119 protein-coding genes and 4 pseudogenes (1 of these 123 running past the window's edge) are annotated in these 115,343 nt (G+C 34.8%); 28 read left to right on the top strand and 95 right to left on the bottom strand.

All coding sequences use genetic code 11. The features are described from left to right. Positions 1 to 381, top strand: the final stretch of a protein-coding gene (locus tag DN410_RS14765; protein WP_149177061.1) for a glycoside hydrolase family 18 protein. 912 nt of this gene lie to the left of the window's left edge; the window shows 381 of its 1,293 coding nt (coding positions 913-1,293); its start codon lies beyond the left edge, outside the window; the stop codon is at positions 379 to 381. Positions 382 to 410: 29 nt separating this feature from the next. Here the strand turns inward: DN410_RS14765 and tlp are convergent, their stop codons facing one another. From tlp to DN410_RS14735, 5 genes are all read right to left on the bottom strand, one after another. Further along, positions 411 to 608: a small acid-soluble spore protein Tlp gene (tlp, locus tag DN410_RS14760; protein ID WP_001133508.1), complete on the bottom strand. Its 198-nt coding sequence runs from the start codon at positions 606 to 608 to the stop codon at positions 411 to 413. Positions 609 to 707: 99 nt separating this feature from the next. Then, positions 708 to 842, bottom strand: coding sequence for an acid-soluble spore protein SspN (gene sspN / locus DN410_RS14755; RefSeq protein ID WP_000527987.1), 135 nt, complete (start codon positions 840 to 842; stop codon positions 708 to 710). 43 nt (positions 843 to 885) lie between these two features. Then, positions 886 to 1,029 (bottom strand): FbpB family small basic protein, encoded by a 144-nt coding sequence (locus tag DN410_RS14750; protein WP_001254699.1) that lies wholly within the window; start codon positions 1,027 to 1,029, stop codon positions 886 to 888. Positions 1,030 to 1,168: 139 nt separating this feature from the next. Further along, a complete protein-coding gene (locus DN410_RS14745; protein ID WP_149177060.1) occupies positions 1,169 to 2,116 on the bottom strand; it encodes a 3'-5' exonuclease in 948 nt (315 codons plus the stop codon). Between the two features lie 117 nt (positions 2,117 to 2,233). After that, positions 2,234 to 2,809 (bottom strand): TlpA family protein disulfide reductase, encoded by a 576-nt coding sequence (locus tag DN410_RS14735; RefSeq protein ID WP_149177058.1) that lies wholly within the window; start codon positions 2,807 to 2,809, stop codon positions 2,234 to 2,236. A gap of 454 nt (positions 2,810 to 3,263) precedes the next feature. On the opposite strand from DN410_RS14735, the pseudogene DN410_RS14730 reads away from it, so the two are divergent. After that, a pseudogene (locus DN410_RS14730) lies at positions 3,264 to 4,618 on the top strand (RNA-guided endonuclease TnpB family protein). A 394-nt stretch (positions 4,619 to 5,012) separates the two neighbouring features. Further along, positions 5,013 to 5,270, top strand: coding sequence for a hypothetical protein (locus DN410_RS14720; protein WP_149177057.1), 258 nt, complete (start codon positions 5,013 to 5,015; stop codon positions 5,268 to 5,270). A gap of 38 nt (positions 5,271 to 5,308) precedes the next feature. On the opposite strand, the gene DN410_RS14715 is transcribed toward DN410_RS14720, so the two are convergent. Both DN410_RS14715 and acnA read right to left on the bottom strand, forming a co-directional pair. Further along, the gene (locus DN410_RS14715) at positions 5,309 to 6,943 is read right to left on the bottom strand and encodes an ABC transporter ATP-binding protein (protein WP_149177056.1); all 1,635 of its coding nucleotides are present in this window, start codon (positions 6,941 to 6,943) and stop codon (positions 5,309 to 5,311) included. A 122-nt stretch (positions 6,944 to 7,065) separates the two neighbouring features. Continuing rightward, positions 7,066 to 9,789, bottom strand: coding sequence for an aconitate hydratase AcnA (acnA, locus tag DN410_RS14710; protein ID WP_149177055.1), 2,724 nt, complete (start codon positions 9,787 to 9,789; stop codon positions 7,066 to 7,068). 291 nt (positions 9,790 to 10,080) lie between these two features. On the opposite strand from acnA, the gene sspO reads away from it, so the two are divergent. Beyond that, positions 10,081 to 10,230 (top strand): small acid-soluble spore protein O, encoded by a 150-nt coding sequence (gene sspO / locus DN410_RS14705; RefSeq protein ID WP_097902774.1) that lies wholly within the window; start codon positions 10,081 to 10,083, stop codon positions 10,228 to 10,230. Between the two features lie 37 nt (positions 10,231 to 10,267). On the opposite strand, the gene pdaB is transcribed toward sspO, so the two are convergent. Both pdaB and DN410_RS14695 read right to left on the bottom strand, forming a co-directional pair. Beyond that, complete coding sequence (gene pdaB, locus DN410_RS14700) at positions 10,268 to 10,993, bottom strand: polysaccharide deacetylase family sporulation protein PdaB (protein ID WP_149177054.1); 726 nt, start codon at positions 10,991 to 10,993, stop codon at positions 10,268 to 10,270. A gap of 46 nt (positions 10,994 to 11,039) precedes the next feature. Further along, positions 11,040 to 11,303, bottom strand: coding sequence for a hypothetical protein (locus DN410_RS14695; protein WP_001146300.1), 264 nt, complete (start codon positions 11,301 to 11,303; stop codon positions 11,040 to 11,042). A 121-nt stretch (positions 11,304 to 11,424) separates the two neighbouring features. Here DN410_RS14695 and DN410_RS14690 point away from each other — a divergent pair, with 121 nt between their 5' ends. Together DN410_RS14690 and DN410_RS14685 are read left to right on the top strand one after the other, a co-directional pair. Next, positions 11,425 to 11,547: a small acid-soluble spore protein P gene (locus DN410_RS14690; protein WP_000517651.1), complete on the top strand. Its 123-nt coding sequence runs from the start codon at positions 11,425 to 11,427 to the stop codon at positions 11,545 to 11,547. A gap of 124 nt (positions 11,548 to 11,671) precedes the next feature. Then, positions 11,672 to 12,052, top strand: coding sequence for an Hsp20/alpha crystallin family protein (locus tag DN410_RS14685; protein ID WP_149177053.1), 381 nt, complete (start codon positions 11,672 to 11,674; stop codon positions 12,050 to 12,052). A 49-nt stretch (positions 12,053 to 12,101) separates the two neighbouring features. Here the strand turns inward: DN410_RS14685 and DN410_RS14680 are convergent, their stop codons facing one another. Both DN410_RS14680 and DN410_RS14675 read right to left on the bottom strand, forming a co-directional pair. Continuing rightward, positions 12,102 to 13,340, bottom strand: a complete 1,239-nt coding sequence (locus DN410_RS14680; protein WP_149177052.1) for an MDR family MFS transporter — start codon at positions 13,338 to 13,340, stop codon at positions 12,102 to 12,104. Between the two features lie 67 nt (positions 13,341 to 13,407). Beyond that, entirely contained in the window at positions 13,408 to 13,815 is a 408-nt protein-coding gene (locus DN410_RS14675) for a hypothetical protein (protein ID WP_000965133.1), read from the bottom strand. Positions 13,816 to 13,952: 137 nt separating this feature from the next. Here DN410_RS14675 and DN410_RS14670 point away from each other — a divergent pair, with 137 nt between their 5' ends. Continuing rightward, positions 13,953 to 15,155 (top strand): alanyl-tRNA editing protein, encoded by a 1,203-nt coding sequence (locus DN410_RS14670; protein ID WP_149177051.1) that lies wholly within the window; start codon positions 13,953 to 13,955, stop codon positions 15,153 to 15,155. A 44-nt stretch (positions 15,156 to 15,199) separates the two neighbouring features. Here the strand turns inward: DN410_RS14670 and DN410_RS14665 are convergent, their stop codons facing one another. After that, positions 15,200 to 15,643 carry an NUDIX hydrolase gene (locus tag DN410_RS14665; protein WP_149177050.1) on the bottom strand — a complete coding sequence of 148 codons (444 nt, stop codon included), beginning with the start codon at positions 15,641 to 15,643 and terminating at the stop codon, positions 15,200 to 15,202. Positions 15,644 to 15,746: 103 nt separating this feature from the next. Between DN410_RS14665 and DN410_RS14660 the strand changes: the two genes are divergently transcribed. Next, positions 15,747 to 16,328, top strand: coding sequence for a DUF6434 domain-containing protein (locus DN410_RS14660; RefSeq protein ID WP_149177049.1), 582 nt, complete (start codon positions 15,747 to 15,749; stop codon positions 16,326 to 16,328). Between the two features lie 7 nt (positions 16,329 to 16,335). Here DN410_RS14660 and DN410_RS14655 read toward each other — a convergent pair whose 3' ends face one another. The 7 genes from DN410_RS14655 to DN410_RS14625 form a co-directional block, all read right to left on the bottom strand. After that, entirely contained in the window at positions 16,336 to 17,427 is a 1,092-nt protein-coding gene (locus DN410_RS14655; RefSeq protein WP_149177048.1) for an acetyl-CoA C-acyltransferase, read from the bottom strand. Then, positions 17,420 to 18,880 carry an acyl-CoA synthetase gene (locus DN410_RS14650; RefSeq protein WP_149177047.1) on the bottom strand — a complete coding sequence of 487 codons (1,461 nt, stop codon included), beginning with the start codon at positions 18,878 to 18,880 and terminating at the stop codon, positions 17,420 to 17,422. Before DN410_RS14650 ends, DN410_RS14655 begins: the two co-directional genes overlap by 8 nt. 65 nt (positions 18,881 to 18,945) lie before the next feature. Then, positions 18,946 to 19,521: a biotin transporter BioY gene (locus DN410_RS14645; RefSeq protein WP_149177046.1), complete on the bottom strand. Its 576-nt coding sequence runs from the start codon at positions 19,519 to 19,521 to the stop codon at positions 18,946 to 18,948. A gap of 123 nt (positions 19,522 to 19,644) precedes the next feature. Further along, positions 19,645 to 21,258, bottom strand: coding sequence for a long-chain fatty acid--CoA ligase (locus DN410_RS14640; protein ID WP_149177045.1), 1,614 nt, complete (start codon positions 21,256 to 21,258; stop codon positions 19,645 to 19,647). Positions 21,259 to 21,426: 168 nt separating this feature from the next. Next, the gene (locus DN410_RS14635) at positions 21,427 to 22,215 is read right to left on the bottom strand and encodes a helix-turn-helix domain-containing protein (RefSeq protein WP_304519989.1); all 789 of its coding nucleotides are present in this window, start codon (positions 22,213 to 22,215) and stop codon (positions 21,427 to 21,429) included. 263 nt (positions 22,216 to 22,478) lie between these two features. Next, positions 22,479 to 23,039, bottom strand: coding sequence for a GNAT family N-acetyltransferase (locus DN410_RS14630; protein ID WP_149177044.1), 561 nt, complete (start codon positions 23,037 to 23,039; stop codon positions 22,479 to 22,481). Beyond that, the gene (locus tag DN410_RS14625; RefSeq protein WP_071711348.1) at positions 23,036 to 23,239 is read right to left on the bottom strand and encodes a hypothetical protein; all 204 of its coding nucleotides are present in this window, start codon (positions 23,237 to 23,239) and stop codon (positions 23,036 to 23,038) included. The genes DN410_RS14630 and DN410_RS14625 overlap by 4 nt, the downstream gene beginning before the upstream one ends. Positions 23,240 to 23,391: 152 nt before the next feature. Between DN410_RS14625 and DN410_RS14620 the strand changes: the two genes are divergently transcribed. Together DN410_RS14620 and DN410_RS14615 are read left to right on the top strand one after the other, a co-directional pair. Further along, complete coding sequence (locus DN410_RS14620) at positions 23,392 to 24,198, top strand: GNAT family N-acetyltransferase (protein ID WP_149177043.1); 807 nt, start codon at positions 23,392 to 23,394, stop codon at positions 24,196 to 24,198. Positions 24,199 to 24,369: 171 nt separating this feature from the next. After that, positions 24,370 to 24,582, top strand: a complete 213-nt coding sequence (locus tag DN410_RS14615; RefSeq protein ID WP_149177042.1) for a CsbD family protein — start codon at positions 24,370 to 24,372, stop codon at positions 24,580 to 24,582. A 173-nt stretch (positions 24,583 to 24,755) separates the two neighbouring features. Here the strand turns inward: DN410_RS14615 and DN410_RS14610 are convergent, their stop codons facing one another. Beyond that, entirely contained in the window at positions 24,756 to 26,234 is a 1,479-nt protein-coding gene (locus DN410_RS14610; RefSeq protein ID WP_149177041.1) for a DUF4822 domain-containing protein, read from the bottom strand. A gap of 519 nt (positions 26,235 to 26,753) precedes the next feature. On the opposite strand from DN410_RS14610, the gene DN410_RS14605 reads away from it, so the two are divergent. Continuing rightward, complete coding sequence (locus tag DN410_RS14605) at positions 26,754 to 27,182, top strand: cytidine deaminase (RefSeq protein WP_149177040.1); 429 nt, start codon at positions 26,754 to 26,756, stop codon at positions 27,180 to 27,182. A 128-nt stretch (positions 27,183 to 27,310) separates the two neighbouring features. Here the strand turns inward: DN410_RS14605 and DN410_RS14600 are convergent, their stop codons facing one another. The 3 genes from DN410_RS14600 to DN410_RS14590 are packed head-to-tail and all read right to left on the bottom strand — an operon-like array spanning position 27,311 to position 28,869. Beyond that, on the bottom strand, positions 27,311 to 27,562 hold the full coding sequence (locus DN410_RS14600) for a DUF2164 domain-containing protein (protein WP_149177039.1): 252 nt from the start codon (positions 27,560 to 27,562) through the stop codon (positions 27,311 to 27,313). Positions 27,563 to 27,579: 17 nt separating this feature from the next. Next, positions 27,580 to 28,032, bottom strand: a complete 453-nt coding sequence (locus DN410_RS14595) for a peptidoglycan recognition protein family protein (protein WP_149177038.1) — start codon at positions 28,030 to 28,032, stop codon at positions 27,580 to 27,582. Between the two features lie 15 nt (positions 28,033 to 28,047). Further along, entirely contained in the window at positions 28,048 to 28,869 is an 822-nt protein-coding gene (locus DN410_RS14590) for a protein phosphatase 2C domain-containing protein (protein ID WP_149177037.1), read from the bottom strand. Between the two features lie 96 nt (positions 28,870 to 28,965). Between DN410_RS14590 and DN410_RS14585 the strand changes: the two genes are divergently transcribed. Next, a complete protein-coding gene (locus DN410_RS14585; protein ID WP_149177036.1) occupies positions 28,966 to 29,805 on the top strand; it encodes a YitT family protein in 840 nt (279 codons plus the stop codon). 19 nt (positions 29,806 to 29,824) lie between these two features. On the opposite strand, the gene DN410_RS14580 is transcribed toward DN410_RS14585, so the two are convergent. After that, positions 29,825 to 30,196 carry a VOC family protein gene (locus DN410_RS14580; protein WP_149177035.1) on the bottom strand — a complete coding sequence of 124 codons (372 nt, stop codon included), beginning with the start codon at positions 30,194 to 30,196 and terminating at the stop codon, positions 29,825 to 29,827. Positions 30,197 to 30,431: 235 nt separating this feature from the next. Here DN410_RS14580 and DN410_RS14570 point away from each other — a divergent pair, with 235 nt between their 5' ends. Continuing rightward, complete coding sequence (locus DN410_RS14570; protein ID WP_149177034.1) at positions 30,432 to 31,964, top strand: BA3702 family sensor histidine kinase; 1,533 nt, start codon at positions 30,432 to 30,434, stop codon at positions 31,962 to 31,964. A 55-nt stretch (positions 31,965 to 32,019) separates the two neighbouring features. Here the strand turns inward: DN410_RS14570 and DN410_RS14565 are convergent, their stop codons facing one another. From DN410_RS14565 to hutP, 12 genes and pseudogenes are all read right to left on the bottom strand, one after another. After that, complete coding sequence (locus DN410_RS14565; RefSeq protein ID WP_149177033.1) at positions 32,020 to 32,631, bottom strand: alpha/beta hydrolase; 612 nt, start codon at positions 32,629 to 32,631, stop codon at positions 32,020 to 32,022. 24 nt (positions 32,632 to 32,655) lie between these two features. Continuing rightward, entirely contained in the window at positions 32,656 to 33,594 is a 939-nt protein-coding gene (locus tag DN410_RS14560; RefSeq protein ID WP_149177032.1) for a ring-cleaving dioxygenase, read from the bottom strand. A 307-nt stretch (positions 33,595 to 33,901) separates the two neighbouring features. Next, positions 33,902 to 34,306 (bottom strand): annotated as a pseudogene (locus DN410_RS14555) (sodium:solute symporter family transporter); the annotation flags it as partial. Positions 34,307 to 34,323: 17 nt separating this feature from the next. Further along, positions 34,324 to 34,812: a CcdC family protein gene (locus DN410_RS14550; protein ID WP_149177031.1), complete on the bottom strand. Its 489-nt coding sequence runs from the start codon at positions 34,810 to 34,812 to the stop codon at positions 34,324 to 34,326. Between the two features lie 111 nt (positions 34,813 to 34,923). Continuing rightward, complete coding sequence (locus tag DN410_RS14545) at positions 34,924 to 36,498, bottom strand: FMN-binding glutamate synthase family protein (protein ID WP_149177030.1); 1,575 nt, start codon at positions 36,496 to 36,498, stop codon at positions 34,924 to 34,926. A gap of 67 nt (positions 36,499 to 36,565) precedes the next feature. Further along, positions 36,566 to 37,693, bottom strand: coding sequence for an alkene reductase (locus tag DN410_RS14540; RefSeq protein WP_149177029.1), 1,128 nt, complete (start codon positions 37,691 to 37,693; stop codon positions 36,566 to 36,568). Positions 37,694 to 38,282: 589 nt separating this feature from the next. Then, complete coding sequence (locus DN410_RS14535) at positions 38,283 to 38,744, bottom strand: CarD family transcriptional regulator (RefSeq protein WP_179958617.1); 462 nt, start codon at positions 38,742 to 38,744, stop codon at positions 38,283 to 38,285. Between the two features lie 281 nt (positions 38,745 to 39,025). Further along, positions 39,026 to 39,997, bottom strand: coding sequence for a formimidoylglutamase (gene hutG, locus DN410_RS14530; RefSeq protein WP_149177027.1), 972 nt, complete (start codon positions 39,995 to 39,997; stop codon positions 39,026 to 39,028). Next, the gene (gene hutI / locus DN410_RS14525; protein WP_098387123.1) at positions 39,976 to 41,247 is read right to left on the bottom strand and encodes an imidazolonepropionase; all 1,272 of its coding nucleotides are present in this window, start codon (positions 41,245 to 41,247) and stop codon (positions 39,976 to 39,978) included. Before hutI ends, hutG begins: the two co-directional genes overlap by 22 nt. 12 nt (positions 41,248 to 41,259) lie before the next feature. Next, positions 41,260 to 42,918 carry a urocanate hydratase gene (hutU, locus tag DN410_RS14520; protein ID WP_065229204.1) on the bottom strand — a complete coding sequence of 553 codons (1,659 nt, stop codon included), beginning with the start codon at positions 42,916 to 42,918 and terminating at the stop codon, positions 41,260 to 41,262. Positions 42,919 to 42,941: 23 nt separating this feature from the next. Continuing rightward, positions 42,942 to 44,459 (bottom strand): histidine ammonia-lyase, encoded by a 1,518-nt coding sequence (gene hutH / locus DN410_RS14515; protein ID WP_149177026.1) that lies wholly within the window; start codon positions 44,457 to 44,459, stop codon positions 42,942 to 42,944. Between the two features lie 104 nt (positions 44,460 to 44,563). Further along, positions 44,564 to 45,004: a hut operon transcriptional regulator HutP gene (gene hutP / locus DN410_RS14510; protein ID WP_000926516.1), complete on the bottom strand. Its 441-nt coding sequence runs from the start codon at positions 45,002 to 45,004 to the stop codon at positions 44,564 to 44,566. A gap of 195 nt (positions 45,005 to 45,199) precedes the next feature. Here hutP and DN410_RS14505 point away from each other — a divergent pair, with 195 nt between their 5' ends. Continuing rightward, positions 45,200 to 46,156 (top strand): class I SAM-dependent methyltransferase, encoded by a 957-nt coding sequence (locus DN410_RS14505; RefSeq protein ID WP_149177025.1) that lies wholly within the window; start codon positions 45,200 to 45,202, stop codon positions 46,154 to 46,156. A 15-nt stretch (positions 46,157 to 46,171) separates the two neighbouring features. Here DN410_RS14505 and DN410_RS14500 read toward each other — a convergent pair whose 3' ends face one another. Together DN410_RS14500 and DN410_RS14495 are read right to left on the bottom strand one after the other, a co-directional pair. Further along, on the bottom strand, positions 46,172 to 46,732 hold the full coding sequence (locus DN410_RS14500; RefSeq protein ID WP_149177024.1) for a DJ-1/PfpI family protein: 561 nt from the start codon (positions 46,730 to 46,732) through the stop codon (positions 46,172 to 46,174). Beyond that, the gene (locus DN410_RS14495; RefSeq protein WP_179958616.1) at positions 46,729 to 47,316 is read right to left on the bottom strand and encodes an AAA family ATPase; all 588 of its coding nucleotides are present in this window, start codon (positions 47,314 to 47,316) and stop codon (positions 46,729 to 46,731) included. Before DN410_RS14495 ends, DN410_RS14500 begins: the two co-directional genes overlap by 4 nt. A gap of 244 nt (positions 47,317 to 47,560) precedes the next feature. Between DN410_RS14495 and DN410_RS14485 the strand changes: the two genes are divergently transcribed. Beyond that, positions 47,561 to 47,857 carry a hypothetical protein gene (locus tag DN410_RS14485; RefSeq protein WP_149177022.1) on the top strand — a complete coding sequence of 99 codons (297 nt, stop codon included), beginning with the start codon at positions 47,561 to 47,563 and terminating at the stop codon, positions 47,855 to 47,857. Between the two features lie 103 nt (positions 47,858 to 47,960). Then, the gene (locus DN410_RS14480) at positions 47,961 to 48,392 is read left to right on the top strand and encodes a DUF2621 domain-containing protein (protein WP_071711330.1); all 432 of its coding nucleotides are present in this window, start codon (positions 47,961 to 47,963) and stop codon (positions 48,390 to 48,392) included. A 70-nt stretch (positions 48,393 to 48,462) separates the two neighbouring features. On the opposite strand, the gene DN410_RS14475 is transcribed toward DN410_RS14480, so the two are convergent. The 3 genes and pseudogenes from DN410_RS14475 to DN410_RS28775 all read right to left on the bottom strand — a co-directional run bounded on the left by DN410_RS14475 (position 48,463) and on the right by DN410_RS28775 (position 49,927). Next, entirely contained in the window at positions 48,463 to 48,969 is a 507-nt protein-coding gene (locus DN410_RS14475; RefSeq protein WP_001028639.1) for a CcdC family protein, read from the bottom strand. Between the two features lie 90 nt (positions 48,970 to 49,059). Then, complete coding sequence (gene ccdA / locus DN410_RS14470; RefSeq protein ID WP_071711329.1) at positions 49,060 to 49,767, bottom strand: cytochrome c-type biogenesis protein CcdA; 708 nt, start codon at positions 49,765 to 49,767, stop codon at positions 49,060 to 49,062. Positions 49,768 to 49,783: 16 nt separating this feature from the next. Further along, positions 49,784 to 49,927: pseudogene (locus DN410_RS28775) on the bottom strand (peptidase T). Positions 49,928 to 50,253: 326 nt separating this feature from the next. Here DN410_RS28775 and DN410_RS14460 point away from each other — a divergent pair. Further along, positions 50,254 to 51,162, top strand: a complete 909-nt coding sequence (locus DN410_RS14460) for an EamA family transporter (RefSeq protein WP_149177021.1) — start codon at positions 50,254 to 50,256, stop codon at positions 51,160 to 51,162. A gap of 87 nt (positions 51,163 to 51,249) precedes the next feature. Then, complete coding sequence (locus DN410_RS14455; RefSeq protein ID WP_149177020.1) at positions 51,250 to 52,395, top strand: M20 peptidase aminoacylase family protein; 1,146 nt, start codon at positions 51,250 to 51,252, stop codon at positions 52,393 to 52,395. Between the two features lie 37 nt (positions 52,396 to 52,432). Here the strand turns inward: DN410_RS14455 and DN410_RS14450 are convergent, their stop codons facing one another. The 3 genes from DN410_RS14450 to DN410_RS14440 all read right to left on the bottom strand — a co-directional run bounded on the left by DN410_RS14450 (position 52,433) and on the right by DN410_RS14440 (position 54,947). Further along, positions 52,433 to 53,377, bottom strand: coding sequence for an ABC transporter permease (locus DN410_RS14450; protein ID WP_149177019.1), 945 nt, complete (start codon positions 53,375 to 53,377; stop codon positions 52,433 to 52,435). Then, positions 53,370 to 54,281: an ABC transporter ATP-binding protein gene (locus DN410_RS14445; RefSeq protein WP_149177018.1), complete on the bottom strand. Its 912-nt coding sequence runs from the start codon at positions 54,279 to 54,281 to the stop codon at positions 53,370 to 53,372. The genes DN410_RS14450 and DN410_RS14445 overlap by 8 nt, the downstream gene beginning before the upstream one ends. Before the next feature lie 90 nt (positions 54,282 to 54,371). After that, positions 54,372 to 54,947: an FtsX-like permease family protein gene (locus DN410_RS14440; RefSeq protein WP_149177017.1), complete on the bottom strand. Its 576-nt coding sequence runs from the start codon at positions 54,945 to 54,947 to the stop codon at positions 54,372 to 54,374. 175 nt (positions 54,948 to 55,122) lie between these two features. Between DN410_RS14440 and DN410_RS14435 the strand changes: the two genes are divergently transcribed. Then, positions 55,123 to 55,722, top strand: coding sequence for a histidine kinase (locus DN410_RS14435; RefSeq protein ID WP_149177016.1), 600 nt, complete (start codon positions 55,123 to 55,125; stop codon positions 55,720 to 55,722). Between the two features lie 83 nt (positions 55,723 to 55,805). On the opposite strand, the gene alsR is transcribed toward DN410_RS14435, so the two are convergent. Continuing rightward, positions 55,806 to 56,705 (bottom strand): acetoin biosynthesis transcriptional regulator AlsR, encoded by a 900-nt coding sequence (alsR, locus tag DN410_RS14430; protein ID WP_149177015.1) that lies wholly within the window; start codon positions 56,703 to 56,705, stop codon positions 55,806 to 55,808. Positions 56,706 to 56,857: 152 nt separating this feature from the next. Between alsR and DN410_RS14425 the strand changes: the two genes are divergently transcribed. Then, the gene (locus DN410_RS14425) at positions 56,858 to 57,223 is read left to right on the top strand and encodes a CidA/LrgA family holin-like protein (RefSeq protein WP_149177014.1); all 366 of its coding nucleotides are present in this window, start codon (positions 56,858 to 56,860) and stop codon (positions 57,221 to 57,223) included. Continuing rightward, positions 57,220 to 57,897: an LrgB family protein gene (locus DN410_RS14420; protein WP_149177013.1), complete on the top strand. Its 678-nt coding sequence runs from the start codon at positions 57,220 to 57,222 to the stop codon at positions 57,895 to 57,897. The genes DN410_RS14425 and DN410_RS14420 overlap by 4 nt, the downstream gene beginning before the upstream one ends. A gap of 11 nt (positions 57,898 to 57,908) precedes the next feature. Here DN410_RS14420 and DN410_RS14415 read toward each other — a convergent pair whose 3' ends face one another. Then, positions 57,909 to 58,322, bottom strand: a complete 414-nt coding sequence (locus DN410_RS14415; protein ID WP_149177012.1) for an NUDIX hydrolase — start codon at positions 58,320 to 58,322, stop codon at positions 57,909 to 57,911. Positions 58,323 to 58,463: 141 nt separating this feature from the next. Between DN410_RS14415 and DN410_RS14410 the strand changes: the two genes are divergently transcribed. Beyond that, positions 58,464 to 58,664 (top strand): DUF3903 domain-containing protein, encoded by a 201-nt coding sequence (locus DN410_RS14410; RefSeq protein ID WP_071709670.1) that lies wholly within the window; start codon positions 58,464 to 58,466, stop codon positions 58,662 to 58,664. 315 nt (positions 58,665 to 58,979) lie between these two features. Here DN410_RS14410 and DN410_RS14405 read toward each other — a convergent pair. The 14 genes and pseudogenes from DN410_RS14405 to DN410_RS14340 form a co-directional block, all read right to left on the bottom strand. Next, a pseudogene (locus DN410_RS14405) lies at positions 58,980 to 59,129 on the bottom strand (sulfite exporter TauE/SafE family protein); the annotation flags it as partial. 140 nt (positions 59,130 to 59,269) lie between these two features. After that, positions 59,270 to 59,416: a BC1881 family protein gene (locus tag DN410_RS14400; RefSeq protein WP_149177011.1), complete on the bottom strand. Its 147-nt coding sequence runs from the start codon at positions 59,414 to 59,416 to the stop codon at positions 59,270 to 59,272. Positions 59,417 to 59,592: 176 nt separating this feature from the next. Further along, positions 59,593 to 60,141: a hypothetical protein gene (locus DN410_RS14395; RefSeq protein ID WP_149177010.1), complete on the bottom strand. Its 549-nt coding sequence runs from the start codon at positions 60,139 to 60,141 to the stop codon at positions 59,593 to 59,595. Positions 60,142 to 60,165: 24 nt separating this feature from the next. After that, entirely contained in the window at positions 60,166 to 61,173 is a 1,008-nt protein-coding gene (locus tag DN410_RS14390; protein WP_149177009.1) for a nuclease-related domain-containing protein, read from the bottom strand. Positions 61,174 to 61,272: 99 nt separating this feature from the next. After that, a complete protein-coding gene (locus DN410_RS14385) occupies positions 61,273 to 63,036 on the bottom strand; it encodes an ABC transporter ATP-binding protein (RefSeq protein ID WP_149177008.1) in 1,764 nt (587 codons plus the stop codon). After that, positions 63,036 to 64,787, bottom strand: a complete 1,752-nt coding sequence (locus DN410_RS14380; protein ID WP_149177007.1) for an ABC transporter transmembrane domain-containing protein — start codon at positions 64,785 to 64,787, stop codon at positions 63,036 to 63,038. The genes DN410_RS14385 and DN410_RS14380 overlap by 1 nt, the downstream gene beginning before the upstream one ends. A 124-nt stretch (positions 64,788 to 64,911) precedes the next feature. Then, positions 64,912 to 65,133 carry a YneF family protein gene (locus DN410_RS14375; protein WP_001123316.1) on the bottom strand — a complete coding sequence of 74 codons (222 nt, stop codon included), beginning with the start codon at positions 65,131 to 65,133 and terminating at the stop codon, positions 64,912 to 64,914. 78 nt (positions 65,134 to 65,211) lie between these two features. After that, entirely contained in the window at positions 65,212 to 65,652 is a 441-nt protein-coding gene (gene sirA, locus DN410_RS14370) for a sporulation inhibitor of replication protein SirA (RefSeq protein ID WP_149177006.1), read from the bottom strand. Positions 65,653 to 65,808: 156 nt separating this feature from the next. Beyond that, positions 65,809 to 67,809: a transketolase gene (gene tkt / locus DN410_RS14365; protein WP_149177005.1), complete on the bottom strand. Its 2,001-nt coding sequence runs from the start codon at positions 67,807 to 67,809 to the stop codon at positions 65,809 to 65,811. 223 nt (positions 67,810 to 68,032) lie between these two features. Further along, a complete protein-coding gene (locus DN410_RS14360) occupies positions 68,033 to 68,515 on the bottom strand; it encodes a coproporphyrinogen III oxidase (protein WP_149177004.1) in 483 nt (160 codons plus the stop codon). 87 nt (positions 68,516 to 68,602) lie between these two features. Beyond that, on the bottom strand, positions 68,603 to 69,406 hold the full coding sequence (phnE, locus tag DN410_RS14355) for a phosphonate ABC transporter, permease protein PhnE (RefSeq protein WP_149177003.1): 804 nt from the start codon (positions 69,404 to 69,406) through the stop codon (positions 68,603 to 68,605). Then, positions 69,406 to 70,200 carry a phosphonate ABC transporter, permease protein PhnE gene (gene phnE / locus DN410_RS14350; RefSeq protein WP_149177002.1) on the bottom strand — a complete coding sequence of 265 codons (795 nt, stop codon included), beginning with the start codon at positions 70,198 to 70,200 and terminating at the stop codon, positions 69,406 to 69,408. The genes phnE (DN410_RS14355) and phnE (DN410_RS14350) overlap by 1 nt, the downstream gene beginning before the upstream one ends. Beyond that, entirely contained in the window at positions 70,197 to 70,970 is a 774-nt protein-coding gene (phnC, locus tag DN410_RS14345; protein ID WP_149177001.1) for a phosphonate ABC transporter ATP-binding protein, read from the bottom strand. Before phnC ends, phnE (DN410_RS14350) begins: the two co-directional genes overlap by 4 nt. 95 nt (positions 70,971 to 71,065) lie before the next feature. Then, on the bottom strand, positions 71,066 to 72,004 hold the full coding sequence (locus DN410_RS14340; RefSeq protein WP_149177000.1) for a phosphate/phosphite/phosphonate ABC transporter substrate-binding protein: 939 nt from the start codon (positions 72,002 to 72,004) through the stop codon (positions 71,066 to 71,068). Positions 72,005 to 72,189: 185 nt separating this feature from the next. On the opposite strand from DN410_RS14340, the gene DN410_RS14335 reads away from it, so the two are divergent. Continuing rightward, positions 72,190 to 73,773 carry a bifunctional metallophosphatase/5'-nucleotidase gene (locus DN410_RS14335; protein WP_149176999.1) on the top strand — a complete coding sequence of 528 codons (1,584 nt, stop codon included), beginning with the start codon at positions 72,190 to 72,192 and terminating at the stop codon, positions 73,771 to 73,773. A 41-nt stretch (positions 73,774 to 73,814) separates the two neighbouring features. On the opposite strand, the gene DN410_RS14330 is transcribed toward DN410_RS14335, so the two are convergent. Together DN410_RS14330 and DN410_RS14325 are read right to left on the bottom strand one after the other, a co-directional pair. After that, entirely contained in the window at positions 73,815 to 74,054 is a 240-nt protein-coding gene (locus DN410_RS14330; protein WP_000607015.1) for a DUF896 domain-containing protein, read from the bottom strand. 45 nt (positions 74,055 to 74,099) lie between these two features. Further along, positions 74,100 to 74,756: a YneB family resolvase-like protein gene (locus DN410_RS14325; RefSeq protein ID WP_149176998.1), complete on the bottom strand. Its 657-nt coding sequence runs from the start codon at positions 74,754 to 74,756 to the stop codon at positions 74,100 to 74,102. 141 nt (positions 74,757 to 74,897) lie between these two features. Here DN410_RS14325 and lexA point away from each other — a divergent pair, with 141 nt between their 5' ends. Continuing rightward, on the top strand, positions 74,898 to 75,518 hold the full coding sequence (gene lexA, locus DN410_RS14320) for a transcriptional repressor LexA (RefSeq protein WP_000413735.1): 621 nt from the start codon (positions 74,898 to 74,900) through the stop codon (positions 75,516 to 75,518). Here lexA and DN410_RS14315 read toward each other — a convergent pair. The 32 genes from DN410_RS14315 to hflX all read right to left on the bottom strand — a co-directional run bounded on the left by DN410_RS14315 (position 75,510) and on the right by hflX (position 111,564). After that, positions 75,510 to 76,319 carry a DUF4097 family beta strand repeat-containing protein gene (locus DN410_RS14315; RefSeq protein WP_149176997.1) on the bottom strand — a complete coding sequence of 270 codons (810 nt, stop codon included), beginning with the start codon at positions 76,317 to 76,319 and terminating at the stop codon, positions 75,510 to 75,512. The two genes, lexA and DN410_RS14315, sit on opposite strands and share 9 nt — an antisense overlap. A gap of 3 nt (positions 76,320 to 76,322) precedes the next feature. Beyond that, on the bottom strand, positions 76,323 to 76,865 hold the full coding sequence (locus tag DN410_RS14310; protein ID WP_001031394.1) for a DUF1700 domain-containing protein: 543 nt from the start codon (positions 76,863 to 76,865) through the stop codon (positions 76,323 to 76,325). Next, the gene (locus DN410_RS14305; protein ID WP_001102625.1) at positions 76,858 to 77,181 is read right to left on the bottom strand and encodes a PadR family transcriptional regulator; all 324 of its coding nucleotides are present in this window, start codon (positions 77,179 to 77,181) and stop codon (positions 76,858 to 76,860) included. Before DN410_RS14305 ends, DN410_RS14310 begins: the two co-directional genes overlap by 8 nt. A 228-nt stretch (positions 77,182 to 77,409) precedes the next feature. After that, positions 77,410 to 79,209 (bottom strand): ABC transporter ATP-binding protein, encoded by a 1,800-nt coding sequence (locus tag DN410_RS14300; protein WP_149176996.1) that lies wholly within the window; start codon positions 79,207 to 79,209, stop codon positions 77,410 to 77,412. Between the two features lie 11 nt (positions 79,210 to 79,220). After that, positions 79,221 to 80,408 (bottom strand): nucleotidyltransferase domain-containing protein, encoded by a 1,188-nt coding sequence (locus DN410_RS14295; protein ID WP_149176995.1) that lies wholly within the window; start codon positions 80,406 to 80,408, stop codon positions 79,221 to 79,223. A 1-nt stretch (position 80,409) separates the two neighbouring features. Then, positions 80,410 to 80,883: a lasso peptide biosynthesis B2 protein gene (locus DN410_RS14290; RefSeq protein ID WP_149176994.1), complete on the bottom strand. Its 474-nt coding sequence runs from the start codon at positions 80,881 to 80,883 to the stop codon at positions 80,410 to 80,412. Positions 80,884 to 80,919: 36 nt separating this feature from the next. Next, the gene (locus DN410_RS14285) at positions 80,920 to 81,228 is read right to left on the bottom strand and encodes a lasso peptide biosynthesis PqqD family chaperone (protein ID WP_149176993.1); all 309 of its coding nucleotides are present in this window, start codon (positions 81,226 to 81,228) and stop codon (positions 80,920 to 80,922) included. Beyond that, a complete protein-coding gene (locus DN410_RS14280; RefSeq protein ID WP_149176992.1) occupies positions 81,191 to 82,162 on the bottom strand; it encodes an aldolase in 972 nt (323 codons plus the stop codon). The genes DN410_RS14285 and DN410_RS14280 overlap by 38 nt, the downstream gene beginning before the upstream one ends. Before the next feature lie 78 nt (positions 82,163 to 82,240). Continuing rightward, on the bottom strand, positions 82,241 to 82,366 hold the full coding sequence (locus DN410_RS14275) for a paeninodin family lasso peptide (protein WP_120450774.1): 126 nt from the start codon (positions 82,364 to 82,366) through the stop codon (positions 82,241 to 82,243). A gap of 15 nt (positions 82,367 to 82,381) precedes the next feature. Further along, the gene (locus DN410_RS14270) at positions 82,382 to 84,319 is read right to left on the bottom strand and encodes a lasso peptide isopeptide bond-forming cyclase (RefSeq protein ID WP_149176991.1); all 1,938 of its coding nucleotides are present in this window, start codon (positions 84,317 to 84,319) and stop codon (positions 82,382 to 82,384) included. A gap of 289 nt (positions 84,320 to 84,608) precedes the next feature. Continuing rightward, entirely contained in the window at positions 84,609 to 85,772 is a 1,164-nt protein-coding gene (locus DN410_RS14265) for an aminotransferase class I/II-fold pyridoxal phosphate-dependent enzyme (RefSeq protein ID WP_149176990.1), read from the bottom strand. A gap of 31 nt (positions 85,773 to 85,803) precedes the next feature. Further along, positions 85,804 to 86,499, bottom strand: coding sequence for an HAD family hydrolase (locus DN410_RS14260; protein WP_149176989.1), 696 nt, complete (start codon positions 86,497 to 86,499; stop codon positions 85,804 to 85,806). A 1-nt stretch (position 86,500) separates the two neighbouring features. Next, positions 86,501 to 87,463 carry an ATP-grasp domain-containing protein gene (locus tag DN410_RS14255; RefSeq protein ID WP_370456815.1) on the bottom strand — a complete coding sequence of 321 codons (963 nt, stop codon included), beginning with the start codon at positions 87,461 to 87,463 and terminating at the stop codon, positions 86,501 to 86,503. Position 87,464: 1 nt separating this feature from the next. Beyond that, positions 87,465 to 88,070, bottom strand: coding sequence for a sugar transferase (locus DN410_RS14250; RefSeq protein WP_149176987.1), 606 nt, complete (start codon positions 88,068 to 88,070; stop codon positions 87,465 to 87,467). A 367-nt stretch (positions 88,071 to 88,437) separates the two neighbouring features. Continuing rightward, entirely contained in the window at positions 88,438 to 90,948 is a 2,511-nt protein-coding gene (locus DN410_RS14245) for a right-handed parallel beta-helix repeat-containing protein (RefSeq protein ID WP_149177104.1), read from the bottom strand. A gap of 238 nt (positions 90,949 to 91,186) precedes the next feature. Then, a complete protein-coding gene (locus tag DN410_RS14240) occupies positions 91,187 to 92,158 on the bottom strand; it encodes a beta-1,6-N-acetylglucosaminyltransferase (RefSeq protein WP_149176986.1) in 972 nt (323 codons plus the stop codon). 138 nt (positions 92,159 to 92,296) lie between these two features. Next, positions 92,297 to 93,862 carry a lipopolysaccharide biosynthesis protein gene (locus tag DN410_RS14235; protein WP_149176985.1) on the bottom strand — a complete coding sequence of 522 codons (1,566 nt, stop codon included), beginning with the start codon at positions 93,860 to 93,862 and terminating at the stop codon, positions 92,297 to 92,299. Between the two features lie 17 nt (positions 93,863 to 93,879). Then, entirely contained in the window at positions 93,880 to 95,148 is a 1,269-nt protein-coding gene (locus DN410_RS14230; RefSeq protein ID WP_149176984.1) for a peptidase, read from the bottom strand. 42 nt (positions 95,149 to 95,190) lie between these two features. Continuing rightward, positions 95,191 to 96,159, bottom strand: coding sequence for a polysaccharide pyruvyl transferase family protein (locus DN410_RS14225; RefSeq protein ID WP_098662869.1), 969 nt, complete (start codon positions 96,157 to 96,159; stop codon positions 95,191 to 95,193). A gap of 69 nt (positions 96,160 to 96,228) precedes the next feature. Further along, positions 96,229 to 97,428, bottom strand: a complete 1,200-nt coding sequence (locus tag DN410_RS14220) for a glycosyltransferase (RefSeq protein ID WP_149177103.1) — start codon at positions 97,426 to 97,428, stop codon at positions 96,229 to 96,231. A gap of 133 nt (positions 97,429 to 97,561) precedes the next feature. Then, positions 97,562 to 98,701 carry a glycosyltransferase family 1 protein gene (locus DN410_RS14215; RefSeq protein WP_149176983.1) on the bottom strand — a complete coding sequence of 380 codons (1,140 nt, stop codon included), beginning with the start codon at positions 98,699 to 98,701 and terminating at the stop codon, positions 97,562 to 97,564. Between the two features lie 47 nt (positions 98,702 to 98,748). After that, positions 98,749 to 99,813, bottom strand: coding sequence for an EpsG family protein (locus tag DN410_RS14210; RefSeq protein WP_149176982.1), 1,065 nt, complete (start codon positions 99,811 to 99,813; stop codon positions 98,749 to 98,751). A gap of 35 nt (positions 99,814 to 99,848) precedes the next feature. Then, complete coding sequence (locus tag DN410_RS14205; protein WP_149176981.1) at positions 99,849 to 100,742, bottom strand: glycosyltransferase family 2 protein; 894 nt, start codon at positions 100,740 to 100,742, stop codon at positions 99,849 to 99,851. A 5-nt stretch (positions 100,743 to 100,747) separates the two neighbouring features. Then, the gene (locus tag DN410_RS14200) at positions 100,748 to 101,857 is read right to left on the bottom strand and encodes a glycosyltransferase family 1 protein (RefSeq protein ID WP_149176980.1); all 1,110 of its coding nucleotides are present in this window, start codon (positions 101,855 to 101,857) and stop codon (positions 100,748 to 100,750) included. Then, entirely contained in the window at positions 101,842 to 102,999 is a 1,158-nt protein-coding gene (locus tag DN410_RS14195; RefSeq protein ID WP_149176979.1) for a glycosyltransferase family 4 protein, read from the bottom strand. Before DN410_RS14195 ends, DN410_RS14200 begins: the two co-directional genes overlap by 16 nt. A 33-nt stretch (positions 103,000 to 103,032) precedes the next feature. Further along, complete coding sequence (locus DN410_RS14190) at positions 103,033 to 104,859, bottom strand: polysaccharide biosynthesis protein (RefSeq protein ID WP_149176978.1); 1,827 nt, start codon at positions 104,857 to 104,859, stop codon at positions 103,033 to 103,035. 295 nt (positions 104,860 to 105,154) lie between these two features. Beyond that, positions 105,155 to 105,817, bottom strand: coding sequence for a CpsD/CapB family tyrosine-protein kinase (locus DN410_RS14185; protein WP_149176977.1), 663 nt, complete (start codon positions 105,815 to 105,817; stop codon positions 105,155 to 105,157). Further along, positions 105,766 to 106,506 carry a YveK family protein gene (locus tag DN410_RS14180; protein WP_149176976.1) on the bottom strand — a complete coding sequence of 247 codons (741 nt, stop codon included), beginning with the start codon at positions 106,504 to 106,506 and terminating at the stop codon, positions 105,766 to 105,768. Before DN410_RS14180 ends, DN410_RS14185 begins: the two co-directional genes overlap by 52 nt. A gap of 570 nt (positions 106,507 to 107,076) precedes the next feature. Further along, positions 107,077 to 108,411 carry a type I glutamate--ammonia ligase gene (glnA, locus tag DN410_RS14175; RefSeq protein ID WP_149176975.1) on the bottom strand — a complete coding sequence of 445 codons (1,335 nt, stop codon included), beginning with the start codon at positions 108,409 to 108,411 and terminating at the stop codon, positions 107,077 to 107,079. Positions 108,412 to 108,459: 48 nt separating this feature from the next. Beyond that, positions 108,460 to 108,849 (bottom strand): transcriptional repressor GlnR, encoded by a 390-nt coding sequence (glnR, locus tag DN410_RS14170; RefSeq protein ID WP_000656783.1) that lies wholly within the window; start codon positions 108,847 to 108,849, stop codon positions 108,460 to 108,462. A gap of 176 nt (positions 108,850 to 109,025) precedes the next feature. Beyond that, on the bottom strand, positions 109,026 to 110,297 hold the full coding sequence (locus DN410_RS14165; protein WP_149176974.1) for a methionine gamma-lyase family protein: 1,272 nt from the start codon (positions 110,295 to 110,297) through the stop codon (positions 109,026 to 109,028). Next, complete coding sequence (gene hflX / locus DN410_RS14160; RefSeq protein ID WP_149176973.1) at positions 110,290 to 111,564, bottom strand: GTPase HflX; 1,275 nt, start codon at positions 111,562 to 111,564, stop codon at positions 110,290 to 110,292. The genes DN410_RS14165 and hflX overlap by 8 nt, the downstream gene beginning before the upstream one ends. A gap of 92 nt (positions 111,565 to 111,656) precedes the next feature. Between hflX and DN410_RS14155 the strand changes: the two genes are divergently transcribed. Together DN410_RS14155 and DN410_RS28500 are read left to right on the top strand one after the other, a co-directional pair. After that, the gene (locus tag DN410_RS14155) at positions 111,657 to 112,280 is read left to right on the top strand and encodes a trimeric intracellular cation channel family protein (protein WP_088230019.1); all 624 of its coding nucleotides are present in this window, start codon (positions 111,657 to 111,659) and stop codon (positions 112,278 to 112,280) included. A gap of 99 nt (positions 112,281 to 112,379) precedes the next feature. Next, positions 112,380 to 112,514 carry a hypothetical protein gene (locus tag DN410_RS28500; RefSeq protein WP_000181490.1) on the top strand — a complete coding sequence of 45 codons (135 nt, stop codon included), beginning with the start codon at positions 112,380 to 112,382 and terminating at the stop codon, positions 112,512 to 112,514. Between the two features lie 34 nt (positions 112,515 to 112,548). Here DN410_RS28500 and spoVK read toward each other — a convergent pair whose 3' ends face one another. Then, positions 112,549 to 113,505: a stage V sporulation protein K gene (gene spoVK, locus DN410_RS14150; RefSeq protein WP_149176972.1), complete on the bottom strand. Its 957-nt coding sequence runs from the start codon at positions 113,503 to 113,505 to the stop codon at positions 112,549 to 112,551. A 265-nt stretch (positions 113,506 to 113,770) separates the two neighbouring features. On the opposite strand from spoVK, the gene DN410_RS14145 reads away from it, so the two are divergent. Both DN410_RS14145 and DN410_RS14140 read left to right on the top strand, forming a co-directional pair. Continuing rightward, positions 113,771 to 114,736: a tyrosine-type recombinase/integrase gene (locus tag DN410_RS14145; protein WP_149176971.1), complete on the top strand. Its 966-nt coding sequence runs from the start codon at positions 113,771 to 113,773 to the stop codon at positions 114,734 to 114,736. Positions 114,737 to 114,848: 112 nt separating this feature from the next. Further along, positions 114,849 to 115,343 (top strand): collagen-like repeat preface domain-containing protein (locus DN410_RS14140; RefSeq protein WP_149176970.1); only part of this gene is annotated, 495 nt, incomplete at its 3' end.

The raw sequence follows: 115,343 nt of genomic DNA, 5'->3' as shown, positions 1-115,343 counted from the left end.
CTGCAATATGCCAAATCTCAAATGCCCCCACAAAAAATTATGATGGGGCAAAATTTATACGGATTCGATTGGAAACTTCCGTTCAAAGAAGGAAATCCGCCTGCAAAAGCAATTAGCTCTGTCGCAGCTGTTGCACTAGCTCGCAAATACAATGTTCCTATCCGCTATGACTTTACAGCTCAAGCTCCTCATTTTAATTATTTTGACGAAAATGGTGTACAACACGAAGTTTGGTTTGAAGATTCACGGTCTGTTCAAAGTAAATTCAATTTAATGAAAGAACAAAGTATAGGCGGTATTAGTTACTGGAAAATCGGTTTACCCTTCCCGCAAAATTGGCGTTTACTCGTTGAAAACTTTACGATTACAAAAAAGGGCTGACATGAGTCAGCCCTTTTTTGTACATTTTGTTAAGATTCATCTTTTATTTCACTTTTTAATGAATCAATACTTTCTAAACGTCTTTGATTTTTCGCTTCAATGGCAGCACGATCTTTTTCATTAGAAAGTTCGGCTGTTTCTTTTGCCTCATTAAAATTATCAATCGTATTTTGTACCATTTCTTGTAATTTTTCAGCGTTGTCATTTCGATTGTCTGGATTTGGCATGTACTTTCCTCCTAATATTGTATATACACACCATCTTAAATTACCTATCTTCCCTCAAATTTATACATAAAAAAGGAGAATAAAATATTCTCCTTTTCTTTAACCGTTATCAACAATCGGTTGTTTACCCGTTTGGTCCTGCATTTGCTTTCCTTTATTTCCACCAGCTTTTTTTGATTGTGTTCCAATATGATTCGGTGCAAAGTCTTTTGAATTCTTTTTCGGATTACCCATTACTATCGCCTCCTTAACACTAGTATCGTACTAGTGTTAAGAATTATTCAGCTTGCTTAAAAAGTTTCATTTCATAACGTTTTTCAATACGTTCTTCAATGCGATCGATTGCATCGCGATCGCTTAATAATTGCTGTTTATTTTCATTTACAAGTTCTTCAAACGATTTACGGCGACTTCTTCTCATGCTGCTCACCCTCTCTCCTTCGCTTTCTTATTACATAGTATGAGCAAAGGAAAAACTCTTTAATCAGATTTGCAAGAAAATTTTATGTTTTAGTACTCCTAAAAAAACTCAGTGTACAATATATTGCACACTGAGTTTTTTATACCATAATATTTAAATACTCTTTCAATTTTTCATCTGCATTCATTTCATTTTCTTTATACTCATGAAGCGCCTGTAATACAAAATCATACTGTTCTAAAATATAACTTTCTAATTTCAAAACATCCTCTACGCTATTAAGCATAATTCTCGTATTACCAACTTCGCTTTTTAACGCTGGTTCACATGTTAAACTTGTACATATTTCTTTCACATCATCTTCTAATATCTCTGTTAATACGTATTTCTTTCGCCCTTTTACCTTTAATCTCATAACTGGATAAAACGCTTTTATATCTAAATAATTTCCTACGTTCATGTAACGTAGCCATTCTACATTACGTTTATTGCGTACAAGTATTTCTTTCACTGCTTCATATACTACCGTTTCATCCAGTACGACCTTATTTACTTTTCTCATCTTTTCTTCTTCAATAGATGCACATTTTTGATACACAGCCGCACACGTAATACAGTCATCGAAGGCATTATGAGAACTTAGACGAATTCCAAGCATTCGTTTTAACGTTTCAAGTTTATGATTAGGTGCATACTTCATGTATTTCTTCGCTAAGAACACCGTATCAATCACTTTATTTTCAGGCTCAGGTAATCCTAACATATTTACATTACTTTTCAAAAAACGCATATCAAAAGAAGCATTATGAGCCACAATAACATTTGTATGTAAAAATGCTAAAAATACAGGTAGTACTTCTTCAATTGTCGGTGCATCTGAAACACGATAATTTGTAATACCTGTTAAACTCGTTATTCGGTCCGGAATTGGACGCTCTGGATTCACATAAGAAACAAATTGATCTATTAATTCATGATTACGATATTTCACTGCTGCTACTTGAATAATTTTATCATTATAAGGGTTAAATCCTGTTGTTTCAAAGTCGATTACAACATAATCTAACGGTAACGATACATTCCCCACTCCAAATACACTCCTTTATCTCTCAACGTTTATATTTCTTTTATCATATCATGAAGCTTTCACTACTTGAAAAAGAAAAGGCAGAAATGATTATATTCCATCTCTACCTTTTCACTGTTATTTTAATTTAGCAATCCGTTTCTCCATCTCTTTTTGCGTCATCGGCCCAATAAACTTATCTTGAATGACACCTTTTGTATCTATAAAATACGAAGTTGGGATCGTAATTACTTTATACGCTGTTGTTACATCAATGTTCTTGTCCAATAAAATAGGAAAAGTAATTCCTTTTTCCTTAGCAAAATTACTTACCTTTTCTACCCCCCCACCTTTTTCTGAAGGCGTGTAATTTATTGCTAAAATTTCTACATTTTCTTTATGTTCTTTATAGAAAGCCTCCATATCAGGCATTTCTTGCTGGCAAGGTCCACACCACGTTGCCCAAAAGTTTAAAATTACTTTCTTTCCTTTTAAATCCGATAACTTTACATTCGTTCCATCTAACTTCGTTAATTCAAAGTCCGGCGCACTCTTCCCTATTTCAATACCATTACTTGCAATCATCTCTTTCATAGCAGCTTCACTTTTTTCTTGCTCCCCTTGTACTGCCTGATCCTTTTTACCAAACTGTTCATAAGCTGCATATCCCGCTAAACAAAGTAACACTACAATAATCGTAAGTTTCCGCCACATGTTATATCACCCTAACGTGTTTATCTTCTTTTAACATATTCATCAAAATACTATATACCTTATTTTAGCTTATACGGACAAGCTTGGAAATATTCAGAGTTGAAATAATTAGAATATTCTTATTTGAAGTTCAATTCCTTCCTTTTTATCTTTTTCGGCAAGAAGACTCCATCTGATTTGTGTTACGGGTGAAGCCCAACAATTCAGGTGGTGATGAATTGCCGGCAGCAGGTAGACGAAACAATTTTGTTTCTTTTGTCTTACGATATAATCTGCCCTATATAAGGAGGGGATAGATTGTAAGACAACGAAATTGAATAATGATCATCATTCGGCTACTTGAGCCAAAAAGAATTACGATGAAGAACATGTTCGCATTTTGTTCCATTTCGTTCCCAATATTGATTTGTCAAAAATAATTTTAATGAATGCTCTAAGAAAGGTGGTGAAAACAATGGCTAGAAAGAAAGCGGTAAAAGTATTACGGAAACAAAAGAAAAGAGAAACCATACAACGATTCACGCAGAAACAGAATATCGGACGAGCTTGCCTCACAGCTAAAGAATTTCGTTTACTTAAGCGCAGTCACATAGTTCAAAAGCATTGCGAAATGTTGGATTGTACACCATTAAACAAAGTTATTTGAACGATAATAAAATGGCTACTGTAAAGGAAGTAGATACTGCCATGCAAGCCGATATGAACTACTGGGGTATTCAATCAAACTCTGTTCAAGCGATTCGTAGATCCCTATTTACAGAAGTGAAGAACTTTTTTAAAGCGTTGGATCAGTGGAAGAAAAAACCTGAAACCTTCACAGGACGTCCTAAGTTTCCAAATTACTCTCGTTCCACTGACAAACGAATTATTGAAATCTATCAAGTTCCAAAAGTGGATGAGAACGGGTATTGGATCATTCCGATGAATGTGGCATTCAGAAAAAAATTTGGTTCCATTAAAATACGTATGCCTAAAAACGTAAGACATAAACAAATCTCCTACATTGAGATTGTACCGAAGCAAAAAGGTAGGTTCTTTGAGGTGCATTATACATATGAAATGCACGTTTCTCAAATGAAGAAACCATCCACGACTACGAGTAACGCTTTGAGTTGCGATCTAGGTGTAGATAGATTAGTAAGTTGCGTGACAAATACAGGTGATACGTTCTTAATTGATGGAAAAAAACTAAAATCCATTAACCAGTACTTCAACAAAATGATACGTAATCTGCAACAGAAAAATATGGACAATGGAATTTCAAAACGTATTGTAACGAATCAAATGGCTGCACTTTGGCATAAACGGGAACGACAAATAAATGGTTACATTTCACAAGCGGTAGGCTTGTTGTTCAAAAAAGTGAAAGCATGTAACGTAGATACAATTGTCGTAGGGTATAACGCTGGTTGGAAACAAAAATCTGATATGGGAAAAAAGAATAATCAAACATTTGTTCAAATTCCATTTCATAAACTGATGGCAGCGATTGAGAATAAATGTGTAAAAGAAGGTATACGATTTTTAAAACAAGAAGAAAGCTATACTTCAAAAGCTAGTTTTCTTGATAAAGATCCGGTTCCAGTTTGGTCTAAGGATGATAGAACTCAGTATCGCTTTAGTGGCAAACGAATCACGCGTGGTCTGTACCAAAGTAAAGCAGGAACATGTATCCATGCTGATATTAATGGTGCGTTGAATACATTGAAAAAATCAAAAGTTGTAGAATTAGATGACAATCTCAAGGTAAAAACGCCGATTCTATTAGAAGTGCAAAAACGTAAGGCTGTTGCTTCGCGCATAGCTTAGTGGGTGCGTCAACCATCCATGTGTACTCGACTTGTCGGGGCTTGTAGCACACGCCGGATTCATCTGAGTGGTGGCTTCTTCCATAAGGAAGAATTGCTCTTTTTCGAAAGGGTGGTGCAAGTGGGAAAACAATCGTTCGTTGCCAGTACCAACCAAAAACATACTTGGGGTGTTACCATAAGGTGGCATGAAGGCTAGAGCGTCAAACTGTCTAGCGATAGATCGAAAAGACCTAGTGTTCTAACTCAAGCCCCCACTGAAACGCTTCGTCTCAGTGGGGGGAATTGACCATATAATTAGAAAAAAACAAATGAAGTGTTACTCATTTTCTTCTGAACCCATTCACCTTTTTACTTTCGTAGTTATATAAACTTCAACAAAAGGGGGATTTTTTATGAATTCATTCGAAAAAATAACATTATATATTCTTAGTTTTCTTTTATCCCCAATCGGTATTATTACATGGATCATTTCACTCTTTAGTAACGATCTTGAAAAAAAGAAAGTAGGGCGTATTTGTCTTTACATCTCTCTAGTCTCATTTGTCCTTTTCTTAATTCTTGGAATTGCAACTTTCCTTACGACTGCTATTTTTAACGTAGATCTAAATCATTCAGAATCTATCCAATATCAAATAAATGATGTTGAATAAAGATAAGGGCACTGCTCTTATCTTTATTCACATCTCTTTCAAAATGAATGACTATTTATTAATTTTTCAGGACTTCCACATGCAACAATACTTCCTTCTCTCATTATGACAACACGATCCGCTAGTATCACTTTCTCTACATCATGTGTTGCCACAATTCTCGTTACATCTCTTCCTAATCCTTCAATCATATTCCAAACAGTTTCTTGATTACTCGGATCTAACCCCGCAGTCGGTTCATCTAAAATAATAAGATTCGGATTTGAACCAATTGCTCGTAATAATGCAAGACGTTTTCTTTCTCCTCCCGAAAACTCTTCTCCACTTTTATGTAGTACAGTTTGAATCCCCTTAGGTAAATCTCTAATTATCGGCTTCATATTTATAAGTTCAATATTTTTTTCTAACTCGTTTTCTAAATACTCCTCCCCGAAATATATATTCTCTTTTACTGTCGTCCGAAAGAAACGAGGTTCTTGCCACACTGTAGTCATTCGAGCCTTCTGACCATAATAAACAACGCTACCGTTAGATGGTTTATACAAACCTGTCATTAATTTTAAAAGCGTTGTTTTTCCCGCACCACTTTCTCCCACAATCATAACGAGTTCACCAGGATTAATTTGCAAATCAATGTTTTTTATCCTACATTTCTCTTCATCACTCTCCTGAAATGAAACATTTGTTACCGTCATCCCCATCGCTCTTTCTACATGACTATCTGCCGCTCGTTTATCTAAAAAGGAAAAAATTCTACTTTCCGAAGCGACTGCAACTTGTGTCATCATTAATAAATCGCCCACGTAACGGACTGGAAAAAAGAGCATTTCAATTGTGGCTAACACTGCAACAAGTGAACCAACTTCCATTTCCCCCTTCATTATTTTTTGCGCACCTATAATGAGAACAACAATATAGGCTCCTGTTTCAATCACCGTTCCAACTACTCCAATGCAATGTTGCATCATCGTCTTCTTTACTTCTGTTTTATAAGATTGTGCCGTTACTCCCTTAAATAAGCGAATGGCCCATTTTTCTTTTTGTAAACTACGTAAATCTTCTGCACCTTTTACAAACTGCGCTACCATCTCTACAACACTTGATTGATTCTTTTGAGCAATACTTGCGATATTTCTTACCTTTTTCCCCATCAACATCGGAACCGTTGCACTTAAAAATAAAAACGGAGTTACCCACAATATGAACTGTATATCTATATGTTGTAGTGCTATGAACGCACCTATAAATTGCGCAATGGCGTGTATATATTCTATTAATATAGAACCATATAATCTGACCCAGTTTGGAATATCAGATACGACTAAAGTTTCTAGCTCTCCCTGCTTGATTTTCTCACTCTCTTCAAATGGTAATGAGAAATAATGACACAATACCTCTATACGCTTCTCTCGTAATATTCGCTGACTCGCTTTTGAGCTTACATAATCGAATGAAAGATTGTTTATCCACATCAACAAGCGGCTAACCGCAAACAATGCAATATATACATACGCTCCCTTTAACTCCCGTTGAATAAGGTTATCTACAATTAGCCCCATGAATAGTGGATGGGATAAATTTAAAATAGCTGCAAAAAGCCCACTGCATACAGCTGCTATTACTAATATTTTTTCTTTCTGTAACGGTAACAATATTCTTTTATATTCTTTCATGACGTCTCCTCCATTTTTTATAGTAAAAAGAAAGGGATGAAACCACATGGTTTCATCCCTTTCCATAAAATAAGGAAGCTAACAGTTGTTAGCTTCCTTATCGTTCATTTCAATTCAATTATTTAGTTCGACACTTTAGACTCTTCGATTTTCTCACGAAGAACCATTTGCAGGATACCACCGTGACGGTAGTAGTCAATTTCTACTTCACTATCGAAACGAGCTACTACTTCAAATTGTTTTTCATTGCCATCTGCATCAGTTGCAACTACTTTTACAAGATCGCGTGGTCTAACTGTTTTGTCAATTTGAATTTCAAATGACTCGTTACCAACAAGACCTAATGTTTCAGCGTTTTCGCCATCTTTAAATTGAAGTGGTAATACGCCCATTAATACTAAGTTACTACGGTGAATACGCTCGAAGCTTTCTGCGATTACTGCTTTAATACCTAATAAGTTTGTACCTTTCGCAGCCCAGTCACGAGAACTTCCCATACCGTAATCTTTACCCGCAACAACTAGAAGGCCTGTGCCATCTTCTTTATATTTCATAGCAGCATCATAGATTGATGTCACTTCACCAGTTGGCCAATATGTTGTATATCCACCTTCTGTTCCCGGTGCAATTTGGTTTTTAATACGAATGTTCGCGAATGTACCACGCATCATAACTTCATGGTTACCACGGCGAGAACCGTAAGAGTTGAAGTCAACTGGCTGTACGCCGTTTTCTAATAAATAGCGTCCAGCTGGTGTATGCTTACCAATTGAACCTGCTGGTGAAATGTGGTCTGTCGTTACAGAGTCACCAAATTTACCAACTACGCGTAAACCTGATAATGTTTCAACTTCACCTGGCTCTTTAGATAATCCTTCAAAGAATGGTGGGTTTTGAATGTATGTTGAATCATTATCCCAAGTATATAAAGCTTCGTTTGAAGTTTGGATTTCATTCCAACGCTCATTGCTGTTAAATACTTGTGCATATTCTTTTTTGAACAATTCAGATGTAACAACGCTTTGAACTACATCTTCAATTTCTTTAGCTGATGGCCAAATATCGTTGAAGTAAACAGCATTGCCATTTGCATCTTTACCGATTTCATCATTTTTCAGGTCAATATCCACAGTACCTGCAAGTGCATATGCCACAACAAGTGGTGGTGATGCTAAGTAGTTCGCTTTTACAAGCGGATGAATACGACCTTCAAAGTTACGGTTACCAGATAAAACAGATGTTACTAGTAAATCGTTTGCTGCGATTGCTTCTTCTAGTTCGTCTGCTAATGGACCAGAGTTACCGATACAAGTCGTACAGCCGTAACCAACTGTTTGGAAACCTAATTGATCTAAATAAGTTGTTAAACCTGATTTATCTAAGTATTCAGTTACAACTTTAGATCCCGGTGCTAACGATGTTTTTACGTACTCAGGTACTACAAGTCCTTTTTCAATTGCTTTCTTAGCAACTAAACCTGCTCCAATTAATACGTATGGATTTGATGTATTTGTACAGCTTGTAATTGCAGCGATTGCAATTGCACCTGTTTTCATCGTTACTTCTTTATCTTCTAATGTAACTTTCACTTCTTTATCGAATTCTTGCTCATTAAATCCAAGTCCTTGTGTTCCAACTGGAGCTACAACAGCTTTATGGAACGCATCTTTCATGTCTGAAAGTGGAATTAAATCTTGTGGACGTTTCGGTCCAGATAAGTTAGATTCGATTGTATTTAAATCAATTTCAACAAGATCAGTGTAAATTGGATCTTTACTGTCTGCTGTATAGAATAAGCCATTTGCTTTACAGTATTCTTCAACAACGCGAATTTGCTCTTCATCTCTACCTGTTAAACGTAAGTATTCTAATGAAATATCGTCGATTGGGAAGAATCCACAAGTTGCGCCGTATTCTGGTGCCATATTTGAAATTGTTGCACGGTCAGCTAAAGGCATGCTCTTTAGTCCATTACCGAAGAACTCAACGAATTTACCAACTACACCTTTTTGACGTAATACTTGTGTTACTTTTAATGCAACGTCAGTTGCTGTAGTACCACTTGGAAGTGTACCCGTTAATTTCACACCGATTACTTCAGGAACTGGGAAGTATGAAGGCTGTCCAAGCATTCCTGCTTCTGCTTCAATACCACCAACGCCCCATCCAAGAACACCGATACCGTTAATCATTGTTGTATGTGAGTCTGTTCCAACTAATGAATCTGGGTATGCAACTAAGTCACCTTCAGCATTTTTCACCGCGTGAACAACTGGTGCTAAATATTCAAGGTTTACTTGGTGTACAATACCTGTAGCTGGTGGAACTGCACGGTAGTTATCAAATGATTTTTGTGCCCAGCTTAAAAATTTATAACGTTCTTCATTACGTTTAAACTCTAAGTCCATGTTGAATTCAAGCGCGTCTGCCGTACCCGCTCTATCAACCTGTACAGAGTGGTCAATTACAAGGTCTACAGTAATTTCAGGATTAATTTTATCAGGATCCCCGCCCATATCTGCCATTGCTTTACGAAGCGAAGCCAAATCTACAACAGCTGGAACACCAGTGAAATCTTGTAAAATTACACGAGATGGTTTAAATGGAACATCGATATCTTGCACATCTTTCGTTCCCCACTTCGCTAAATTTGTAACATGTTCTTCAGTAATTACGCGTCCATCTACTTGACGAAGTACAGATTCAAGTAAAACTTTCACGGAATATGGTAATTGAGATACGTTGCCAACCCCTGCGTTTTCAAGCGCTTTCAATTGATAATAATGATACGTTTTTCCATCTACTTCGAAAGTTGCACGTGATTGAAATGGATTATGTTTGACCATTATGTTTCCCCCCTGTTAAACGTGACTAAGTTGTCTGAATATAAAATGTAGACAAACTTTTCAATACCTTACGATAATATCTTATTACAACTTTCTAAATAAGTAAATAATAAGAAACTTATAGATTATCATAAGTTTTCTTTATCTTTCTAAATTTGAATAGTCTTCATGCTCCTTATGAATACTATTACCATAAAGTAAAGTACTCTTTCGGCACTTTACTTTACACTCATATACGCTATGAATTGTTCATCATTCAACCAACAAAAATTATTATAGAGGTGAAATCAAATGGGTAAACGAAAAGCAAATCATGTTATTCCAGGAATGAATGCTGCTTCTGCACAAGGACAAGGCGCGGGTTTTAACGAAGAATTTGCAAATGAGCCTTTAACTCCAGCAGAGCGACAAAACAATAAGAAACGTAAAAAGAATCAGTAATGAAAAATCCCAAAAGGTATGCCTTTTGGGATTTTCTCTAATGTTTATAGCGCAGCAATTCTGAAACCTTAACAAATCGATACCCTTGCTTTTTAAGCTCTGGCAAAATTTTTGCTAATGCCTCAACTGTTTGACTACGATTACTTCCTCCATCATGCAACAGTACAATATCTCCACTTTTAGCATTTTTCAGGACGTGATTTACAATAGATTCAACTCCTGGGTTCGCCCAATCACGAGGGTCTTGGTGCCATGACCATAGAACAATTTGATACCCAGCTTCTTTAGCTGTCGTAAATACAGCATCATTTATATATCCGCCTGGTGGACGGAATAATAAAGGTTCTTTCACCCATTTCTTAAAATACTTCTTTCCATTTAAAATATCATTTTTTAATTTTTCATCTGATGAATTACTCGCGTACAAATGATCCATCGTATGATTTCCAATTTCATGTCCTTCCTTTAATACCCGCTTTACTAAATATGGATTACGCTGAACTCGAAATCCAATCATAAAAAAAGTCGCTTCTGCTTTATATTGATGTAATAAATCTAATATTTGCGGTGTATACGTTGGATCTGGTCCATCATCAAACGTAATCGCAATAACCTTCTCATTATTAGGTACTTCCCACGTTACATAGCCAGTTGGTTCTAGCTCTTTTCTGAGCAACATTTTCGCGTCCACTTTTTCCACTTGAAATATATGTACTGCACATAGTAAAGAAAAAACTAATAGAAAAATTTTATTTTTCCACATAACGTTCATGAAAGTAATAAGGTTGTCGAATGCACAACAACCTCATTTACTTTTCTAATTGATCTACATTTCGCATAATATTTTGGAGATTATTTTCGTATTGTTCAAGTTGTGGGCGTTGTGTTTCCGAAGCTACTTCAAGTGCATTTTGAATTTGTTCATACGCTTCCTGAACCTCTTGACGTAACTCTTTTAAATCATGACCATAGTTCGGGTCATTTTTCACAATATTGTTAAATGAATTTTCTGCTTGTGTAACTCCTTGCTGTGCCGCTTGAAAAGCTTGTTGTTTATCTTTATGATATGGCATTATACTTTCCCCTTTCTGTAATAGTTAGTCCCATTTATCTTTACCCTTTTTTCTAAAAAAATTCTCGTATAAATTCGTAAACTTCTCTCATTCTAAAGAGAAAGAGGAGGTGTCACATACAATGGGAAAAAACAATCGTGAATCTAAAGAAAAAAAAGGACAACCTGAACCATTAAGCGGATCTCATAAAGTAAAAAACCGTAACCATTCACGCCAAAAAAATCATGCACATCATGATATGTAAAACAAAAGGTTCACACTAGCTACCTTTGCCACATACAATGTTTATATTTTTCCATTTATCCTTCACCCCTACTTCATTCATGCATAACATAGTATGAATTGAGATTTTACGGAGGGTGTCTTACATGGGCAAGAAAAAGAAGGATTGTCTTTTTCATGTTGATGGTTTCGAAGAATGGATGGATCAATTTTGTTCTGATTCTTGTAGTAACTTTAGTTTTCCAAATCAAATTCATATTGACCTTTGTGAAACTGAACAAGAGTACATTTTGGAAACAGATGTACCAAATGTCTCTGAACAAAATGTAGTCATTAAAAAGATGGAGACAGGCCTAGACATTTGCATACTTCATAAAAATATTTCTTTACAGAGGATTATTCCTTTACCTACCAATATTATTTATAAGAAGATGCTAGCCTGCTTAGAGAATGGTTTTTTAGCCATTCATATTTCCAAAAACGAAATAGCTGATAAACATGAAAAGCAAGTTCTTTTTTCAAATTAGGAGTTAATATAATACAAACATAAGCCCCAGTTGATAACTGGGGCTTATGTTATTTCGCATGTACTTCCATATTAGAATTTCCATCATATCTTTTTTTCAATAAACCTTTCGTAACTAACAGAACTGGAAACGCTACCGTTGAAAATATAGCTAGCGCTGAAAAGACAATAAATCCATTTTGGTACCCGTAATAATCGAGAAGTACTCCCCCAAACCATGGACCTATTACTGCTCCAATTCCTGAAAATCCCATCGCTCCAAAATATGTTCCTTTTAAATGCGAAACAGCTATACCATCTATAAACACATCCGTCATCGAAAACATGAGAACTTCTCCAATTGTAAAAATAATTGTGCAAATAGCCGCACCTAGCGTAGATTCTACTATTCCAAATCCAAACAATCCTCCGCTTACAAATAAAGTTCCCACCATAATGGATACTAACGGTGTATACTTTTTACATATTTGAATAACAGGGTATTGAATAGTCACTACAACTACCGCATTTAAAGCTAACATATACGAGAACAACTTTACTCCATCCTGAAATATATGTGCATTTGCAAAATATTGAGATACTGTTGTTGTTAAGTGAGAAAAACCACAATTACTCAAAATAATACCGACTAAAGCAACTAAAAAGACGACATCCTTACGCAAAATGCGAATTGCATTTAACATTGTGACAGGCTTTTCTGTATTTATTTTCTTTCGTTCCAGTGGATACTTCTTAAATTGGAATGCTAATATAGCTGTATATAGAATATATACTCCCGCTGCTACTAAAAAAGGAATTGTAGATTTTGCGCTTCCAATTTGTAATCCGACAAGTGGGCCAATCGCTACTCCAACATTGATTGCACCGTAACGCAAATTATATACGAGTAAACGATACTCTGGTTTCGTTAAATCCGATAATAATGCTCTTGACGTTGGTTCAAAAAAGGACCTACATAATCCATTCAAAGCATTTAACAAAAAGAAACTTAAAACATGATCTGCAAGCGAAAAGCCTATAAATACAAACACCCAAACGATCATGGACCATAGTATAATCATGTTTCGGCCGAATCGATCCGATAAATTCCCTCCGATAAAACTAGCAAAAACACCAACAAGTGCACTCGTTCCAATAATAGCTCCCGTCATCCCAGCTGAAACGTCTTTAACGGTTGTTAAATAAATTGCTAAAAAAGGAATACTCATTGACGTGGCGAACCTCGCAAATAAAGTCCCTATTATAATTGTCATTCCTAACGGATGAATATTTTGTAACTTCCCCTTCATCTTTAAACCTACTCTCCCTGTTCTTACGTAAAAAAAGAAAGCAAAGGATCTGCTTTCTTTTCCCTTTTTATACTTGAGCTGTTGATACCCTAGCTGTTCTCGTTATATCCATATCTATGCCATATGTAAACTGTAATTCTTTACAAACATCTTTAATTAAAATTGCGACATTATACTTTTCATTAAATTGTAAAACGATGTTTTCTACTTCTTCATATGTATACTTATATTCCCCTGTAATGACACTTTTTAAATCAAAGCATTCATTTATACAAAGTTGCACAAGTAGCTGGTCATATTTCTCTATTACATCTTCTTTCTTCCACAGTAACTCTTTTACATATAACCGATCAAACTTCACACTTTCACGGTTACAATCCGTTAAAATCCGGGTCATTTCGTTTAATTCTCGATACAATTCAGAAATATTTTTGCTTAAACTAAGCAGTTTATCTACGCCGTTTTCATACAACATATTCATTCCACCCCCGCATTTTCTTTTTCTTATTATAGCAAGAAAATTCTAAAAATAGTTTCTTTCTTCTGAAATATTAGGAAACTAATTTCAATTGTTTTACAATGAAACTAGTGAACACGAAAGGGGAAAGAAACTTGGAGCAAAAATTATATTACACTGACGCTTATAAAAAGGACTTTACTACTAAAGTTATAAAGCAAGATTATGATAAAGACGGGGACTTATACGTTGTTTTAAACGAAACGGCATTTTATCCGACAGGTGGCGGACAACCGTATGATACTGGCACATTAAATGACATCGATGTAATCAATGTAGAAGAGATAGATGGAGAAATTCGCCACTTCATTGTAGAACAATTACATACAGAAGAAGTAGAAGGTACAATTAATTGGGAGCGCCGTTTTGATCATATGCAGCAACATGCAGCTCAGCACATTTTATCTGCTGCTTTTTGGGACCATTTTAACATACCTACTATTGGATTCCATCTTGGAAAAGAAATAGTAACAATCGATTTAGAAACGGAAAATCTTCCTAATGAAACGGTTGAAAAAGCAGTGCAAATTGCGAACAATATTGTTTTTGAAAACCATCCAATTCTTATTAAATGGATGAACTTAGAAGAAGCGAAAACATTACCACTTCGCAAAGAACCGACTATGACAGAAAATATACGTGTTGTTATGATCGAAAACTTTGATTATAACGGCTGTGGCGGAACGCATCCGAAACATACAGGTGAAGTAGGTCCTATTCAAGTATTAGGGTGGGAGCGCAATAAAGGTGGCATACGATTAACGTTTATCGCTGGCTGGCGCACACTTAAATTAATGGGACAACAACAACAAATTATGAAGGATGTTTCCAAACAATTAAACAGTAGCGAGAGTGATATCCCAGCAAAAGTAGCACAACTGCTTACTTCTCAAAAAGAAAACGAAAAAGCTATGCAAACAATGAATGAAAAATTATTATGTGCAGAGGCAAATGAACTACTTCATCAACCTGCGGAAGTACATGCTGGAATACTTATTTCTAAAGTATTTATAAATCGTTCTATGCAAGAAATCGCAAAGCTTTCTGCTATTATTACAGAACAACAAGAGCACGCCATTACATATTTCGTCATTGAAAATGATGACAAACTACAATGCATACTCGCTTGCGGAAAAACAGTCACGCTCGATATGAACACCCTTTTAAAAGAGGCACTTCCTGCAATTGAAGGAAAAGGTGGCGGAAATAAAAAGAGTGCTCGCGGCGGTGGGAAAGCGATTATGACCGGGGATGAGTTTTTAAATCAACTTGTTTCTTCTTTACAGTCAGCGGTGTAAAACATTTTTAGGAAGGATAGCTAACGGCTATCCTTCCACTATATTTACAGACCTATATTTTGTTTCAAACCATGATAACTCCCTGCATTTACAAAACCTTCACTTATAAGAGTGATAAAAGTTTCCGAAAAACCATAATGACTTAAATCTTTAATCGGCACCATTTGCACATCATGAATCGGATTATGATCAAACTCGTTAGAAGGTAGCGTAACTTCACCTTCAATCCTTTTAAGTAAAAACGTTATATGTAATAAAGATGGACTGGCATCCGGTTTATCACAAACATAGAGTAACTTCTGAATGTTAACTTCTAGTCCTGTTTCTTCTCTCATTTCTCGAATCATCGCTTCTTCTAACGTTTCACCATTCTCTACCCTTCCCCCAGGTAAAGACCAATTGCGATTAGCAACCTTTTGCTTTACTAACAAAATCTTTTCATCTTCAATTAAAATTCCAGTAACGCGAACTTGCATTACACTTTCCATATGAAATCTCTCCTCTTATTATATTTACAAATTAATCCTTCCACAAAAGGAACATACATTTTATAATTAAAGAAAATTATGGAAGAAAGAAGTTGTTACATTCATGCGTCCACCTTTAACAAAAACTATTTCTCTTGAAGATTTCCAAAACTATTATTGGTTAAAAGCTGAACTGCAAACATTTTGTCGTGAGCATGATTTGCCAGCTAGCGGCTCTAAGATCGAAATAACCGAGCGTATCTCCCATTATTTACATACTGGTAAAATATTAAAAAACAGCTCCGGTCAAAAGGTGAGTAAAGCCCCCCTATCCTATAAAGACCTTTCCCTTCAAACTGTTATTACTAACAATCACCGCTGTAGCGAAGATGTTCGTGCTTTTTTCAAAGAAAAAACCGGAGCAAACTTCCGCTTTACAGTAGCTCTTCAAAAGTTTTTTAAAGAGAATATTGGAAAAACATATGAAGACGCGATAACGTTTTGGTATGAAGAAAACGAACGAAAAAAAGACCCTACATATAAAACAACTATCAGCGCGCAGTTTGAATACAATCGCTTTACTCGCGACTTTTTCGAAGATCCAAATAACAAAGGGAAATCAAAAGCTGATGCTATCGCTGCTTGGAACGAAATAAAAGCAAAGCCTGGTAGCAATGCTTATGTTCCTCAAAGAGTAGAAAACTAGTTCCTTTCTAGTTTTCTACTTTCTCAAATAATAGAGCAAGACCTATCCCGCCCCCTATTCCTAATGTCGCTATTCCATATTTCATACGCTCCCGTTTCGCCTGATAAAACAAGCGCGTTACAAGCATAGCTCCAGATGCACCGTACGGATGACCGAGTGCGATTGCACCACCATTTACATTTAATTTTTCGTATGGAATTTGTAACTCCTTTGCACAAGCTACAACTTTCGAAGCAAATGCTTCATTTATTTCAAAATAATCTATGTCCTCTACCTTTACGTTCATTTCATTTAATAATTTATTCACTGCAAATATTGGACCAGTTCCCGGAAGATTGGGATCCACTCCAACTACAGCACTACGAATGAAACGCAGAACAGGCTTGTATCCTAATTTTTGGGCTTGCCGCTCTTCCATTACAAGAACGGCACACGCTCCATCATTTACACCACACGAATTACCTGCCGTCACGGTTCCATTTTGTAAAAATGCAGGCTTTGTTCTCTTAATCATTCTTTCATACTTCATTTCTCGTTTTATAGCCTCGTCTAGAGATCCATTAAATGAAAGTATTTCATCTTGTAAATATCCATTTTCTAATGCTTGCAGTGTCCGTTTATAACTAAGGCAAGCGTACTCATCTTGCATTTCTCTCGTTATGTTATAACGCTCTGCAACATATTCAGCCGCTACTCCCATATCAGGATCACCAATTGTTTCAGGTGAAAACCGCGCTCTCTTTTGAAAAGGTGATGTACTTGTACTCTCTACTCCTCCAGCGATATAGTACTTACCTGCTCCCCCTTGAATGAGATGACACGCAGTACGAATCGCTTCCAATCCAGCACCACATTGCCGGTCAATCGTTACGCCAGGAATATGATAACCGAGCCCCGCCTCTAATGTAGACAGCCTTGCAATATTTCCTCCTGGCCCAACAACATTCCCTAATATGACATCATCTATTTCTCTCTCAATTCCTTTACTTAAAAATGTAAGAAGTGGCGTTGCTAATTGCTGAACTTCATAATCTTTTAATATCCCATTCTTCTTACCAATAGGTGTTCTTTTCGCCTCTACAATAACCGCTCTATTCATATATCTTCTCCCGGTTTTCAATCATACTTTTTGCTGCAATACGAGCGATTTTCCCGCTATTTGTATACGGTATTTCATCAACGAAATACCATTCTTTCGGTATTTTAAAAGAGGATAATCGTTGTAAGCAAAAACTTTTTAATTGTTGCTTCGTAGCACAGCCTTTTACGATAGCGACAGGCTTTTCACCCCAATAATTATCTTTCACACCAACTACAACAATTTCTTCAACAGCTGGATGTGTATATAACACACTTTCTATTTCTTCTGGATAAATATTGATTCCTCCAAATAAAATCATATTCTTCTCTCTGCCAACAATATATATATATCCTTCTTCATCTTGATAACCTACATCTCGCACTGTCATCCAGCCCTCAGTAGTCAACTCCTGGGCTACAACTCCATCTATTATGTATCCCATAAAAAACTGCTCACTTTTCACATAAATAGTTCCTACATCACCTATCTGTACGATTTCTCCTGCTTCATTACATATTCGAACTTGCACATTGTGACAAGGTTTTCCTACTGAATTTAGCTTTCTGCTCTCTTCATCGACTAGTGTTGTTACAAAACTAAGTTCAGATGCACCGTAAAATTCACATCTTTTCGCATAAGGAAATATACTCTTTATTTTTTCTTTCGCTTCAGCTTCCCACTTCGCTCCTGACGAAATTATTTTCATTTCATTTTCTATTACTCTATTTTCTTTATATAAAGATTCCAGCATTGTTGGTACGGTATACATGACCGAAATATTTTCAGTTACTAACGTATCTAACACTCTATTTGGAATAAATCTCCTCATAATATGTACGGTTTGTCCTATATATAATGCACTTATTGCACCGTATAAGAAAAGAGAGTGAACGAGCGTTCCAGCTATTAAAATAGAGTCTTCTTTTTTCATATGAAAGTCATGTATATTACAATTAAAACTATGAACCCACGATTGTTGCGCACGTAAAAATGCCTTTGCCTTTCCTGTTGATCCTGATGTAAATCCCATATAAAAAGGAGCATCTTGTAAACTTTCTAAAATGTGCTCTGTAGGAAGATAGTTTTCTATTATTTGTTTCCATTTTTCAATTTCAATTATTCTTCCTTCTTCATCGGAAATATCATTTAATTTATATCGTTCCGCAATAATCATATCTGAATTACTGATTACTAGTCTTTCCTTTAGCTCATCCTTTTTCCATTTTATATCTAATGGCACACAAACCCATCCGGCCATAGCAGCACCAGCAAATAGTTGTAAAAACTCTATACTATTTTCTAATACAATCGCTATCGTTTTATTCTTTGACTCTTTTTCATTCAACCAATTTGCTACTTTACACACTGACTCAAACCACTCTTTATATGTTAAAACTCGATCATTTTCCTTTATTGCTATTTTATTAGCTTGTGAAGAGACATGCTGTTTATATTCTTTTGTAATCCCCATTTGAGACGTCCTTTCTTTACAAAATAACAAAAAGAAACACGTAATTAACGTGTTTCTTCTCTTTCTTATCCCGCATTTGTATATTTCCCACTCTTTAGAGCAGGCGTAATAATATGTTTCAATGAACGATGTAATTTCGTTACAAGAATTGCTGCTATAATCGCTTTTATGCAATCACCTGGTAAAAATGCGACACTCACTTTCATCGTTTCCCATACAGAAATATCCATTACGAAAGCTTGCACAATGATACCAAATACATAAACTACGAAAATACCACCAATTATATTAATACATAATACTTTTATAATAGAAACTTCACGTAAACGCTCAATTAAATACCCAATGACAAACGCTCCAACAATATAACCAAGTAAATATCCTGCACTTGGCCCAACAAATACACCAAGGCCACCGCGTCCACCAGCAAGTAATGGTGCTCCCACTCCTACAATAAGTAAGAAAACAAGCTGACTTAATGCACCAAGACGTGATCCTAACAATCCACCAGCAAGCATGACACCGAGTGATTGTAATGTAATCGGAACTGGTGTAATAGAAAGAGCAATCGGAGGTATTAATCCTAACACTCCCATAATAGCACTAAATAAAGCGACGAAAACTAAGTTTTTTGTATTCATGTTTGCTTCTCCCATTTGTAAACTTAAATTAAAATTTAGATAACATATTACAAGAATTATATTATCTTTCAACCTTTTATTTGTCAACTTAGTTTTAACGAAAGTTTACAAATAAGGATTCAATTATTTCTCTTTATGCAAATGCTCTAACTCTTTCCGAAGCGCCTGTTTTAAAAACTTTCCAACAGATGTTTTCGGTATTTCTTCCATAAATACAATATCGTCTGGTAACCACCACTTCGCAAACTGTGGTTTTAAAAACTCATATATTTCCTCTTTTGTGACTGTACTATTTTTCTTTTGAACAACGCAGGCAACTGGTCGCTCTTGCCACTGCGGATGGGGAATTGCAACAACAGCCGCTTCAAATATAGCATCATGTGCCATTAAAGCATTTTCAAGATCCACTGAGGAAATCCATTCTCCTCCGCTTTTAATAACATCTTTCGTACGGTCAACAATTTTCACACAACCTTCCTCATCAACCGTAACAACATCTCCTGTATATAGCCAACCATCACGAAAACCTTCGACAGTACGCTCATCGTTATAATAGCTTTCAGCGATCCAGGGCGCTCGTAAACATAGCTCTCCCATCTCTGTACCGTCCCACTTCACTTCACCATTTGTACCGACCACCTTCATCTCTACACCGGGCACAAGATATCCTTGTTTTGAGCGAATTTCTAATTGATCTTCATACGATAATTCTGTGTCATAACTTTTTAAACGTGCAAGTGTTACGAGTGGGCTTGTTTCAGTCATTCCATATGCATGTATGAAAGGAACACTATGTTTCTGCTCAAATGCTTTAATAACACTTTTCGGCGCAGCTGCACCACCGCATAATATTCTCGTCATACTAGATAAATCGTAATTATTATTTTCTAACTCTTGTAATACACCGAGCCAAATTGTCGGCACACCCGCAGCTATCGTTACTTTTTCAGATTGAATCATTTCTAATAAAATTTTCGGATTAAACATCGGCCCTGGAAGAACTTGTTTTGATCCAAACCAAGTAGCCGCAAAAGGAAGTCCCCAAGCATTCACATGAAACATCGGTACAATTGCCATCGCCGCATCACTTTCCGATAAAGCAGCTGTATCAGCTAAACCGAGTGCCATACAGTGTAATACAGTACTACGATGCGTATATACAACACCTTTTGGGTTTCCTGTAGTCGCTGACGTATAGCACATACCAGCAGGTGTGTTTTCATCAATATCATTTACAAATTGGAAATTTGGGTCGCCTTCTTCTAAAAGTTTCTCATAATGATATACAGGCTGAAGTGTAGTTTTTGGGAGCTCAGCTTTATCAGTCATAACAATGTAGGCTTGTACAGTTGATAATTCGGATTGAATACTTTCAACGAGTGGTACGATATCTTCATCAATAAGTAGAATGCGATCTTCTGCATGCTGAATAATGTATGAAATATGTTGAGGAGATAAACGAATATTAATTGTGTGTAAAACGGAAGCAATACCAGGAATAGCAAAATACGCTTCCACATGTCGATGATGATTCCACGCTAACGTTCCTACACGTTCGCCTTCCTTAATCCCAAGCTTTTTTAACATACTAGAAAGTCTTCTTGTCCTTTCCCCTAGCTGCTTATACGTTAATGTCGTAACTGTATCATGTGTGCGAGAAACGATTTCTTTCTTCGGGAATAACTTTTCTGCTCTTTCCATCATAGAACTAATTGTTAGCGGTACATTCATCATCATATTGGTTACATCCTCCCTTTAAAGCGTTTTCATTTCCATATATTATAACAGACTTCAACAAATATTTACGATATTTTTCAGTATTTTCTGAATTATTTCTTTGGAAATAATTCAAATCAATAAAAACATGTTTTGAATACATTGATCCGAAACATGTTTTTTATTTTTTTATAAACTATCCACCTTTTTTCTTACTTTCTTTTTCAATTTAAAAATGAAACGATTACTATATTCTTTATTTTCTACTAAAATCCGATACGTCTCTAACACTCCTAAAACACGAACAAAAAGATAGAATCCAATAGCAATAAGTACAACACAGTAAGGGTAATACTGCACTAGCTCTCCTGAAGTAATTCGTTTCTTCTCAAATAAAAACGGTATTGCTCCTGCCGCTATGAAACAAAATCCAACAACCACTACTGCAGCATATTTCTTTTTAATAGTCGCATATCTTTTTGTCAATTCTTTTAGAAAGTTTTGATCAAATAGTAGTTCTTCTTTTTTTAATACATTGTATCGACTCTCTTCTATCGTTACAGGTACCATCATTGCTCCAATTCCAAAGACAGCAATGATAATGACAAGAAACGTAGACATTGTTACATCTTCTTTAAATAATAAATACGGTATTGTAGATAAAATGAGCAAACTAAATCCTAACGCAATATATTTAGAAATTTTTTGTCCATACACTATATACCCTTCTGCCATTTCCTTGCTTACGTAATAACCATTTTCCTTTTCGTTACTTTGTTCAGCATTTTCTTTTAATAAGTAATCAAGAGATACTTCGAATACATTTCCAATCATTATTAATTTTTCAGTTTCAGGAAACCCTTGACCATTTTCCCATTTACTAACCGCTTGCCTTGTCGTGTTTAATTTCTCAGCTAACGCTTCTTGAGAAAGGCCTTTTTCCTTTCTTAATTTAAACAGCTTTTCACCAAATCCCATATGTGTGTCCCCCTTCGTTTTCTTACCTAAATTGTATGTAAACATTGCCATTATCTCTATCTTCCTGCGGTTGCACTTTGTCAACTTACGGTTGCGATTGTGTTATTTAGTGGTTTTATAGACAATTTAGCTACTTTCCTTCTATGATTGTAGCGTTAATAAAACAATCCCCCTAATAACCAATTATAACAATTAAAGGTAATTATTATTACAAAAAGAAAAACTCCCTTATTCATTTAAAGGAGTTTTTAATGTCAACTATTTCATTGGTTCATGTATCTTTCCCTAGTTATACGATACCTTTTCGTATCACGATATTTACCTTTAACGAACAAATCATTTTGAAGCGTACATTCATACTCCATATTCAAACGTTTCATTAATCTTTCAGATGCTTCATTTTCCGAGTTACATCCTGCTTCAATACGATTAAGACGTAACTCATGAAAACCATAGTTAAAAAACGCTAATGCAGCCTCGGTAGCCAATCCTCTTCCCCAATATTTTCGTGATAAAGCGTATGCAATTTCTGCTTTATGTGCAGTTGAATCATACTTTATAAACCCACAAGTCCCTATAAGTTTTTGCTCCCCTTTTAACACTATGCCAAGGGGAGCTACTTGTTCTTTCTCGTACCCATTCACAATTCCTTCTATATATTCAGCTGTGTCATGTAACGATTGATGAGCATCCCATACAGTATATGTTGTTAGCTCTTTATCAGCAGCATACTCAAATATATGTAAACTATCACTTACATTAATTTTCCTTAATATAAGACGTTTCGTATACAACGTTGGATATGACCACTTCTCAATGATCATAACGGCTTCTGCTTAAATTTTTCATAATTCCGTACCTTTAATAAAAGGATATTTCCACAATCTGTACAAATATAAGCATCTACTGGTGAAGATGTAAACATCGTCTCCTTTTTCCGTATTTGTGCATATCCGACAAACTCACCTTCTCCTATGTTATGAGAACCACAATTAGAGCATGTCTGCACGTCTTTCTGTTTCATGAGAGCACCACCTTTAATCTGTTTCCACTCCCTTCGACAGTTCACTTCCATTTCCCTTCCAAAAAACTTCATATTCTCTTACATTTCAACAGGAATCTCAGAACAAACATCGTATATGTACTATGAAATATATTTACTGACGGAGGAATTATATGAGTACAATTATGACGCTCAATACAGCACAAGAAATAGAAAACGCAGAAATAAATATGCTTTCTTCTAGATTAGAGGCACTACAAGCGATAAAAGAAAATCCAATGCAAGTACAAATAAAACAATTCGGAAGTGCCACCGCCTTTTCATCAAAAGTAATTGCTGGTCCTGCTTTTAATACGATAAAAGGTATTACAAATACAGCTCAGATAGATGAAATCATCTCTTATTATCAATCACTACAAATCCCTTGTCGTTTTGAAATTACGCCAGCGCAAGGTACAGCTGAACTATTTCAATACTTATCTGAAAAAGGTTTTTATCAATCTAGCTTCCATACCGCTTTATATAGTACACCGCGAGAAGATCCGTCCCTTCTTCCTTCTAACGTTTCAGTACGCCAACTAAAAGAAAATGAGTTTGATGTTTTTGCAGACATATATGTACGTGGATTTAACATGCCATCCTTTACAAAAGATGGTGTGCGCCAAAATAACGAAATTCTCTACAATAAACCAGGATGGCATTTTTTCATAGCTGAAGTTCAAAACATTCCTGCGGGCATTGGTGTCCTGTATATAAATAAGAGTGTCGCATCATTAGCTGCTTCTGCTACTTTGCCAGAATTTCAGCGTAAAGGTTGTCACACTGCATTAATTCAAAAACGAATTGAGACAGCTATTGAATCCAATTGTAATTTAATAGTTGGGCAAGCAAGGTTTGGTAGCAGCAGTCAAAATAATATGGAACGTGCCCATATGAAGATCGCTTATACAAAATCAATCTGGACCGCAAAAGACATATAATTAACATTCTTTCTCTTCTCATTACAACTTTATACACTTTATGACAATTCCTTTTCAACTCTATTAATCATTTGAATATTCAAACTAAATTTGTTACGCTATTACTAGATACATCATTCAACTTGCAATATGAAAAGAGAATTCTAATCAAACTACAAGGAGGAGAAGTGTATGAGTAAGCATGATCATGGTTTAAAAGAAAAAGTAGAAGGTGCTATTGATAAGGTAAAAGGTGAAGTAAAGGAAGTTGTCGGGAAAGTAACAGACAATAAGAAATTACAAGCTGAAGGAAAATGGGATAAAATCAAAGGCACTGCTAAAGATACTGTCGGTAATGTAAAAGAAAAAGTTCATGAATATAAAGAGCATAAAGAGAATAGATAAAAGAGCGAGAAAAGAGAATTTGTATTTTATATTTACCCATAAAATCATTTTAAAACGACAAATAGATGCCTCAAGGCATCTATTTGTCTATAAACAACTATTTTAATTACCTAATCACTCAAGCTTTTCCTTACTAACATTTTCTAACATAATGCCTTTGCTACAGTAAAGGCTTACTTTGTGAAATTTGGTTTTAGGTCACCTGTATACGGTTCATGCTCAACAAAGATTTTTATATCTTTTCCATTCGCATCTTTCCCCATTCTTGTATACGTAAATTTATCTTTATTTAACTCTGTAAGTTCAAGGACTGCACCATATTTATTATTTCCTAACGACACGTGAGCTCTTATTTTATTACCATGTACAACATCAAAGAAACCATAGTCTCCACGACTTTCTCCTGTATTCACATTGAAAAACTCGTATTTATTTGTATTTTTATCGTATTTTGCTAGACTGATTAAGTTTGAGTTGTATTTTGTTACATTATTACCCTGTTCGTCTAATACCACCGTTCCGTTCCATAGTGTACTAGATAAAATTTCATCTCCATCAACGTTTGTAACTATTTTCCCCGTCGAGCTCTCTAAATTTTTATCAGGTCGCGTGAAAGACAGCTCTTTTTCATGATAAGGAACATGTTCAACAAATACTTCTACATCGTTCCCTTTTGTATCTTTCCCCATTCTTTTATATGTAAATTTCTCCTTGTCTAATTGCGTTAATTCAACAACCGCTTGATAATTTTGCGTTTCAGAAATTAACACTCTTTTCTTTCCATCGTTGGTTATAAAAAAGGTACCGATATCATTACGACTCTCCCCTGTATTTGCATTAAAAAATTCATACCTTGCCGTTTTAGTATCATATTTTGCAAGCCCGATGAAATTTTGATTTTCTTTCGTTAAATCGTTATGATCTTTGTCATAGACTTTTGTCCCTTGCCAATTTGTTTCACCAAGTATACTAGCTAGTTGTTGCCCCTGCGTCTGTTGGGTTTGCTCGGTTTCTTGTATTGCATTGTATAAAAATTGTGCGTACTGTTCACGCGTCACATCCATACTTGGAGCAAATTTCCCTTCTCCTACTCCTTTTGCAATATTATTTGTTTGAACAGCACTAATTGCATTTCTTGCCCATGAGTTCGTTGAAACGTCAGTAAAAGTGTGATCACTCTTTGCCTTTAAATGAAAAGCATTTGTAAGAACCTGTGCCATTTCTGCGCGTGTTAAGGATGCCTTCGGTCTAAAGTTTCCATGCTCGTCACCCGCAAAAACACCCATTTCTGTTAAAGACAAAATTTCCTTTATATAGCTTGTCGAATCTTCACTTACATCCCCATATGGGTTCTCATATTTTTTATTTTCTGATAAATCAAAATAACGATACATTAAAGCTGCAACTTGTTCGCGTGTTACGTTATCTCCAAAACCAAATCTCCCATCATCATAGCCGAAAATAATTTTCTCACCTGCTAATTGATGAATCGCCTCATATGCCCAGTGTCCCTTTGGAACATCTTTGAATACACCAGTATGATTCGTTTGTGATGTAACCTCCTCTGCTTTCACCTCTCCATTCGTTTCACTTAATAGGCTTCCACCTAAAACTGCTGATATGATACATGTTTTTAAAATTGTTTTATTCATAGCTTCCCAATCCCTTCCTTCATTTAACAAAGAATTACATCACTTATCTTCCAAAATAAGATTCTATGTGAGCAATTCATGTTTTAAATTTTGATTACAGCTAATTGATTACACCTCCAAGGTTCTTTTTCGTAATATCCATAGCTGTTATATATAGGAATTATAAATAGCAACTATAAATTGCCCATAAATAAATTATTAAAAAAAGATAAAATTAAGATAATATATTTTTAATCTCAATCTAAAAAAACGTTATTCTTTCTCATCTAGCTTGTTAAGAAAGAATAACGTTTTTTAATTCTAAGGTCCCTTTTAGGAAAAAGAAGTTTTATTTTATATTGTTGAGTGATAGTAAAGTCGCTTAAAAATTAATAAAATCATTTAAAAGATAATATAGTTCTTTAAAAAGATGATTTGAAATTAAATGTTTATTCCATTTTTTTGTTTATGTTATCATGATAAAAGAAAGAATATTCCGAAATGACAAACCGAAATTTGGGCAGAAAAGAGGAAAAGAAATTGAATATTGAGCAACAATTATATGATGTGGTGAAACATTTAATTGAACAAAGATATCCAAATGATTGGGGTGGAGCCGCAGCGATTCGTGTAGAAGATGGAACAATTTATACAAGTGTTGCTCCGGACGTAATAAATGCTTCAACAGAACTTTGTATGGAAACAGGTGCAATTTTAGAAGCTCACAAATTTCAAAAGAAAGTTACACATTCTATTTGTCTTGCACGAGAAAATGAGCATTCTGAATTAAAGGTACTCTCGCCTTGTGGTGTATGCCAAGAACGTTTATTTTATTGGGGACCAGAAGTACAGTGCGCGATTACAAATGCTAAACAAGATATTATTTTTAAACCTCTAAAAGAGCTGCAACCATATCATTGGACAGAAGCATATCATGATGAAATGGAAAAAGAATGGAGTACGAGATAGGAGTAATTTCTATTTTTTTCCTTCTGAAGACAAAAATTTTTCACGGCCTTTTCCAAATAAAACATCGGAAAAAGCCGTGACATAATACTTATTTTATAATTGACAGAAGACGACCAAAACTTTTCTTCTTACTTCCCTTCACTCTTCTCTAACACATACAAATCTTCTTCAATATTTGATAATTTTTCAGTTACAAGTTTTCTAGCATCTCCAATTGCTTGATTGTATGCCAAAGGCCCAATTAATTTAATCATTTCTTCTATTAAACGCTCTGCTTGGAAACGTCCGATTTCATCTAAATCTTCTTCCATGAAAAATTGCTGAATTTGTGCTACAAGCTCTTCTTTTTTATCATTTGGTATTTTTATATTCATCATCATTTGTTACTCCTCTATATTTAAGATAATACGTTTCTTAACTCTACCATAGAAAAGCGTTTTCCAGGACAGCTTTTTGTAACACCTTCTAGCTCCCTATGGCCGAGTACATTCCCTTTCTCTATAGCAAACTGCTTCATAAACATTTTACATAAAGAATATAATGCATTCATTTGTGCGATAGTTGGATCATATTTATCAAAATTACCCGCCATACATATTCCAATCGTATCCCTATTATTATCTTTCGCATGTGCTCCAATATGTAAACCTCGCCCTTCGACTACAGTTCCATCTTCTTCAATAAAATAATTGTAACCAATCCCGCTCCATCCCCTTACCTTTTGATGAAATTCATGTGTTTTATACACATCCCATCCATCTTCTGATGTATGGTGAATAATAAGCTTATTCACTCTTTCTAACGGAATTAATTCATCTTGAAACGTTAAATTTGCACATTTAATTTCCATATGAATTACCTCCTCTTAAAAATCAATCATTATAATTGTTTTATCGTCTGGTCTTATTTTATTTTCTCCTTCTAACTCTTCAATAATTTCTATATATTCGTTTATGCTATTATCTCTTATATATGCAACAGTTTGTTCGAGTGACCAATCTGGGTGAAATAGCCCGTCTGAACAAATAAAAATCCCGCTTACCTCATCTATATGTAATTCGCCCTGTTGTAAATAATGTATCGCTTCTTTCATTCCATTTGCAACTGAATAGCCATTTGGCATATTTGCAAGATAACGATTGTATTTTAACTGTTCTCGAACATCTTGAAAAACATGTTCTTCTGGTACTGATAAACCTTTTTCACGATCTTCTTCTCTTTTCTTTTTGGCTCGTTTACTAATTCCTTTAACAGTGTCTTTCGTTACTACTTGCATCGTTCCATTTCGAAGGATTGCGACAATCATACAGTCCCCTAGCTGCGCATATTCAATTTTCGTACCATCTATTTGAACCGCAGCAATACATGTGCACCACAAATCTTCTTTTTTTCCCGTATCAACCTTATATTCTAGCATCTTGCTTTGCAATACTTCATTTGCTTTCTCAACTGCAACTTGCAAACTATAATTTTCTCGTAATGAAGTAAAATAACTTGCAAATAAATGTGAAGCGATGTATGCTCCATTATGTCCCTTTTCATCTTGAAAAGGAACGAGTGGTGTTGCCCCGTCGCATACACCATAAATCATTTTATCTTCATTACAAAAATAAGAATCCTCACATTCTTGCTTCAACGGGCTTTTCTGTTGATATGTTTTTATCTTCACAACTGTATCCCCTTTCAAATGATGAAATACTCAAATTCTTTTGATTAATCTAATTTTCCAAAATAAACTGTTTTCCCCTAAAACTTTCAATATCATATATAATCTTGAAATAATATGAATTTTTTAGTGAAGGACGGGAAAGAAATGGTTAGATTTCTTGGTGTTATTATTGGTTCTATTATTATCGCAATTGCCTTTAATCTTTTCCTTATCCCCCACAAAATTTTAAGTAGTGGAATTGGCGGAATTGCTATTATTTTAGGGATTGTAACTCCTGTGAATACAGGTATTATTAACTTCGTATTAAACTTACCTATCCTTATTTTAGGATACATAGGTCTTGGAAAAAAAGTGATTTTTAACACTGTTATCTCTGTAATTGTATTATCTGTTGCATTATACTATGTTCCAGTAAAAGTCGTAGCAACAGATCCACTTTTATCATCTATCTTCGGAGGTGTCATTGCCGGAGCTGGTATCGGTCTTGTTTTTAATTGCAATGGATCAACTGGTGGATTTGATATTATCGGTATGTTACTATCCCGCAAGCGAGACATTAAACTTGGCGGATTCCTTATTGCTTTAAATGCAGTCGTTGTTGTTATTGCAGGATTCTTCTTCACTTGGGATGTTGCACTTACAAGCTTACTTTCAATTTATGTAACTGGTAAAGTAATCGATGCTGTTCATACAAAACATAGTAAAGTTACACTTATGATTGTAACAAATGAAGCAGAAAAAATGAAACAGCAGCTACTTTCAACCGTTGTACGTGGGATTACATTACTTGACGGAGAAGGTGCTTATTCAAGCGAGAAAAAGCGTGTACTTATGACAGTCGTTTCTCGTGAAGAATTAGCAAGTATGAAACTAACAATTTCTGAAATTGACCCAAATGCGTTCGTTAATATTACTGAAACTGTTGAAGTGTTAGGACTTTTCAGAAGAAGTTAAAGACTAGGCGGGAATCCACCTAGTCTTTATTTTGCATAAATTCAACTCGATTTCCAAATGGATCAGACACGTAAAATCTAATTACATCTGGCCGTGCATGATCATCAGTCACTTCGATACCTCGATCTATCAACAGTTGCTTAAATTCATTAATTTCATTCACATAAAAGGCGGGATGTGCCTTTTTAGCTGGTATAAAGTTTTGCTCCACACCAATATGGATTTCTTGATTCCCACACTTAAACCAACATCCACCACGCTTCTTTAATTCTTCTGGCTTCGGAATTTCTTCCATACCAATTGTATTACCATAAAATTCTCTCGCTTCTGTTTCACATCCTACAGGTGCAGCAACTTGCACATGGTCGATTCCTTGAATATAGTTTCTCATTTTCTCTCCCCCTCTTCTATTCTAATATTATAAGGAATACATGCTCCTGTAACTTACAAAAGATTTATAAAACAATATAAGATCCTCTTATTACCACCTTATACTCCTTTTACAAAAAAGAAAAAAACAAAATTTATTCTGCAACTTCCATTTTTTATAGAAATACACATTACATCTATATTATAGTTATTAATAGACAAATCTTTTTAGATGCTAGTTGTACGGAGGAAATATTATGAGTCATAAAAAATATTCATCTACACAAAAAAAACGTCCGCCTAATATATCTGGTCGTTTACGAAACCATATTCAAGATCGTTCTTTAGTAGAAATGTATGCCTCTCTTTTTGAACACAACCCTGATAGTATTATTTCATTGAACTTAGAAGGCGTTATTTTGCATATTAATCCTTCTGCTGAAAGAATACTAGGTTACTCTTCAGAAGAATTAGAGCGAAAAAACATTACCTCTATTTTAGAAGCTCATATTTCTGAACAAGTGCCACAATATTTAAAAAATACTACAGCTGACAATCAACAAGAGTATATCATCTCTATTTACCATAAAGACGGCTATTTATTAGATGTTGTAACAAAACTAGTTCCTACTTTTGTTCGCAATCGTCTAACAGGTGTATATGCGATTATGAAGCCCCTTGAAAAATCAGAAAGAATTGAGAAAATGTTAAAAGATAGCGAGAAGCGATTGCGTACATTGATGAATTCAATGCCTGCGTTTGTTATATTCAAAGATCATGAAGGTCGCTGGCTTGAAGCAAATGACTATGCACTTTCTTGCTTCAATTTCCACCATGTACCGTATCACGGAAAAAGGGATAGTGAACTCATTCAATATAATGAAGCGTACCGAGAAGCCTTTTTACACTGTGAAGAAGTAGATGAACTAGCATGGCAACAAAGACAAATTCTTCATGGAGAGGAATTCATTATACATAGAGATGATTTCGACCTAATCTTAAGTATATCAAAAGTTCCACTTTATCATCCCGACGGTTCTCGCAAAGGTCTTATCGTGATGGGCAGGGATGTTACTGAGCTAAAAGAAACCGAGAAGTTATTACGAAAATCAGAAAAACTCGCAGTAGTCGGACAACTGACAGCTGGAATTGCCCATGAAATTCGAAACCCACTCACTTCTCTTAAAGGTTTTTTAACATTGCTACTCCCTGAAATAAATGAGGACAATAAATGGTATGTCGATGTTATGTTAAGTGAGATTTCACAAATGGAATCTATCACAAGTCAATTTATGGCGATGTCGAAACCTCAAGTGTTATCTATACAAACTTGCAACATACAAACTTTAATTGAAGAGGTAGTCACATTTATTTTGCCAACTGCCATCATGCATAGCGTCCATATTATTATGGATCATTTTAAACATAAACATGACATTCAATGCGACGGTAATCAATTAAAACAAGTTTTTATTAACGTATTAAAAAACGCAATAGAAGCAATGCCAAATGGCGGAAATATTTTCATTCAAATCAAACCGTTAGACGATAATTTCATTGTAATTCGTATTATTGACGAAGGCTGTGGCATTCCAGAAGATCGCATCTCTCGTTTAGGCGAACCATTTTATAGTTTAAAAGAAAAAGGTACTGGACTAGGATTAATGATGTGCTACAAAATAATTGAAGAACATCATGGGAAATTACACATTTCAAGTGAAATAAATAAAGGTACTATCGTTGATATTCAATTACCACTTTCTTCATCTCATCTTGCAATCCAGTCTTAACTATACTAAAAGCATCTGCTAATCGTTAGCAGATGCTTCTTTTATTATTCATAGCTTATAGAATTATTTTATCATACCACTCTTTTGCTTTTTCCACTTCACCCATTGTTAATTGATGCCCTCTATTTTCCCAGTGCATTGTTACATTAGCATTTGCTGTTTCTAATAATGTCTTCAATTCCTCTGACTCAGAAGGTGAACAAATCGGATCATTTGTTCCAGCAGCAATAAATACAGATTTTTCTGCTAAATCAGGTAATTGTATCCCTCTTCTAGGTACCATCGGATGATGAAGTACAGCACCTTTTAACGCATTTTCATAATGGAACAATAAGCTCGCCGCAATATTTGCTCCATTTGAATAACCGATAGCAACAATGTTATTTCTATCGAATTCATATTCTTTAGCCGCTTCATCTAAAAATTCATTTAATTCCTTCGTACGGAAAATTAAATCCTCTTCATCAAAAATACCTTCTGCTAATCGGCGGAAGAAACGCGGCATCCCATTCTCTAACACATTTCCACGAACACTTAATACTGAAGCCTCCGGATCAATTATTTCTGCAAGTGGTAATAAATCTAATTCATTACCACCTGTACCATGAAGTAATAACAATACTGGTTTTGACGTATCTTTTCCTTTTTGAAAAACATGTTTCATCATAATCCTTTTCCCCCTTCAATCACTTTAGTCTAAATTTCTTACTTCAAACGGTAAGAGTGTTTGTTCAATCTGTTTTCTATGTGGTTCATATTGCTCCGGTAACTTTAATTCCTCGCCCATCGTCTCTAACGATTCATCATGAGCAAAACCAGGAGGATCTGTTGCAATTTCAAATAAGATTTCCCCGTGTTCTCTAAAATAAATCGCGTTAAAATAATTTCGATCTTGCACAGGAGTTACACCATATCCAAAACGAGACACATGCTCTTTCCAGTCTAATTGATCAGCATCGTCACTCGCTCTCCAAGCAATATGATGGACTGTGCCAACACCCATCTGACCGCGTCCGATTGTTGATAATTTCAAATCGATAATATTTCCAATGTCAGCAGAGGAACGGAATCGTACGAACTCACCTTCTTCTCCAACTTTCTCAAGACCCATAACATGCTCTAACAACTCAGCTGTTTTTTGGGGTTGTGCAGATAAAAGAACAGCACCACCAAATCCTTTAATTGCCACTTCTGGCGTAACTTCTCCAAAAGTCCAATTATTTAATTCGCCCTCTTCTCTTTCCACTAATTCTATATGCAAACCATGTGGATCATCAAATTCTATATACTGTTCGCCGAATCGAGCCATTTTCGTATACGGAACATCAAATTTCTCTAATCTATTTTCCCAAAACTCCATTGCCCCTTTTGGTACAACATAAGAAGTGATGCCTACTTGACCGTCTCCAATAATACCTTGACGAGCACCTGCCCATGGGAAAAACGTAATAATTGTTCCAGGCTTTCCTCCTTCATTACCAAAATAAAGATGGTACGTACCCGGATCGTCAAAATTTACTGTTTGTTTCACTAAACGTAAACCTAATACACCAGCATAAAAATCTACATTTTCTTGTGGATGTCCTACAATTGCTGTAATATGATGTATCCCCATTGTTTTCTTTTCCATTTCGTCCACTCCTTTTTTATTTCATTATAAAAATTGCTTTACATTAAAATTCATTATTCATTTTGTCCATACTGCAAAGTAAAATCCGTCATGATAATTTTATCTCGAATTCGAGATATTAATTATAAAATTACACATTAACGTCTAGCTTATCAGAATTATCTCAATTTCAAGATAGTTTTCAAAAAAAATATTTACTCACTCTATAATCATAATAAACCTTGATTTAGAATATCATTTATCTCGAACTTAATACTTATTATAAGTTACTTACTTTTATTTGTCAATAAGTTACTTATTTCATTTAAAATGTTACAAAGACCATTTCTGGGTCTTGTAATGTCTCATTATTTTTAGCGTAATAGGCGACACCAACCAAGCCAGTGAGCATTGCACCTATAATAGAAATCGCCATCCAACCGATACCGATTCTACGAGAAGTTTTCAAATCTTTAATAGAGGTAATTGCCATAAAGCGGACAATAATATGCGGCTGACCAAAATACCCAAGACCCCATGCTAAAAAGGAAATAATCCCTAATATTGTAGTCTCTTTAAACATATCTAAATGCGATGCATCAACTTGCTTAATCGTATTAAATGTTTCTGTTACACCACCGACATCTGTAAAAGCAACAATTGGTACTAATACAAGAGCAATAAACATAATACAACCTTGCACAAAGTCGGTCCAACTTACTGCTAAAAAGCCATACAAATATATGACTTTTAGCTTATTGGCATCGTAATTTTCTCTTTCTCTACATATACTTTACGAAATTTTATATAGCAGCCAATACGCCAAGGTACTATATAACAAACCGCAAGGGTGTAGAAAAGAATGCCGATTGACTTTGGATCTAAGCCTTGTAAATGTCTTCTAAAATAAGCACGTAAAAGGACAATAATTAAAAATGTAGCAATAAAAGCAATACTTTTTTTTGCATAAATTTGACCATCTTCTCTCACTTCATATCCAGTTAAAATAATAAGTGGAATTGATAATAACAGTCCAGTCCCAGCAGCTACCCCAATTTGCCAATCAGCAAGTTGTATCGGTGCCGCATATAAAGAAAAACCTGGTAATAAAAAGAATAACGGAAATAATAGTCGTCTTCCTTTATTTTTAATTGGTCGATTCATAGAACGCATACGTCCAAATATAACGAGCCCTATGACAAGTAAAAAAATTGTAATACTGTACGAACCTTGATCCAAATGAATCTCTCCCTAAAAATAGTCATTTTTAAAACCCTTTCCCATTATACTCTTACTATTTTCTAAAGAATATGATTATTCCTTCAAAAATTTTACATATAAAATATATTTTTAGGTTTGATTTATTATAGGAAACAATTCCGAAAGAGGCACCACCCGTCCCACCTCATCTTTAAACACAATATGCTCTCTCGTTAAATGACGTGGACTCTTTACTCCCGCTGCCGCTGCAAGTGAGAACAAACTATATCTCATACTAACAACATAATTCATTACGCGCCATTTCTTCTCATACGGATCTAGCGCTTTTTGATAGTGCGGATTCGTCGTGGCAACTCCAGATGGACATTGTCCGGAATTACATTGAAGCGCCATTATACAGCCACTTGCCATCATAAAACCACGTGCCGAATTTACAGCATCTGCACCAATCGCTAAAGCAATTGCCACTTTATCTGGTGTAATTAATTTCCCCGAGGCAAACACTTTAAATTTGTCCCGAACATCATAATAATTTGCTGTATCAATACATGTCAGTAACGCTGGAATAAGCGGCATCCCCATACTATCTGCCATCGATTTATATGTTGCTCCTGATCCACCTTCTGAACCGTCAATTGTAATAAAATCTGGATAGATATTTAACTCTTTCATCGTTTTAAATAAATCTTCCAACGACTCCTGCTGTCCAATTACAATTTTCATACCGATTGGTTTACCGCCAGTTTCTTGCAAACGCTGAATAAAATAAAGTGTATCTGCTGCATTTTTCAAAAATGAAAATCGATTTGGAGAGTTAATCGTCTCTCCTACTCGTACATTCCGAACAGAAGCAATTTTCTCATTTACTTTTTGCCCATCTAAATGACCACCTCGTATTTTAGCACCTTGCCCAAATTTCAATTCAAATGCTTTAATATTACTTTCTTTCACTTTCTCCATAAATTTCTCCATTGAAAAATTCCCGTCCTCATCACGGTATCCAAATAACCCTGGACCAATTTGTGCAACGATATTCGCACCTGTATGTAAATGTTCTGGAATAACGCCCCCTTCGCCAGTATTAATCCACGACCCGCCTGCCATTTTCGCTCCAAAGCCGCTCGCTAAAATATAATTTTCGCCTATCGCACCGTAAGAAGTTGCTGATGCTCCAAACATGCCATACAGTTTCCATGGATATTTACGATTTTCGCCGACGATAATTGCATCTTCTTCTTCATACAGCCAAAGATTTGTTGTATCCGCTGTCAATTTTTCTCTCCGTGAAAATAACCCTTCTTTATGAATCACATACTTTTTCCCTTCATGTTCTTGCGTTACATTCACACTTAATTCTTCTGTTAATACCGGAAACAACGTATTAGCAATATAATAACCAGATGCTTCAAAATCTCGTTTCGACCCAAAACCAAGTATTTCAGAACGATACTTCGCTAAAAACATAACACTTTGAAAGTCGTAACGTGAAAAAGGTTTTCCATCTGTATCGTGATCAAACCAATATTGCCGGAATTCTGGTCCTATCTTTTCGAGTAAGTAACGCATTCTTCCTAAGTATGGGTGTAGTTTTAAAATAGAATGATGCGTCCGTTTTTTTATAAAAAATGTGATAATAAAAAAGACGATTAAAAGCAACATTAAAAATAGTAATATACTAATAATAACGAGTAGCGTTTCACTCATCTCGCTTCCCCCTATGAAATTCCATAATAAAAGGAGAACACTCCATGTGTTCTCCTTTTATCTTTATTCAAATTAATGTAGCAAGATGCTCTTTCGCGTCATATTCAACCAAACTTTCAGCATGTTTAATTCGATGAACAAAATCTGGATTAGCAATTAACGGTCTTCCGAATGCAGCTACGTCAATTGTTCCTTCTTGCAATGCTTCTTCTGCCTCTTTCGGATTCAAATTACCAACCCCAACAATCGCACCATCCCAATATTTTCTTACTAATTGATGAAAATTCTTTCCGTCAGCAATCACTTGCGTATAATTCATCGTTGAAGGGTGAATCATCGTTAATCCAACTTCTTTAAACATATTTACGAATGTTTCAATTGCCATCTCAGGGTTTTCCCACATATAAGTAGGATTATCACCTTTAAAAGCAGAGAAACGAAGAAGTGTTTTATCAGCTCCAACTGCTTCTATTACAGCCTCAGTTACTTCTTTCATAAACGTTAACCTTTGCTTTAAGTCACCGCCATATTTATCAGTACGCTTATTTGCAAACTCATAAGTAAATTGATCAATTAAATATCCGTGTGCACCGTGAATTTCTACCCCATCAAACCCAGCTTCGATCGCATTTTTCGCAGCTTGTGCGTATTGGCTGATAACTTCTTGTATTTCTTCTAACGTCATTGCTTCCGGTGTATCAAATGGTTTACGGAAACGTGGAACATTCCCTTCTGCAGCGATTGCAGACGGTGCTTGCGGCATTTGCCCACCAATTATTTCGTGATGACTCATACGTCCAACATGCCATATTTGAGCAATAATCGTCCCGCCTTCTTTATGTACTGCCTCTGTAACAGGTTTCCAAGAATTGATTTGTTCTTGTGTATAAATTCCTGGTACTCCTGGATTCCCTTTCGCTCTCGGACTAATGACAATTCCTTCTGTAATAATTAATCCAACTCCGTCAGCAGCACGTTTTCTATAGTACTCCACTACATCAGCACCCACTGCTCCAGTCTCATTATCCGCAAAACATCTCGTCATCGGCGCCATTACTATACGATCACGAAGTGACCACGATCCAATTTGAATCGGATTAAACAACTTCGTTTCTTCAATATTTTCAAAAGATCCCCAAGCGTTTACATTTGTTCCTTCATAAATACTTGCCGCTTTCTTGTTCGAATTTGTCATGTTTCTTCCCCCTAAAAAAATTCTTACTACAATCGCATCATACTTACTTTTAGATAGTAACGTCAATTTATACGCTTTAACAACAAAACATTCGAATATCTAAAAACAGAATAATTTAAATAAACAAAAAAGGTTTCCTATTAAGGAAACCTTTTTTGTTTACCATATATGGCTGTCAATTTGTTTATCTCTTTTATATAAAAAATTATAATCTCTTCACATATAAAAAATCCCTTATCAATAGAAACGGGAATGGTTCAATATTCTCCTAAAAATAATAACTTATATACCTAAAACAATGAAAGCCCTACCTCTCTTTCATCCTTACGGCTCCTCGTCCGTGCCAGTGTGAATCAGGATTGCAAAAATCAAGTAACTATTTTGTCGAAGTATTCAATTAAACTTCGAACATTCATAAATGAAATTAAAAAATAAAAATGGATTTGATTGTAGTAATAACAATAGAGGTTAATGCTCTAAAAGTGGTTTGAAAGAGTTGAATGTCTTTGAAATGATAAATTTTCTATGATTATGTTCCCAAAAAATTCAAGATCTTTTTTGGGATATAATACATTATTTGTAATAAATCTTAACAAAAGCTTTTTATCTGATTTTCTGTGATACCTTCAATTAATCCCAGTTCACTAATCAAAAATTCGTGTGCATTATCTAACATCTTCTTTTCGCTTGCATTAAGTGCTTTTTCTTTCTGTATACGCATTAAATCACGCACAACTTCAGCACCTTCTTGTATTTTACCCGTCTTTATTTTATCAGTGTTCAATTTATATCTTTGTTTCCACGTAAGTAATCTATCTGATTCCCCATGTTGAAAAATATCCATTATGTGCGCTAATGCGGTTATATCCGTAACTGGTCGTATATTTGAATTCAATATTCTCCCTGCTGGAATCATTAGTTCCATATTACTAGCCGACATTTTTATAACATAATACTGCTGTTTTTCTCCTGAGATTTCCTTCTCTTCTATGGCTTTAATAATACCTGCTCCCTGCATTGGATAAACAATGTTATCGCCAATTTGAAACAAATAATCCACCTCCATATATGGTAACCTTCTCAAGCTTAACATATATTTAGTTTTTTAGCAAAATTTTTATTTTATCATAAAATTATTTTTCATGTCAATCCTTTCAAACTAAGAAAATGAATTCGTAAAATATCACTAAAAACCCGCAATCTTATTAATTTTCCCACACATATATACATTCTAATTTCACCTTCTCTTTTTACATAAAAACACATTACTACATATGAGTAGTAATGTGTTTTTTATATGGAATCAGTAAACATTCCCTATTAATTTCACGCCTATATACTAACCTGCTTACGGACTGTCTCCCTCGCCAAAAGAAAACTCATAATGACTTGCGCTGCTACTCTACTCGTCATATCCCTAAAATCAAGAGTTGGATCAATCTCTACTATATCCATCCCTTGAACGAGAGGTTCTTTGCCAAGGAATTCAATCGCATCCAGTAAAGTTGCGCTATCCATTCCCCCAGGGCCAATTGCTGGACAACCTGGTGCAAATGCTTGATCTAGTACGTCCATATCAAGAGAAATGTAAATGGAGGTCAAGCCTTGCTTTCTTAATACTTCAATACTTTCCGTAATAATATCTTTTATTTCTCGCTCTCGTACATCTTTCATTGTGTACACTGTCACGCCATGTTCTTTTGCATATTCATGGTATGCTCGTGCATTTGAAAAATTACGAATTCCGATTTGAATGAGTTGTGTGCCTGTAATGACATCATTTTCTAGTAAACTACGGAACGGTGTACCATTTGATGGACCACCATCATCTAAATTACGTAAATCATGATGAGCATCAAATTGAATAATACCGACCTTTCCTTTACTATTTGCAAAACCCGTTATACTCGGAAAACTAATCGAGTGATCCCCACCAAGAACGATTGGTATCATGTTCGGATTTACTTTCGTTACATGACCAACTGTTTTCGCAATTCGTTTATGACTTTCTTTTATATCAGTCACATGCATCGTAATATCACCGCAATCATACAAGACGCTTTCTTTCATATCATGTTCTTCTGTAATTGCGTACGTGCTATATGCATCTAACATCGCACGAATTGTTTTTGGCGCAAAACTTGCCCCTGAATGACTAATAGATGGTTTAGAAAGGGGTGCTCCAATTAAAGCAGCACCGAATATTTCCACGCCTTCTTCCCAATCTTTAATCATCTCACTCCATTTCGTCACTTCACGATCGATAAACTTGGCATTTTTCTTTAAATAGTGGCCGTGCTCCACGATTGTTCACCTCTTGTATATGCGATATTACCATTCTTCCATACTGTATTTACATGACTTACGCCGTAATGATACGGTACGTAAGCATAATTGTAAGCATCCCATAAAACTAAATCTGCCTTGCGACCCACTCTAATTTTCCCAGCTACATCACCACGATTAATTGCGTAAGAAGAGTTAACTGTTACTGCATTCCAAACTTCTTCTGGTGTCATCTTCAGTTTGAGCATTGCAATGCTCATAATAAGCTGGATGTTTTCAGTTGGACAGCTACCTGGGTTAAAGTCTGTAGCTAACGCAACTGCAACACCTTCGTCGATCATTTTACGCCCACGAGCAAAGCTTTCTTTATTTAAATAGAAAGTTGTTCCTGGTAATAAAGTGGCTACTGTATTCGAGTTTGCAAGCATTTCAATTCCTTTATCCGAAGCGCCAACTAAATGGTCCGCTGATGCTGCACCGATTTCAGCCGCTGCTTCCGCACCACCAAGAGGGTCAATTTCATCTGCATGAATTTTCACATCAAAGCCAAGCTCTTTCGCTTTTAATAAAAACTCTTTTGACTCTTCGACAGAGAACACACCTGTTTCGCAGAAAATATCAACGAATTCAGCTAATTGCTTCTCTTTCATTTCTGGCAGTAGGTCTAACATCCATTGTAAAAATTCTTTTGATCTACCTTTATACTCTTTCGGAACTGCATGAGCACCTAAAAATGTGGAAACTAAATCGATTGCATGCTCTTTTTGTAATTGTGCAGTTGCCTCTAATTGCTTCCACTCTGTTTCATCATCTAATCCGTAACCACTCTTCGCTTCTACAGTTGTAACTCCGAAAGATAGCATACGGTCTAAATGGAATTTCGCTTTTTGAACAAGTTCTTCTTTCGACGCCTGTTTCGTTGCATTTACAGTTGAAAGAATACCTCCACCTTGTTCCAAAATTTCTAAGTACGGAACTCCTTGTAATTTTAGTGCAATTTCATTTTCACGAGATCCACCAAACACAAGATGAGTATGTGGATCAACAAGACCAGGAGAAACCATTTTCCCGCCGCAATCAATAACTTCTTTCGCTTGTAATCCTTTCGCTTCTTCCGCTGTTCCAACGAAAGTAATTACGCCGTTTTCAATTCCAACCGCACCGTTTTCGATAACAGGAAGCGTGTTCATCGCTTCCCGTCTTAACAAGCCATCTTCTTGATCCATTGTTAGTAATTGACCGATATTTATTAGTAAAGTGTCCAGCATGTTTTCTCCTCCTTATTTCATCATTGGAATGTTAACGCCTTTTTCTTTCGCAGTTTCCACAGCTAAGTCATATCCTGCATCCACGTGACGAACAACACCCATACCAGGGTCAGAAGTTAATACGCGCTCAATACGTTTTGCTGCCGCTTCTGTTCCATCTGCAACGATAACCATTCCAGCGTGAAGTGAATAACCCATACCAACGCCGCCACCGTGGTGAACAGACACCCAGCTCGCACCGTTTACACTATTAATTAATGCGTTTAAAATTGGCCAGTCAGCTACTGCATCACTGCCATCTTTCATCGCTTCTGTTTCACGGTTTGGAGATGCTACTGATCCGCAATCTAAATGGTCACGGCCGATAACAATCGGTGCTGATAATTCACCGTTAGCCACCATCTCATTAATGATGCGTCCAAACTTCGCACGTTCACCATAACCGAGCCAACAAATACGTGATGGAAGACCTTGGAATTCAACTTGCTGACGTGCCATACGAATCCAATTACATAAATGCTCATTGTCAGCGAATTCACGTAAAATTACTTCGTCAGTTTTATAAATATCTTCTGGATCACCAGAAAGTGCTACCCAGCGGAACGGTCCTTTTCCTTCGCAGAATAATGGACGGATAAATGCTGGAACGAATCCTGGGAAATCGAATGCATTTTTCAAACCTTCATCGAAAGCAACTTGGCGAATGTTATTTCCGTAATCAAATGTAATTGCGCCTTTTTCTTGCATAGCAAGCATTGCTTCTACATGTTTTGTCATGCTTTCTTTTGATAATTGTACGTAACGTTCTGGATCTTCTTCACGAAGTTTTGCTGCTTCTTCTAACGTGTAACCTACTGGAATATAACCGTTTAATGGGTCATGAGCAGATGTTTGATCCGTAACTAAATCTGGCGTAATATTACGCTTCACTAGCTCTGGTAAAATTTCTGCCGCATTTCCTAATAAACCAATTGAAATCGGTTCTTTCTTCTCTTTATACTCGTTCGCAACCGTTAATGCTTCTTCTAACGATTCTGTATACATATCACAGTATCTCTTTTCAATACGACGATCGATGCTGCGCTTATCAACATCAATAGCAATAACAACACCGCCGTTCATCGTTACAGCAAGAGGCTGAGCACCACCCATACCACCTAAACCAGCAGTAAGTGTTAATGTACCTTTTAATGAACCATCGAAATGTTGACGAGCCGCTTCACCAAATGTTTCATACGTTCCTTGTAAAATCCCTTGTGTTCCAATATAAATCCAGCTACCTGCTGTCATTTGCCCGTACATCATAAGACCTTTTTTCTCTAGTTCACGGAAGTGATCCCAGTTCGCCCACTTTGGTACTAAGTTTGAGTTCGCTAAAAGAACACGTGGTGCATCTTCATGTGATTTAAAAATGGCAACTGGTTTTCCTGATTGAACAAGTAACGTTTCATCACTTTCTAACGTTTTTAATGAATCTACAATCGCATTGTAGCTTTCCCAGTTACGAGCTGCACGGCCAATTCCACCATATACAACTAACTCTTCTGGTTTTTCAGCAACTTCAGGATCTAAATTGTTCATTAACATACGAAGTGCAGCTTCTTGAACCCATCCTTTCGTTTGTAACTCTGTACCTCTTGGCGCGCGAATTGTTTGTTGTACTTTTTCCATTTCAATCTCTCCCTTTTCTCATTTTATAGTGCTGCGTTTACATCTAATCTTTCTTTTATCGAATAATTCATTTTTAACCAATGTGCAATATTTTCAATATCCGTTGAGAATATACGATCATTTGTAATAGATGGCACTTGCTGACGACCTTGGTGGTAGAAGCTCTTCGTCACTGCACTCATATTTTCAATACCGCGATATTCTGCTGCTTGCATCGCACAAATCATCTCAATAGAAAGAACACGTCTTACATTTTGAATAATTTGATGTGCATGGCGTGAAGCAATTGTTCCCATACTTACATGATCTTCTTGGTTAGCTGACGATGGAATTGAATCAACACTCGCCGGATGTGCTAACGTTTTATTTTCAGAAACAAGTGACGCGGCAGCGTATTGCATAATCATTGCACCAGACTGAAGTCCTGGTTCTGGACTTAAAAATGGCGGTAAATCATTTAATTGCGGATTTACTAAACGCTCAATACGACGCTCTGAAATATTTGCAAGTTCTGCCATCCCTACTTTTAAGAAGTCCATCGCAAATGCAATCGGTTGACCGTGGAAGTTACCACCTGAAATTACTTTTTCCCCGCCATCAAAAATAAGTGGATTATCTGTCGCGGCATTCATTTCAATTTCTAATTTTTCTTTCACATAATTTAAAACTTGCCAAGAAGCACCGTGTACTTGCGGGATACAACGAAGTGAATATGCATCCTGTACACGTAGTTCTCCTTGCTTTGTTGTTAATTTACTATCATGAAGGATGTCACGAATTCTGCTCGCTACTTCCACCTGCTCTTTATAACCACGTGCTTTATGAACATTTTCATCAAATGCATCAATAATGCCTTGTAACCCTTCAATTGTCATAGATGCAATTAATTCAGCTTGATAAGCCGTTGCTTCTGCTTCTATATAAGAAAGAACTCCTTGCGCTGTCATCGCCTGTGTACCATTAATTAACGCCAGACCTTCTTTTGCTTCAAGTTCAATTGGCTCAAGACCTTCTTCGGTAAGAGCAACCATCGCATGAACGCGTTTCCCCTTATAGAACACTTCACCTTCGCCTAATAACACGAGCGCAAGATGAGATAAAGGTGCTAAATCTCCACTCGCACCAAGTGAACCTTGTTGCGGAACGACCGGGTGAATTTTACGATTTACAAACTCAAGAAGCATATTTACAACGAGCGGTCTAACACCAGATACTCCTTTAAGCATCGTGTTCGCTCGTAAAATTAACATACCGCGTGATACTTCTTCAGGGAATGGATCACCAATCCCGCATGCATGTGACTGAATTAAATTATGCTGAAGTGCCTTTACATCTTCTTTTTGAATTAGCACATCACTAAACTTTCCAAATCCAGTTGTTATACCGTAAACGACTTTTCCGTCTTCTACGATTTTCTCAACTACTTCGCGGCATTCCGCTACCTTTTGCATACTATTTGGACAAGCTGTTACACCTTCTCCTTCAAGTAACAACCTCTTCATTTCTTCAACTGTCAATGTATGTCCTGTTAACGTAATCATTCTTTTTTCCTCCTTAAAAAGGCAAAAGGGGACCTTATCTTTTTAAGACAGACTTCTGTCCTAAAAAAGTAAGGCCCCCTTCTAACTAATAGACTATGGGCAAATCATATGTGATTAATTCCTAAACCAATCGCCTCATGCTCAGATCCTTTTACAGGTGCACCAATCGTTCCATATAATGCAACAGCAACCCATTCGCCTTCTTTTTTCCCATCGTATGGTGTACCGCGCACAATCGCAAAGCGAAGTCCTACTGTACGAAGAACGTCTGCTAACTGAATTTGACCTCTCGTCACTCCGTACAAAGCTTCCATTATTGCGTGATAAAGTGCATGTGTTTCTCTGTAAACGTCTGTTTCAATAACTTGGTTGCTCTTAGCCGCTGTTTCCATTGCTGCGACAACCTTTTGCGAATTCATCGAACCCACTTTCCCCGTACAATACTTCCAACCTTTCGGAATAGATAATACAGGGCTTTCATTCTCATCCGCAAGTGCCAACAGCATGGCCATACGACCAATTCGATGTGTTCCTTGAAGAAGCATGTGACTCTCTCATTTCTTTTTAATTATTTGAATATTTCTTAATTTAAGAATATATGAAAACGGTTAAATCGTCAATAGTTTAAACTCACATTCAAACATTTTTTTCATCTCCTGCATTTGTGTACACAAATTATTTACACAAATTTTTCAGGCATGCTATAGTCTCACTAACAGATGCAAAGGGGCGAGATTTCAATGACGAAACGAAAAGATATTCATTTTCGAATTGAAGAAAAATTACTTGAAAGGTTTGAATCTGCACTCCATTACGAAGGTTTAAAGAAAACGGACGTATTAACATATGCGATTCAGCAATTTTGTACGAAAGTGGAATGCGAAAAAATAAATGATGTAAAACGCCAATACAACGTAAGTAACCATTTACAAACACGTATCAATACGCATAAACATTACGAAGAAAAACAAGTGAATTTAGATGAAGTTGTCATGGAACATTTACAACTTCAAGGAGACGAAAAAATATTAGAGGTTGGGTGCGCTAATGGGAATTTTCTTTCCCTCTTACAAACTAACGGGCATAAAGGAAGACTAACCGGTTTTGATCAATCGAAAACGATGCTTTCCGAAGCTGTAATAAAGAATAGCATAATTGAATGGAGACTAGGTGACGCTGGTAAACTTCCTTTCGAAGCTAATTGCTACGACTGGATTATCGCAAGACATATGTTATATCACATGAAAAATGTCGAAAAAACACTTCAAGGATTCCATAAAGTAATTTGTCCCGGTGGCTCACTTTTAGCTACAACAAATTCTAACGTTACACTACCTCGTATAGTTGAAATGTGTAACCGCATGTTAGACGCATTTGATTTACCGAAAACAACATCATCAGTCACTCCATTTTGTTTAGAAAACGGTAAAGAGATATTACAATCTGTTTTTCCAACTGTTGAAGAAATAGTTATTCATAATGCTCTCATGTTTCATCAGGCTACTCCGATTGTAAACTATATTTCTAGCATGTTTCCGTCGCTAAATATACCTGATAATACATACCTTCACGCCGAAATGAAAGAATGGCTAAAAGCAGAAATAGAAAATGAATTGTCACTTCATAACGGTATATGGCGTGACCCAAAAACATTAGCAATTTATCGATGTCAAAAAGAAAAAGCTAGCATTCGCTAGCTTTTTCACGTTTTCTCATAACAAATTCTCCATCATTACATTACCCTTACCACCATAAAAATTTGTATTATGTTCATTCGCTACTCCAAAATAAGCGGCAATCGCTATTCCAAATGGTACAAATGCATGCCCCTGTGCTGTAATAATATTTGAATGTTTCACAACTTCTTCATACACAAAATTTTCTACTGGGAAACAATCTAATTTTTTATAATCTATAGTCACTGTATACGAGATTCCTTTGAATAAGCCTGCTTTTGCTAGCGCATACGGTCCAGCACAAATAGCAGCTACTAATTTTTCTTGTTCATGAAATTGACGAATGACTGAAAAGAGCAGTTCTGCATCTTTCAAATGCACTTCTTCTCCACCTGGAATAAGTATCCCCTCATATTCCTCTACACGCACTTCACTTAATTCTATATGTGGTTGCACTTGCAAACCTGTTTCACTTATAATCAATTCTTTTGTTAAGCCCGCAGTAATAATTTCATATTTCTTTTTCAGTAATGCTGTTGCTACTGTAATTTCAAACTCTGCAAATGTTGGGTATACGAATAAAAGTATTTTTTTCATAGCCCTCTCTCCTTTAACCAGTCCATAAAATATACCTCTAAATCGTCCACTGTTAATTTATTCGTGTCCACATAAGTTACCGGAAATTGTTTATACCAGTCTTTTTCAGTTTCTACTAATTTAAATTGCTCCTCAAATGTACTTCTGTTTCTTGTTCTATCATTATTTTTTCTATCATACACATTCTTTTTCGTAACATCTAAATAAAAAATCGCATCCGAACGGCATTCTCTTAATTTATATAATTCATCTTTCAATTCAGTTTCTATATCCCACTCCTCCCCTATAATCGTTGGATAAAAAAGTGTATAAAACTCAATGTCTTCTGCTCCACGATCAAAAATTACAACTGAATCTTTCACATTTTGAAACTCCTTTATTTTTGCTTCCATAAACATTCTTTGATTTAGAATAAACCCTTCTTTTGACTTCATATCCAACTTTAATTGTTTTCGCTTTTCTACAATTGGATAAGGATTTTCATATATAACCGAAAGCCCCTGTCGCTCTAGCCTTTTAGCTAATGTCGTTTTTCCGCTTGCCATCGGTCCTTGGAGTGAAATTATATACGCCATCCCTCTCATCCCCTTGCACTTTAGTACATTTATAATATACAGAATTTTGAAAACTATCAACAAAATATATATCATCTTGTTTCTTATTCTTATCTAACTTATAATAAAAATAGAGATTATGACGGACGCATCAATAATGTAAGCTTGGAAATCCAAGCTTACATTATTTTTTGCTTTCCCTTTTCTAATAAAAAGAGTATACTAGATTAGAACGTATGTTCTTAATGATTACATACAGTAAGGAGATAGAACAATGGTATACGACACAAAAGCAATTTCTTGGAATGAGTCTTTAAAACAACTTCAACGCCGCTATACAAACAAACAAGTTGACCGAAAAGAATTTGAGGATATTGAACTGATGGAATTCTTCCACGATAACGACTACATTTCTTTACCTACACATATAAGCGGCCTATCAACAGCACGTTTTACTTCTTACTCTATTTTCACAACCGAAGATAAAGATCGTAAAGTTGGCACACTTATTATTGAGTATATTGAAGACGATAATAATAATTTATGTGTTGAACAACTATACTTCGTTTAAATGATAACGCTTGGTCAAAATGACCAAGCGTTCTTGCTTTCTATGAATCTCACTGTTTATAATATGAATAAAAGAAAAACGCAATCATTAAGGGGGGATACGCTTGCTCGAAGGATGGTTCAGTTGGTTTATTGTGCTATGGACTGTTATTTTATTAGGACTTATGTCTATCGGTGGATACTTTATGTTCAGAAAATTTCTAAAACGGTTACCGAAAGAAGATGGTATGTCCATTTTAGATTGGGAAGAGCACTACATAAATAAAACGAGGCATTTATGGGATGACGAACAAAAACAATTGTTAGAAGAGCTCGTAAGTCCTGTTCCAGAACTATTTCGCGATGTTGCCAAATCAAAAATTGCTGGTAAAATCGGAGAACTTGCATTACAAGAAAAAGCCTCTCAAATTACACAAGACTTAATTATTAAAGGATATATTATTGCAACACCGAAGCGTGATCATAAATTTTTAGTTAAAAAACTGCAAGAGAAAAAGATTGATTATTCTAACTATAAATCTTTACTTGCAAAGTAACTTCATATTATTTTCGATAAAAAGACAGCGCCTTTGACGCTGTCTTTTTTATTTGATGCATATACAGTTGTTAAGTTAGTTTCATATCTTTTTCATTATAAAAACCATCTTCTTTTTCCATTTCCTTCTGTAATTTCGTAAAGGAACGGTACATCGCAATTCTCCATGACACTATCATCGCGAACGCGAGTAAGAAGAACATGCCACTAAGTTGTCCTAAATCAAGAGATTGACTTAAGTATGTTTTAAATACAATCCGCACTACAAGTAATCCAATTAATATAAAAACAAATGCTTTTGAACGCTTCAAATAAATCTCTTGTCCTCTAATTTCAAATTTAGATGTTTTAATAAGAAAAATAGAGAAAAACAAACCAACACCAATTGCTTCTAACATTTCTGCTGGAGTTAATCGAAATTCTGGAAAAACATACATTAATGCCCCCGTACTCATAAAAAATGGTGGGAGTATAATTTTTTTCAATGTTGCAGGTTTCTTAGCTGCTTTTAAGCGAATAAACATCGCACCGACAGCCATACAAACGGCAACGATACTTGATAAAACAACTATGTTCATATTTTCTCATCCTTTTTTGTGGCTATATGCAAAATATACTTTCATTATATGCTTTTCCTTTAGTATTTCCAACATTTTCGCAGAATAATACTAAAAACCGGTAAAACCACCAAATAAACTTGAGAAATATACAATAATCTTTGTCATCCAATTAAAGTATAAGAAGACACCCATAACAATCATAACGTATCCTCCAATTTTCATGAACTTCATACTATTTCTTTTAATCCAAGACATTTTCGTAATAAAGAATGATAGTACGAAAAACGGGATAGCGAATCCAAGTATGTATGCAATCATATAAATCATTGCGGACTCTGGGTTCGTTGCTGCTAATCCAATTACGGATACTAAAATAGGTCCAGTACAAGGAGTCCATCCTGCGGCAAACGCCAATCCAATTAATACTGATCCAAAATAACCACTCGGACGATTCTTAAATGTAAATTTACGGTCTTGCATTAAAAACTTCGGTTTAAATACACCAACAATAATTAAACCGAACACGATGATAAATATACCACCTAACTGTCTAATTAAATCTTTATAATCCGTAAAAATGCCCCCGATAAAGCTTGTACCAAATCCAATTGCAATAAATATAATTGAAAATCCAAGTAAGAAAAACGCTGTATGTATCATACTTCTTTTGCGAAGCATTGCATTTTCTTCTTTCAACTCAGAAACCGACATACCTGTTATGTAAGATAAAAATGCCGGATAAAGCGGTAAGCAACACGGGGAAATAAATGATAAGAAACCGGCGCCAAACGCTAAAAAAATACTAATATCTTGCATTATTCCACTCCTCTCCTTACATATTGTAGCAAAAACAAATAAAAATACTATGAACAATTCGTGAAATCACTTTTCCAACGTGACAATAAGAAAAACTACCCTTTCACACTGTTTCTAAAAAAACGTTTTCATTTCCTTCTATTATATAGAACCATTTCACTTAGATTACGAAACTCCTCTAATTATTATTAACATAACAAAGGTAACGTAGTTTCTCAACTGATTAGCACATTGCTATTATGTCTACAAACATATTAATAAAAAATATTTTTTTAAAATGCTATCTTTATACAATACAATGCCGTTTTTACAATACTTCTATTATTATTAATTTCAAGATTATGCATAAATATCATACTTTTATTATTATTCTATAAAATGTCGCACTTTTCTTTCATTTGACCCTTCATTTTTAATTTTGTATACTTCCCTCTAGTTATATATTTTTGATACGGATCTATTTCATATAGATGGGAGGAATTATTCATGCTTCGTTATTCTCTATTAGTTTTATTAGGAGCGTGTAGTTATGGAATTTTAGCTATTTTTGTTAAACTTGCGTATGCAGAAGGTTTTTCACTTGGAGAGGTAATTGGTAGCCAATATTTGTTCGGTTGGATTATTTTGCTTACTATTACACTTCTATTTTCTAGACACCGTGTTCCATTAAAACAAGCGTTACTTTTATTCGTTGCAGGAACATCAGCAAGCTTCACTGGAATCTTTTATTACGCTTCATTAAAAACAGTACCAGCATCTATTGCAATTATTCTTTTATTCCAATTCGTTTGGGTCGGAATTATCATTGAGGCAGTAGCAACAAAAACGTTACCTTCAAGAGAAAAAGTGATTTCGGTTATTTTCTTACTTATAGGTACATTCTTATCAAGTGGTTTATTAGAGAAATCAGCAGGTGATTTCGATATGACTGGAATCATTTTAGGTTTATTATCTGCTGTTACGTTTGCAACATATATTTTCGTAAGTGGTAAAGTGGCAGTCGAGGTTCCTTCCTTACCACGTGGTGTCCTATTAATGGCTGGTGCTTTAACATTAGTCATGCTCGTATTCCCGCCAACATTTATTTTTAACGGTGCTATTTCACAAGGCCTTTGGAAATACGGATTAGGACTAGGGATATTTAGTATCGTTATCCCATCAATCGCCTTTACAATTGGTATTCCAAAAATCGGTTCTGGCTTAGCGACTATTCTTGGTGCAGCGGAACTACCAGTTACAACAATCATGTCTGTATTCGTTTTAAAAGAAGCTGTATTATCTTCACAATGGTTCGGTGTATCACTTATTTTAATTGGTATTGCAATCCCGCAAATTGCATATGCAATGCGTGGACGTTATCAAAAACATCATACACATAAAAAAGTGGCAGCATAAACGAGAGAGGATTTTCATTTGAGAATCCTCTCTTTTATTGTTGTATACTTATAGCAAATACTTTATTTAAGAAAGAGGGCATTATAAGTGGCATCAAATCTAGAGCAGTTAACTGATCAACTTATTTCTATTCGTCGAAATTTACATAAGAATCCAGAATTATCATACGAAGAATTCGAAACAACGAAAGCTATAAAGAATTGGTTAGAAGAAAAAAACATTACGATTATCAATTCTAGTTTAGAAACGGGCGTTATTGCTGAAATCTCTGGGAATGCTAGCGGCCCAATTATAGCAATTCGCGCTGATATTGATGCCCTTCCTATTCAGGAAGAAACAAATTTATCCTACGCTTCAAAAATCCACGGTAAAATGCATGCTTGTGGGCATGATTTTCATACAGCTGCTATTATAGGTACAGCCTTCTTATTAAAAGAAAGAGAATCTTCCCTAAACGGAACTGTTCGCTTTATATTCCAGCCGGCTGAAGAGAGCAGTAATGGTGCTTGCAAAGTTATTGATGCAGGACATTTACAAAATGTGCAAGCTATTTTCGGCATGCATAATAAACCTGATTTGCCAGTAGGTACAATTGGTATTAAGGATGGCCCACTAATGGCCGGAGTCGATCGATTTGAAATTGAAATCCATGGAGTCGGTACACACGCAGCTGTACCCGATGCTGGCGTAGATCCAATTGTCGCATCCTCTCAAATTGTTATGGCACTACAAACTATTGTAAGCCGAAATATAAGTTCATCTCATAATGCAGTTGTCAGCGTTACAAACATCCATTCAGGAAATACGTGGAACGTTATCCCTGAAAAAGCGACATTAGAAGGTACTGTTCGCACTTTCCAAGCTGAAACACGCAAAAAAATTCCAACCTTAATGGAACGTATTATTAAGGGCGTTTCTGATGCACTAGGTGTAAAAACAGAATTCCATTTTCATTCCGGTCCTCCTGCCGTTCATAATGATAAAAGTCTTACTCATTTATGTACGCAAACTGCACAGGAAATGTCATTAGACGTGATTACCCCTACTCCTTCCATGGCTGGCGAAGATTTCTCTTTTTATCAACAACACATACCAGGAGCATTCGTCTTTATGGGAACAAGTGGCACACATGAATGGCACCATCCCTCGTTCACTATCGATGAACAAGCATTGCCTATTAGCGCAAAATATTTCGCTTTATTAGCCGAAAAAGCGCTTAAACAATTAACATAAAGAAAAGCCGTTAAGAGTGTGCTTAACGGCTTTTCTATTAAGTTAAATCTCGTTTTAAAAATACAGTATAAGAAATCCCTAAAAATACGAATAAATAAAGTAGTAGCATACAAGAAGCAAACGGGAATGTTACTCCATCAATAAAACTTCCGCTCTTTGAAATACCATATAAATTTGTGTTTGCCGGTAATAAAAATTTTGCCCATTCATATCTAGATGCTGGAAGTAACGCGATATTTCCTGATAAAGCAAGAAACAGTGAAATACCGATCGCACCTCCACTAGATCTTGTTAGCACAGAAATCATAAATGCAAACGCTGCGTACACAATCGTCGGCAACCACGATAAAATATAATACTTACTAGCCTCTACAAAAATATTTTGTTTTATAATATTTCCATCTTGGAAAATAAACTCGCTCCATGCAGGCTGCTGGAATTTATAAATAACAAGTCCACATAAAGTGGAGAAAATCATATTAAATATAAACAATAACGCTGCAAATATCACAATTGCTAAAAATTTAGCTGTCAAAATTTTAAAGCGACTCGCTGGTCGTATCGTTAAAAATTTATATGTTCCCCAGCTATATTCATTCGCAAAAATTGTACTTGCATACACGAGGATAAACGGGAGCAATATCGGAAATACGATAAAACCTGTGTCTCTCATGAAAGAAAGCGGCGAACTGCTTGCCGGTGCTGTATCTGTATCTAAATGCTTCATCTTGAGCTGATATTCCTTGACCAGCTCATCCCCAGATCGTTCCACTAAAATTGCTTCTTTTTTCATGCCTAGCTTTTTCTCAATTTCTACAGTTCTTTCTGTATAATCGGCTTTCCATCCTTTTGTTTCCGGCTCTAAATACTTTACCGTAACCCACCCTAATCCGATTATTAATACTGCAATAACTGCAAATGGAATGATTGTTCGCTTTCGCTTAAATATTTTATACAGTTCGTTATACACTAAATTAAACAATATCTTTTCCCCCTGTTAATTCTAAAAATTGCTCTTCTAACGTTTTTCTTTCTTCATATACACGATACACTTGAACATTTTTCTCAAGCAATGTACGAATAACATTTGGGATTTCTTCATCTTTTACATTAATAAGTAAATCATTACCTTCTATTAAAACATTTTGGTCTAACATTCCTGCCGCTTTATTCGCATCATCTACACGTATACGGATTGTCTCCATCTCTTCACTTTGATTATGCTGAATATTTTGCGTCGCCACATATTCTCCGTGCTGAATAATGATAACTCTGTCACACATTAATTCAACTTCTGAAAGTAAGTGACTAGATACCAGTACCGCTTTTCCTTGTTCATGTGCAATTTTCTTTATGTACATTCTCATTTCATGTATTCCACTAGGGTCTAATCCATTTGTTGGTTCATCTAATATCAATACATCTGGATCATGAATAAGCGCTTGAGCAATTCCTAAACGTTGTCTCATGCCGAGTGAATATGCTTTTACTTTGCGATCGATTACTCGTCCCATCCCTAGCAAATTCACTACTTCATCGATACGTTCTTCTGTCACGTTACCATTCATGCGTCCGAAATATGTTAAATTCTCATAGCCGCTCAAAAACGGATAAAATTCCGGCGCCTCAATTACTGCTCCAATTTTCGAGGCAGTACTTTCAAATTGCTGTTTTACAGATTGACCGTCAATCCAAACCTCGCCCTCTGTCATACGAATCATGCCGACCATCATTCTCATTAAAGTCGTTTTTCCAGCACCATTTGGTCCGAGCAAACCAACTACTTCACCTTTTTTAACTTCGAAACTAATATTTTCTACAAGTGTCTTTGAACCGATTCGCTTCGTTAACCGCTCAACCTTTACAATCGATTGTTCATTTGTCATTCTATACAACCTTTCCTTCCCATTCTTTGTCAGGCCTTTACACTGTAACATGATTATTTTTATGTGTAAAATAGAAAAAGGCATGATTTCTCATGCCTTTTCCTTGAAATGAAACGAATTTTTATCTTGTAAACTTTGAACAAATCGAAAACATTGCACCATCGATAATAGAAGGATAACGATCATAATTATACTAACTACTACTATTGCGTATATTGTAATCGGTGCACTATTTATCCCTTGTATTCCTGCTATTTTCATACAGATAATCGTAAATAATTTTAAGAATAACATCCCATTAACTAATCCAAAAACAAACGCCGTTCCATAAATAAATAATTGCTCCTGACATAATAAACATAGTACTTCATTTCTCTTCCTATTCTCTGCTACATAAGATTTAACTTCTTCCTTCCTCACTTGCAGAAGAGAATAAGTCATTTTATATGTAATAAACATACATATGAAAATGACTACGATAAACAACGTGTAAAAACACATTTGAAATAAAAGTGTAGTCCCTAATTCCCCAGCAACTACTTCATTAAATTGTAGCGATATCATAAAAAACAAAATCATAGTACTCATAGCAATCCACATAACTTGCTTCATCCTTTTGGCAGCAAATGTTCTTATATTTTTTCTCACTAACCGACATAAAGACATACATTCTTTCCCCTACCTTACTTCATAACAAACTCATTCTATACTACTAGTGTATAAAAATATGACATTATTAACATCGCACTACAATCGGAGTTTTTTCTAAGTCTTTAGTCCTAGAAAATAAAATGGTAAAAAAAATCAAATTAATAATATGATTGTAAAAAGGAGGGGTTATATGCGTGTAAAATTACTGTTTATTCTTTCTTTAGTACTTTTCACTAGTTGTAATCCATTAAAAAATAGTGAAGGTTCCACTGTTAAACCACATAAGTTAACAAAAGAGCAATCTGAAATTTTACAAATGACTCCTATAGGTGAAGGAAATAGAATGTTTTATGATGTTACAATCAAAAATAATAAAGATGAACTTCAAGCTAGAATTGAATATTATCAAAATGGTAAAAAAGTAAAAGAAATCGCGAACATAGCTTCATCTTATTTTGTAGAACAGAAAATAAAGCTTTCTTTCATAGCACCAAATCTCCAAATTAATAACAATATACACGGAAAAGGTCAATGGTATATTAATATTGACGGTGGTTCCACGCTTGTTCCTGAAGATGAACCACCAAGCGTAAATAGTTCTGCAACTACTACAATTCAATCTGCAAAAAGTTTAAGATACAATCAGAAAACAATTTTAGCTGCTGTAATCCAATCAAATAAAGAAACTGTAAGCGCCCCTACAATTGATGAAAAAACAGGTATTGACCTACTCTTAAAAGAAAATGAGCACGTTTATCTATTTAGTATCGAGCTAAAAAAAGAACAATAAAGCGTAAATGCAATTTAATGCATTTACGCTTTATTGTTTAACGAGGTGTACTTTTATGCATCTGAATTAAATCGTTACTATTATTACGCATCTTCTACTTCTATTCTTTTCTTCTCTCTTGCAATTTTTAAAAACTCTAAAAGCTCTGGATTGTTATTCATTTTTTTGTAAGCTACTGACATTTCTGCAACAAAATTCGAATCATATAGCTCTTTATATACAACTTCTGTCTTATATAATTTATTTGCCGATACGGGTATGACTGTAATTCCAATCCCTGCTGCTACAAGCCCCATAACTGTTTGATATTCCGTTGCTTCTTGCACAATACGCGGGCTAAATCCAACTTCTCTACAAAGGGATAAAATTGTATCATACAAAGCTGGCCATACTGGTCTCGTAATAAATACAAACGGTTCATCCCGTAAATCTTCTATATGTATTTCATCTTTCTCTGCAAGTGGATGAGCCTTCGGTAAACATAAAGTACAAGATAGTTTTTGAATTGGCTCTAATTCTAATAATTGTGTTGGGATTGGTGGACGCAAAAATCCAATATCAATACGATTATCATGAAGCGCATGCACTTGATCTGGAGTAGATAATTCATGTAATGCAACAGACACCCTCGGAAATTTCTTTCTATACTCCCTTACGATAGATGGTAAAATATCATATATCGCCGCACCTACAAAACCAATTGAAAGTGAGCCCACTTCTCCCCTTTGGGCACTTTGTGCAATCTCTACCGCTTTTTCAATTTGTTCGAACGCTTTTTTTACTTCTTTCAAAAACATTTCTCCAGCTTCTGTTAATTCAACCTTTCTCTTCGTTCTTGAAAATAACATAACTCCCATTTCTTTTTCTAACTGCTGAATTTGTTGACTAAGCGGTGGTTGTGTCATTTGTAAACGAGCAGCCGCTCGTCCAAAGTGCAACTCTTCTGCCACTACAACAAAATATTGCAAATGCCGTAATTCCATTTTGGACACCCTTTTCACTTTCGATTAATACATCTAATATATTAATAACACATAATTTATATATTAGACAAATTTTTTGAATGAACGTATAGTAGAAATTGTTAATTCTTTTTTACAATTTTTATGTAAAAAAAGAAAGAGGGGGTTACTGTATGAAATGGTGGAAGTTAAGCGGACAAATTTTATTACTATTTTGTTTCGCTTGGACAGGTGAATGGATTGCAAAACAGGCACACCTCCCAGTTCCAGGAAGTATAATCGGGATTTTTTTATTATTAATCTCATTAAAATTTAACATAGTTAAAAAAGAGTGGATACAAGACGGTGCTGATTTTTTATTAAAAGAACTTATTTTATTTTTCATTCCTTCTGCGGTCGCTGTCATACGCTACAAAGATACATTATCACAATATGGAATCGATCTCATTTTGATTATTATGATTAGTACACTTTGTGTCACTCTCGTTACAGGACTTTTAACAGAATTGCTACTTAAGCGGAAAGGATCCGTGCAATGATCGGCTTTCTTTGTTTACTATTAACACTATTCACATATTGGATATCAAAAAAATTATACCAGCGCTGGAATTGGAGTTTACTTTCTCCTCTTCTTGTTTGTCCCATCATTTTAATTGCTTTATTGCTCGGATTAGATACACCTTATGAAACATATGAATCTGGTGGTCAATGGCTAACAGAATTATTAAAACCTGCAACAGTTGCTTTTGCATGGCCAATCTATAAATACTTTGATTTACTAAAAAAACATGGCATGGCCATCTTACTTAATGTCATTGTCGGTTCATTTTTATCAGTTATTACTTCAGCACTACTAGCGAATTTTTTTCAAATCGATGCAACACTAGAACATAGTTTAGCCCCACACATTGTAACGACACCGATCGCAATGGCAATCTCAGAAATGATTGGTGGTATGTCACAATTAACAGCAGTGTTTGTCGTTTTAACTGCGTTAACAGGAGCATTGCTTGGTCCATCTCTTATACGTATATGCCGCATTAAAACTGCGCTCGCAAAAGGCATTATGTTAGGTACAAGCGCAAATGGAACAGGTACATCAAAAGCGTTTGAAATCGGTCCTGTTGAAGGGACAATTGCCAGTTTATCCATGCTTTTAACAGCAGGAGCTAGTTTAGTTATCGTTCCGCTTTTCTTATCGTGGATACATTAAAAAGCAAGTATTTAATTACTTGCTTTTTTATTTATATATTGGCATATTAACTCATAATCCTCTGGAAAAGCTAACGATAATGTTTCAACTTCATGTATCCCCTTCCAAGCAATTTCATGTATTAACTCATCAGGATCTTGTATGTTCATATTACCGCCTGTTTTTTCTACAAAGTAATAGTGAACATACACGGGAATTCCGTATGTAATACCTTCTTTTTCGTATATTTTATTTACAACTTCCACATTGTAACCTGTTTCTTCCCAAACTTCTCGGATACAACATTCCTCTAGTGTTTCTCCTTTTTCAAGTCCTCCACTTGGGACAGACCACCTTTTTTCTTCTCCCTTTTGTCCTTGCAATACCATTAAAACTTCATTTCTTTCATTTACACATATAGCTGCTGCACCTATCCATCTCTCCATGTACATCCCTCCCCTACAAAAATTCGCCTTCTTTATCATTTTCTCCTTGAAAAAAGAGGAAAAAAGTAAACTAATGACGAAAAATCACATTAACTTCATAGACAATCCCTTATTAGAAATTAAAAACGGAAGGATGAAAATATGATTTCTAAATATGTTGTGGAATGTGTCTTTTGTGAAGAAAATCGAAAGCCTCGACAAGCTATCGTCACAGTTCCCGCCACTACTCAGCTACTAGCCATTGAAAAAGTGCGTGCGGAATGTAAACGTCGTTTCGGAAAAGCTTTATTATTGCAAACAGAAATTAAAGAAGAAATAATTTTTGAACAAAAAGAAAGCTGACCATCAATTGGTCAGCTTTCATATCCGATCATATTTTCACATGAAGATTAGGGGCATCCTCTTTAAGGATCGGGATTTTTCCATTATGTACGTTCCATAATGGTCATCGAACAATATATTTCTATGCAATTAAATATTGAATAGAATAGGGCAAAACTTGTTCGCATTTTTAGAAAAGGGATAGGGATATAATTCAAGTAGTACTTCGAATACTCGAACTTTACACTCATTATATTAAAGCAAATCCTTTTATATGGGAAATATGAATTACTTACATAATTCATTCGTAAAACATATTAGTTTGCTATATTATTTTTATTCCATCAATAACATACATCCTGCGAAAACTCGTGTCATAATCATTGAAAACTTCAAAAGCATGCGTGGTACATAATTTGTAAACTTCGCCCCGATATACGCTCCTATCATCGTCCCAATTAATACTTGCAATAACAATATAAAATCCCCATGACTAACATCGTTATAATAATTGCCACACGCTCTCCCTCCAGTACCACAATTATCTACTATACGCTCTCTTGCACACAAATAAAAAGCATCCTCGACGGATGCTTTCAATACTTTACTATATTAAAAATATGTACTTATTCTTGATTGATCAAAATAACTGCAGGACCAGCAACCACTACTCCAGCTACTTCTATCTTTTCAAATTCCTTTACTGTAATAGATATAACCCCTTCTCGTTCCATCAATTCTTTACTCAGGACATCAGTCGGTATTGCTTTCACCGTCTTACCTCCTTTTCATTTTATACAGTGCTACAAAAAATAACCCAATGCATCTATATATATGCATCACCTCCGCTTTCATTCCTTATTCCCCTCAAAATTCACATTCCCTTTCTATAGCATATTGAAAAATAAAAAAGAAGTTATACAATTTATAACTTCTTCCTCTCACTATATTAATCTCGCTGCACCTTATATTCTATAACATTCCCGTCATTATCAAATTGTAAAACAAGACGTTCACTATCTATTGAAATGAAGCCACGCTCATTTCCAAGATAATACGAAGTGGTAGCTCCCACTTCCCCATTTCTTGTTTCAGTAGGAGCTCCTAACAATTTTATAATTTCTTCGTTTGATTTTCCTATTAATTTATATTTTTGTAATAAGTCATCTACCATATGTACCCGTTTCTCCGCATAATTTAACCACCGATCTTGATTAAATTTAGAAGTGTATTCATTCGTACTTAATTGTACAGTACACACTATTAATGGAATGAGTCCTACCATCCTTACTTTTAACATTGGTTCTTTTTCTTTATTACGATTCTTAGAAACATATAATATAGCTCTTTGAATCATGACTAATATAATAAATGGCATGACTACTACAAAAATACTCTTTACACTTAAGGACATATGAACCATATCAATAACGAAAATAAACGCAAGATACATTATTATATACAAACAAAAATAAACATACAAAATGCCATGTAATATAGCGTTCAGAAAGCTCTCCCCTTTTTAATTCATTCTACTAATCATTTCTCGAATCATTTCTAATTCTTGTTCTGTATATATTACTTTCCCTGTTAAAATTTCATTTCTGAAGAACGTTACAATTTGCTCTCTATCTTTTAATCTCGGCGTTTCTTCTTCAGAAAGATCTATCAATTCTTTGCCACTTTCATTATAAAAATATACAACTGCCTTTACATTTTCTTTTACAATATCAACTTGTATTTCTTTCAATCGATTGTATAAAATGTGAGATAGTTCCTTCGCTCTACATACTGGATTCCCTTCATTTTTCACTTGTAGCGTTAATGAATCTGCACCTGTAATCCATTCAAACGTCTCTTCTTTCTCAACCACTTGTTGATACTTACCAATTTCATCAATCATAAATGAATATATATTAGCATTTTCTTTCGTTAAACCATGAATTAACTTCCCTGTCCATTCTTTCGTCTCAAGTAGATATATGCCCGTTTTACTTAAGACAAGATGATGAATCCGAAAATCATTTCCTCCACGCTGATTTCTAACGAAAACGTTCGGCATAATATGAAATTCATTATCTACTATTATTCCTTGCTCTACGAATCCTCGTTTCATATAATATAATGTTTCGTGTGTATTCACTTCAGCACCATTTTTAGTATACTCTCGTAAATCCGCAATTAGCTTTTGGAACATATGTATTTCATTACTATGTTTATCTTGCATTTCACTACGTTCTTTACTATGTTGTATAGCTAACTGATTTTTCATCATACGCATATTTTCAAGTTCTCTATTTGCACTTACTTGTAAATCATTGTATTTCTTCTGTTCCATATTTTTCAATGTATTTTGTTGTTCTTTATGTTCTGTAACCGTAGCTGCAATTTCATTTTCATACGTTTCAATTGCTTGCTTCTTTTCAAATTCCACTTGCTGACTCTCTGATTCTAACTGTTTATTTTTATAAAACAGTACGAACACTCCAGCTAATAATAATAAAATTATACCTATTAGCACATAATCCATAGTTCGACTCCTTTTATATACATATTTCTACTACATTATACTATGTTATCGATATATATTTTGTAGAAATTTCAAGTGCAATCAAAAGACCTTGTAGTTCTACAAGGCCTTTTGCAAACTTCCTTTATTTTGTAGTAAATACATATTATAATACAAACCTTGTTCACTCAGTAACTCTTGATGTGTTCCTCTCTCCACTATCTCTCCATCATGCATAACAAAAATTTGATCTGCATCTTGAATTGTAGATAATCTGTGCGCAATTGCTATCGTCGTTCTCCCTTTTCGCATTTGCTGCAACGCTGTTTGGATAGCCTCTTCTGTTTCTGTATCAATATTAGCTGTTGCCTCATCTAATACTAATACTTTCGGATTCGTTGCTATCGTTCTAGCAAACGCGATTAATTGTCGTTGCCCGCTAGAAAATGCAGCTCCTCTTTCTACTACTTCTGTTTCATACTGCTCTGGTAATTTTTCAATAAACATATTGGCTTGCACAAATCGTGCAGCTTCTTTTACTTCTTCATCCGTAATCTCTTCATTGTACATACGAATATTTTGCTTAATATTTCCCGCAAATAAAAATGCATCTTGCAATACGAGTCCTATTTTCTTTCTAATTTCTTGTTCTCCAAAATTCTCTAAATCCACACCATCTATTACAATATTTCCTGATTTAATGTTATAAAATCGCATTAATAAATTCATAATCGTACTTTTCCCGCTACCAGTATGCCCAACAAAAGCAACCGTTTGCCCTTGTTTCACGTGAAAAGATACATTTTTCAAAACATCACGCTTTCCATCATACGAAAAAGTAACATTTTTAAATTTAATATCTCCATCAACTACTTGAGGGTTCCCATTCCCTTTTTGAATTGGTGCTAAATCTTTTTCATCCATTAAATGAAATACACGTGACGATGAAACAAGTGCCTGTTGGAAAAATGACAATTTCATCATCATCTCATTTACAGGCTGGAAGAAACGATGAATATAGTTAACAAAGGCATATAAAACCCCTACTTCAACTGGACTTTTTAAAGCATCAATTCCAAATAAGCCAAGTACTAACGCAATTGCTATAATATGAACTAAATCTGTAGCTGGACGTAAAAGTAATGCGTCTAACTTTAACGTACGTCGCCCTGCACTATAATGTTTATTATTCACTTCTTCAAACTCTTTTCTCATACGCTTTTCTTGTCTGAACACTTGAATAATATTCATCCCTTGAATGGACTCGTTTAACTTTGCGTTTAAAACACTCAGTTGATTACGTACTTCTAAATAAAAAACGGCACTTTTCCGGCGATATAATACCATGATCGAAAACATGATTGGAATTAACACGAGAGAAAATAACGCTAATTTTACATTTAATAAAAACATCGCTACTAAAATACCTACTAAAAAAACGATATTTTTCACAAACGTTGATAATACACTTACGTAAAAATCTTTTATCGCTTCCGTATCATTCGTTATGCGTGATACGAGAGTACCAATCGGCGTACGATCAAAGAAGCTTAATGACAATTTTTGAACATGCTCATATACTTCAACACGCATGTCTTGAACAATTTTAAAAGCGATATTTTGAAAATACAATAAGTCTAAATAAGTAAATAATACTTTTAATAAATGAGCAACAATATACACTACAAATAGAGTAACAAGTGCTGATTGATCAAAGTTACGTGGTACTAAGTGTTCATCAAGAAATTGTTTAATTAAAAAAGGACCCATCATTTCAGTTACAGTTGCACCAACTAGAAATAAAAATGCTAATGCTAATAACCTTTTATATGGTCTCATATAAGAAAGCAATCTTCTTAAATCACTCTGTTTTTTCTTAGCCATCATACGCCTCCTTTCTCCACTAATGCTTCTAACTGCTGGCTTTCGTACATTTCTTTATACCAACCGTTTTCTTTCATTAATTGCTCATGTGTACCTCGTTGTACAATTCTACCTTCATCCATAACTAGAATAAGGTTGGCATGTTGAATTGCACTTAAACGATGAGCAGTAATAATCGTCGTTTTCCCTGCTCTTTCCCTCTTTAATGCATTTAAAATCGTTTCTTCTGTTTTTGCATCTACAGCAGATAAACAGTCGTCCAAAATTAAAATTTCAGCATTGGTTAATAAAGCACGCGCTATTGAGATTCTCTGTTTTTGGCCTCCAGATAAAGAAACTCCTCTTTCCCCAACTACTGTTTCATACCCTTCTGAAAATTGGAGTATATCATTATGAATACAAGCAATCTCTGCAGCACGAGTAATTTCATTATGTGTAGCATCCGCCTTTCCGAAGGCAATATTCTCCCCAATACTCGCTGAAAATAAAAAGTGATCTTGCGGCACATATGAAATGGCAGAACGGACACCGTAAAGTGTTACATCTCGAATATCTCGCTCCCCAACTTTTAATTCGCCATTAAAATGGTCATACTCACGGATTAAACATTTTAATAAAGTTGTTTTTCCCATACCTGTACGTCCTACAACCCCAAGCGTTTCCCCCTTCTTCAAATCAAAGTGAACATCTGTTAAATTTAACAGTTCATTTTTCTTATATGAAAATGAATCAATCGCAAATGAAACATCACCGCTCGCTATTGTATGTACAGCGTTTTCTCTATTTACTACATCTGATTTTTGAGAAAGGATTTTCTCTACACGGTCATACGAAGCGCGTCCACGCTCCATAATATTAAACAACCATCCAAATGCTAACATCGGCCAAACAAGAGTACCTAAATATGTTGTAAATGTAACTAATTCACCGACTGTCAATTCACCTCTCACAACTAATACTGACCCGTAACATACTGCAATTAAAAAAGAAAACCCAACGATAAGAGCGATTGTTGGATCAAACAACGAATCAATACGAGCGACTAACATATTTTTATGTACGACATCTTCTGACTTTTTTCGAAACGCTTGTAAATCTTCTTTCTCTTGTCCAAGTGAGCGAATTACCTTCATCCCACTCATACTCTCTTGCACCTTATCATTGATTTCCGAAAACGATTGCTGTGCTTTATGGAACCTTTTATGTAATAAAGTTCCATAATAATTTGTAGAAATCGCTACAATTGGCATCGGAATTAAACTTAATAACGTCAACTTCCAGCTAATTGTAAAACCCATCGCTACGAGTACACACCCTCCAACCGCTAATGAATCAACTAGTGTTAAAACACCCGCTCCAGCCGTTTGTTGAATTGCTTGAATATCATTAGTCGCATGTGCCATCAAATCGCCCGTACGACGTGATTGATAAAAAGATGGGCTCATCCTTGTAAAATGTTCATATAAATTCTTTCGTAATTGACGGGCTAGTTTTAAAGAAGATCCAAAAATCATAATACGCCATAAGTAACGTAATATGTACATCGTAATCCCTACAACTACTAATAGAATAACCCACTTCAACAATTTTTCAGATGTTAATGTTCCATTATTAATTTCATCTACTACAATTCCTAGTACTCTTGGCGCTACAAGTTCAAGAAGCGCGACACCAAATAAAATAATAATTCCGATTATGTACGCTCGTTTTTCTTGTTTAAAAAACCAAGCTAAATTAATAAATACCTTCATGTTTTTTCCTCCTCCCTTAAAATGAGCGATGTTTTCAGTTTACCAAAAATACAGAATTTTTAAAAGTTTTAAACTCTATAACTAACAAAAAGAAAAGACACTCTTAGCGAGTGTCTTTTAGCGCTTATTTCGTTTGTTGCTTGCTCATCGCGCTCATCATTTGATTGATTTTCTTTTGAGAAGGTTTTTGTCCCATCTGCATCATCATCATTTTTAACATTTGTTCATTAATTGGTGGATTTTTTTCTAAGTAGTTCATCATGTATTTGCGGGCAATGAAAAATCCTAACGCCACGCCTGCTACTAGTGCTACTACGCCCACTAGAATACCTAACCAAATTGGCATATATTTTCCTCCTTCATGTTGTCTACCTTACAGTGTACTAAAACCTTTTCAATAAGACAAGATACAATTCGACATTTTTTACACATATGTTCGTACTTGTTTTAGAGGATTCAGCCATCCGTACTTTGTATTTTCATAATCCATAGCTAAAAATGTTAATTCACACTTTCTAAGCACCTCAAAAAAAGTCGTTTCCATAGAGACATTTCCAGAGGTGTTCATACGAATATAGTGTGGTTTCACCATTATTTCGCCGTATTCCGCTCCTGTAAAAAGTGTATGTGTATGATGTGTTCTATCATATCTACCAAGATCACGTAAAGCTTGCTCTAATTTATGATGAATTTTCATTACTTGTAATGGCATCGTTATATACATCATTTGTTTGTATAACACTTTTTTCTCCGAAAGGGACCCAGATTCTGAAAATCGAGCAAATAAATCAAAAAATAAATATTCACGACCAAAATAAGCTTTCGCAATATCCTCTTGAATTAAATACAATTCATACGTTTTCATCTTCAGCCTCCCAATCTGGACAACCTTTTCTCTTCATTATATAGAAGAAAATTTGCAATGATTGTCTGACTGCGGAGAGATAAAAAACTTTTTCTGTCGAAAAAACTCATTTACATAGAAAAACCTCTCCATGCCGGAGAGATTTTTCTGAAATCATTAAAGCATTTCTTTTACTTTACGAACAACGTTCTCTACAGTAAATCCATACTCTTCCATAATCTTCTCACCAGGAGCAGAAGCACCGAATGTATCGATACCTAACACATCTCCTTCAAGACCTACGTAACGGTGCCATCCAAATGTAGCTCCCATTTCGATTGCGAAACGTTTCGTTACTGCTTTTGGTAATACAGATTCTTTGTACTCAGCTGTTTGAGCTTCAAAGCGATCCATAGATGGCATGCTGACAACAGCTGCGTCAACGCCGTCTACTGCTAATGCTTTTTGTGCTTCAACAGCTAAACTTACTTCAGATCCAGTTGCAAGTAAGATAACATCAGCTGTTTCTTTCTTGCTTGCAGAAACTACATATGCACCTTTTGCTACTTTTTCATACGTATCGTCTTTTGCACCTTCTAATGTTGGAAGATCTTGACGAGTTAATACTAAAGCAGTTGGTTTGTTTGTAGATTCTAAAGCTAATCTCCAAGCTGCAACAGATTCGTTACCGTCAGCTGGACGAATAACAGAAACGTTTGGCATTGCACGAAGCGCTGCTAATTGTTCGATTGGTTCATGTGTTGGACCGTCTTCACCAACAGCGATACTGTCGTGCGTGAATACATACGTTACTGGCAATTGCATTAATGCTGCAAGACGAATTGCTGGACGTAAGTAGTCAGAGAATACGAAGAACGTACCACCGTAAGTTTTTAAACCGCCATGTAGTGCAATACCGTTCATTGCTGCACCCATTGCGAACTCACGTACACCGTACCAAATGTTTTTACCGCTGTAGTCATCTCTTGTAAAGTCTTTTTCGTTATTCATATATGTTTTGTTAGAACCAGCAAGGTCAGCAGATCCACCGAAGAATGATGGTACAGACTCTGCAATTGCATTAATTACAGTACCTGAAGAATTACGAGTTGCTGCTTTAGATCCTAATTCATAAGTTGGTAAGTTTTGCTCCCAACCTTCTGGAAGTTGACCGTTCATTGCTGCTTGCAATTCGTTTGCTAATTCTGGATATGCTTGCGCATATTCGCCTAACATCGTGTTCCAAGCTGCTTGCGCAGTTTCACCAACATCTTGTACCGTTTTGCGGAAGTTGTCATATACTTCTTCTGCAACATGGAAATCTTGTTCAGCAGTCCAAGCATATGCTTCTTTCGTTAATTTCGTTTCGTCTACACCAAGTGGAGAACCGTGTGAAGCTGATTTTCCTGATTTGTTTGGAGAGCCGAAACCAATTGTCGTTCTTACTTCAATTAGCGTTGGGCGTTTTTCGTCGGCTTTCGCTTCTTCAATTGCTTTCGCGATTGCTTCAATATCGTTTCCATCCTCAACACGGATTACTTGCCATCCGTATGCTTTGTAACGATCTTCTACACTTTCAGAGAATGAACGATTTAAATCGCCATCTAATGAAATATCGTTTGAATCGTATAACACAACAAGACGACCTAATTGTAAATGAGCAGCTAATGAAGATGCTTCAGCAGAAACGCCTTCCATTAAATCTCCATCACCACAAATAGCGTATGTATGATGATCTACTACATTATACGCATCACGGTTATATTTAGCAGCTAAATGTCTTTCAGCCATCGCCATACCTACAGCAGTTGCAATACCTTGTCCAAGAGGACCAGTAGTTGCATCTACACCTGCTGTATGACCGTACTCAGGATGTCCTGGAGTTTTGCTTCCCCATTGACGGAAGTTCTTTAAGTCATCCATTGTTACATCATAACCAGATAGGTGAAGTAGGCTGTATAATAACATTGAACCATGACCTGCAGATAATACGAAACGATCACGGTTAAACCACGTTGGGTTATTTGGATTATGTTTCATAAATTGAGTCCATAATGTATAAGCCATTGGTGCTGCACCCATTGGCATTCCTGGGTGACCAGAGTTTGCTTTTTCAATCGCATCGATGGATAATGTGCGAATCGTGTTGATAGAAAGTTGTTCGATTGAATGTGACATGCTATTCTTCCCTTCGCTTATATTAGTAAACGTTTTATACATTTATATGATAGCTTCCCACGCAAGATTATACAACATGTATCGACAAATATGTTGATATTTTTTTGATTTTACATAAAAAAATCAATGTTTCCGGGAATGTATGGGCATTCAATATGACATACTTTTTCATTGTTTTTATTTTAAAAAGAAAGGGAATTATCTGTATATTTATACATCATTTTCAAATTCCATAATGCAAGATATATCCTTCCCTATTTTTCACTCTACGAAGCAAACGAATAAAAGACTTTAAATCTTGACATAATTTATCTCGATCAATTACATATCTTTCATATTCTCCATCAGTATTATTATCATTTTCCCATTGAAACTGTCCTGTCAGTTCGATTGTTTCTGGCGCTAAAGAAAACATACTAACCAGCAAAGAAAATAACTGTTCTGCTACGACTGCCCCTTTCTGTTCAATTTTTGTAATACCATAATAATGAATCCCAAACCCTTCTGCTCTTTTAGCAGGATAATAAACCGGAATCCAATAGATAAAATCTAATAGATACACAATTAACTCATCACTTAATACAACATATTCCTCTATCGTCGCCTCTTCTTTATACAAGAAACAATCTTCAATCCAATTCACACCTTCAAGATCCAATCCCTTTTTTTCAAATGAAACAAATACAAATTCATGCTGTAAAGCCAAAAGACCCCTCCCATTATCCAATAATATCTACATTATTTATTCTCATTATATAAAAGAAGCACCTTTTATAGGTGCTTCTAAAATAAATTATACAATTTTCTTCCTTATCGAACTTGAAATAAAATCAATTATAATTACCATTAAAATGATGCCTAATAAAATAATTCCTACGCGGGACCAATTCCGTGAACTTAAAGCAAAAATTAGTGGTGTACCAATACCACCTGCTCCAATAACGCCTAATATTGCAGCGGATCGCACATTAATTTCAAACCTATATAACGTATAAGATAAGAAATCAGGTAACACTTGTGGTAATACCGCGTACCAAAGAATTTGAAAACGGTTTGCCCCTGTAGCAATTAGTGCTTCAGTCGGTCCCTTATCTATATTTTCAATCCCTTCTGAATATAGCTTTCCTAACATCCCAATAGAGTGTAACCCTAAAGCTAGAACTCCGGCAAAAGAACCTGGTCCAACAGCTTTTATAAATAAAAGAGCCATAACTAATTCAGGAAATGTACGAACAAAACTAAGTACAAATTTCCCAGTTCCTGAAGTTAATTTTCCACTACTCATATTTGTTGCTGCCCAAAAAGCAAATGGTATAGATAAAAAGGCGGAAATAAATGTACCTAATACTGCAATAGCCAACGTATCAATTAAACCATGTAATAAATCTTCTCCATCTGGCAAAGATACATACGACCAATCTGGGTTAAATACCCCTGTCATAATTGCTTTTGTAATTTCTCCCGCGGTATTCTTTATTCCCTCTAGCGGGACTCCTGAAAAGGCCCATACATATATAACTGCAAGTGCTATAAAAATAATCCAGCGATATACACTTGGTTTCTTTCGTTTTGGTATGATCATCGTCGATTCACTCATTATAATTTCTCCCGCAACAACGTACTTATATAATCAATTAACAATACAACAACAAGAGTATAAATAATAATAGAAGCAGTTTGTTGATATTGTAAAAATCCAAGTGTACGGTCATAATACAATCCAATGCCACCTGCTCCTACTAACCCTAAAACTGCTGCTGCACGTACATTCACCTCAAATGTATAAAGTACATAAGAGACAAAATGCGCTTTCACTTGCGGAATTACTCCATAAACAATCCACTGCACCTTATTAGCTCCTACAGCTGTCATCGCTTCTAACGGTCCCGGATCAATTGCTTCAATAGACTCATACAACAATTTTGCTACGAGCCCAACCGAAAAACAAGTAAGAGCCAAAATACCTGGAAGCGGTCCTATTCCAAAAATCGCCACAAAAATAGCAGCTAATAGTAAATCTGGTATCGTCCGTATAAAATTTAAAATTAAGCGAGCTGGACTGTACAAAAACACATTAGTAAATACATTGCTCGCCGCAAATAGTGCAAGTGGAATAGCTAAAATCGCCCCTAAAGTCGTCCCAATAATCGCCATACGTATCGTATCTAACATTGCTGTTGTAATAACTTCAAAATAACCCCAATCGGGTGGCACCATTTCCTTCAATAAATCCATCATATTAGGAAAACCAACTACTAGTTTTGAAAATGATGCGTCGACCTGCACACTACTGCCCCACAACAGTATAATAACGAGAATAACCGTTAACATATGTTTCAATTTACTCGGTGGCTTCGGCATCGATTTCGAGTACATCGTCACGTCATTCATTTAGCTGCCACCTCTAATAATTCACTTTTCCGAGCTACTTCTCCATATATTTCAGCAAATTTTTCATCCGTTGCCTCTTCTACCAATCCATCAAAGACAATTTCACCTGCATGTAATCCAATAATACGAGTAGCATATTGCCTAGCTAAATCAATAGAATGCAAGTTTACAATCGTCGTAATCCCAAAATCTTCGTTAATTTTTTTCAAATCATCGAGCACTTGCTTTGTTGTGAGTGGATCTAGCGATGCAACAGGTTCATCCGCCAATATAATTTTCGCTTCTTGCGCCAATGCTCTCGCTATCGATACACGTTGCTGTTGTCCTCCTGATAATTCATCAGCTCGTGCATATGCTTTCTCCAAAATGTTCACTCTTTTTAACGCCTGAAATGCAAGCTCCAGATCTTCTTTTGGAAACAACCCTAACGTTGTACGCAGTGTTGAATGATATCCAACACGGCCAGCTAATACATTTTTCAATACCGTTGATCGTTTTACAAGATTAAAACTTTGAAAAATCATACCTATATCTCGGCGCATGCGTCTTAATCCTTTTCCTTTTGCAGCAGTAATAGACTCGCCTTCAATAATAATTTCACCTTCTGTAATCTCATGAAGACGATTTACTGATCTGAGAAGAGTAGATTTCCCAGCCCCTGATAATCCGACCATTACAACAAACTCACCTTTTTCAATCTTTAAATTTATATTATTCAATCCTTTTGTACCATTCTGATACACTTTGGAGACGTTTTGAAACTCTATCACACATCTTACCTACCTTCAATGTATTATCAATAACCTAAAAACGGCAAACTAACCGAAATCACACGTCTTCCAGTTAGTCGCCATTTCCATATGTATTATTGTGTTTTCACTTTCTTTCCATATTCACGAACGATATCAAATTTACTATCATCAGATTTAACATACCCTTCATGCGAGTATACTTCTTTAATAATTTTATGACCTTCCTCATTCTTTCCAATTTCAATGAAAGCATCTTGTAATTTCTTACTCCACTCTGCATCTAAATCAGAGCGTACCGAAATTGTATCGTTTGGAATTTTCTCTGTAAATTTCACTATTTTTGTTTGATCAAATATATTTGGATAATCTTTTTTCACAATATTACGTGCATCTTGAAATACAACAGCTGCATCTACGTCACCATTTAAAAGGGCAATAAGAGACTGATCGTGACCTTTTAATGTAACAGGTTTCACATCTTTCAACGGATCAATTCCCTCTTTTAATAGTACCGCTGCTGGCCATACATACCCTGCTGATGATGCCACATCTTGATAACCAATTTTTTTACCTTTTAAATCTTTTACACTATTAATATTAGAATCTTTCTTAACAACAAATTCAGATTTATAAAAATCTACTAAATCTTTTGTAGGAGCTCCTGTTTCATCCTCTACTCCAAAACGTTGCGCCTGTAAAATTACATTTGCAGCCTTTTTCTCATGCGCTAACACATACGCAGTTGGAGGTAAGAAACCTACATCTACTTGCTTAGATGCCATCGCTTCTACAATTGTATTGTAATTCGTTGAAATACTAACTTTTACCGGAATGTTTAATTTATCACTTAATAACTTTTCCAACGGTTTTGCCTTAGCTTCTAACGTGTCTGCATTTTGAGAAGGAACAAATTGAACATTTAACGTCTTCGGTACATACCCTTTTTTTGTATCTTCATTTTTACTTGCACTTGATTCCTTCGTTCCACAGCCACTTAATAATCCCGCTGCTAGTACAACTGTTGTACTCATTGCAAAAACTTTTTTCAACATGTTAATGCCTCCATTTTTTGTTGTTATAAAATAACCTTCCGTAAACATGAAGAAATATATCACACATTTTCACAAATAATTATCTATTTACAGAATCTTTACACACTTTATACATTCACATTAAAATTCTCTTCATATTTTTGATATGATTAACATGAAGATAACAATAGAAAAGGTGAATGATGTTGAATCAAAATCAAATTGTAACTTTAAACATCTTATTAACAAGTGATATACATGGTACTGTTTATCCAATTCACTACCAAGATAATTCCCAAGCAGAAATTGGTTTAGCTAAAATTTCTACTCTTATAAAAAAAGAACGTTCTAAAAATAAAAACATTCTTTTAATCGATAACGGGGACTTCATTCAAGGAACACCATTTACTTACCATTACGCTACATACGAAAAAGATAAGAAAAACCCAATGTCCTTATTAGCCAACTATATAAGTTACGATGCTGCAGTTATCGGAAATCATGAATTTAATTATGGGATGGATATATTAGATCATGCTGTAGAAACCGCAAACTTCCCGTACTTATCCGCAAACATTTTAGATAAAAACATAAAAGAACCCTATTTCGGGAAGCCTTATATAATAAAACATATTGAAGCAAATATAAAAATTGCGATTTTAGGAGTAACAACACATTACATCCCAAACTGGGAACAACCCCTTCATATTCAAGACTTACATTTTGAAGACGCACTGGAAACTACAAAAAAATGGGTTGCTTACATCCACGAACACGAAAAACCCGATTTACTAGTCGTAGCCTATCACGGAGGATTTGAACGTGATTTACAGACCGGAGTACCAACTGAAGTGTTAACAGGCGAGAACCAAGGATATGCAATATGTCATGAAATTGAAGGTATAGATATTTTATTAACAGGCCACCAACACCGAGAAATTTCTCACACAATAGCTAACGGTGTAACAATTTTACAGACTGGATGTAATGGGCAATCAGTTGGAAAAACAACCGTAACCTTCGAAAGAATGGAACAGAAGTGGGTAAAAAAAGAAAGTTATTCAGAGTTGTTGACGGTGCAAGGAATTGAGGCAGATCCAGATGTTCTTTCCTTAGTATCTGATTATGAAGAGAATACACAAAAATGGCTTGATCAACCTATTGGAATCATTCATGGGGACATGCAAATTTCAGATGTTATGCAAACTCGTTTGCAAGATCATCCATTTATTGAATTTATAAATAAAATACAAATGGATACAGCTAACGTTTCAATTTCTTGTACAAGCTTATTCCATAATACATCTCCAGGTTTCTCTAATCGTGTAACAATGCGTGACATTGTTTCTAATTATATTTATCCAAATACATTAAAAGTAATTCGGATAACTGGAGCGGATATAAAAGATGCCCTTGAACTCTCTGCTTCTTATTTCACATTAAATGTAGATGGAACCATCATCGTAAACCCTACCTACATAGAACCAAAGCCGCAACACTATAATTACGATATGTGGGAAGGAATTTCGTATGTATTAAACATTTCCAAGCCAATTGGCGAGAGAGTAGAATCTTTACTGTATAAAGACGCTCCTCTAAATATGAAGGAAGAATATGACGTCGTTATGAATAATTATCGTGCAAGCGGCGGAGGGAACTTCTTTATGTTTCAAAATAAGCCAGTAATAAAAGACATACCAACAGATATGTCTGAACTTATCGCTAACTATATATTGAAACATAAAAAGATAGAAGCAACGCAAAATAATAACTGGAAAGTTATTAAATAACGAATTTAACAATAAAAAAGATGGGCAGCTACGCCCATCTTTTAATTTAATTTTGCATTATCTTGCTTTTTTAAAGCTTTTAGTTTCGTCGGTGTAACATCTGTACCTTCTTCGTTAACAACTTTAATCCCTTTAAGTTCGTTTAACATATTTTGACGAAATCCCTTTAAATATTGTTCACGTAGCGATTGACGCTCACGTTGCTCTTCTTCAGTTAAACCTTCAGCTTTTGCTTTTTTCGCTAAGAAGTTAATGCGTTCAACGAGTTCGTGATTAATCATCTCGAATCCCCCTTCTAATCAAAACTGATTATTATCATACAATAGTTACTCTTCTTTATCAAGCAATTGCTTTGTATACTCTACATATCTACGATGTACAGTCGCTTTTGAAACATTATGACCAAATCCACGAAGCGTTGCCGCAATTTCTTCGAAAGTAAGTTCACTTTTCCGTAAGCGCACAATTTCTTCAATTGGCACCTCTTTTTTCTCTCGGCCTACGCTTAAATTACGATTTTTTAAATTGTTTTCGGGACGATAGCCCTTTTCTACTGCGCGTTGCATGCCACGTTTAATTTTCAAGTTATGAATCTTTCTTTGATACTCTTCAACAATCCCAATTATATCTAACACCATCGAATCAGAATCCGAAAGCTGTAATTCACCATTATGAGTATGTGTATACACTTTGATTCCCTCTTTATGTAAACAGTGCATTAATGCAATTTTCGCATTCCCCCTACCGAGGCGCGTTTCATCTTGTATAAGTAGCACATCAATTTGTTCGTCTCGAATTGTATCCAATACTTCTAATATACCGTCACGTTCAATTGTATAACCACTAGCCTGCTCTTCAATTACTTTTATAACATTCATTTGATAGCGCTCAGCTAAATGCAATAATTCATCTTTTTGACGTAATAATGATGTTTCCTGTGCTTCTTTTGTTGTACTCACACGTGCATAAATAATTGCATTCATTATGAACCCCTCTTTCTCACTATTATTTCCCTTCAGTGTAACATAAATTCGCCTTTTGTTCGAACTTATGTTTGTAGAATGTTTTTTCGCATGTTATACTTATTAATAAGAAAAATGAAAGAAAACGAGGTGTTAGAAAACATGGAAAAGTTAACGAAACGCCAGCAAGACATTCTCGACTTTATTAAGCTAAAAGTACAAGAAAAAGGATATCCACCTTCCGTACGTGAAATCGGTCAAGCAGTCGGCCTCGCTTCTAGTTCTACAGTGCACGGACATTTATCACGACTAGAAGAAAAAGGATATATTCGACGCGATCCAACAAAACCACGAGCAATTGAAATTTTAGGTGACGATCGAATGGATGCAGAAACACAATCTGTTATTCAAGTTCCTATCATCGGAAAAGTTACTGCTGGATTACCGATTACAGCAGTTGAAAGTGTAGAAGATCACTTCCCACTTCCAGCTAGCATTGTTGCTGGAGCAGATCAAGTGTTCATGTTACGTATTTCTGGAGATAGTATGATTGACGCTGGTATATTTGATGGTGATTTAGTTGTTGTTCGCCAACAACAGTCTGCATACAACGGTGAAATTGTAGTAGCTTTAACAGAAGATAACGAAGCAACGGTTAAACGCTTTTATAAAGAAAAAGACCACTTCCGTCTACAGCCGGAAAATTCTTCATTAGAGCCTATCATTTTAAAACAAGTATCAGTTATCGGAAAAGTAATTGGTGTCTATCGTGATTTACATTAAAAAATAATAAAAAGAAGTAACATCTCCAGCAGCGGTTTTACCAATAATCTTTTTACTGCCATTACCAATTGTTACGTTTTTATTTTCTTCATTAAAAATTGTTACATCTCCGGCAGCGCTTTGCCCACTAATAACGGCATCTTGTGGTTTTTCTAATAAAGTAATCTCTACATCTCCAGCAGTTGAACTTGCCTCTATATCATATTTAGGATCATGATCCATAATATGCACTTCCCCACTAGCCGTTTTCGCCGTTACTTTCCCTATTACCTTTTTAAAACTCAGCTCACCAGCTTTCGTTGATCCCTCCACACTCTTAGCTGTGACATGTTTCAAATCTACTTCTCCAGCAAGCGTCTCGACACTTACACGGTCACTTTTCACATCACTGATTTCTATTTGTCCAGCGGATGATTTTACTTTTATCTCTTCGTAAAAACGTTCAGGTACAAATATAGTCAATGTAGGTGTTTGAAATCCGAAATTGTAAAATGAAAAATCAAACGAATCGCCCTTTTCCCTTCCCCCTATAATTTTTAACACGTCACCCTCTTCAGCAATACGAATCTCCTGTTTCCGCACATCTCCTGTTTGCTTTACATAAAAAGAGGAATCCGGAGATTTTTGGATAACAATATCTCCAGCATCCAAGTCAACTTCTACGTTTTTTAATGCTTCGTTTTTAATAACCTCTTCCTTATTTCCTTTCTCTACATTTGCTACTGCTTTTTTATATGTTTGCGAAATCCCTATTACCCCAACAATGATACAAGCAATTGCTACGAACAATATTTTTTTCATCATCTACTCCCCTTTTATCATTTTGAAGTTCCACATCACATATCGTACGCATAATCTCTTAAACCACTTCGTACTATAATAAGCGATAATACATAACAACAAACCTACTCCGACAAATGTTATACTAACGAAAAGATCTAACCAAATAAAAGTGCCCATAAATACTTTTACAATAACGAAAAACGGTGTCACTACACTCGCAATACCACCGACCCAAAAGGAAAATATAAAAGCAATAATTGCAATTAGCGGACCTAAAACAATAATAAAATTAAACAAACTAAGTCCAATCGCTGCCATGACAGCTCTTGTCACATTTGAAGTTGAAGGATCTTTTTTCATCTCATCAAATCGATACATTGCAAGTAAATCTTTTGCAATTGTTTTCGGAGAACCTAACCCTTTTATTATTTCCGATTCAGTTTTCCCTTCTTCTATTCCAAATTGAAAATGCTCTTCATAATCAAACAAAATATCCTGCCGCTCTTCTTCTGGTAGCTTTCTAAGCTGATTCGATAATTCCCTGAGAAACTGTTCCTTATTCATCCCAACTCACCCCTTCAATAATTTCTTGTACACCTCTCGCAAAATCTTGCCACTCTGTTACCAATAACTTAAGTTGTATCTCCCCTTGCTCTGTTAACTGATAATATTTACGAGGCGGCCCCTCGGTAGATTCTTTCAAATACGTTTGAAAATACCCTTCTTTCGTTAAACGACGTAATAAAGGATACACAGACCCTTCCGATATTAAAAATTTATTTGAAATTTGCTGAACAAGTTCATAACCATAACTATCTTTACGTTTCACAAGTGCTAAAACACATAGTTCTAACACACCTTTTTTAAACTGAACGTTCAATTGCAGTCCTCCTTTCTCGCCACAGTACTGTTCAATAAACAGTAGCTTATTTATCCATAATATACCATTTAGTACTATTTATTGCAAGGTACTCATTTATGTTTATTCCCTAAATTTAGAAAACGCACAAATAAAATCCCGAATAAGGTCATAATATAACTGAGCATTATTCGGGATTTTATTCGATTTGAACTGTATGAATACAAAACTCCCCCCACTCTTTCTCCACTATGAACCAACTTCCATTTGTGACCCTAATAGATTCCGAAATACACCTTTTCTCTCTTTAGCCAATTGATTAAATTCACCTTTTTGGACAATTTCACCTTTTCCTAAGACAATAACTTGATCTGCATTGCGTATAGTAGATAAACGATGCGCAATAACAACAATAGTCATTGTTCCTTTCAATCTTTCTATTGCTGATTGGATCTTCACTTCATTTTCAGTATCTAATGCACTCGTAGCTTCATCTAGTACTAAAATGGATGGTTGTCTTAAAATAGCCCGTGCTAGTACAAGCCGTTGGCGTTCACCACCCGAAAGTCTTACTCCCCGATCTCCAATCAGTGTGTCAAGCCCATTTGGCAGCGTTCGTACAAATTCAGCAGCAGCTGCAAACTCTAATGCATCCCAAATTTGTTCTTCACTTGCATTCGGTTCAATCATTAATAAATTTTCTCTAATGCTTGCATTAAATAAGAAGGGATCTTGTGGTACATAGCTAATTGCCCTCCTTAATGACAATAAATTATCAGTTGTAAGAGGCGTACCATCTATTAACACTTGACCTTTTTCTGGCTGGATCAAGCCCATTAAAACATCAATTAATGTACTCTTCCCAGCACCAGAATGCCCCACAATAGCCGTCATACTATTTATTGGAATTTGCACATTAATATTTTGAAGTGCGTATAAAGATTCTTGCTTATTATAACGAAAGTAAACATCTTTACACTCAATACCTTGTTCTATACAAATCGGCGTTATATGTTTTTGCTGATGTATATCCTGCATTTCAATTGCTTCCTTACATTCCTCTTGTAATTCCCATAATGACTTAAAAGCAGGAATACTTGCAGCCAGTTGTTCTAAATTTGATTGAATTGTCATGAATCTCGGCCATAGTCTAGAAAAAATGAGAATGATTAATAATAATTGGGTGGATTGCGCTTGAAACATACTTACTGACAATAATAAAAAAAATGCAATTAATATAGCCATTGAAACTTTATAAAACAATTGCGAGCTCGATCTTATTCTCATATACTCCATTTGCTCATTACTCATCTTTGTTGTTATAGATTGTAACCAGTCTAAACGTGATGCTTCCAAAGTATTACTCTTTATATCTTTAATTCCATTAAATTGATCTGTTATACCAGAAAGGTAGTCTTTTGCCAATTCTGAGGTCTTACCGCCTAGTATTCGTGCTTTTTTTATAAAAACACGAGAAGCTACCAAGAATAATAAGCCAAAGACCAAAACAAATATAGTTATTTGAGGAGATAATAAAAATGCAATTCCCACCTGTATAAATGTAAACAGAATAGCAGCTAACAATTGTAAAAATAAATTAACCCCATAACTTACACGAGCTAATTCTGTAGTTAATATATTTATTAGATTTGTTTTCCTTTTCTCTAAAAAAAAACTCCACTTTGCTTTTAAAATCACACTATATGTTTCTATTCTTAAGTCTCGTACAAAAGCTTGTTGCGTTCTCGCATCCCTTAGCGTTATATTTCTTTGTAGTAAATTTTGACCTAACACTATTAGTATATATATACCTAAAATAGAAACTAGACTTGTTGTTTTAGGAAAATCCTGCAAAAATCTAGAGACAGGTGCAATAAAAGTAGTCTCCTCGCCTATATTCATTATTCCAGTCATACTTATCATAGGAATTAATAAAATAATACCTATCCCTTCAAGTAAACTTATTAAAACCATACCAAATAAATTCACATACAGTATTTTTCCCGCTGAAGAATATAATTTCTTCATAAAATATATAACATGATTCATCGATGTTCCCCCTATAACAAAGCAAGCTTCTTTGTTTTCCTCCAAAGACATAAAAACGGACGTAAAGGAAAATATAAAAAATGAAGAAATTTAGGTAACGGTAATGTTTTTGCATCAATTGGATAAGGATATAATTGGCTCATAATATATAAAATCTTTTGCTGATTAGACATTAGTGAAAATAAGTGTCGACTATGATAGATAAATACTTCTTCTGGGACAGGTTCGGTATGCAAATTTATCATTTGCTTGAAATAAAACAGCGCCTCTTGAGCTAACTGCTTTGAATGTTTTTTCCCTACTAATCCCATCATCCTTTCATCTAGTCGTACACCTAGCAATTGAGCTGCTAAAATTAATGCTTGTCCTCCTAAATGAAGCATTTGATATTTTCTCATTAACTTATGAATCTCACTCCAATTAAGTTCTTGATCGACAATTTTTTTTATATCTACTAACCAGCGTAATCTGGACCAACCATGTCTAGCACCATGAGATACAAGAAATAAAAATAAATCTTCCTCACCTAACATATATACAGAATTACTCGTAAGGGTACTTTTTCTCTTTCGCTTCCAAAGTTCTTCAAACCCAGGTTCCTTACCAGGTCCGGGATTTAACCTCCAATGAATCTCAAGCTTAATCTGCTTTGTTGGATGAAAAAATGTTATATGATGATGCCTCCATTTCCAATCATTTAATATCGTTTGAATATAATCATCTTTTACATACCCCTGTTCTAAAAGTAGCTTTTCTACTTCTTCTAAATTTTGCATTGGAATTAGAACGTCCAAATCACAGGATGTTCGTAAAGAAATATCTCCATATAAATCTTGAGATAGTACAGGTCCTTTTAGAAAAATCATACGAATCTCATTTTCATTACATAGTTTATTTATTCGTTCCATTTCAGCACTTAAATAAAGCATGTGAAATGTATTTTTTTTATATTTCCTATTTAAGGTTTGTACAATATGTAAAGGAATTAGTTCCTCATCCACCTGTTTAAGTTTTTGATATACCACCGGATAAACGCGATGATGCACAGCTTGCTCAAGAAATACCTCCCAATCAATATCCGAAAACCATTCATTACTGTAAGTTTGTACTGTTTCGTCATCTTGTAACTTCAAAATTGCAAAAAGAAGTTTCAATTCCTTAGACATGAACTCTACATTCAGACCAAAATCTTTCTCCATTTTATTCTCCTTTAATAGTGTCCTCACTTAGCCTCTTTGCAAATGATCCAACGACAGTAAATTTCTCCATTCCTTCTGATCCAGTAACATAAAAAGAACCGCTCCGTAACCATGCATGCGCAATTAATTCCCCATGACTATCCTTAGCAGTTCCTAAATAAAGAGTACTCTCAATGTGACGTTTTTCGAGCATTTTCATCCCAGCTATAGCTTTAACAAGACACTGACTTTCCCAAAAAGTATAACGACTCATAATAGAAATAGCTTCAGACACCTTCTTTAGTGTATCCCCGTGTGGCTGAATTTGGGAAACTGATGTTTCGTTCATGTAATCCCCTAAAGAAGGTGCAACTTTGGAAAAGGTAATACTTTTTAGTACACGCGCCCACCCTAAAAAAATAAAAGCCTCTAAAAATAAAAGCTTTGTCTCCGTGTTCAGTGATAAAAATAACCTTATTCTTTTCACAATATTCATTAATCCCCTCCTAATAGTTCTCTTGAAATTACGAATCTATCTATTAGATTGATCTTTTATTTGAATTAAACCTTCTTGAAATAAGCACTCTAAAAAGGAAAGAACTTGTTCTTCACAATCTTTTTGTTCAATATCATAGTTAGATACTAACATAATAACAAGCTGCTTAATTTTTATCGGCTTTTCAATAAGCTCCCATATTTCTCCGCCTATTTCACCTAAGTTATAATAATTTCCTTTTTGGACATTTAACATAACTTTTTCTCCATCCATATCGCTTACTATATTGCCTTCACTCTGTACAACGTTATGTTCTAATGATATGTTTCTCGAATGAACAACCATCAACCATACTCCCTTTCTGTATAGAATTTAAAATTACTTGCACAAGCTCATGGGCTGTAAATCTCGAAACCGGTCGTCTTAATTGAAACATTTCCATTCCACTTGCAATATTAGATGAAGTTTCAAAATGCCATTCCATCAATCCTAATTTAGAAATCAAAGAATTCCTAAAAGTATGTTGGTATAACTTGTACAAGCGTGTGAGACCTTCTATACGGATCATCTCAATATCTTCTCCCTGCGTTTTTACTAATTCAATAACACCTGCAAGAGGTAATGGATCAGGGGAAAATTGAGAATTCACAGGAACAGCATACTTCGTTTCTCTTTCAAACAAAGGACTAAATTTCGTTACTTCCATTCCTAATTCATTTATGCTCTCTTGCCATAATTTTTGTTGTGCGTAAGAAGGATGAACTATTGCAGTATTTTTATTCAAAAGAGACACAGCAACTATATCATCACTTAAAAGTTGATATCCTGCATTCAAAAAAGCCGAGGCTAACGTTGATTTTCCAGCTCCTGAATCACCGATTAATGCATACGCTTTTCCATCTATGGCAATTACACTTCCATGCAATGGAAGTATTTTCCGTTGCATTAAAAGTGCCCCCATACAAGTTCCCAGAATGTATAATCGAATTTTATCTTCTTTCGCCTCTGGCATAGGTGAAAAAGTAATTTTCTCGCCCGCTTGGATAGAAAATATTGCAGTTTGAGGAACATGAAACATCACTACATCATCTTCCACTACAATGGTTTTTTGTTGTGATTCGTCATATCTATCCCACCGTTCAGATAAATCAGTTATTTCAATTTGAACATCTGCCATCTCTTTCTTTTCATTCAGCTGAGACAACTCGGGTAATGGGATTTCACTTACTATTTTTAACCCGAAGGCTTTGTATAACACATTTCCCATCGAATCGATCATCCTATTCACCCCACATTGTCAAATTTTTGAAAGCTCTTATATAATAAAACTATATAAGAGCTTTATTTGTTCAACGACTTAACTATACTTCACCGGATCATCTGGATCAGGTTGAATTGCGTCAGGAGTTTTATGTCCTGGCCCCGCCATAGTCATATTAATATTAAGTACTTCTAATACAGGTTGTTTCCATTCCTTTTTCATACATATCACCCCCTTTCATATTATTTTTTTTATAAATCGATAGAAAATTAGGCTACGCATTAAAATTCTAAAATCTAAATCAAATGCATATTCTGGTCGAGGTTCTTTACATATTTTTGAGATAGCTTTCTTAATTACCTCTACATTTAGAAATTCAGAGATTATTGGATCTACACTAAGTTCTTGAACTTCCTCAATAAATTCGTTCCAAAATGGAGTCATACGGTAAACACCATCTGCACCCTGTACACCTCGAACGCGTTGATTTAATCGTACTTTATCCGGAAGGAAATTTTTTGTGGCTCTGCGAATAAGAGATCGATCTAAACCATTTTGAACATACTGTTCTTCTGGGACTGACAAACAAAATTGAATAATCCGTAAGTCATTTGTAGGATCACGATCCCATAAAGCATAACGTAACGATAATTTCGTTTCATACGTTCCATTTATGCTCCAATAATATGGTTTTTCAAATTGTTCTCTTTTCATGTCATATGCAGTTGAGATAGAATTACCTGTTATATCAACATTCTGTTCTTTGAGTCTATCAAAAACATTCATTTTTTTTGCAAATTCCGGATTGATTATTATAGGAAAAACATCTTGTTCCTCTGAAGAAAGTAACTGATGAAAAAACGGAAAAGCTTTTCTTCTTACCACTTCAAAAACACGTGCTTTTTTCACTCCTAGATTTCTACTATATAAATGTAGTTCACGATAAAAACGAATCCAATGTAATTTTTTTAACAACATTGCCTGGTAATCTAACATAGGCCCCCACGATACCGTCCAATTACCTCTTTGGCCGCTAAGGAGTACTCCTATGTCACGCTGAGATGCTTTTTCATAAACTCCACTCAACCAAAAAGTATTCTCAAAAAATTTATATGGCATCTCCATTGTTTCTAGCCAATCATCAATTTCCGATAGTGGGCTTCTCTCCGGAAATTCTAAATAATAATCCTGTATATTCCCTACATGCCCTACAGTTGATTGAATAAAAGGTCTTTCATCAGCTATCCTACCTTTATGTGTCCAATCTTCAAATCCTTCTACTGGAACATAACTAAACGTATGTAATTTTTTATTTTCAGCGCGTAAATCTTTTGCAGCAAAGCTAACGACAGACCCTGAGTCTAGCCCTCCGCTCAAATGAGCTCCTACTTCGTGATGTGTTCGTAAACGTGCCTTCACTGCACTTTGATACACCTCTCGAAACGCCTCTTCATACTCTTCATTTGATTTTAAATTAAGCATTTTCCCAGCAGTTGGTATATAGTATCGCGAAAATTCAACTTTTCCATCCTTTACCAAAACAGTGTGTGATGGAGGGACCTGTTCTATATATTTATAGACTGTTAGCTGCGGATCTACTGATTCGAAATTTACAGGTATAGCTAAAAATTCAGCAATCCACTGCTCATTCAATTTTTTCTTAACATATGGTAGAGTAAATAAGGGCTTTATAATAGTACAAAAAGCAAATTTGTTCTCACTACGATAAAAATAAAGGGTTCGGCTCCCAGAAAAATCTCTAGCTCCAAACAGAATTTGTTTTTTCTCATCCCAAATCATAAATGCGAAATCGCCCACCAAATATTTCGGTGATGCCTCTCCCCATTTCTCATAAGAGAGTAAAATCAACTCACTATCTGTCATGTTTTTTCTATCCACATAATCTACTTGTAATTTTTCAAACAGCTCATCACGATTATCAATAATAGCATCTGCTGTAATTGCCAGTTGTTTTTCATAATTATAGAAGGGTACTTGTTCACCAACTGACTCTGGTGTAATCCATTGTGCGTGACATCCTAGGAAAACGTTTTCTTTATGCCATATTCGAATATCATCAGCAGGGTACTTTTGTAAGTCACTCACTAATCGTGTACCCTGTTCAATTGATACAGGTTCATTATTAAAGTGAATAATGCCAGTTATAGCGCTCATTTTTCCCTCCTAATATATGAAAAGTTAATACAAATACTATTTATATATTAAATTCGTTAAACATGCCTCTTTATCATTCTTTTTAAAGAACAAAACCACTTATTTTATTACCGTCTCAATTATTTACTTTAATTTGCTTGTAGATTAAGATTTTGATATTTAAAACCTAGCACCATATCCTTTTTATGTCAATTTAAACTGAGTATTCTCAAATGTTTTTCACAAAAAATTCATTATAAAGAACTTTTATTCGTACATTTACAAATCAAATTCCACTTTTACTTACTTTTTATTTCTTTCCTTCTAGAGCTTTTAAAACGCCTTGAATGACCCTTTGTTGATCTTCAACTAACATATTAGATCCTGAAGGCAAACAAACACCACTTTGAAATAGGTGCTGCGACACATCTTCATTTTTGCTGTGTGGATAATACTTCTTCCTTTTAAAGAGCGACTGTATATGAAGTGGCTTCCACGTAGGACGTGCCTCAATATTCTCTTCTGCTAAAATTCTCAACACTTTTCCAATAGAGATCCCGGATTCCTTTTCATCAATTGTCAATGTAGTGAGCCAACGATTTGAACGAGTATTTTCTAATTCAGGCATAAAATAAAATCCTGGTATGAAAGATAGCGCTTCGTAATACCGTTTATATATAGATCTTCTAGCTTTCACCCTGTCTTCTAACACTTCTAATTGTCCTCTTCCAATACCAGCTAGTATATTACTCATTCGATAATTATATCCTACTTCACTATGCTCATAATGTAGTGCTGGATCTTTTGCTTGTGTCGCTAAAAATCTCGCTCTTTCTAATGCTTCCACATCATCAGAAACAAGCATTCCACCGCCCGAAGTTGTAATAATTTTATTTCCATTAAATGAATAAACACCAAACTTTCCGAATGTACCGCTTGCTTTCCCTTTATATGTAGAACCTAGAGATTCTGCTGCATCCTCAATTATGGGAACATCATAATGATTACACAGCGAAAGAATTTCATCTAATTTAGCACTCTGACCATATAAATGAACAAGAATAACAGCCTTAGGTAATCTCCCAGCTTTATCAGCATCATGCAACGCAAGTTCTAGAGCTTGCGGTGACATGTTCCATGTTTCCGATTCAGAGTCAATAAATACTGGTTCAGCCCCCAAATAAACAATCGGATTTGCACTCGCTACAAAAGTGAAACTTGAACAAAATACTGTATCTCCCTTTTGAACATTTAATAATCGTAAAGCTAAATGAATGGCAGCAGTACCTGAACTAACCGCAGCACCACCTTTAACTCCTACAAAAGAAGCTAGTTCTCTTTCAAATTCATCTACATTTGGACCAAGAGGTGCAATCCAATTTGAATCAAAGGCATCTTTTATATATTTCTGTTCATGTCCACTCATATGTGGCGAAGAGAGATAGATTCGTTTTTTGTGTTGAATGGTTTGCATGTAAACACATCCTCTATACATATTTAAAATATTATGTATTTAAAAACATATGTTTTAATACAGGTATATCAGGAAGTCTTCTTAAATTATCTATTGTGTAATGCGCTTTATAATCTTGCTCAACTATAAGATTACGGTAAATTCCATCTTCTCTATTAATATGAACCGTTATCCAATTTAATTTTTTCGCAGTAATAAAATCCTTACTTAAATTATCTCCTATATAAACACATTGCTGATGTGGAACCTGTAGTTCCTTGCTTATTTTTTCATAAGGAAGTTGACTCGGCTTCCAATATTCTCTTCCAAGCTTATCAGTGAGAATAATCGAATGAAATCTCTCTTTTAACTTTAATGCGTTAATTTTTCTTTCTTGGGTAATTAAATATCCGTCGGAAATTAGTCCTATTTTTACGGTATTCGTTAAATTACTCAGCACCCAATCCGCTTCATCTAATAATTGAATATCCGGTTTATGGAGCCTATACTTTTCTATTAAGTTACTAATCAATTTTTCATCATACGCAATTTTTAACTTTTCAAGTGTTTTATTAAACACAAACTTTCTTTCTCCCGAATCAAATAATTGAATTGCTATATTATAAAATCCAATTTTCTTATAGTCCTCTTTAATCCAATCATCCACTGCTTTAAAGCCACTTACGACATAATCTTTTTCTTTATACAAAGTATCATCCATATCAAAAACAATTGCTTTAATCACCATGTTAAGTACTCTCCGTAAAAACTGCTTCATCATATCTAAGCATTGTTAAATTTTCTCTCCAATTGAAATCTTGCTCCGTAAACATTTCTCCTTGACACATTTCAATTGTCCATAATGGAAAATTCGCTCCCGCTTCGATCGATAACGGAATCCCTCCACCAAAACGAGGATTTATTTCAATAAACGTAATTTGTCCATCCTTCTTTTTAAAACATTGTAAAGTAATACACCCAATAGGATTAGGAAGAGCTTTTATTACAGCTTCTGCTGCTGTTATGATTTCAATATCCTTCTTGGTCATACCTTTACTTACCTCACCAGCTCGTGTCTCTATGCGCAATCTAGGTACGATCGTTTTTATATTCCCATAAAAATCTACCATGACATCTATAGTGTATTCCTCTCCTGAAACGTACTCTTGTATCATGGCGTTAGGTATATATCCCTTAAAAAATTCCAATTCCTTTTCATTCATTATTTTTGTTACACCTTTACTAGAACTGCCATCATAAGGTTTAATTAATAGTGGAAATTGATATTCTTTTCTTTCAATCTCCTCATCACTATATACTTTAGGTGTGGGGATATTATTAGAAACAAAGAAGTTATACGTGTATTTTTTGTTATTAGCAATCTCATTTAATTCTTTCCCGGAAACTAATACTTTTACATCAAGTTCTTTAAAAACCCGCTTATTTTCGGCTAAAAGAATCAATTCCGTATCAATTAATGGAATAACTAAGCCAATATTTTCTTTTTGACATATTTGTAATAGCTCTTCTATATAATTTTCTTCTATTACTCTCGGAACAATAAAATGCTTATCACTAAAATGAACAGTCGGGGCAGTTTCTTTTAAATCTGCAGTAATGATGTTCCCATTCATTTTTTCTTTCTCAAAAACTTCCTTAAATTTTTTTATTAAAGATACTCTCCTACCAGAACTAGTAAACAAGATATTCATATTATTTTTCATCATGTTTAATACTCCCTTTAAAAATTGGCATAGTTGCGTGGCTACCATTTTGTATGCCTTCTGATTTTAAGACTTTGCTAACAGTTAAATATAAAATTTTTAAATCTAGAAGAAAACTTTGATTCTCAACATACCATACATCCAGTTTAAATTTTTCGTCCCATGAAATGCTATTTCTTCCATTTACCTGTGCCCATCCAGTGATTCCAGGCTTTACATGATGTCTTTTAGCTTGTTCATTAGAATATAAAGGCAAGTATCCCATTAATAATGGCCGCGGTCCTACTAAACTTATATTACCTTTTACAACATTTATAAGCTGCGGCAATTCATCTAAACTATATTTTCTAAGAAATTTCCCAAACGAGGTTAACCTCATTTGATCAGGTAAGAGCTTATCATTCTTATCCCTTGCATCGGTCATTGTACGAAATTTGTAAAGATAGAATATTTTTTCATATAGTCCTGGACGTTGTTGCTTAAATATGATCGGAGAGCCTAGCTTAATCCTAACTAAAATAGCTACTATTAGAATAGGCAATGAGAGAATTAACAACAATGACAAAGCAACTAGCAAATCAAAAAGTCTCTTCATATATAATTATCCCCCTCATTCAAATTTTTCAGAGCGTTTTCCTAAACCATATCAATATAATAAATAAAAAGAAGGAAGGGCTACCGCTTCTCTTCCTTTCACTCTTGATTCTATTAAAAACAAATCATTTTTTATGTATGATGAACTAAGAAAAAGCACTATCGACCAATTAAAAATTAAGATAGGATATCTAGATACATATATAAGTTCTGGAAAAATTGACATATAACAAACATATAGATTGGCCATAAAAAAAATGCACCTCCAATTCTTAAAATGTAGCTAACATTTGAGGTGCGCTTCAGCTTATCAAAAGAAAAAAATAGCTTTTCTTTTTTTTATTAATAACTAAAAATGAATAACTACATTACTCGTTTATAAATCCGAATGTTTTGAATACTGCTAATGACCCAATTTCCTTCCATATAATATTATTATCAGTAACTACACTACTGGAAACTGATGAAAAGGTAGGTACATTTGTATATGACGTACCATCATTTAACGCTTCATATACATGATTACCCCAATTAATTCTACTACCTTTCGAATAATATTTAGATGCTACCCATGTTTGATTATTTGCATATCCGCCTGTCGTACAAATCCAGCCGACATATCCCCCGGCAGTCGGATTTGAATTTTTCACTTCTTGTCCTAATCTATAATAACCTGATGTTGGAATACTTGACATTCGGTAGTATGGATCCGTCACACCGTAAACAATATTTCCTTGCAGAAATTCTTTTCCTGTAATCATCATTGTTGCATTATTTAACACATTATTTTTCATTACAAGTTGAAGAGTATTACTTGCTGTTCTATTATCAATTCCTACTTGTGTTAAGTTCGTAGCAGTTACATTATTATTTTGAATTACCGCTTGTTTCCCCGCAAAAGCTACATCTAAAATAATAATAGCTCTTGAAAGAGTATCATTTGTAATTTTTATAACATTCCCACTTAATATAATATCATCAGACACATTTTGAATATTTAAGACTGTTCCATTTGTTTTTTCAATGTAACAATTAATCATTTTGAATGTTTTGAAATTATTCACTGTAAGTAACGTATTATTTATATCCGTACTAATGATCTTACATTCTCTTAATTCTAACGAATTTACTGTACTTGATTGTGCGCCTAAAAACACAATGTCTTTAAAGAAACAATTTGTATACGTTCCCGCAAATAAAGTTGGAGTTTTCACATTTTTAAATATTGTATTTTCAAAAATCCATCCTGGTTTAAATGTTCCTGCTGTTGAATAATTTAAATATAATACATCTTGTCCTTCAAATACGCAATTTGATATCGTTTGTGGTTCATTTTTCACTTCTAGAGTCCATTGAAACATCGTTGACAAGGAGTTAAGTTTATCTACATCATTAAAAAAGCGACAAGAATCAACCCTAACTACATATGGGAATGGTGTATCAATAATCATTTTACTGTTATAAAACACATTATCAAATATATTAATAGATCTGTTTGCATATACACCTTGAGCATTTATTTGTGCTCCATACACAGAATTATTAGAGAAAATAACATCTCCTGCTAAAAAGACCTTTGCTAGTCGGATATTATTCCCGCTTACAATTACTCTATCTGCACCACCATTAATCGATACCCCAACATAAGCACTTGAAAGAGTATTCATAAGGGAATTGTTTACTATATAAATAAATTTCCCATTGACAACAATAATGTTATATTTTTGATTATCATGAAAATTATTTCTTTCAATATAGATATATTGGTTCAAATCATATCCATCTTCAATATCAATTCCACTTTGTGGATCAGTACCTGCGATATGATGAATGTCATTATCATAAATATACACATTCTTTGCGCCAGCTACAGTAATCCCTTGTCTACGACAATGATGTAAGTTGCATTTCTCAATATAAGTATATTGAGAAAAAGAAGGGACCCGAACATTTATTAAACAATTTGCGGAAGCAGGAACAGTACTTTGATGAAGAACAATTTTAGCATAGCTTGCTCCATTAGGAACTTCTACTTCATCAAAAAATTGCACATTAATTTTAGCAGATATAAATGCGTTACTTAAATTATAAAAAATAACATCATAATAATCACATATTATATCGGTACCCAACCCGCCAAAGCCATTCCCATAAAGACCGAAATAACCATACTTTACAATAGCCGCTTGCTTCATATCAATTTGTAATTTGGAGCGTATCTTTGTCGTACTACTTACTAACGAACCATCTGTTGTACTGATTGAGCCTTGTTCAAATGAACTAGCTAATGATGTTGGAAATGGCGAAATCTGACCAAAAGTACTGTTAAGTGTAATAGCATCTCCTGTACAATTCAAAATCTCTAGATTATCTAAAGATACAAATCTTGTATTGTTCCCTCCATCGGCAACCTGAGTAAAACTCCCCACTGCAACGCCGTACCCTCCCTCATGTGTTCCTCCGCTAGTGTAATCATGCGTATCTTTATCTCCTTGGATAATACCATTTGTAACCCTAGAGTAAACTTGATTTTTACAGAAGCTCACAATCGCATATCCCGTCAAGTTATTTGTTTCCATTTTTAAAGTTGCACCATTCAAATTTAGCGTTAGGTAGCTTTGTGGTTCAATTGGTTTATTTTTATCAATCAAGTACGTTCCTTTTGGTAATACAACTTCTGTATATCCTTGTTGAGATGCCCACTTTAAAGCATTATTAATACCTTGCGAAGTGTTAACGGCATCAGTCCCATCATTTTTAGCATTCCATCTATTTAATTCAAGCAAATATGTGTTTGATTTAAATGTATCTTCTGGGCCTTTTGGAACCCATTTTGATTTTGTTCTATCATAAGTCAAAATATCATTATTCGAAGGCATCTTGCTCGTTACATCTACGTCACTAAGTTCTCCCAGATTAGCCAAATCAAATTACACCTCTTTCTTGTTTTCTATATATTATGTTTAGTGAGGTAAATTGATTGGATATTAATTATAGAGAAAAAAATAAAAACGGCTGAACATAAAGTGACTTTATATCTCAAATTTTTACCGTTAAACAGCCGAAAAGTTAAAATAACAAGAACAAAGACGTATAGTATGATAGCCGATTTACATGCTACATTTTTATTCTATTTATAAAATACTCTATTACTGATTTATCAAAGTTTTGATCAAATTTCCTTGCAAAATATTGATCTGAGCTTTCTATTGAATTGATATCTTCCAAAGTGAAGGTAATCGGATGATTTCGGTTTTTAAAAGTCTGGCCCCACCTCAAGTATATTAAATTATTATTTACAACTTGTGATTTGTACTCCGAATTCATTATTATTGTCTGAAAAAACCATTCATCTGGACATAAAGCATTTTTAAAAGCATCATAGTACCATTCATTTCTTTCTAAAAAATCTATAATATATCTTGCAATATCCAAAGGGATACAAAACCAGGATGAACCGTGATAAAGTGAAAACTCTTCAGGCAACTTATATGGGTTGGGAAATATATTAAATCCCCAACCATACAAACGCATAATTATTCTTCTAAAAACTCTAAAAGGATGAAATACATTGTATTGTTTCCTTGCTACCTTTGGCCAACTGATATTCTGAAAAGCAACATCTGAATTACTCCTTTCAATATGAGTTGCTGTCATAAATATTTTATTTTTATTATTTAATAGAAAATCTCTAAATCCGTTTTTCACCAATAAATCTTGACCACTCCTTAGGCACACAAAATCGTAACTTTTTTGTTTATCTAATACTTTTTTTAGCAACAAAATCGTAGCATCTACCTGGCTTATATCACCCCATTTTACGTCTATATTCTCATCCAAAACTTCTACATTAGGATTGTTTAATATTTTCTTACATAACTCATTGTGTGTTTTTTTATCAATATGAACAAATACATCGGCTTGTTCTTCTGAGATAATTTGGTCAATAAACCCATTTACTTGATCTGGATTTTTGTGGACTTGTAAGATATATGCTGTATGCGGAACCGTAGTATTCTCAATACGGTTCTTTGAAAATAATCCAGAAAATTCAGTTAGATGTGACTCCATACCTTTACATTCGTTCATAATTTCCTCCACTAAAATAAATTGACTAAATCCACACGTTCACTATATAAAACCATGAGAACTAATTTAAGTTAGATATTTTTTGTTTATTCATTTACATTTTCTATACCCGAAAGCTATTATTCCTCATATCACTCTTCAACTATTTTTAATATTTTTGGAATAAGTTTTTTTTATTAATAACTTAGATGAAATTTTGTTTACAATTTGTCTTACTATATCCCGTAAGTATTTAAACTCTTCATGTTTTCTAAACGTAATTAAAAAAATTACATTTGGAATAATAAGACACAAAATACTGCGTATTACTATATTTATAAATATATCGGTATAAAAGATGTTGCCAAGAGTATCTGTTATGATTACAGAAACAAAAACCAGAAATCCAAACAAACTATATCTAACAAAATATAATTTTACCGATTTTTTGAAAACAAATTTAAATATAACATATGGATCGTACCAAAAATAGGTACACAATCTGCTGATAACAGTGCCAAAAAATACACCTGCAATTCCTATTTGTTTTGCGAGAATTATAGAAGCTACAATATTTATAACAGCCGCTATAATAGGCCTGTATTTTCCTTTTTTAAATAAACCAGTGGTTTCTCTAAAAGTTGTAGAAGCATTTTGCATTCCAGCAGTGAAAAAATTCAATATTATGGCAAATATTATATACTTATTAAACACATAATGCTCACCTAACCACAAAGTTATAAATGGGTTTATTAAATTCCAAAGACAAACAGTACAGAATCCATATATCCAAAAATTAACAAAATTAAGTACGCGAAAAATAAAATATTGTGCATCTTCATTTTCTTTTACATTTAAATTTCCAACACTGGCAGTAATAGAATAAAACAAATAACCCAATAAAGTATTCAGTGTATTTAAAACCAGTAGATAATTCGAATAAATACCAACCCAAGTAATCCCAATAAATTTAGAGATAACAATATTATCAGTTCCATTAATTACCACACCGCTAATTTTGTATAACAATAGGGCATACAAATTTTCAAAGAAAAGCTTTCTATCTTCTTTAGATAATTTCGCTTTATTTTCCTCTTGTAGATACGGATATAGTTTATTCGCTTTATTCGCAATATACATATTTTCAATTACTCTTAATACCAGTTGGACCATTAATATTACAATATAATTTCCGATGATTATTAATAAAATGATTTGTAAAGAGTGAGACATAATTGTAAATATACTGTGTATTTTGGAAATAATGTGATTACGCTGATCAGCAATAATAATAGATTGTTTATACACAAAATAATATGATGAAACCGAACTCAATAAAAATAGCAGATAGATAATGTTAATATTACTAATTGTCGTCTCGCCATTCATTAGGTGAGGAAGAAATGGTAATAACGATAATCCTATCAATAAAACGATTAATCCTATTAATCTATATGCCTTTTGATATAAGTTCATTAATGCCTGTATTTTACAACTATCATTCTCAGCTAAGGGCTTATATAAACTGTAAATTATAGCCGTATCAAAACCTAAGTTAGCTAATGACAGCATAGTTAATATACTTGTAAAAAGTCCTTCCACACCTAGGTATTCTATACCTAGTGTATAAATAAAAACGGTTCTAACAATGAAACCCATACTAATACTAATTATTTGGCCCGACAAACCGAATAATATATTTTTCAGGGAATTTTGTATTCTCATAATAATACCTTCTACTTCTAATTGTTTTGTGCAAACATTCTACTTAATTTAGTACCAATCTTCCTCTTCAAAATAGGAAAGAACTTTATTACTCTATACTTAAGTAATGATTTTCTTCGCTGTGCTTTGAAATCATAATCTAAAAACCAATCTAGTAAATCTTTATATAATATATTATTATAATTTCCCTTCATTCGAACTTGAATTATATTCCAATAAATAACAATGAATGTATCTGTAAAAAACTTCACCTCATTATCCAAAGAAGTTTTAATGTACCGGAAAAGATCATTTGGAATATTAAAGCCATAACTTCGAGGATCTTGACCTTCAGCGATAATTCCCATAATAGTTCTCAAGCACTTTTCACATTTACAACAATTTTCTTCATTTTTAAAACATACTCTGATATTAACCAATTCCTTAATGGTCGAATAATGATCAACAACTACCTTAACCTTATTTTGCCTGTTGAGTTCATATCCATCGTGAAAAACCTGACCTGATGCATACCTTATTTCATTGTCCACTGTAGGGTCAGATGCACAAGTAACTTCATATAAAGGAGAATTAGAGCTTGCAATGTATATACATTTTATCTTAAGTTTGAAAGCTATTGGGATAGCTGCAGATATTATTGCTAAGCCATGGTGTAATCCATGCCACCATGTATCCTCTAATTTCCACCTAAAGTCATGATCAATATTTCCTGCATTTATAAAAGTACCATAATTAGATTGTATAAGGATGTTTTCTAATCCTTGGCATTTTGCAAAATTTATAGCGTTTTCTTTGTCTGCCTCCCACACATCACTTTCCTCTATATTATCTTCATGCCATCCGTATTCAGTAATTAATAATGGGTTTTTGTCCTTTATTCTTATAAATGTAGTAAGTGCATCAAGACCTCCACTAAATAAAGATGCTGCTTCGAGTTCAGGAGTATAGGTATTATCAATAATTTTATCTACAACAATAGAACCCTTAAACCTGACACTAGGAAACATATTTTGATATGCAGTTTTTATATTATTGAGACATTCATAAAAAGATTCATCTAATTCATTTATCAATATTGTTGAATCAGTGATCCACACAAGAGGAATTACATTTGAAACAAATGGAATAGCTAAAATACTATTTGGAATATCAGATATATCATAGTTGTATTCAAGGAACATATGATTATTTATTTTAAAATATTTTTGTAAATTCCCTTTAACGCTAAAAAAGTAATCAACCCTGTTATTTTTTACAACAATTTCACCAAGAATTATAGTATTCATTTTAGCCTCCTAATAAGTTACCTTTCAAATTCTTGAGTATTATTAATTTGAGAATTGTTTTAACCATTGATCTACCACTTCAAAATTCACCTTAACATCTGTTATTATTTTTGAGTTAATCATTTTTTCAAGATTATCAAAATCAGCTCTTTCGATTAAATTCAGATTATATGTCTCACTCATCCCTCTAGCTCTTTCGTCTATAGAGATAATGATTGTGCGCTTTTTATGTCGCATCGCAAATATCCCACCGTGTAATCTTGTTCCAATATAATCAATATCTGTATTGAGCACTTTTTCATAAGCTTCTATATTAGGTGGAACAACTTTTATATCTTCTGTATGACTTAAACTTTCAAAATATAAAAAATCACTCGCATCCTGTATCCAAAAATAAACATCTTTATAATTTCTTCTCAGTACATCTATTAATAATTGATCTTTTACTAGGTCTTTCGAATGATGAGTGAGTGTAAAAATAACTGAATCTGATTTTTCGGTTGGAATCTCTTTACAGAACTCAGGTGTAAGAGACCACATTGTTGCACAACCTGTATTTAAAGCCTTTAACCCCATTTCTTCTAAAATTTTTTTTGTTCTTTCATCTCTAACACTATGTATATATTCATGTGATAAAACTTTTTTATATAACATTTTTGTATATGCGTTTATCTTATTACCTTTCCCTGCACCTACACCAACTAGAATACTACCTTTCAAAGGACCGTAATTGAACATATTAATATTCCACTGTGGGAAATGAGTAAGCATGTCCATTGTAAGTAAATTTGAACCACCTACAAATTTATATTTAGCATTACTATAAAGCTTTACCCTATGTGATCCTCTTGCTACTTGATACCAATGAAATGGTGAAACATGAGTCGGTAGTGTTAAAACATATGCATTTTTAGTTATATCAGACAACTGATACCTTACACACTTCATTATTATGTCATCCCCCTTGTTAAGAGAACCGACCGACGTATCTAACACTAAAACATTATCCATGAAAATAATACCTCCAAGTATATTTTAAAAATCAATAAAAGATTTTTAACTTTATAACTTAAACTATTATCACTCAATTAGCCTATATATCTTTTCTACTTCTGCTTCATTACCATAATTCCGTTGACTAGCATTATTTACAATTTTATTTCTAAAATCGACATCATCAACCAGTTTTTTTATCCCTTCGATAATCCCATCAATACCCGTTGGACAAATACACCCATCTACTCCATCCTCTAGCTGACTTTTAGCAGTTGGAAAATTAGTTATAAGTACAGGTTTCCCAAGAATCTGTGCCTCCCGAACTGTCACAGCCTTTCCTTCATACCTAGATGGTTGTACATATATATCACACGCTTTTATATAGGGATAAGGATTAATCTTTTTGCCCAGCAGAAAGAATCTATCCTGAATTTTCAGTTTATTTATCAATATTTTAAGCTCAATCTCTTGAGGGCCATACCCTACAATATACCACTCAACATCGTATCCCTGATCTAATAATTTCCGAAAGGCATATATAGCATCATCAATCCCTTTAGCGTGTGAAAGCCTGCCTACAGTTACAAGCTTTATGCGATTAGGAGTTAATGGCATTACATGCGTAACATCTTGATTCGATTGTTCACGTACAAACTCAGGAGATATAATATTTTCGATAATATCTACTTTTTTATTCATATAAGGAAAGGTACTAAGAAATGAATCCCTACAACTTTCAGAAACCGCTACGACCTTATCCATTTCTCTCCACATTTGATACTCCATACGTTTATTCAGCGGTATGTTTAAGTAGTCTGTATGAATCCAACCAATCTTCCTTTTCGCTCGAACCTTACTTCCTATGAAATAATGAGGCCATAAAAAACTAATTGCAGCGTCATATTCTTCCTCTAATCTCGGAAGATATGATAGGGACATTTTCCACCCGTATTGAATAACCAAGTATCCTGGTTCTTCACTCTTTATACACTTACCATGTAAAGTACCCATCACCCTTGCTATCAATCTGATGATCCCCATAGATGTATTACCCTCCTGCAGTATTTGCCCAATAGATTTTCTAAATGTAGTGTATTGAGATATTTCTGGTAATAAATTTGGTTCTTTTGGTAATAACGAGAAAAATTCCCCCTCATGTTTAAATAACATTAAATCTACGTCATATCTGTTGTAATCAATTTTATTTAGTAGTCCAATCAGACTCCGTTCTACACCACCGATTGCCATGTCAAAAGAAGTGATTAATATTTTTTTCTTTTTCATCATCAAATACCTCACAAAATTAATTATCAACTTCTATCATTCCTTATGATAGCCCCCTATTTTTCTTTACAAATATAATCCGGATTGGTTTATGTAACATGTTGATGAAACACAATTATCTTATATATTCCTCTCACTCTATTCCATATAACGATAACCAATCAGGAATATTATTTTTAATATCAAAACCTAATTTTGATATATTGTTAATTATCTTTGATCTTTCAGGTTTTTCTTTTAATAAAGCTTTATTAATTTCTCCAGACCATACTTGAAGCTTTTCATCTAAGCTAATAAATGACATTATCCCTAAGCCCATATCAGTATTTTTAGGTATTGTATCCGCAACAATACAAGGTGTACCTGAACATTGCGCTTCTAACGTTACAATACCGAAACCCTCGAATAAAGAAGGAAATAAGAAAACATCGAATGCTTTCAACAGTCTCGGTATATCCTTCCTCACACCTAAAAATCTTATATTGTTGTTAACCCCCAATTCTTTTGCCTTCAATTCAATAGAGCTTTTTAACGGACCATCACCTACTAAAACAGCGATAAAATTTACATCACTCTTTAATATTTCTTTTAGAACTTGTAGGATAAAAATATGATTCTTTGATTCTGAAAACCGACCAATATGACCTATTATTTTCACCTCATCTGGTATATTAAGCTCTTTTCTCACACTGGCAACATCCCTCATGTCCACATCAGTAAATTGGTTAATATCTATTCCATTTTTGATTAATTCTATCCTATTATCATTAATTATTCTTTTACCAAATAAAAAACGTGCAGCTTCAATACTACATGCACAATAATCCGTTCCAGCATATTTAATAATCAATTGCAAAACTTTTAGAGTAATTTGCGCTTTAATTCCAACTCCTTGAGACCAATTATTACTGTGTGAATGACAAACCCTTTTTTTTATACCTACCATTTTCGCAGCCACTGCAGCAAAGCCACCTTGATAATCGGTATGTGCATGTACGGCTACATATCGATTATCAGACATTATCTTTGTAAGTTCTTTAATATATGCAAAAGGCCCTACTTGACCTAGACTTGGAATTCTATAAACTTTACCACCTAATACTGCAATTTCTTTATCATAGTCACACTTTTCAGTTCTGTGTGAAACAAAATCAAATTGAACTTTTGATTTGTCTATATTTCTATATACATTCATTAGTAGCGTTTCAGCACCACCTCGATTCATAGCACTGACAATGTGCAAAACTCTTGTGGCCTTTTTAGCCTTAACCATTGAAACCTACCCCAATCCTATAATCAATTCCATATATTGAACCTTTATTATCCCAAAAAGTGACTCTTATAAATAATCCGCAAAGTAATGACATGCTCATATACAAAGTAAACAAAGTAACATACTAAAATTGCATAATAGACAAACTTCTGATCTTTTTCAGTGAACAGCTTTACAACCCAAGAAATTAATATTAACTGGTATAATCCAAAATAAATAGCAAACCTTGCAAAAATCCAATTTTGTGTTGAAATAAGCATAAAAACTGCACCTAGTAATGCCATATTTACAATATAATCACTCTTTGGAAATAATTCTTTCAGTCTTTCCCTACCCAAGAACGCAAGTATGAGTGGTGCAGCCTCAACAACAACTCTAAGTATATTAGCACCACCTTCATGAAAATCTTTGTAATGACCATATTGAGTATCCCCTATCGCTGCAAAGAAAATCTCAGAAAATTGATTAAACCCTATAACGATAAGCACCGCTAAAAATAGAAGGATAAACGTTGTTGTTGACCAAGCTTTTCTGCGAATTAGAAAATATATTGGTATGAGAACAAGCGCACTCTGATGAAATGTTGATGCAAGCAGAACAATAAAAATATATTTTTTCCAGTTACCATCAAGAATATATTTGGTCGCAGCAAAAACAATAGCAGCAGCTAAATATTGCCTAATCCCATTCATTGAGGTTAAGTACATCCCAGACGTGATATAGACATATAAACTTAAGTCAATTAACCTTGAATACTTATATAGAACGAATACGATTAGTACATTTGTTATCAATGCCGTAACAAAAACCATGACCTGAGGGTCCTCGGTATACTTTTGTAAAATCATTTGCAAAATATTAAATCCCATATCTTTATTATTTTGGATGTATTCCCAATTAAACTCCGTAGATGTGTATGCATGCATATAAAAATAAGTATCCCCAATATTAGTTCTAAGCCCTGACACTAATATAAGAGATAGAGCTGCCATCAAAATTAAAAACTGATTCGGCTTTATCGATGTAAGACTATTAGTAACAGGTATAGCAAAATACCTGGCAAAAAATGCGAGTATGAATACTATAGCAAGATTCATCCAAAGTATAGTCATTATTATTCCCTCTCATTTACTTACTAAATACTTCTCTATATGTTTACTTTCATTTTTGTTTTCATTGTAATGTAACTATAAAGGATCACCCCAAATGGTAGTGCGCACAGTGTTAGTCCTTTACATGGTGATTCTTGTATAAATCTCTTATTTTTTGCTATGAAACTACTAGATACATAATGTATAGCTTGCTTATACTTAAATAGTCGATTAGCAAATGGCAATTTCATAAGTTCCTTGCGATAAAAAGCAAACCCTCTTGGATTTTTACGATATTGATTTAGCATGTTCATTGATGATCCATCAGCCATGTATTCCACATAACAAAGTGCCTCATTCATCAATAACATCTTATACTGTTGATCTAACATATAGTATTTATACGCTAACCCTACATATTTTTCATTTTTAAAAATGGGGTATGGATATTTCTTAGTCAATTCCGTGCGATAGACCAATTTTTTATCACCTGTGACACCATATTTGTTATAAAGATCAAAAAGTGTGGAGTATTTAAGGTTCTCCGGTAACTTTGAGCCAATTATTTGCCCATTTGTATACAAGTCCAGTCCAATTATTCCACTAACTTCATCATTTCCATTGCGACTCCAAAAAGAAAGGATTTTTTCTACAGCATCATCTGGCATATAGTCATCAGAATCAATACAAACATTTAACTCCGTTTCAATCATTTCATATGCAGTATTATGAGCACCATGCATCCCTTGATTTTGTTGCCAATGATACATAATTTTGATATGTTTTTCAGCTATCCAACTATCCACCAATTCTTTTGTGTTATCACTAGATCCGTCATCTATTATTAACCATATAAAACTCTTACATGTTTGACGTTTTAAACTCTCATAACAATTTGTAAGACAATACGCTCTATTATAAGTAGGGGTGAAAATCGTTAACTTCTCCATCTTCCTCACCTCGAAAGCACTGAATAATAGTCTTGAGTTAATTCTGCTGTATGTTTTATATCGTAGCCATTTTCTAAAAATACTTGAGCTGGTATTTTTCTCGAAAAATTACTAATTTCTATATTTTTCATTTTTTCTATCCAAGCCTTTTTATCTGTTAGAGGAACATGTTCAACTAGGTTCATTCCCAAGTCCACTTCTTTCGTAATTGCATCTGATATAATACAAGGTAAACCAACTCCTTGCGCCTCTATGAGAGTAAGTGGTAATCCCTCATGTATGGATGGAAAAACAAATGCATCAAATGCTTGAAGTATCCTCTCTATATCGGCTCGTACCCCAAGAAATCTTATATGATTCTCCAAATTCAATTCCCTTACTTGATTTTCAATTTCCACACGAAGTGGCCCTTCGCCAGCTAATAAAAGCATTGAATTTGGCCTAAATCGAGTTAACTGCGCGAATAATTCTATAAGGTAGCTATGATTTTTTTGGTGAGCAAACCGTCCAACATGACCAATAACAATAGCATTTTGCTCGATTTGTAATTCTTCTCTTACTTGTCTTCGCATTTCTGAACAGAACAAAAATCTATCGCAATCAATTCCATTCTTTAATATTCTAGCTACATCGGCTTTATCCGCAAATAGCCATCTGGCAGCAGCATTTGAACATGCTAACAAATGCGTTGCACATGTAACTATAGATTGTCCTGCATACCATTTATAAATTTTTGCAGCAGTACCACCTTCACTACTAGTATTATGACTATGCGCAATCCTAACTGGCACCTTCGCTTTTTTAGCTGAACGCAGTACAAAACCGCTCATTTTATCCATATGTGAATGAACGATTTTATATTGTGGATGAGAGTTAAAGAAAGTATCTAGTGCTTTTATATATCCTCTATGACCAACATCTGTAACGTATGGAATTCGATGAACTTTTCCGCCTAACTTTACTACCTCTTCATCAAATACCCCCTCTTTACAAGTTAAAAAATCAAATTGTACTTTTGAGCGGTCTATATTACGATACAAATTCATAATTAAAGTTTCGGCTCCGCCCCTATTCATATTTACGACTACATGTAATACCCTTAATGGAGTGCCCAATTTAAATCCTCCATTTCATCCATATATGTTGTATAAATTTCTTTTTTCTCTTTCAATACTTTATTAACTGAATATTCATTTGTAATACTAGTACGTCCAAACTGTCCAAACTTTACTTGTAACTTAGTATTTTTAGAAATAGAATCTATACTTTCAGACATCGCCTGTATATCATCGCGATCTATAATCCAACCATTTTTATTATTAATAATTAACTCCCTATGCCCCCGGTTATCAGTAGCTACAACCGGAAGTCCACAAGCCATAGCTTCCATAATATTAACGGGTAAACCTTCTCGGTAACTCGATGCAACTGCAAGGTCACACATTTGAAGTAAAGAGGCTATATCATTTCTATAACCAAGAAAGTGCACCTTATTACTCACCCCAAGTTGAGTAGCTAGTTTTTTGCATTCTTCCATTAGCGGCCCTTCACCAGCAAATAAAAGCTTCGCCTGCGGAATTTCATTTTTTAATTGTGCTAATACACGAATTAAAAAACTTTGATTTTTATTCTTATTAAATTCAGCAGCATAAAACATTAAAAAATCTTGTGGATTATAGTCAAATTTTAGCTTTAATGCTTTTTTTTCCGTTTCAGTTACTGGGGTAAATCTTTCTATATCTACCCCTACACCATGAACGAGTTTAATATCTTTCGCTTGAAAACGATGTTTAACTGCTAAATTGTAATCTTCCTGGTTAATTGTTATAAGACAATCTGTATTGATTGCTAAACTTCTTTCAATTGGATAATATAGAAGCCAATTTATGAATGATGCTCCTTTACAAAAGTGAAATCCATGCGCCGTATAAATGACCTTTGTCCCTTCCCTCCGTGCTTTCCGAGCAGCTAGACGAGCAATTGCCCCTCCCATAGGTGTATGACAATGAATGATCTTATATTTATTTTGATGAATAATTGATTTTAGTTCTTTATATGCGTGAAGGTTTTGTATACTAAGAGGTGATCTTTGAAGAGGAATATTATATTTTTGAGTTACGTACGGAAGATGTATATTCCCATTCGCTGCAACATGTACTTCCCAGCCTTGGTCTGCAAACCATTTCAAATACGGTAAATGAAAAGCCTTAAAATGATAATCTACAGTTGCACAAAACAGAACTTTTTTAGACACCATCCCACGCACCCGTCTTATAATATTTTTTTGTTATTAACCTGATACTGGTATTAATAGTTTTAAAGTTTTACGCTGATTCACTAAATGTAACAATCGCTTTCTTAACTCTAATTCATTTAATTCTGTATATTCAGAAATTATTTTCTCTATTTCTTCTATACGAACATTCATTTCTTGACCTACATAAATTCGCGGGTGAACTTGTTTCTCATTCATTTCATCTTCTTTTAGTAATTCTTCAAACAGTTTTTCTCCTGGGCGTATACCAGTAAATTCTATCCCTATTTCATCCACAGAGTTTCCTGATAATCGAATGAGATTTTTAGCAAGATCAACTATTTTTACTGGTTCTCCCATGTCCAGTACAAAAATTTCTCCACCTTTAGCTAATGCACCAGCTTGTACTACAAGTCTAGATGCCTCCGGAATAGTCATAAAATAACGAACCATATCTGGATGCGTAACTGTAACTGGTCCACCCTTTTGAATTTGCTTCTTAAATAACGGGATAACACTCCCTCTACTTCCTAACACGTTTCCAAATCGTACAGTAACAAACTTAGTATGACTTATTTTATCTTTATGCTGTATGACCATCTCAGCTATTTTCTTTGTCGCACCCATAACACTCGTCGGATTCACTGCTTTATCCGACGAAATCATAACAAACGTTCCTACCCCATTTGTTCTAGCTGCTTCTGCTATATTCATAGTCCCAATTACATTATTTTTAACAGCCTCTTCAGGATTGTTTTCCATTAACGGTACATGTTTATGTGCAGCTGCATGATATACAACATCCGGACGATGTTTATTCATTATTAAAAACATCTTCTTTTTATCTTGAATATCTGCGATTTCTGGAATAAATATACCTTTCTTATCATTGTATTTTTCATTTAATTCCATTTCTATTGAATAAATACTGTTTTCTCCATGTCCTAATAAAACCAATTTTTTCGGCTTAAATTTCGCAACTTGTCTACAAATTTCAGAGCCAATTGATCCTCCTGCACCAGTAACTAAAATGACTTTATCCGTTATATAATCTGAAATGATATCCACATCTAACTCTACAGGGTCTCGTCCTAATAAATCTTCTACTTGAACATCTCTGAATTCATTTACTGAAACTTTACCTGTTACTAAGTCTTCTAGCATTGGAAGAATTTGAGTTTTCACATTTGTTTTTAGACAATCTTTCAAAATAACATTTCTATCTCTCTTATTTAACGAAGGAATCGCTAAAATTATCATTTCAATATTCAGTTTTTTAATAGCGTAATCAATTTGATTCATACCACCAATTACCGGAATCCCCCATATATCAAGATTATGTTTTTTGATATTATCATCAATAAACGCAACCGGCATTAATTCTGTGGCATTATTCTTCAACAACTGTCTTGCAACCATTGTCCCAGCTGATCCAGCACCAACAATTAACGTTCGTTTCTTATTACCCTTTTTCACATAATAAATATCTCTGTACATTCTCCAAATAAAGCGAGAACCACCAATTAATAAAATATGAATCATCCAAGTTACAACTAGCAATCGAAAATACATTTTTTGCATGATCAATTGTTGCACAACTGCGGTAGTAAGTATAGAAAATGTAACGACCTTGCATATAATTAACAACTCTCCTACACTCGCATATTCCAAAGCTTTTTTATACAGTTTATAAATAAAAGCAAATAGATGGTGACTAACTAATAAAGTAATAGAGCTAACAACTGATGATAAGGTGATAACACTGAAACTAGCATTTACAAAAAAATAACTAAAAAAAATAGCACTTAATACAATCAGTGAATCCATTAAAAGCAATAACGATATCCTCCGACGATACGTCATGTAACTTCCTCCTTTAATCAATCCCTTACTTAACTCTTTCAAATTTAAAGTTTCTAACCATATTCTCTTTATGAAAAGCACATAGTTAGAAACTTTAATAAAACATGGGCATCTAACCCTCCCTCACATTACACTTTTGATGACTGGCATCTAAGGTTGTTTTCACAACCCACAGCATAATCGAGTGCCTCCATTGATAGCGGTTAGGAGACATCACCACATCACAGTTCTATCATCATTCTTTATAACGAACATTTATATGCACAACAGTTAAATCAAATACTCTAAATTACGTTTATACTTTCCCATTCAAAATTGCACCCAATATTCTACTCTTCGTAAAACTTAGTGCTCTTTTCGTTTCAAGTGCATCTTCGTTCACAGTACGATTATATCGGATCACCAATAATACGCCTTCACACTTATCGGCTAATACACTCGTGTCCGTCACTTCTAATACAGGTGAAGAATCAAATAATACGATATCATACCGTCCCATTGCCTTTTGAATTAACATATCCATCGCATCGGAACTAAGTATTTCAGATGGATTGAATGGTACTGGACCACTAGTTAATACATCCAGACTTTCCATCTCTGTTTTTTTCACAACACCTTCTAGATTTGTTGTTCCGTTCAATATATCAGTTAATCCAATTGTATTTTCTACTCCAAACATTTCATGAATCATTGGTGTTCGTAAATTCGCATCTATCACCAATACTTTCTCACCTTTTTGCGCTATTGAGACTGCTAAATTTACTGTAATCGTTGATTTCCCTTCACCGTACCTCGGTGAAGTAACAACTATCGTTCTGCTTTTGTGATTAGATGAAGATAATTGAATGTTCGTTCGAAGCGAACGATACTGCTCCGAAATTTTCGATCTTGGGGCGGTATACGAAATTATACTTTCTCCTTTAACTTCATTTGTTTTTCGTCTATTTTTGTATGCCACTCCGTTCCCTCCCTCAATAACACTGTATTTTTCCCACTAAATTTATCTCTCGTATTCTTCTTATTCATTTTAGAAATCCCACCCAAAACAGGGATATCTAACAATTGTTCAATTCGTCGTTCTGATTTGATTCTCTCATCAAGTGAATCCAATAAAAAAATAAAACCGATACTGAGCACCATACCTAATGTGAATGCAATTAGTATCGTCTTAAAGTGATTTATATTTATTGGCATCGAATATTTTTGAACTGGATCCTCTGGCAATATACTCACATTATTAAAATTCAGTATATTCGCTACTTCTTTCTTATAAACAGCCGCTGTAGTATTCGCGATTTTGTGCGCAAGCACAGGATCTATATCCACTACATTTATCCTCATAATCTGGGAGCCTTGTACACTTTCTGTACTTATTTGTCCACTTAATGCACCTGCAGATCTGTTAATATTCAATTCAGCAGCTACTTTTTCTAATATTACAGGCTCATTTACCATCGCTTTCAATGTATTCATCGTTTCGGCATTAGCTTGAATAATAACCCTTGCTGAGGAGGCATACAAAGGCGTTTTCATATACATACTATACATAGCTCCTCCTACCGTCGTGAGAGTCGTAAACAATAGCAGTATCCACAACCTTTTCCATATTACATTAAACAGATTTTTCAAATTTATTTCCTTATTCATTACTTCTCCTCCTCATTTAATACCAATGAGATTCCAGTTTAATATTCCATAAAAAACCAAAAACAAAGTTGTTACTTTCTATTTTTCAAATATACAAACGTTTCTAATTAATGCCATTTTAGTTCTTTATATAGAACGAGTCAATATAAATTATTTTTGTTTAATCACTTCTTAATTACACCTCAAAAATTACGACAACATTCTTCATAATCCACTGTAGATAAATGACGAAAACACCCTGATACCGTAGTATCAGGGCTTTTTTTCTTTGTATCGAAACCGATTTCAGCAAGGTATTTTTCCCCATCGAAATAGATCGTATATATTAAATAAATCACTTTTTCAAATGATATTCATTTCTCATAATTATTAGCACATTTATATTGCTCCAATAAAAATGCTCGATAAATACAAAAACCTCAACATGTTATATTTCCGAATTTGAAAAGTACATGAACAATGTTTTAGAATATTTTTTTGTGGCTGTTTTTCATTTGGCAACCACATGACGTTATAACAAAAGAGAAATAAAAAACCCTTGATACCAGTTGTATCAAGGGTTTAAGTCTCTTAGTATAGAGACATATATTGATCGCGTTCCCATTGGTGAACTTGCGTGCGGAAGATATCCCACTCAATCTCTTTCGCTTCGATGAAATGCTCAAGTAAATGAGCTCCTAGTGCATCACATACTACTTCGTTCGCTTGTAATGTAACTAATGCTTGCGCTAATGTTGCTGGTAAGTCAACGATACCTGCTTCTTCGCGCTCTTCTTTTGTCATTACGTAGATGTTACGGTCTACTGCAGCTGGTGGAGTTAATTTGTTTTTAATTCCGTCAAGACCTGCCGCTAATAATGTAGCCATTACTAAATATGGGTTTGCAGCCGGGTCAACACTACGTACTTCTACGCGTGTACTAATACCACGAGATGCAGGAATACGTACTAATGGGCTACGGTTTTGTGCAGACCATGCTACGTAACAAGGAGCTTCGTATCCAGGTACTAAACGCTTGTAAGAGTTTACAGTTGGGTTTGCTACCGCTGTAAATGCTGGTGCGTGTTTTAAAATACCTGCGATGAAGTGACGAGCATCATCACTTAATTGTAAATCACCGTTTTGATCGAAGAATACGTTCTCACCATTTTTGAATAGTGATAAGTTACAGTGCATACCTGAACCGTTCACACCGTATAATGGTTTTGGCATAAATGTTGCGTGTAAACCGTGTTTACGAGCAATTGTTTTTACAACAAGTTTGAATGTTTGAATGTCATCACATGAGCGAATTGCATTTGCATATTTAAAGTCAATTTCGTGTTGACCTGGAGCAACTTCATGGTGAGACGCTTCAATTTCAAAGCCCATTTCTTCAAGCTCAAGAACGATATCACGACGACAGTTTTCCCCTAGATCCATCGGCGCAAGGTCGAAGTATCCACCGTTATCGTTTAATTCTAATGTTGGATTTCCTTTTTCATCAACTTTAAATAGGAAGAATTCTGGCTCTGGTCCAAGATTGAAATCTGAGAATCCTAAAGCTTCCATTTCTTTTAATACACGTTTTAAATTGTTACGTGGATCTCCTTCAAATGGAGCACCATCTGCAGTGTAAATATCACAGATTAAACGAGCTACTTTACCTTTTTCAGCTGTCCAAGGGAAAATTACCCAAGTATCTAAGTCTGGATATAAATACATATCAGATTCTTCAATACGCACGAAACCTTCAATAGAAGATCCATCAAACATCATTTTGTTATCAAGAGCTTTTGTTAATTGGCTCACTGGAATTTCTACGTTTTTAATTACTCCTAAAAGGTCCGTAAATTGTAAACGGATATACTTTACATTCTCTTCTTTCGCCAAACGGAAAATATCTTCTTTTGTGTACCTAGCCATTATAAATTCCTCCTTAGTCCCTCTAAACACCTTCAGAATCAGTTATCTTTAGTGAAAAAATCTTGAAATGTCACCTTGTCGCAATGAAGTTCGATTAAATCTACCTGTATGCTGTAGTTCATCTCGAAGTATTTTGCGAAGCTCGGTTTTTGAAATTTCTTTCGTTTCTTCTTTTACTTTCACTGCTTCTGTTTGATTTTCTTTCATTAGTAACACTTGTTTAATACCAGCCATATTCAAGCCTTGATCTAATAAATCTTTAATCTCTAACAACTTATCTACATCGTTAAATGAAAATAATCTACGATTCCCCTTTGTACGGGTTGGAGAAACAAGATTATGCTCTTCATAGTAGCGAATTTGACGTGCAGACAATTGTGTTAAATCCATAACAATACCAATAGGAAACAGCGGGGCAGAACGTCTATCTTCTTTCATCGTTTCAGTTCCTCCTTCGCCTTAACTGCTTCTCATTTTATATCATGTTATGTTTAGTGTCAATAGATGTTAGCTTTTCTTACATGATTTTTTATAAATTTTTTCATTCTTTTTTCTAATGGCACAAATCAATACTTTCATACGAAAAAAAAGCCGTCAAAATCGACAGCTTCCCTTTAAGAAATTGTTAACAAATTCTTTTCCATTAATTCATCAATTGCAGAACAAATCGCAATTTTAACATGCGAATATGTTAATCCACCTTGCACATATGCAACATAAGGTGGTCGAATCGGGCCATCCGCAGACAATTCAATACTCGCACCTTGAATAAACGTTCCTGCAGCCATAATCACATCATCTTCATAACCCGGCATATAGTTTGCATACGGAGTGAAGTGAGAATTAATCGGAGATGCATATTGAATTGCTTGGCAGAACGCAATCATACGATCTTTGTCATCAAATTGAACAGACTGAATTAAATCTGTTCTTGACGCATTCCATGCTGGCGATGTATTCATCCCTAACTTTTCTAAAAATGCAGCTGTAAAAATCGCACCTTTCAGCGCTTGCCCCGCAACATGCGGCGCTAAGAAGAAACCTTGATACATTTCTTGCAAACTGTATAAAGATGCCCCCGCTTCCGCACCAATCCCTGGAGATGTTAAGCGATACGCACAAGCTTCAACATACTGTTCTTTCCCTACAATGTAACCGCCAGTTTTAACGATTCCACCGCCCGGATTCTTAATAAGAGAACCCGCCATTAAGTCCGCACCAACATGACATGGCTCTTTTTCTTCAATAAACTCACCATAACAGTTGTCAACAAATACAACAACATCAGGTTTAATTTCTTTAACGAACGCAATCATCTCTTTAATTTGCGAAACAGTAAACGACGGACGAGTAGCATATCCTTTTGAACGCTGAATACCGATCATCTTTGTATTACTATGAATCGCAGCTGCAACAGCTCCAAAATCAACAAACCCCTCCTCAGTTAGCGGAACTGCATTATAGCCAATATTATATTCTTTAAATGAACCTACACCTTTTCCGCGCACACCAACAATTTCTTCTAACGTATCATACGGTTTCCCCGTAATGTACAACAATTCATCACCAGGACGTAAAATACCAAACAAAGCCGTAGAAATAGCATGCGTACCCGAAATAATTTGAGGACGCACAAGACCAGCTTCAGCTCCAAATACATCAGCATACACTTTTTCTAACGTATCACGACCAATATCATCATACCCATAACCTGTCGTTGGAATAAAATGCGAATCGCTAATTTTATGTTTACGAAAACTTTCTAATACACGAAATTGATTACTTTCGATTACCTCATCCGCACGCTTATGTACTTCAGTAATTTGACTTTCTACTTCTTTTACGATTAGAGCAATTTTTTCTCCATTTTTCAAACGATCAAACATTTTTATTTTCTCCTTCTTCCACTAAAAATCTCTTTAATTGCCCATTAAATGACGAATGAGCAAATATATATCCTGTACAATCATATACAAATTTATCTTCTAGAAACTCCATCTTTGTTAACAGTGTTTCCGTTTTTAATAACGTTAACAACTTACCTTCACTCGGAGGAATTTCCGCTTGATAACGCCCCATTTCTTCTTTCATTTTCTTTTCTATCGCTTCTTTTATGTGTAATAAATCACTTTCCTCAAAAGCACTAGTCATTAAAAAGTCATTTTTCGGAAATGGGATAAAGTTTTGATGTAATTCATCTTTTTTATTATATAACGTAATAATAGGAATATGATTAATTTCAAGGTCCGACAATAATTGTTTTACTGTCTGCTCATGACCTATATAATTAGGATCTGCCGAATCAACTACATGTAAAATAACATCCGCTTCACCGGCTTCTTCTAATGTCGACCGAAAAGCAGCGATCAATGACGTAGGTAAATCTTGTATAAAACCAACCGTATCAGTCAAAAGTACGGTATAACCCGAAGGTAACGGCATCTTTCTTGTTGTCGGATCTAACGTCGCAAATAATAAGTTTTCTTCAAACGTATCAGCTTCCGTTAATCTATTAAACAATGTAGATTTCCCTGCATTTGTATACCCAATTAACGAAACTTGAAATACTTTATTATCTTTCCTTCTCTCACGATATCTTTTCCGATGTTCCACAACAACCGCAAGTTGTTTCTTTATTTCATCAATACGAGATCGAATGTGACGACGATCTGTCTCGAGCTTCGTCTCCCCAGGCCCTCTCGTACCAATACCACCCCCAAGGCGCGATAACGACAGACCTTGTCCCATAAGACGTGGCATTGTATATTGTAATTGAGCCAACTCTACTTGAAGTTTACCCTCTCTCGACTTCGCTCGTTGCGCAAAAATATCTAGTATGAGCTGCGTTCGATCAATTACTCTCGCCTCTAGTACTGAGGAGACATTTCGAATTTGACTCGGTGTTAACTCGTTATTAAATATTATTACATCTGGTTCTAATTCTTGCGTTAGCATCGTAAGTTCTTCTAACTTACCTTTTCCTATATAAGTCGCCGGATGAAATTTCGGGCGTTTTTGCGTTGTTGACACTAACACTTCTGCTCGAGCAGTTTTCGCTAGCGATGCAAGTTCTTTCATGGAATGCATAAATTTTTCATCATCATCTTGTGGCAATTGACACCCTACCAATATGACTTTTTCTTTTTCTTCCATCAAATATGTTCACTCATCCTTTTCGAAATTTAAACCTTCTAATATAATAGCAGAGGAAGCACATTTCATCTAGTTAGCGGGGGAGAAAATTCATGGCATGGGAGATTTTTAGCATCATAGGCACAATTGCTTTCGCACTAAGCGGAGCCATTGTTGCAATGGAAGAAGATTATGATATTTTCGGGGTGTATATTTTAGGAATGGCAACCGCATTTGGGGGAGGTGCCCTTCGTAATTTACTAATCGGTTATCCGATTGTCGCGTTTTGGCAACAAGACATGTTATTCCAAATCGCACTATTATCAATGACTATTATTTTTCTTTTTCCAAATAAATTAATTAGACATTGGAAGAAGTGGGAAAACATCACGGATGCTATTGGCTTGTCAGCGTTCGCCGTACAAGGAGCATTATATGCCCAAAAATTAAATTTACCAATTAGCGCTACAATCGTAGCAGCTGTTTTAACTGGTATTGGCGGTGGTATCATCCGCGATCTGTTAGCCCGCAGAAAACCACTCGTCCTTCGAGCTGAGGTATATGCATTCTGGACGATTCTAGCAGGTTTCTTAATCGGCGCTCAAATTATCGTTAGCGATTGGGCTCTATACACCTTATTCATTTTAATTGTTTGCTTCCGAATGATTTCTATTCATTACAAATGGCATTTACCGCATAGACGTATCGATACAAACGAACGCTCCATGCATAAATAGCAATCTAACCTCTTTACATAGCGTAAAGAGGTTTTTCTTTTCTAACGATTTTTTCTTCACATAATGTTTATACTAATCCTCAAAGTGAGGTGAATACAAATGACAAACCATGTTAATAAAGGCGCTCAAAAAAGTTCAGTAGACCAAATTGGACACGATCCTAATTCCGCTCACGAAAAAAGCGCAAAAATGGAACGTTTCCATAAATCTTATCGCGGGAAAACAAAAAAATAACAAACGAAATTGTATACAAAAATAGACGCACAGTTTATGTACTGTGCGTCTCCTCTTCCAACATTAAATCAATACTTGATATTCCAATTAAATCATGCTTATCATACGTATCTTCTTGTAACAAGCGCATCGCTTGTGTACGAATCGATTTTTCAACAATATTCCGTACATATCGTCCATTACTAAACGATGTAATTTGCGACGAATACTTTACAGCGTGCAAATGATCCCTAAATTTCCACTCAGCTTCTTTCGATAATTGGTATTCACGTTCTTCATACATCCTTTTCCCAATTTCTAATAACTGATTGACCGAGTAATCCGTAAACTCAATTATAAACGGAAAACGAGATTGTAATCCTGGATTTAATGACAGAAAATGATTCATCTCTCTTGAATACCCTGCCAAAATCAATACAAAACCATGTTGTTTATCTTCCATATGCTTTACAAGTGTATCAATTGCTTCCTTTCCAAAATCCTTCTCTCCCCCTCGTGCCAAAGAATACGCCTCATCTATAAACAAAATCCCCCCCATCGCTTTCTTTATTAAATCTCTTGTTTTTTGAGCTGTATGTCCGATGTACTCACCAACTAAATCCGCACGCTCCGCTTCAACTAAATGCCCTTTGGATAGAATATTCATTTCAAACAACAACTTTCCTATCATTCTAGCTACAGTTGTCTTTCCTGTGCCCGGATTTCCTTTAAACAACATATGAAGCACTTGCTTCTCTGACTTCAATCCCATCTCTTGTCTTTTTTTATTCACATAAATCCAAGCATATATTTCTTTGATTATCTTTTTTATATCATCCATCCCAACAAGTTTCCCCATCTCTTCTTCAATTCTCTGTAACATTTCATGTTTAGTAGTAGTTTCATTTGAAATTACCGTTTTCTTTTCCGATGCCGGTAAAGAAATTTTTTTCCGATGATTTAACACAATATTAATTTGATTATTATTTTTTTTACGCATCGATTGTTCCATTCAATCACCTCATTTTATCCCGTATTAACAGGCAGTAAGACTTCCACCTCAAAACCCAGCAAATACGAGGAAATTCAGTAGAAGATATCTGTCCGTAAATACCCGATTGGTAAAGGCTAATAATCAGTGACGGATGGACAAAATCCCCACTGATTAAAGCTTCACTTTATCCACTCACCAAATATTATTATTCCTGTCCCCTTTGCAAATGCCTATTTTCAGAAAAGTTTGCTATAATAAAAGAAATAATTAAGGTGGTGGGACTATGGAGACAACGGAATTCCATGATACAATACAAGCCTTTTCCATTTTTTTATTGAATAAAGGCCGAAAACCTTCAACGATTAAGCGTTATGTTTATGACATTGAAGATTTCGGACATTGGTTAGAAAAAAACAAAAAGCTCCCTTCCAGTAATATATGGGCTACACTTTGTACAAAAGACTATGAAGATTACTTTTCCGACTTAAAAAAGAATCGACATTACTCAGAGAAAACAATGCATCGTGTATTTATTGTATTAAATAGAATGCATCACTTCCTAAATATTCCTAATCCATTGAAGAATATGGAAATAACAATTCAACCAAACCGTGCATTGCGCGATGAAGATTTCATTTCATCCGATGAAGAAAAAAGATTAAAGCATATAGCAACGTCATTAGAAGGACTTTCAGAAAAACAACGTCCTGTTCGTCCGTTATTAATGGATCGTAATATTTCTATTTTAAGCCTATTAATCGACTACGGACTATCCTTACAGGAACTCACAGCACTAACTATGCAACACGTTCATTTTGAAACTAATACACTTGCTATTCCAGCAACTGCAGGAGTAGCAAGAACAATCACTTTAGCAACCGAAGACAAAAAACAGCTTTACAAATATTACAAAAGCATTCCAGAACCTGTTCGTCCTAAATACCATAGTAATGATCCTTTTTTCGTCGCATTTGATTTTAACCGAGGGACATACAGATGGGTATATGAAAACGACTCACCAAAAGCATTAACGGAAATCGCTATCCAAAAAATGATTCGACTTGAAGTAGCAAGAGCGAATTTACGCAAAGGCATTTCCGGACAACATTTCCGGAATACATTTATTTTACGTCTAATAAAAAAACAAACTCCAGAGCCAGAAATCGTAAAATTAGTTGGCTTCAAATCAAAAATTTCGCTAAAACGATTTTATCAATACTCTGAAAATAAAAAAAACGCCCTATTATAAGGCGTTTTTTTTATTTTTTTCGGAACACTCAATTTTACTATGACCATTTAACAACTCCCTGCATCTACTATGATGAGTTGCGTTCACATTCTCATTAGAAAGGAGAGATTTAATGTCTCGTTGTAACGACAATCAAAATAAATACTCCAAACCATGCTTTCCAAGTAGCGCCGGACGAATCCCGAACATCCCATCCATCCCAATTTCTAAAGCACAACTTAGAACATTTCGCGCAATTATTACTGATTTAACAAAAATAATTCCAAAACTTTTTGCAAATCCATCCCCAAAAAATATTGAAGATCTAATCGATACTCTGAACCTACTAAGCAAATTCATTTGTTCACTAGACGCTACTTCCTCCCTGAAAGCACAAGGGTTAGCTATTATTAAAAATTTAATAACTATATTAAAAAATCCAACTTTCGTAGCAAGTGCTGTATTTATTGAGCTTCAAAATTTGATTAACTATTTACTATACATTACAAAGCTATTTCGAATTGATCCTTGCACACTTCAAGAGCTTCTTAAATTAATTGCAGAGTTACAAACTACTCTAGTTAATTCAGCTTCGTTCGGCAGAGGACCTACTGGTGCTACTGGACCT

The organism is Bacillus sp. SH5-2 (genome assembly GCF_008368905.1).
Lineage (GTDB): Bacteria > Bacillota > Bacilli > Bacillales > Bacillaceae_G > Bacillus_A > Bacillus_A luti.
The sequence above is the reverse complement of the archived record's forward strand: the minus strand, read 5'-3'. Positions and strand labels throughout refer to the sequence as shown.

Bases quoted from the DNA above. Each gene is read 5' to 3' on its own strand.
- DN410_RS14255 (WP_370456815.1), bottom strand. From the start codon at position 87,463: ATGAATATCTTGTTTACTAGTTCTGGTAGGAGAGTATCTTTAATAAAA.
- DN410_RS14280 (WP_149176992.1), bottom strand. From the start codon at position 82,162: ATGATCGATTCGATGGGAAATGTGTTATACAAAGCCTTCGGGTTAAAA.
- DN410_RS14570 (WP_149177034.1), top strand. From the start codon at position 30,432: ATGAGTCATAAAAAATATTCATCTACACAAAAAAAACGTCCGCCTAAT.
- DN410_RS14265 (WP_149176990.1), bottom strand. From the start codon at position 85,772: ATGCAAACCATTCAACACAAAAAACGAATCTATCTCTCTTCGCCACAT.
- DN410_RS14245 (WP_149177104.1), bottom strand. From the start codon at position 90,948: ATGCCTTCGAATAATGATATTTTGACTTATGATAGAACAAAATCAAAA.
- acnA (WP_149177055.1), bottom strand. From the start codon at position 9,789: ATGGTCAAACATAATCCATTTCAATCACGTGCAACTTTCGAAGTAGAT.
- DN410_RS14240 (WP_149176986.1), bottom strand. From the start codon at position 92,158: ATGAACGAATGTAAAGGTATGGAGTCACATCTAACTGAATTTTCTGGA.
- lexA (WP_000413735.1), top strand. From the start codon at position 74,898: ATGGAAAAGTTAACGAAACGCCAGCAAGACATTCTCGACTTTATTAAG.
- DN410_RS14285 (WP_149176993.1), bottom strand. From the start codon at position 81,228: ATGGTTGTTCATTCGAGAAACATATCATTAGAACATAACGTTGTACAG.
- DN410_RS14325 (WP_149176998.1), bottom strand. From the start codon at position 74,756: ATGAATGCAATTATTTATGCACGTGTGAGTACAACAAAAGAAGCACAG.
- DN410_RS14595 (WP_149177038.1), bottom strand. From the start codon at position 28,032: ATGGAAATTAAATGTGCAAATTTAACGTTTCAAGATGAATTAATTCCG.
- DN410_RS14385 (WP_149177008.1), bottom strand. From the start codon at position 63,036: ATGGCTAAGAAAAAACAGAGTGATTTAAGAAGATTGCTTTCTTATATG.
- DN410_RS14180 (WP_149176976.1), bottom strand. From the start codon at position 106,506: ATGAATAAGGAAATAAATTTGAAAAATCTGTTTAATGTAATATGGAAA.
- DN410_RS14410 (WP_071709670.1), top strand. From the start codon at position 58,464: ATGATTTCTAAATATGTTGTGGAATGTGTCTTTTGTGAAGAAAATCGA.
- hutH (WP_149177026.1), bottom strand. From the start codon at position 44,459: ATGATTACGTTAACAGGACATACATTGACAGTTGAAGAAATGAAGAGG.
- DN410_RS14645 (WP_149177046.1), bottom strand. From the start codon at position 19,521: ATGAATACAAAAAACTTAGTTTTCGTCGCTTTATTTAGTGCTATTATG.
- sspO (WP_097902774.1), top strand. From the start codon at position 10,081: ATGGGTAAACGAAAAGCAAATCATGTTATTCCAGGAATGAATGCTGCT.
- DN410_RS14315 (WP_149176997.1), bottom strand. From the start codon at position 76,319: ATGAAAAAAATATTGTTCGTAGCAATTGCTTGTATCATTGTTGGGGTA.
- hflX (WP_149176973.1), bottom strand. From the start codon at position 111,564: ATGGAAGAAAAAGAAAAAGTCATATTGGTAGGGTGTCAATTGCCACAA.
- DN410_RS14425 (WP_149177014.1), top strand. From the start codon at position 56,858: ATGAAATGGTGGAAGTTAAGCGGACAAATTTTATTACTATTTTGTTTC.
- hutI (WP_098387123.1), bottom strand. From the start codon at position 41,247: ATGCTGGACACTTTACTAATAAATATCGGTCAATTACTAACAATGGAT.
- DN410_RS14390 (WP_149177009.1), bottom strand. From the start codon at position 61,173: ATGGATTATGTGCTAATAGGTATAATTTTATTATTATTAGCTGGAGTG.
- DN410_RS14735 (WP_149177058.1), bottom strand. From the start codon at position 2,809: ATGTGGCGGAAACTTACGATTATTGTAGTGTTACTTTGTTTAGCGGGA.
- tkt (WP_149177005.1), bottom strand. From the start codon at position 67,809: ATGTCACATTCAATCGAACAACTTTCTATCAACACGATTCGCACATTA.
- DN410_RS14270 (WP_149176991.1), bottom strand. From the start codon at position 84,319: ATGAGCGCTATAACTGGCATTATTCACTTTAATAATGAACCTGTATCA.
- DN410_RS14260 (WP_149176989.1), bottom strand. From the start codon at position 86,499: ATGGTGATTAAAGCAATTGTTTTTGATATGGATGATACTTTGTATAAA.
- DN410_RS14420 (WP_149177013.1), top strand. From the start codon at position 57,220: ATGATCGGCTTTCTTTGTTTACTATTAACACTATTCACATATTGGATA.
- DN410_RS14540 (WP_149177029.1), bottom strand. From the start codon at position 37,693: ATGACAAATTCGAACAAGAAAGCGGCAAGTATTTATGAAGGAACAAAT.
- tlp (WP_001133508.1), bottom strand. From the start codon at position 608: ATGCCAAATCCAGACAATCGAAATGACAACGCTGAAAAATTACAAGAA.
- DN410_RS14295 (WP_149176995.1), bottom strand. From the start codon at position 80,408: ATGGAGAAAGATTTTGGTCTGAATGTAGAGTTCATGTCTAAGGAATTG.
- DN410_RS14580 (WP_149177035.1), bottom strand. From the start codon at position 30,196: ATGAGAAACTATATTCAAGGAATCGACCATGTGCAAGTTGCTGCACCT.
- DN410_RS14220 (WP_149177103.1), bottom strand. From the start codon at position 97,428: ATGAAAAAGAAAAAAATATTAATCACTTCTTTTGACATGGCAATCGGT.
- phnE (WP_149177003.1), bottom strand. From the start codon at position 69,406: ATGAGTGAATCGACGATGATCATACCAAAACGAAAGAAACCAAGTGTA.
- DN410_RS14680 (WP_149177052.1), bottom strand. From the start codon at position 13,340: ATGAAGGGGAAGTTACAAAATATTCATCCGTTAGGAATGACAATTATA.
- DN410_RS14380 (WP_149177007.1), bottom strand. From the start codon at position 64,787: ATGAAGGTATTTATTAATTTAGCTTGGTTTTTTAAACAAGAAAAACGA.
- DN410_RS14155 (WP_088230019.1), top strand. From the start codon at position 111,657: ATGGCATGGGAGATTTTTAGCATCATAGGCACAATTGCTTTCGCACTA.
- DN410_RS14290 (WP_149176994.1), bottom strand. From the start codon at position 80,883: ATGAATATTGTGAAAAGAATAAGGTTATTTTTATCACTGAACACGGAG.
- DN410_RS14560 (WP_149177032.1), bottom strand. From the start codon at position 33,594: ATGGAAAAGAAAACAATGGGGATACATCATATTACAGCAATTGTAGGA.
- DN410_RS14375 (WP_001123316.1), bottom strand. From the start codon at position 65,133: ATGCCAATTTGGTTAGGTATTCTAGTGGGCGTAGTAGCACTAGTAGCA.
- DN410_RS14235 (WP_149176985.1), bottom strand. From the start codon at position 93,862: ATGAGAATACAAAATTCCCTGAAAAATATATTATTCGGTTTGTCGGGC.
- DN410_RS14460 (WP_149177021.1), top strand. From the start codon at position 50,254: ATGCTTCGTTATTCTCTATTAGTTTTATTAGGAGCGTGTAGTTATGGA.
- DN410_RS14165 (WP_149176974.1), bottom strand. From the start codon at position 110,297: ATGTTTGATCGTTTGAAAAATGGAGAAAAAATTGCTCTAATCGTAAAA.
- ccdA (WP_071711329.1), bottom strand. From the start codon at position 49,767: ATGCAAGATATTAGTATTTTTTTAGCGTTTGGCGCCGGTTTCTTATCA.
- DN410_RS14195 (WP_149176979.1), bottom strand. From the start codon at position 102,999: ATGGTGTCTAAAAAAGTTCTGTTTTGTGCAACTGTAGATTATCATTTT.
- DN410_RS14675 (WP_000965133.1), bottom strand. From the start codon at position 13,815: ATGTTGTATGAAAACGGCGTAGATAAACTGCTTAGTTTAAGCAAAAAT.
- DN410_RS14205 (WP_149176981.1), bottom strand. From the start codon at position 100,742: ATGGAGAAGTTAACGATTTTCACCCCTACTTATAATAGAGCGTATTGT.
- alsR (WP_149177015.1), bottom strand. From the start codon at position 56,705: ATGGAATTACGGCATTTGCAATATTTTGTTGTAGTGGCAGAAGAGTTG.
- DN410_RS14585 (WP_149177036.1), top strand. From the start codon at position 28,966: ATGAATTTTTTAGTGAAGGACGGGAAAGAAATGGTTAGATTTCTTGGT.
- DN410_RS14340 (WP_149177000.1), bottom strand. From the start codon at position 72,004: ATGTTGAAAAAAGTTTTTGCAATGAGTACAACAGTTGTACTAGCAGCG.
- DN410_RS14495 (WP_179958616.1), bottom strand. From the start codon at position 47,316: ATGAGAGGGATGGCGTATATAATTTCACTCCAAGGACCGATGGCAAGC.
- DN410_RS14190 (WP_149176978.1), bottom strand. From the start codon at position 104,859: ATGACGTATCGTCGGAGGATATCGTTATTGCTTTTAATGGATTCACTG.
- glnA (WP_149176975.1), bottom strand. From the start codon at position 108,411: ATGGCTAGGTACACAAAAGAAGATATTTTCCGTTTGGCGAAAGAAGAG.
- DN410_RS14145 (WP_149176971.1), top strand. From the start codon at position 113,771: ATGGAGACAACGGAATTCCATGATACAATACAAGCCTTTTCCATTTTT.
- sspN (WP_000527987.1), bottom strand. From the start codon at position 842: ATGGGTAATCCGAAAAAGAATTCAAAAGACTTTGCACCGAATCATATT.
- DN410_RS14210 (WP_149176982.1), bottom strand. From the start codon at position 99,813: ATGACTATACTTTGGATGAATCTTGCTATAGTATTCATACTCGCATTT.
- DN410_RS14620 (WP_149177043.1), top strand. From the start codon at position 23,392: ATGAGTACAATTATGACGCTCAATACAGCACAAGAAATAGAAAACGCA.
- DN410_RS14690 (WP_000517651.1), top strand. From the start codon at position 11,425: ATGGGAAAAAACAATCGTGAATCTAAAGAAAAAAAAGGACAACCTGAA.
- DN410_RS14630 (WP_149177044.1), bottom strand. From the start codon at position 23,039: ATGATCATTGAGAAGTGGTCATATCCAACGTTGTATACGAAACGTCTT.
- DN410_RS14655 (WP_149177048.1), bottom strand. From the start codon at position 17,427: ATGAATAGAGCGGTTATTGTAGAGGCGAAAAGAACACCTATTGGTAAG.
- DN410_RS14635 (WP_304519989.1), bottom strand. From the start codon at position 22,215: ATGGGATTTGGTGAAAAGCTGTTTAAATTAAGAAAGGAAAAAGGCCTT.
- DN410_RS14715 (WP_149177056.1), bottom strand. From the start codon at position 6,943: ATGAAAGAATATAAAAGAATATTGTTACCGTTACAGAAAGAAAAAATA.
- DN410_RS14685 (WP_149177053.1), top strand. From the start codon at position 11,672: ATGGGCAAGAAAAAGAAGGATTGTCTTTTTCATGTTGATGGTTTCGAA.
- DN410_RS14435 (WP_149177016.1), top strand. From the start codon at position 55,123: ATGCGTGTAAAATTACTGTTTATTCTTTCTTTAGTACTTTTCACTAGT.
- DN410_RS14695 (WP_001146300.1), bottom strand. From the start codon at position 11,303: ATGCCATATCATAAAGATAAACAACAAGCTTTTCAAGCGGCACAGCAA.
- DN410_RS14720 (WP_149177057.1), top strand. From the start codon at position 5,013: ATGAATTCATTCGAAAAAATAACATTATATATTCTTAGTTTTCTTTTA.
- DN410_RS14650 (WP_149177047.1), bottom strand. From the start codon at position 18,880: ATGGGGATTACAAAAGAATATAAACAGCATGTCTCTTCACAAGCTAAT.
- DN410_RS14610 (WP_149177041.1), bottom strand. From the start codon at position 26,234: ATGAATAAAACAATTTTAAAAACATGTATCATATCAGCAGTTTTAGGT.
- DN410_RS14445 (WP_149177018.1), bottom strand. From the start codon at position 54,281: ATGACAAATGAACAATCGATTGTAAAGGTTGAGCGGTTAACGAAGCGA.
- DN410_RS14250 (WP_149176987.1), bottom strand. From the start codon at position 88,070: ATGAAGAGACTTTTTGATTTGCTAGTTGCTTTGTCATTGTTGTTAATT.
- sirA (WP_149177006.1), bottom strand. From the start codon at position 65,652: ATGAAAACGTATGAATTGTATTTAATTCAAGAGGATATTGCGAAAGCT.
- DN410_RS14215 (WP_149176983.1), bottom strand. From the start codon at position 98,701: ATGGTTAAGGCTAAAAAGGCCACAAGAGTTTTGCACATTGTCAGTGCT.
- spoVK (WP_149176972.1), bottom strand. From the start codon at position 113,505: ATGGAACAATCGATGCGTAAAAAAAATAATAATCAAATTAATATTGTG.
- DN410_RS14505 (WP_149177025.1), top strand. From the start codon at position 45,200: ATGACGAAACGAAAAGATATTCATTTTCGAATTGAAGAAAAATTACTT.
- DN410_RS14545 (WP_149177030.1), bottom strand. From the start codon at position 36,498: ATGAGTGAAACGCTACTCGTTATTATTAGTATATTACTATTTTTAATG.
- hutU (WP_065229204.1), bottom strand. From the start codon at position 42,918: ATGGAAAAAGTACAACAAACAATTCGCGCGCCAAGAGGTACAGAGTTA.
- glnR (WP_000656783.1), bottom strand. From the start codon at position 108,849: ATGAAAGAAGATAGACGTTCTGCCCCGCTGTTTCCTATTGGTATTGTT.
- pdaB (WP_149177054.1), bottom strand. From the start codon at position 10,993: ATGTGGAAAAATAAAATTTTTCTATTAGTTTTTTCTTTACTATGTGCA.
- DN410_RS14485 (WP_149177022.1), top strand. From the start codon at position 47,561: ATGGTATACGACACAAAAGCAATTTCTTGGAATGAGTCTTTAAAACAA.
- DN410_RS14475 (WP_001028639.1), bottom strand. From the start codon at position 48,969: ATGAACATAGTTGTTTTATCAAGTATCGTTGCCGTTTGTATGGCTGTC.
- DN410_RS14275 (WP_120450774.1), bottom strand. From the start codon at position 82,366: ATGAAAAAGGAATGGAAACAACCTGTATTAGAAGTACTTAATATTAAT.
- DN410_RS14600 (WP_149177039.1), bottom strand. From the start codon at position 27,562: ATGATGATGAATATAAAAATACCAAATGATAAAAAAGAAGAGCTTGTA.
- DN410_RS14440 (WP_149177017.1), bottom strand. From the start codon at position 54,947: ATGTCTTTATGTCGGTTAGTGAGAAAAAATATAAGAACATTTGCTGCC.
- DN410_RS28500 (WP_000181490.1), top strand. From the start codon at position 112,380: ATGACAAACCATGTTAATAAAGGCGCTCAAAAAAGTTCAGTAGACCAA.
- DN410_RS14415 (WP_149177012.1), bottom strand. From the start codon at position 58,322: ATGGAGAGATGGATAGGTGCAGCAGCTATATGTGTAAATGAAAGAAAT.
- DN410_RS14225 (WP_098662869.1), bottom strand. From the start codon at position 96,159: ATGGATAATGTTTTAGTGTTAGATACGTCGGTCGGTTCTCTTAACAAG.
- hutP (WP_000926516.1), bottom strand. From the start codon at position 45,004: ATGCTTCTTCAAGGAACACATCGAATTGGTCGTATGGCCATGCTGTTG.
- DN410_RS14665 (WP_149177050.1), bottom strand. From the start codon at position 15,643: ATGGAAAGTGTAATGCAAGTTCGCGTTACTGGAATTTTAATTGAAGAT.
- DN410_RS14565 (WP_149177033.1), bottom strand. From the start codon at position 32,631: ATGATGAAACATGTTTTTCAAAAAGGAAAAGATACGTCAAAACCAGTA.
- phnE (WP_149177002.1), bottom strand. From the start codon at position 70,200: ATGAATGACGTGACGATGTACTCGAAATCGATGCCGAAGCCACCGAGT.
- DN410_RS14300 (WP_149176996.1), bottom strand. From the start codon at position 79,209: ATGAATCATGTTATATATTTTATGAAGAAATTATATTCTTCAGCGGGA.
- DN410_RS14615 (WP_149177042.1), top strand. From the start codon at position 24,370: ATGAGTAAGCATGATCATGGTTTAAAAGAAAAAGTAGAAGGTGCTATT.
- DN410_RS14625 (WP_071711348.1), bottom strand. From the start codon at position 23,239: ATGAAACAGAAAGACGTGCAGACATGCTCTAATTGTGGTTCTCATAAC.
- DN410_RS14500 (WP_149177024.1), bottom strand. From the start codon at position 46,732: ATGAAAAAAATACTTTTATTCGTATACCCAACATTTGCAGAGTTTGAA.
- DN410_RS14640 (WP_149177045.1), bottom strand. From the start codon at position 21,258: ATGATGATGAATGTACCGCTAACAATTAGTTCTATGATGGAAAGAGCA.
- DN410_RS14230 (WP_149176984.1), bottom strand. From the start codon at position 95,148: ATGAATACTATAATTCTTGGTGAAATTGTTGTAAAAAATAACAGGGTT.
- DN410_RS14750 (WP_001254699.1), bottom strand. From the start codon at position 1,029: ATGAGAAGAAGTCGCCGTAAATCGTTTGAAGAACTTGTAAATGAAAAT.
- DN410_RS14310 (WP_001031394.1), bottom strand. From the start codon at position 76,865: ATGAATAAGGAACAGTTTCTCAGGGAATTATCGAATCAGCTTAGAAAG.
- DN410_RS14330 (WP_000607015.1), bottom strand. From the start codon at position 74,054: ATGATTAATCACGAACTCGTTGAACGCATTAACTTCTTAGCGAAAAAA.
- DN410_RS14660 (WP_149177049.1), top strand. From the start codon at position 15,747: ATGCGTCCACCTTTAACAAAAACTATTTCTCTTGAAGATTTCCAAAAC.